This window comes from Streptomyces sp. NPDC014894 (assembly GCF_043080985.1).
Taxonomy (GTDB): Bacteria; Actinomycetota; Actinomycetes; order Streptomycetales; family Streptomycetaceae; genus Streptomyces.
The window spans coordinates 1-115,343 of the sequence record NZ_JBIBWD010000003.1; the positions used below are offsets into that span (position 1 = coordinate 1).

91 protein-coding genes, 1 tRNA gene, 1 rRNA gene, 1 other RNA gene and 1 riboswitch (1 of these 95 running past the window's edge) are annotated in these 115,343 nt (G+C 72.7%); of the genes, 65 read left to right on the plus strand and 29 right to left on the minus strand.

All coding sequences use genetic code 11. The features are described from left to right. Positions 1 to 92 (plus strand): 5S ribosomal RNA (rrf, locus tag ACF089_RS07985); the annotation flags it as partial. 149 nt (positions 93 to 241) lie between these two features. On the opposite strand, the gene ACF089_RS07990 is transcribed toward rrf, so the two are convergent. From ACF089_RS07990 to ACF089_RS08010, 5 genes are read right to left on the minus strand one after another with little or no spacing between them, the layout of a single operon-like run. Next, positions 242 to 1,552 carry a DUF58 domain-containing protein gene (locus tag ACF089_RS07990; RefSeq protein ID WP_392023434.1) on the minus strand — a complete coding sequence of 437 codons (1,311 nt, stop codon included), beginning with the start codon at positions 1,550 to 1,552 and terminating at the stop codon, positions 242 to 244. Positions 1,553 to 1,563: 11 nt separating this feature from the next. Further along, positions 1,564 to 2,547, minus strand: a complete 984-nt coding sequence (locus tag ACF089_RS07995; protein ID WP_392023436.1) for an AAA family ATPase — start codon at positions 2,545 to 2,547, stop codon at positions 1,564 to 1,566. Continuing rightward, positions 2,544 to 3,731 (minus strand): DUF4350 domain-containing protein, encoded by a 1,188-nt coding sequence (locus ACF089_RS08000; RefSeq protein ID WP_392023439.1) that lies wholly within the window; start codon positions 3,729 to 3,731, stop codon positions 2,544 to 2,546. The genes ACF089_RS07995 and ACF089_RS08000 overlap by 4 nt, the downstream gene beginning before the upstream one ends. Next, positions 3,728 to 4,417: a DUF4129 domain-containing protein gene (locus ACF089_RS08005; protein ID WP_392023442.1), complete on the minus strand. Its 690-nt coding sequence runs from the start codon at positions 4,415 to 4,417 to the stop codon at positions 3,728 to 3,730. The genes ACF089_RS08000 and ACF089_RS08005 overlap by 4 nt, the downstream gene beginning before the upstream one ends. Before the next feature lie 4 nt (positions 4,418 to 4,421). Then, positions 4,422 to 5,645 (minus strand): glycerophosphoryl diester phosphodiesterase membrane domain-containing protein, encoded by a 1,224-nt coding sequence (locus ACF089_RS08010; RefSeq protein ID WP_392023444.1) that lies wholly within the window; start codon positions 5,643 to 5,645, stop codon positions 4,422 to 4,424. 183 nt (positions 5,646 to 5,828) lie between these two features. Here ACF089_RS08010 and mtnA point away from each other — a divergent pair, with 183 nt between their 5' ends. From mtnA to ACF089_RS08045, 7 genes are all read left to right on the plus strand, one after another. Beyond that, the gene (mtnA, locus tag ACF089_RS08015) at positions 5,829 to 6,977 is read left to right on the plus strand and encodes an S-methyl-5-thioribose-1-phosphate isomerase (RefSeq protein WP_392023446.1); all 1,149 of its coding nucleotides are present in this window, start codon (positions 5,829 to 5,831) and stop codon (positions 6,975 to 6,977) included. Between the two features lie 4 nt (positions 6,978 to 6,981). Beyond that, positions 6,982 to 7,671, plus strand: a complete 690-nt coding sequence (gene mtrA, locus ACF089_RS08020) for a two-component system response regulator MtrA (protein WP_187438793.1) — start codon at positions 6,982 to 6,984, stop codon at positions 7,669 to 7,671. Position 7,672: 1 nt separating this feature from the next. After that, positions 7,673 to 9,676 carry an MtrAB system histidine kinase MtrB gene (mtrB, locus tag ACF089_RS08025; RefSeq protein WP_392023449.1) on the plus strand — a complete coding sequence of 668 codons (2,004 nt, stop codon included), beginning with the start codon at positions 7,673 to 7,675 and terminating at the stop codon, positions 9,674 to 9,676. Further along, entirely contained in the window at positions 9,666 to 11,510 is a 1,845-nt protein-coding gene (locus tag ACF089_RS08030; protein ID WP_392023451.1) for an LpqB family beta-propeller domain-containing protein, read from the plus strand. Before mtrB ends, ACF089_RS08030 begins: the two co-directional genes overlap by 11 nt. A gap of 99 nt (positions 11,511 to 11,609) precedes the next feature. After that, on the plus strand, positions 11,610 to 12,398 hold the full coding sequence (locus ACF089_RS08035; protein ID WP_392023453.1) for a ComF family protein: 789 nt from the start codon (positions 11,610 to 11,612) through the stop codon (positions 12,396 to 12,398). A 341-nt stretch (positions 12,399 to 12,739) separates the two neighbouring features. Next, the gene (gene hpf / locus ACF089_RS08040; protein WP_392023455.1) at positions 12,740 to 13,432 is read left to right on the plus strand and encodes a ribosome hibernation-promoting factor, HPF/YfiA family; all 693 of its coding nucleotides are present in this window, start codon (positions 12,740 to 12,742) and stop codon (positions 13,430 to 13,432) included. A 210-nt stretch (positions 13,433 to 13,642) separates the two neighbouring features. Then, a complete protein-coding gene (locus ACF089_RS08045) occupies positions 13,643 to 14,398 on the plus strand; it encodes a response regulator (protein ID WP_392023457.1) in 756 nt (251 codons plus the stop codon). Positions 14,399 to 14,535: 137 nt separating this feature from the next. On the opposite strand, the gene ACF089_RS08050 is transcribed toward ACF089_RS08045, so the two are convergent. Together ACF089_RS08050 and ACF089_RS08055 are read right to left on the minus strand one after the other, a co-directional pair. Beyond that, positions 14,536 to 15,699, minus strand: a complete 1,164-nt coding sequence (locus ACF089_RS08050) for a winged helix-turn-helix domain-containing protein (RefSeq protein ID WP_392023460.1) — start codon at positions 15,697 to 15,699, stop codon at positions 14,536 to 14,538. Positions 15,700 to 15,758: 59 nt separating this feature from the next. Next, positions 15,759 to 16,364: a GNAT family N-acetyltransferase gene (locus ACF089_RS08055; protein WP_392023463.1), complete on the minus strand. Its 606-nt coding sequence runs from the start codon at positions 16,362 to 16,364 to the stop codon at positions 15,759 to 15,761. Between the two features lie 237 nt (positions 16,365 to 16,601). Between ACF089_RS08055 and secA the strand changes: the two genes are divergently transcribed. Next, positions 16,602 to 19,412: a preprotein translocase subunit SecA gene (gene secA / locus ACF089_RS08060; RefSeq protein ID WP_392023466.1), complete on the plus strand. Its 2,811-nt coding sequence runs from the start codon at positions 16,602 to 16,604 to the stop codon at positions 19,410 to 19,412. Positions 19,413 to 19,897: 485 nt separating this feature from the next. Here the strand turns inward: secA and ACF089_RS08065 are convergent, their stop codons facing one another. After that, positions 19,898 to 20,317 carry an Rv3235 family protein gene (locus tag ACF089_RS08065; protein ID WP_392023468.1) on the minus strand — a complete coding sequence of 140 codons (420 nt, stop codon included), beginning with the start codon at positions 20,315 to 20,317 and terminating at the stop codon, positions 19,898 to 19,900. Positions 20,318 to 20,610: 293 nt separating this feature from the next. On the opposite strand from ACF089_RS08065, the gene ACF089_RS08070 reads away from it, so the two are divergent. Continuing rightward, positions 20,611 to 21,117 (plus strand): DUF6912 family protein, encoded by a 507-nt coding sequence (locus ACF089_RS08070; protein WP_392023471.1) that lies wholly within the window; start codon positions 20,611 to 20,613, stop codon positions 21,115 to 21,117. 138 nt (positions 21,118 to 21,255) lie between these two features. After that, complete coding sequence (locus tag ACF089_RS08075; RefSeq protein WP_392023473.1) at positions 21,256 to 21,951, plus strand: HAD family hydrolase; 696 nt, start codon at positions 21,256 to 21,258, stop codon at positions 21,949 to 21,951. A 172-nt stretch (positions 21,952 to 22,123) separates the two neighbouring features. Here the strand turns inward: ACF089_RS08075 and ACF089_RS08080 are convergent, their stop codons facing one another. Beyond that, the gene (locus ACF089_RS08080; protein WP_392023476.1) at positions 22,124 to 22,678 is read right to left on the minus strand and encodes a DJ-1/PfpI family protein; all 555 of its coding nucleotides are present in this window, start codon (positions 22,676 to 22,678) and stop codon (positions 22,124 to 22,126) included. A 541-nt stretch (positions 22,679 to 23,219) separates the two neighbouring features. Between ACF089_RS08080 and ACF089_RS08085 the strand changes: the two genes are divergently transcribed. Continuing rightward, positions 23,220 to 28,280, plus strand: coding sequence for an NAD-glutamate dehydrogenase (locus ACF089_RS08085; RefSeq protein ID WP_392023478.1), 5,061 nt, complete (start codon positions 23,220 to 23,222; stop codon positions 28,278 to 28,280). Positions 28,281 to 28,477: 197 nt separating this feature from the next. Here ACF089_RS08085 and ACF089_RS08090 read toward each other — a convergent pair whose 3' ends face one another. The 5 genes from ACF089_RS08090 to ACF089_RS08110 all read right to left on the minus strand — a co-directional run bounded on the left by ACF089_RS08090 (position 28,478) and on the right by ACF089_RS08110 (position 37,240). Then, complete coding sequence (locus ACF089_RS08090) at positions 28,478 to 29,689, minus strand: glycosyltransferase 87 family protein (RefSeq protein WP_392023481.1); 1,212 nt, start codon at positions 29,687 to 29,689, stop codon at positions 28,478 to 28,480. A gap of 196 nt (positions 29,690 to 29,885) precedes the next feature. Beyond that, positions 29,886 to 30,767 (minus strand): carbohydrate ABC transporter permease, encoded by an 882-nt coding sequence (locus ACF089_RS08095; protein ID WP_392023484.1) that lies wholly within the window; start codon positions 30,765 to 30,767, stop codon positions 29,886 to 29,888. Further along, on the minus strand, positions 30,764 to 32,122 hold the full coding sequence (locus tag ACF089_RS08100; RefSeq protein ID WP_392023487.1) for a carbohydrate ABC transporter permease: 1,359 nt from the start codon (positions 32,120 to 32,122) through the stop codon (positions 30,764 to 30,766). Before ACF089_RS08100 ends, ACF089_RS08095 begins: the two co-directional genes overlap by 4 nt. 3 nt (positions 32,123 to 32,125) lie before the next feature. Beyond that, positions 32,126 to 33,490: an ABC transporter substrate-binding protein gene (locus ACF089_RS08105; protein ID WP_392023490.1), complete on the minus strand. Its 1,365-nt coding sequence runs from the start codon at positions 33,488 to 33,490 to the stop codon at positions 32,126 to 32,128. A gap of 327 nt (positions 33,491 to 33,817) precedes the next feature. Then, on the minus strand, positions 33,818 to 37,240 hold the full coding sequence (locus ACF089_RS08110) for an FtsK/SpoIIIE domain-containing protein (protein WP_392023493.1): 3,423 nt from the start codon (positions 37,238 to 37,240) through the stop codon (positions 33,818 to 33,820). A gap of 496 nt (positions 37,241 to 37,736) precedes the next feature. Between ACF089_RS08110 and ACF089_RS08115 the strand changes: the two genes are divergently transcribed. The 4 genes from ACF089_RS08115 to ACF089_RS08130 all read left to right on the plus strand — a co-directional run bounded on the left by ACF089_RS08115 (position 37,737) and on the right by ACF089_RS08130 (position 43,578). Further along, positions 37,737 to 39,506: a protein kinase gene (locus tag ACF089_RS08115; protein ID WP_392023496.1), complete on the plus strand. Its 1,770-nt coding sequence runs from the start codon at positions 37,737 to 37,739 to the stop codon at positions 39,504 to 39,506. Between the two features lie 167 nt (positions 39,507 to 39,673). Next, positions 39,674 to 40,960, plus strand: a complete 1,287-nt coding sequence (locus ACF089_RS08120) for a serine/threonine-protein kinase (RefSeq protein WP_392023499.1) — start codon at positions 39,674 to 39,676, stop codon at positions 40,958 to 40,960. A gap of 251 nt (positions 40,961 to 41,211) precedes the next feature. Then, the gene (gene prfB, locus ACF089_RS08125; RefSeq protein WP_392023502.1) at positions 41,212 to 42,318 is read left to right on the plus strand and encodes a peptide chain release factor 2; all 1,107 of its coding nucleotides are present in this window, start codon (positions 41,212 to 41,214) and stop codon (positions 42,316 to 42,318) included. A 423-nt stretch (positions 42,319 to 42,741) separates the two neighbouring features. Then, positions 42,742 to 43,578: a hypothetical protein gene (locus ACF089_RS08130; protein WP_392023504.1), complete on the plus strand. Its 837-nt coding sequence runs from the start codon at positions 42,742 to 42,744 to the stop codon at positions 43,576 to 43,578. A gap of 201 nt (positions 43,579 to 43,779) precedes the next feature. On the opposite strand, the gene ACF089_RS08135 is transcribed toward ACF089_RS08130, so the two are convergent. Further along, entirely contained in the window at positions 43,780 to 43,980 is a 201-nt protein-coding gene (locus ACF089_RS08135) for a hypothetical protein (protein WP_392023505.1), read from the minus strand. Positions 43,981 to 44,229: 249 nt separating this feature from the next. Here ACF089_RS08135 and ftsE point away from each other — a divergent pair, with 249 nt between their 5' ends. The 5 genes from ftsE to ssrA all read left to right on the plus strand — a co-directional run bounded on the left by ftsE (position 44,230) and on the right by ssrA (position 48,187). Continuing rightward, on the plus strand, positions 44,230 to 44,919 hold the full coding sequence (ftsE, locus tag ACF089_RS08140) for a cell division ATP-binding protein FtsE (RefSeq protein WP_190125690.1): 690 nt from the start codon (positions 44,230 to 44,232) through the stop codon (positions 44,917 to 44,919). Positions 44,920 to 45,029: 110 nt separating this feature from the next. Then, entirely contained in the window at positions 45,030 to 45,950 is a 921-nt protein-coding gene (gene ftsX, locus ACF089_RS08145) for a permease-like cell division protein FtsX (protein WP_392023508.1), read from the plus strand. A 67-nt stretch (positions 45,951 to 46,017) separates the two neighbouring features. Then, positions 46,018 to 47,172, plus strand: a complete 1,155-nt coding sequence (locus ACF089_RS08150) for a S41 family peptidase (RefSeq protein WP_392023510.1) — start codon at positions 46,018 to 46,020, stop codon at positions 47,170 to 47,172. Positions 47,173 to 47,219: 47 nt separating this feature from the next. Further along, positions 47,220 to 47,705, plus strand: coding sequence for an SsrA-binding protein SmpB (smpB, locus tag ACF089_RS08155; RefSeq protein WP_392023512.1), 486 nt, complete (start codon positions 47,220 to 47,222; stop codon positions 47,703 to 47,705). A gap of 87 nt (positions 47,706 to 47,792) precedes the next feature. Beyond that, positions 47,793 to 48,187: a transfer-messenger RNA gene (gene ssrA, locus ACF089_RS08160) on the plus strand. Positions 48,188 to 48,282: 95 nt separating this feature from the next. Here ssrA and ACF089_RS08165 read toward each other — a convergent pair. Next, positions 48,283 to 49,644 carry an MFS transporter gene (locus ACF089_RS08165; protein WP_392023515.1) on the minus strand — a complete coding sequence of 454 codons (1,362 nt, stop codon included), beginning with the start codon at positions 49,642 to 49,644 and terminating at the stop codon, positions 48,283 to 48,285. Positions 49,645 to 49,745: 101 nt separating this feature from the next. Here ACF089_RS08165 and ACF089_RS08170 point away from each other — a divergent pair, with 101 nt between their 5' ends. The 8 genes from ACF089_RS08170 (at position 49,746) to ACF089_RS08205 (ending at position 60,383) form a co-directional block, all read left to right on the plus strand. After that, positions 49,746 to 50,705: a LysR family transcriptional regulator gene (locus ACF089_RS08170; RefSeq protein WP_392023518.1), complete on the plus strand. Its 960-nt coding sequence runs from the start codon at positions 49,746 to 49,748 to the stop codon at positions 50,703 to 50,705. Between the two features lie 418 nt (positions 50,706 to 51,123). Further along, a complete protein-coding gene (locus ACF089_RS08175) occupies positions 51,124 to 52,461 on the plus strand; it encodes a serine hydrolase domain-containing protein (protein WP_392023521.1) in 1,338 nt (445 codons plus the stop codon). A 159-nt stretch (positions 52,462 to 52,620) separates the two neighbouring features. Continuing rightward, complete coding sequence (locus tag ACF089_RS08180; protein ID WP_392023523.1) at positions 52,621 to 53,217, plus strand: CGNR zinc finger domain-containing protein; 597 nt, start codon at positions 52,621 to 52,623, stop codon at positions 53,215 to 53,217. 496 nt (positions 53,218 to 53,713) lie between these two features. Continuing rightward, complete coding sequence (locus ACF089_RS08185; RefSeq protein WP_392023524.1) at positions 53,714 to 54,301, plus strand: sigma-70 family RNA polymerase sigma factor; 588 nt, start codon at positions 53,714 to 53,716, stop codon at positions 54,299 to 54,301. Then, positions 54,298 to 55,128 (plus strand): zf-HC2 domain-containing protein, encoded by an 831-nt coding sequence (locus ACF089_RS08190; RefSeq protein WP_392023527.1) that lies wholly within the window; start codon positions 54,298 to 54,300, stop codon positions 55,126 to 55,128. Before ACF089_RS08185 ends, ACF089_RS08190 begins: the two co-directional genes overlap by 4 nt. Before the next feature lie 172 nt (positions 55,129 to 55,300). Further along, the gene (locus ACF089_RS08195; RefSeq protein ID WP_392024728.1) at positions 55,301 to 57,760 is read left to right on the plus strand and encodes a HelD family protein; all 2,460 of its coding nucleotides are present in this window, start codon (positions 55,301 to 55,303) and stop codon (positions 57,758 to 57,760) included. Between the two features lie 411 nt (positions 57,761 to 58,171). Beyond that, complete coding sequence (locus tag ACF089_RS08200; protein ID WP_392023530.1) at positions 58,172 to 59,596, plus strand: NAD-dependent malic enzyme; 1,425 nt, start codon at positions 58,172 to 58,174, stop codon at positions 59,594 to 59,596. 505 nt (positions 59,597 to 60,101) lie between these two features. Beyond that, positions 60,102 to 60,383, plus strand: a complete 282-nt coding sequence (locus tag ACF089_RS08205; RefSeq protein WP_003954777.1) for an HU family DNA-binding protein — start codon at positions 60,102 to 60,104, stop codon at positions 60,381 to 60,383. Positions 60,384 to 60,494: 111 nt separating this feature from the next. Here ACF089_RS08205 and murA read toward each other — a convergent pair whose 3' ends face one another. Next, a complete protein-coding gene (murA, locus tag ACF089_RS08210; RefSeq protein ID WP_392023532.1) occupies positions 60,495 to 61,838 on the minus strand; it encodes a UDP-N-acetylglucosamine 1-carboxyvinyltransferase in 1,344 nt (447 codons plus the stop codon). A gap of 276 nt (positions 61,839 to 62,114) precedes the next feature. Between murA and ACF089_RS08215 the strand changes: the two genes are divergently transcribed. The 9 genes from ACF089_RS08215 to ACF089_RS08255 all read left to right on the plus strand — a co-directional run bounded on the left by ACF089_RS08215 (position 62,115) and on the right by ACF089_RS08255 (position 73,648). Further along, positions 62,115 to 62,675 carry a YqgE/AlgH family protein gene (locus ACF089_RS08215; RefSeq protein WP_392023534.1) on the plus strand — a complete coding sequence of 187 codons (561 nt, stop codon included), beginning with the start codon at positions 62,115 to 62,117 and terminating at the stop codon, positions 62,673 to 62,675. 346 nt (positions 62,676 to 63,021) lie between these two features. Next, the gene (locus tag ACF089_RS08220) at positions 63,022 to 63,306 is read left to right on the plus strand and encodes a DUF3039 domain-containing protein (protein WP_347732098.1); all 285 of its coding nucleotides are present in this window, start codon (positions 63,022 to 63,024) and stop codon (positions 63,304 to 63,306) included. A gap of 262 nt (positions 63,307 to 63,568) precedes the next feature. Then, positions 63,569 to 64,873 carry an extracellular solute-binding protein gene (locus tag ACF089_RS08225; RefSeq protein WP_392023536.1) on the plus strand — a complete coding sequence of 435 codons (1,305 nt, stop codon included), beginning with the start codon at positions 63,569 to 63,571 and terminating at the stop codon, positions 64,871 to 64,873. Positions 64,874 to 64,878: 5 nt separating this feature from the next. After that, complete coding sequence (locus ACF089_RS08230) at positions 64,879 to 65,850, plus strand: carbohydrate ABC transporter permease (protein ID WP_392023538.1); 972 nt, start codon at positions 64,879 to 64,881, stop codon at positions 65,848 to 65,850. Then, positions 65,847 to 66,695 (plus strand): carbohydrate ABC transporter permease, encoded by an 849-nt coding sequence (locus tag ACF089_RS08235; RefSeq protein ID WP_392023539.1) that lies wholly within the window; start codon positions 65,847 to 65,849, stop codon positions 66,693 to 66,695. Before ACF089_RS08230 ends, ACF089_RS08235 begins: the two co-directional genes overlap by 4 nt. Positions 66,696 to 66,717: 22 nt before the next feature. Next, positions 66,718 to 68,370 (plus strand): beta-N-acetylhexosaminidase, encoded by a 1,653-nt coding sequence (locus ACF089_RS08240; protein ID WP_392023542.1) that lies wholly within the window; start codon positions 66,718 to 66,720, stop codon positions 68,368 to 68,370. 288 nt (positions 68,371 to 68,658) lie between these two features. Further along, complete coding sequence (locus tag ACF089_RS08245; RefSeq protein ID WP_392023544.1) at positions 68,659 to 69,555, plus strand: FAD binding domain-containing protein; 897 nt, start codon at positions 68,659 to 68,661, stop codon at positions 69,553 to 69,555. Beyond that, positions 69,552 to 71,366, plus strand: a complete 1,815-nt coding sequence (locus tag ACF089_RS08250) for a 2Fe-2S iron-sulfur cluster-binding protein (protein ID WP_392023547.1) — start codon at positions 69,552 to 69,554, stop codon at positions 71,364 to 71,366. The genes ACF089_RS08245 and ACF089_RS08250 overlap by 4 nt, the downstream gene beginning before the upstream one ends. After that, the gene (locus ACF089_RS08255; protein ID WP_392023549.1) at positions 71,363 to 73,648 is read left to right on the plus strand and encodes a xanthine dehydrogenase family protein molybdopterin-binding subunit; all 2,286 of its coding nucleotides are present in this window, start codon (positions 71,363 to 71,365) and stop codon (positions 73,646 to 73,648) included. The genes ACF089_RS08250 and ACF089_RS08255 overlap by 4 nt, the downstream gene beginning before the upstream one ends. Before the next feature lie 147 nt (positions 73,649 to 73,795). Here the strand turns inward: ACF089_RS08255 and ACF089_RS08260 are convergent, their stop codons facing one another. The 3 genes from ACF089_RS08260 to ACF089_RS08270 all read right to left on the minus strand — a co-directional run bounded on the left by ACF089_RS08260 (position 73,796) and on the right by ACF089_RS08270 (position 79,110). Continuing rightward, a complete protein-coding gene (locus tag ACF089_RS08260; RefSeq protein ID WP_392023551.1) occupies positions 73,796 to 75,832 on the minus strand; it encodes a serine/threonine-protein kinase in 2,037 nt (678 codons plus the stop codon). Between the two features lie 176 nt (positions 75,833 to 76,008). Beyond that, positions 76,009 to 78,237, minus strand: a complete 2,229-nt coding sequence (locus ACF089_RS08265) for a PQQ-binding-like beta-propeller repeat protein (RefSeq protein ID WP_392023553.1) — start codon at positions 78,235 to 78,237, stop codon at positions 76,009 to 76,011. A 3-nt stretch (positions 78,238 to 78,240) separates the two neighbouring features. After that, positions 78,241 to 79,110 (minus strand): serine/threonine protein kinase, encoded by an 870-nt coding sequence (locus tag ACF089_RS08270; RefSeq protein ID WP_392023556.1) that lies wholly within the window; start codon positions 79,108 to 79,110, stop codon positions 78,241 to 78,243. A 320-nt stretch (positions 79,111 to 79,430) separates the two neighbouring features. Here ACF089_RS08270 and ACF089_RS08275 point away from each other — a divergent pair, with 320 nt between their 5' ends. From ACF089_RS08275 to ACF089_RS08300, 6 genes are all read left to right on the plus strand, one after another. Beyond that, positions 79,431 to 79,973, plus strand: coding sequence for an AAA family ATPase (locus ACF089_RS08275; RefSeq protein WP_392023558.1), 543 nt, complete (start codon positions 79,431 to 79,433; stop codon positions 79,971 to 79,973). Positions 79,974 to 80,071: 98 nt separating this feature from the next. After that, a complete protein-coding gene (locus tag ACF089_RS08280; protein WP_392023561.1) occupies positions 80,072 to 80,281 on the plus strand; it encodes a hypothetical protein in 210 nt (69 codons plus the stop codon). Then, positions 80,253 to 80,780, plus strand: coding sequence for a DUF6879 family protein (locus ACF089_RS08285; RefSeq protein WP_392023563.1), 528 nt, complete (start codon positions 80,253 to 80,255; stop codon positions 80,778 to 80,780). The genes ACF089_RS08280 and ACF089_RS08285 overlap by 29 nt, the downstream gene beginning before the upstream one ends. Beyond that, complete coding sequence (locus ACF089_RS08290; protein ID WP_392023566.1) at positions 80,777 to 81,607, plus strand: helix-turn-helix domain-containing protein; 831 nt, start codon at positions 80,777 to 80,779, stop codon at positions 81,605 to 81,607. The genes ACF089_RS08285 and ACF089_RS08290 overlap by 4 nt, the downstream gene beginning before the upstream one ends. Positions 81,608 to 81,683: 76 nt before the next feature. After that, positions 81,684 to 81,917 (plus strand): DUF397 domain-containing protein, encoded by a 234-nt coding sequence (locus ACF089_RS08295; protein WP_392023569.1) that lies wholly within the window; start codon positions 81,684 to 81,686, stop codon positions 81,915 to 81,917. A gap of 58 nt (positions 81,918 to 81,975) precedes the next feature. After that, on the plus strand, positions 81,976 to 82,494 hold the full coding sequence (locus tag ACF089_RS08300) for a hypothetical protein (RefSeq protein ID WP_392023571.1): 519 nt from the start codon (positions 81,976 to 81,978) through the stop codon (positions 82,492 to 82,494). Here ACF089_RS08300 and ACF089_RS08305 read toward each other — a convergent pair. Then, a tRNA-Cys gene (locus tag ACF089_RS08305) sits at positions 82,495 to 82,569 on the minus strand. 171 nt (positions 82,570 to 82,740) lie between these two features. Between ACF089_RS08305 and ACF089_RS08310 the strand changes: the two genes are divergently transcribed. The 4 genes from ACF089_RS08310 (at position 82,741) to ACF089_RS08325 (ending at position 88,294) form a co-directional block, all read left to right on the plus strand. Continuing rightward, positions 82,741 to 84,216 (plus strand): MFS transporter, encoded by a 1,476-nt coding sequence (locus ACF089_RS08310; RefSeq protein ID WP_392023573.1) that lies wholly within the window; start codon positions 82,741 to 82,743, stop codon positions 84,214 to 84,216. A 274-nt stretch (positions 84,217 to 84,490) separates the two neighbouring features. Then, on the plus strand, positions 84,491 to 86,284 hold the full coding sequence (locus ACF089_RS08315) for a DEAD/DEAH box helicase (RefSeq protein WP_392023575.1): 1,794 nt from the start codon (positions 84,491 to 84,493) through the stop codon (positions 86,282 to 86,284). A gap of 400 nt (positions 86,285 to 86,684) precedes the next feature. Next, a complete protein-coding gene (locus tag ACF089_RS08320; protein WP_392023577.1) occupies positions 86,685 to 87,326 on the plus strand; it encodes an IclR family transcriptional regulator in 642 nt (213 codons plus the stop codon). Positions 87,327 to 87,505: 179 nt separating this feature from the next. Further along, entirely contained in the window at positions 87,506 to 88,294 is a 789-nt protein-coding gene (locus ACF089_RS08325; protein ID WP_392023579.1) for a hypothetical protein, read from the plus strand. Here the strand turns inward: ACF089_RS08325 and ACF089_RS08330 are convergent. The 3 genes from ACF089_RS08330 to ACF089_RS08340 all read right to left on the minus strand — a co-directional run bounded on the left by ACF089_RS08330 (position 88,224) and on the right by ACF089_RS08340 (position 90,923). Then, the gene (locus tag ACF089_RS08330; RefSeq protein ID WP_392023581.1) at positions 88,224 to 89,567 is read right to left on the minus strand and encodes an MFS transporter; all 1,344 of its coding nucleotides are present in this window, start codon (positions 89,565 to 89,567) and stop codon (positions 88,224 to 88,226) included. The two genes, ACF089_RS08325 and ACF089_RS08330, sit on opposite strands and share 71 nt — an antisense overlap. A gap of 16 nt (positions 89,568 to 89,583) precedes the next feature. Continuing rightward, positions 89,584 to 90,234 carry an ArsR/SmtB family transcription factor gene (locus ACF089_RS08335; RefSeq protein WP_392023582.1) on the minus strand — a complete coding sequence of 217 codons (651 nt, stop codon included), beginning with the start codon at positions 90,232 to 90,234 and terminating at the stop codon, positions 89,584 to 89,586. A gap of 191 nt (positions 90,235 to 90,425) precedes the next feature. Beyond that, positions 90,426 to 90,923 carry an Lrp/AsnC family transcriptional regulator gene (locus tag ACF089_RS08340; RefSeq protein WP_392023584.1) on the minus strand — a complete coding sequence of 166 codons (498 nt, stop codon included), beginning with the start codon at positions 90,921 to 90,923 and terminating at the stop codon, positions 90,426 to 90,428. Positions 90,924 to 91,044: 121 nt separating this feature from the next. Here ACF089_RS08340 and hppD point away from each other — a divergent pair, with 121 nt between their 5' ends. From hppD to ACF089_RS08365, 5 genes are all read left to right on the plus strand, one after another. Continuing rightward, positions 91,045 to 92,190, plus strand: coding sequence for a 4-hydroxyphenylpyruvate dioxygenase (gene hppD / locus ACF089_RS08345; RefSeq protein ID WP_392023586.1), 1,146 nt, complete (start codon positions 91,045 to 91,047; stop codon positions 92,188 to 92,190). A 133-nt stretch (positions 92,191 to 92,323) separates the two neighbouring features. Further along, a complete protein-coding gene (locus ACF089_RS08350; protein WP_392024731.1) occupies positions 92,324 to 93,106 on the plus strand; it encodes a response regulator transcription factor in 783 nt (260 codons plus the stop codon). A 64-nt stretch (positions 93,107 to 93,170) separates the two neighbouring features. After that, a complete protein-coding gene (locus ACF089_RS08355) occupies positions 93,171 to 95,228 on the plus strand; it encodes a sensor histidine kinase (protein ID WP_392023587.1) in 2,058 nt (685 codons plus the stop codon). A 641-nt stretch (positions 95,229 to 95,869) separates the two neighbouring features. Continuing rightward, positions 95,870 to 96,373, plus strand: a complete 504-nt coding sequence (locus ACF089_RS08360) for a hypothetical protein (RefSeq protein ID WP_392023589.1) — start codon at positions 95,870 to 95,872, stop codon at positions 96,371 to 96,373. An 86-nt stretch (positions 96,374 to 96,459) separates the two neighbouring features. Further along, positions 96,460 to 97,152: a class F sortase gene (locus ACF089_RS08365; protein ID WP_392023590.1), complete on the plus strand. Its 693-nt coding sequence runs from the start codon at positions 96,460 to 96,462 to the stop codon at positions 97,150 to 97,152. A 73-nt stretch (positions 97,153 to 97,225) separates the two neighbouring features. Here the strand turns inward: ACF089_RS08365 and ACF089_RS08370 are convergent, their stop codons facing one another. Further along, a complete protein-coding gene (locus ACF089_RS08370) occupies positions 97,226 to 98,758 on the minus strand; it encodes a tetratricopeptide repeat protein (RefSeq protein ID WP_392023593.1) in 1,533 nt (510 codons plus the stop codon). Between the two features lie 107 nt (positions 98,759 to 98,865). Between ACF089_RS08370 and ACF089_RS08375 the strand changes: the two genes are divergently transcribed. After that, positions 98,866 to 100,233: an FAD-binding oxidoreductase gene (locus ACF089_RS08375; protein ID WP_392023595.1), complete on the plus strand. Its 1,368-nt coding sequence runs from the start codon at positions 98,866 to 98,868 to the stop codon at positions 100,231 to 100,233. 139 nt (positions 100,234 to 100,372) lie between these two features. After that, the gene (locus tag ACF089_RS08380; RefSeq protein ID WP_392023597.1) at positions 100,373 to 100,753 is read left to right on the plus strand and encodes a VOC family protein; all 381 of its coding nucleotides are present in this window, start codon (positions 100,373 to 100,375) and stop codon (positions 100,751 to 100,753) included. On the opposite strand, the gene ACF089_RS08385 is transcribed toward ACF089_RS08380, so the two are convergent. Beyond that, a complete protein-coding gene (locus ACF089_RS08385) occupies positions 100,750 to 101,250 on the minus strand; it encodes an SsgA family sporulation/cell division regulator (RefSeq protein WP_392023599.1) in 501 nt (166 codons plus the stop codon). The two genes, ACF089_RS08380 and ACF089_RS08385, sit on opposite strands and share 4 nt — an antisense overlap. A gap of 250 nt (positions 101,251 to 101,500) precedes the next feature. Here ACF089_RS08385 and sigJ point away from each other — a divergent pair, with 250 nt between their 5' ends. The 3 genes from sigJ (at position 101,501) to ACF089_RS08400 (ending at position 105,119) form a co-directional block, all read left to right on the plus strand. After that, positions 101,501 to 102,400, plus strand: a complete 900-nt coding sequence (sigJ, locus tag ACF089_RS08390; RefSeq protein ID WP_392023601.1) for an RNA polymerase sigma factor SigJ — start codon at positions 101,501 to 101,503, stop codon at positions 102,398 to 102,400. Positions 102,401 to 102,607: 207 nt separating this feature from the next. Beyond that, positions 102,608 to 104,239, plus strand: coding sequence for an RDD family protein (locus ACF089_RS08395; RefSeq protein WP_392023603.1), 1,632 nt, complete (start codon positions 102,608 to 102,610; stop codon positions 104,237 to 104,239). Positions 104,240 to 104,330: 91 nt separating this feature from the next. Continuing rightward, positions 104,331 to 105,119, plus strand: a complete 789-nt coding sequence (locus ACF089_RS08400) for an RDD family protein (RefSeq protein ID WP_392023604.1) — start codon at positions 104,331 to 104,333, stop codon at positions 105,117 to 105,119. A gap of 18 nt (positions 105,120 to 105,137) precedes the next feature. On the opposite strand, the gene ACF089_RS08405 is transcribed toward ACF089_RS08400, so the two are convergent. Further along, positions 105,138 to 105,401: a hypothetical protein gene (locus tag ACF089_RS08405; protein WP_392023606.1), complete on the minus strand. Its 264-nt coding sequence runs from the start codon at positions 105,399 to 105,401 to the stop codon at positions 105,138 to 105,140. Positions 105,402 to 105,805: 404 nt separating this feature from the next. On the opposite strand from ACF089_RS08405, the gene ACF089_RS08410 reads away from it, so the two are divergent. Beyond that, complete coding sequence (locus tag ACF089_RS08410) at positions 105,806 to 108,229, plus strand: immune inhibitor A domain-containing protein (protein WP_392023608.1); 2,424 nt, start codon at positions 105,806 to 105,808, stop codon at positions 108,227 to 108,229. A gap of 123 nt (positions 108,230 to 108,352) precedes the next feature. Beyond that, entirely contained in the window at positions 108,353 to 108,682 is a 330-nt protein-coding gene (locus tag ACF089_RS08415) for a hypothetical protein (protein ID WP_392023611.1), read from the plus strand. Between the two features lie 488 nt (positions 108,683 to 109,170). Here the strand turns inward: ACF089_RS08415 and ACF089_RS08420 are convergent, their stop codons facing one another. Together ACF089_RS08420 and ACF089_RS08425 are read right to left on the minus strand one after the other, a co-directional pair. Further along, entirely contained in the window at positions 109,171 to 109,758 is a 588-nt protein-coding gene (locus ACF089_RS08420) for an isochorismatase family protein (RefSeq protein ID WP_392023614.1), read from the minus strand. A gap of 194 nt (positions 109,759 to 109,952) precedes the next feature. Then, positions 109,953 to 111,281 (minus strand): nicotinate phosphoribosyltransferase, encoded by a 1,329-nt coding sequence (locus ACF089_RS08425; RefSeq protein WP_392023616.1) that lies wholly within the window; start codon positions 111,279 to 111,281, stop codon positions 109,953 to 109,955. Positions 111,282 to 111,419: 138 nt separating this feature from the next. On the opposite strand from ACF089_RS08425, the gene clpS reads away from it, so the two are divergent. The 5 genes from clpS to ACF089_RS08450 form a co-directional block, all read left to right on the plus strand. Next, complete coding sequence (gene clpS, locus ACF089_RS08430) at positions 111,420 to 111,734, plus strand: ATP-dependent Clp protease adapter ClpS (RefSeq protein WP_392023619.1); 315 nt, start codon at positions 111,420 to 111,422, stop codon at positions 111,732 to 111,734. Beyond that, entirely contained in the window at positions 111,734 to 112,327 is a 594-nt protein-coding gene (locus tag ACF089_RS08435; RefSeq protein WP_392023621.1) for a DUF2017 domain-containing protein, read from the plus strand. Before clpS ends, ACF089_RS08435 begins: the two co-directional genes overlap by 1 nt. A gap of 587 nt (positions 112,328 to 112,914) precedes the next feature. After that, positions 112,915 to 114,381 carry an amino acid permease gene (locus tag ACF089_RS08440; protein ID WP_392023625.1) on the plus strand — a complete coding sequence of 489 codons (1,467 nt, stop codon included), beginning with the start codon at positions 112,915 to 112,917 and terminating at the stop codon, positions 114,379 to 114,381. 93 nt (positions 114,382 to 114,474) lie between these two features. Further along, positions 114,475 to 114,897 (plus strand): Mov34/MPN/PAD-1 family protein, encoded by a 423-nt coding sequence (locus tag ACF089_RS08445; protein WP_392023627.1) that lies wholly within the window; start codon positions 114,475 to 114,477, stop codon positions 114,895 to 114,897. Further along, positions 114,890 to 115,037, plus strand: a riboswitch (cobalamin riboswitch). Its footprint overlaps the gene before it by 8 nt. Positions 115,038 to 115,080: 43 nt before the next feature. Further along, positions 115,081 to 115,343 carry the 5' end (the start) of an ABC transporter substrate-binding protein gene (locus ACF089_RS08450; protein ID WP_392023630.1) on the plus strand. The gene runs 718 nt beyond the window's last position, so only the first 263 of its 981 coding nucleotides appear in the window; the start codon lies at positions 115,081 to 115,083; its stop codon lies off the right edge, out of view.

Sequence of the window (115,343 nt, forward strand, 5' to 3'; positions counted from 1 at the left end):
CGCCCGGTTACATTCCGAACCCGGAAGCTAAGCCTTTCAGCGCCGATGGTACTGCAGGGGGGACCCTGTGGGAGAGTAGGACGCCGCCGAACAATTTTTAGCCTCAGTCTTCCCGGACCTTGCGTCCGGGGAGGCTGAGGCATTTTTGCGTTCACCACCCTTTTCCAGACCCGTGCCTATTCCATGCTCAGCCGACAGTGGATCACGGGGGCTTTCCGAGGTCGACTCTTTCCGCGGCCTTCTACAGTCGGCCGGCCGCCTTCAACGCCAGATAGGCATCCGCGAGCGCCGGAGCGAGCGCGTCCGGAGCCGCGTCCACCACAGTGACTCCATGCCGGCGCAGCTGATCCGCCGTACGGCTTCGCTGAGCCTGCTCCTGCGCGGCGGCAGCGGCGGCGTACACCGACTCTGCATCGCCCCGAGCGGCGGACATCTCCTGTACATGGGGATCGGAGACGGAAGCCACGAGCACCGTGTGGCGCTGGGTGAGCTGAGGAAGCACCGGAAGCAGTCCCTCCTCGACGGGCGCCGCCTCCAGGCTGGTGAGAAGCACGATCAGCGAACGGCGAGGGGCGCTGCGGAGCGCGGTCGCGCTGAGGCCCCGGGCGTCGGTCTCGACGAGTTCGGGCTCCAGCGGCGCCAAGGCGTCCACCATGGCGGGCAGCCGCTCGGCCGCCGCGCGGCCCTGGACCCGGGCGCGGACCCGGCGGTCGTACGCCAGGAGGTCCACCCGGTCGCCGGCGCGTGAGGCCAGCGCGGTGAGCAGCAGGGCGGCGTCCATCGATGCGTCGAGCCGCGGGACGTCTCCGACCCGTCCGGCCGAGGTGCGGCCGGTGTCCAGCACCAGCAGGATGTGCCGGTCGCGTTCGGGTCGCCAGGTGCGTACCGCGACCGTGTTCCGCCGGGCGCTCGCGCGCCAGTCGATGGAACGGGTGTCGTCCCCCGCCACATAGTCGCGGAGGCTGTCGAACTCCGTGCCCTGGCCGCGCATCAGAGCGCTGGTGCGTCCGTCGAGTTCCCGCAGCCGAGCCAGCCGGGACGGCAGATGCTTGCGGCTGGCGAAGGGCGGCAGGACCCGCACGGTCCAGGGGACGTGGTGGCGGCCCTGGCGGGCCGCGAGCCCCAGCGGGCCGTAGGAGCGGATGGTCAGCTCCTCCGCGTGCCGGTCGCCCCTTCGGGTGGGGCGCAGCACCGTGCTGAGACGGCGGCGTTCACCGGCGGGGACGACGACCTTGTGCCGGGAGGCGGCCTGGTCGGTTCCGGCGGCCCAGCTGCTGGGCGGCCAGGCGTCGCGGAGCTGGGCCCGCAGCCGCCGGCCGGAGGGATTGCTGATGGTCAGCCCCACCTCGGCACGGTCACCGAGTCGAACTGATGTGTCACCACTTCGAGTGAATCGGAGCGTTCGCACTGGCGCTGCGAGGGCGTAGTCGCACAAGATTGCTAGTGAGAGCGGCGCGTTGACAGCGAGCATCCCCGTCCAGCTGGGCGCGAGGATGCCCACGGGGAGAGAGCCGAGAGCGGCGATGAGCGCGGTTCGTCCAGTGAGAGCCATGGTCGGCGGCTTCAGCGGGGCACGGGGACGTGGCCGAGGAGCGCGGTGATGACGGAGTCAGCGGTGACTCCCTCCATTTCCGCCTCCGGCCGCAGCTGGATCCGATGGCGGAGTGTGGGCAGGGCCAGTGCCTTCACATCGTCGGGGGTCACGTAGTCGCGGCCGGTGAGCCAGGCCCAGGCGCGTGCGGTGGAGAGCAGAGCGGTCGCTCCTCGGGGGGAGACGCCGAGACTGAGGGAGGGGGATTCTCGGGTGGCACGGCAGATATCGACGACATAGCCGGCGATCTCGGCGGAGACAGCGGTCTCGGCCACGGCTTTCCGGGCGGCTTCCAGATCGTCCCGATTCGCCACGGCGCGCAGGCCAGCGGCCTGGAGATCGCGGGGGTTGAAGCCCTGCGCGTGGCGGGTCACCACATCGATCTCGTCCTCGCGTGAGGGAAGCGGCACCGTCAGCTTGAGCAGGAATCGGTCCAGTTGGGCTTCGGGGAGGGGATAGGTGCCCTCGTACTCGACGGGGTTCTGGGTCGCCGCGACGAGGAAGGGCTCGGGGAGCGGCCGTGGCGTCCCGTCGACCGTCACCTGACGTTCCTCCATCGCCTCCAGGAGCGAGGACTGCGTCTTGGGCGGGGTGCGGTTGATCTCGTCGGCGAGGAGGAGGTTGGTGAAGACGGGACCGGGCTGGAAGGAGAACTCGGCGGTTCGGGCGTCGTAGACCAGTGAGCCGCTGACATCGCTGGGCATCAGATCGGGAGTGAACTGGACACGCTTGGTGTCGAGTTCCAAGGACGCGGCCAGCGCGCGGACCAAGAGCGTCTTCGCGACGCCGGGGACGCCCTCGAGAAGGACATGGCCCCGGCAGAGCAGTGCCACGACCAGTCCGGTGACAGCGGGATCCTGGCCCACCACGGCCTTGGCGATCTCGGTGCGCAGGGCCTCCAGGGAAGCGCGGGCGCGGTCCGAGCTCTCAGCTGTCTCGGGGGTCGGGGCGCTCATGAGGTGCGTACCTCTCTTTCGAGGGCGTCGAGTTGGTCTGCCAGGCGGATCAGAGCGTTGTCGTCCGCGGGGGCGGGGCCGAAGAGGAGTGCGGGGAGATCGCGGTCGCCGGCGCCGAGGCGGGTCGAGACCGCGGGAAGCAGGACGTCGGGGGAGTGGGCGCCGGTCGAGGCCACGCCGACGAGCGGGGCGAGACGGGTGCGGGCGGCCGACCGGAGGACCGCGGCCGCGCGGTCACGGGCGTTCGCCCGGTGGTAGAGACGGGCGCGGCCCTCGGTGGCCTCGGAGGCGCGAACGGCCACCGGCAGGCTTTCGGTCACCACGCGGCCCATACGGCGGCCGCGCCAGACGGCCGCGAGCACGGCGGCGAAGGTGAGCTGGAGCGCTCCCCAGAGCCAGCCGGAGGGGATCAGTTCGAAGAAGCTCTCGGAGTCGTCGTCATGGGCGGCGGAGCCGTCGCTCAGGGAAGGGAGGTACCAGACCAGATGGTCACGGGATCCGAGGAGTTGCAGAGCGAGAGAGGCGTTGCCGCGCTTGTCCAGGCGGTCGTTGTAGAGGATGTCGGGAGAGCCGAGGAGCACCGTGTCGCCGCCGCGGGGGGCGTCGAGACGGAGCAGCGTGGGCAGTCCGTCGCTCGGGTAGCAGGCGTCGGCGCCGGGCGTCTTCGTGGTGTAGCGCTCTCCGCCGAGGTCGGCGTCGCCCGCGGTGCGGGCGGCGTTCAGCGCGCACCCGGGGTCGAGGGCCTCGACCGGCGCGGAGGCGTCGGCGCTGACGCCCGGGGCCAGGGTCTCGACGGACGGGGGGCCCGGGGCGACGAGGACCGTGCGCCCGCCGGACGGGTCCACGGCGTCGCGCAGCGTCTTCTGCTGGCGTTCCGTCAGCAGATCGGGTGTGGCCACGAGGAGCGTGGTCCCCGGGCCCGCCGCGGCGGTCGCCTCATCGAGAGTGGTGACCACACGGGTGGACACACCGTGGTCCTTGAGGAGTTCGGCGACGGCCCGGCTGCCCGGTCGGTCGGCGGAGCGCGGGTCCAGCCGGCCGTGCTGCTCGCCGGAGCGGAGGGCGGCGATGGCGATCCCGGCGACGAGGAGAACGGCCAGGCCGAGCAGCAGGCCGCGGGTGCGGGTCCACAGCACGCGCGCGGTGGGCGACAGCGAGGTCTCGCCGGGGGAGCTCGTGGTCATTCCGCGCCTCCCCGAGCCGGCTCGGTCAGCAGGGGCCGGGCGTCTTCGAGCGCGAGGTCGAGGTCACGCAGACGCCGATACGCCTGGTCGTCGGCGGGGCGGCCGCCGTATGTGACGTCGTCGAAGGAGCGGGCGGCGGCGCGGAGTTCTCCGGCGTGGCCGGGGAGGGAGCGGCCGCCCTCGGCGGCGGCCTCGCCGGCGGTGCGGCCGGGGCGGGGTTCGAGGAGGGCGCGTTCCTCCAGTGAGCGGACGACGGCGCGCATCCGTTCCTGGACCGCCTCGTTCCAGCGGTGGGCCCCGGCATGCGTCTCGGCCGTGGTGCGGTGCTGGGACGCGCTGAGGGGGACGTCGCCGAAGAGGGAGTCCCCGGGCGTTGCGGGGGTGCGGCGGGGAGTGCCGAGCCGCCACCACAGGGCGGCGAGCAGACCGGCGGCGGCCAGCAGGATGACGACGATTCCGAGCAGGCCGCCGGGGGCCGCGGTGGACGCGGCGGAGAGAAGATCGCCGACCCAGTCCCAGAAGCTCTGGTGCGCCCGCTGGAGCAGGTTGGGGTCGTTCTCGTGGTACATCGGCCTGGAGAGTTCCCGCTCGGCCGCCTCGCGGGCGGGGGTGCGCGGCGTGTCCACCGGCGCGTCACCGCTCTCGCGGATCAGCGGCCGGGCCGTCGCACCCCCTGTGGTGAGCACCGTGTCAGTTTCCGGGCCCGCTGCCGGGAGTCTCGGCGCCGTAGCCCGGAAGGCCGGCGGCGCGGGCGAGTTCGATGTCGAGCGCCTCGCGCCGGATGCGCTGGTCGATGTAGAGGAGGACGGTGACTCCCGCGGAGATCGGATAGGTGATGGCGGACGCGATGACGCCGCCGATGCCCGTGATGATCAGGAACGCCCAGCCGAACTCGGGCGTCCGTCCGGCCAGAAGGTCGGCGATCCCGCTGCCGTCCGCCACAAATCCGATCACCGTGAACGGAATCGCGATGATCATCGTGACGAGGAGGGTCAGCACCAGCGTCAGCACAAGGATGCCGAAGATCCGCCACCAGGAGCCCTGGACGAGCTTGCCCGAGCGGCGCAGGGAGGCGATGACGCCCTGGCGCTCCAGCATCAGGGCGGGCGAGGCGAGAGCGAATCGGACCAGCAGCCAGGCGATGACCACCAGGGCCGCGATCGAGCCGAGGGCGGCGAGCGTCACTCCTGCCGCGCCGCCCAGCAGTATGCCGGGCAGGGCCCCCGCGAATCCCACGACCGTGGCGATGGCCGGCATCAGGAGCGTGAGCCCCAGCAGCTGGAGCAGCCGGGGGCGGGCCTCGCGCCACGCCTCCGCGAGGGTGACCGGGCGGCCCAGGACCGAGCGGCTGATGACGACGGTGAGCAGGGCCGTGGTGAAGAGCGTGGCGATCAGGGCGATGAGCATCGCCGGCACCAGGCCGATCACGCTGTTCTGCAGCGACTCGACGCTCTGCCGGAGCGCTTCCGCCGAACCCGGCTTGGCGTCGATCTTCACCGGCTCGGGCACCAGATAGCGCTCGGCCAGGATGCTGGCGGTCTGGGCGACCATCGAGACCGTGACGGTGATGCCGAGCACGGTGCGCCAGTGGGCGCGCAGTGTGGAGACCGCGCCGTCGAGGATCTCGCCGACGCCGAGCGGGCGCAGCGGGATGACGCCCGGTTTGGCGGCCGGCGGCCGTCCCCAGCCGCTGTGCGGCCGGTTGCCGCCCCAGCCCGGTCCGGGCGGCGGCGGGGGCGGGCCGTACTGGCCGGGGCCGGAGGGCGCGGACCACTGGCTCGGCGGTGGCTGGTTGCTGGACCACTTCGAGGCGGCGCCGGTGCCGTCGGAGGGCTCGGCGGGCCGGGGCACGCCCGCGTTCTGGCCGTCGGAGTGAGCGGATCCGGGCGAAGCCCAGCCCGGAGTGTCGTTCACAGTCGTCCACCTCATGGATCGGTTGTGGAGTCGGTTCGGCGAACCGACGGGTGCGCGGGGCCTGTCCGTGTGTCAGTTCGGCGGGCCGGCAGCCCATCGTGCCACGCGGCGTCCGCCGGTGGGCGGGCCCCCGTATCTCGTTCGTGCCTTCATTGTCGGTCGCTCACCAGGCAGACTGGGCGAATGGCTGATCAGTACGCGCACGACGAGGGCCGCTACGAGCCGCCCGCGATGCCGGTACTCCGCTGGGAGGAGCCTCCCGACGGGCCGGTGCTGGTGCTGCTCGACCAGACACGGCTGCCCGCCGAGGAGGCTGAGCTGGTCTGTACGGATGTGCCCGCCCTGGTGGAGGCGATCCGGACGCTGGCCGTGCGGGGCGCTCCCCTGCTGGGGATCGCCGGCGCCTACGGGGTCGCCCTCGCCGCGATACGCGGGTACGACGTGGAGGAGGCCGCGGCGCTGCTGGAGGGCTCACGGCCCACGGCGGTGAATCTGGGGTACGGGGTGCGGCTGGCGGCGGACGCCTATCGGGCGGCGGCGGGCCGGGGGGCCGAGCAGGCCGCCCTGGCGGCGCTGACGGCCGCGCGGGAGCTGCACCGGCGGGATGCCGTGGCCAGCTCCCGGATGGCCGGGCACGGGCTCGCCCTGCTCGACGAGCTGCTTCCCGGCGGCGGTCACCGAATCCTCACCCACTGCAACACCGGGGCTCTGGTGTCGGGAGGAGAGGGCACGGCGTTCGCGGTGGCGCTGAGCGCGCACCGCGCGGGCCGGCTGCGCAGGCTGTGGGTGGACGAGACGAGGCCCCTGCTCCAGGGGGCCCGGCTGACCGCCTACGAGGCGGCCCGCAACGGTCTGCCGCACACGCTGCTCACGGACAACGCGGCGGGCTCGCTCTTCGCGGCGGGCGAGGTGGACGCGGTGCTCATCGGCGCCGACCGGATAGCCGCCGACGGCTCGGTGGCCAACAAGGTGGGCAGCTATCCGCTGGCGGTGCTGGCCAAGTACCACCATGTGCCGTTCATCGTGGTCGCGCCCACGACGACGATCGATCCGGGCACCCCGGACGGCGCGTCCATCGAGGTGGAGCAGCGGCCCGGGCGCGAGGTGACCGAAGTGGCCGCGCCGCGGCCGAGGGCGATGTCGGCGGCGGGGCAGACGGCCGGAGGGATCCCCGTGGCGCCGCTGGGGACCCAGGCGTACAACCCCGCCTTCGACGTCACGCCGCCGGAGCTGGTGACGGCGATCGTGACCGAGGAAGGCGCGTTGTCCCCGGTCACGGGGGACGGAATCGCCGCTCTGTGTGCCAGGTCACGCCAGGTCACGATTAGCTAATGGGATGATGTCGATTATGAAGGGACGAGTCCTTGTCGTCGACGACGACACCGCACTGGCCGAGATGCTCGGGATTGTGCTGCGTGGTGAAGGTTTCGAGCCGTCGTTCGTAGCGGACGGTGACAAGGCGCTTGCTGCTTTCCGTGAGGCCAAGCCGGATCTTGTACTGCTCGATCTCATGCTGCCCGGACGGGACGGCATCGAGGTGTGCAGGCTGATCCGTGCCGAGTCCGGGGTGCCGATCGTGATGCTCACCGCCAAGAGCGACACCGTGGACGTGGTGGTCGGGCTGGAGTCCGGCGCCGACGACTACATTGTCAAGCCGTTCAAGCCGAAAGAACTGGTCGCCCGTATCCGGGCGCGATTGAGGAGGTCCGAGGAGCCGGCGCCGGAGCAGCTGGCGATCGGGGATCTGGTCATTGACGTGGCCGGTCATTCGGTCAAGCGCGAGGGGCAGTCCATCGCGCTGACCCCGCTCGAGTTCGATCTGCTGGTGGCCCTGGCGCGCAAGCCGTGGCAGGTGTTCACCCGGGAGGTGCTCCTGGAGCAGGTCTGGGGGTACCGCCATGCCGCCGACACCCGGCTGGTGAACGTCCATGTGCAGAGGCTGCGGTCCAAGGTGGAGAAGGACCCGGAGCGTCCGGAGATCGTGGTGACCGTCCGTGGCGTCGGTTACAAGGCCGGGCCGAGCTGACATGCCCCGAGGCAGCGTTGCTCCGGAGCCCCGGGACCCGGGAGTCCGTACGGAGCGGGCTGCCGGACCGGGCGAGGGCCCGTCGCGATTCGGCCGTCTGCTGCGAGGCGGACGGCCGGGCCGGGACGGCGAGCTCGGTCGGTTGATGCTCCGGCTCGGCGTGCGCTGGATACGCCGTCCGCTGCTGCCCGCCGTACGGCTGTGGCGGCGGAACATCCAGCTCAGAATCGTGGTGACCACGCTGCTCATGTCGCTCGGCGTGGTGGTGCTCCTCGGTTTCGTCGTCATCGGTCAGGTGCGCAACGGTCTGCTGGACGCCAAGGCGAAGGCGGCGCAGAGCCAGGCGGCCGGCGGGTTCGCGGTGGCGCGGGAGCGGGCCAGCGAGCCGGCCGATCCCGGCGGGCAGGACGGCCCGGGCGCCGACGACGGAGGGGCCGCGACCAGTTCCTGGCGCTCCGATCTGGTGGAGCAGCTCGCCAGCGGCGGCCAGGGCGCGTTCAACGTGGTGGCGCTGAGCGCCGAGTCCGAGGACGTCGGCTCGAACCGGGGTCCGCGGACCTCCGGGGGCGTCGACATCGCCTCGATCCCCGAATCGCTGCGGGCGGCTGTCGGCAAGGGCACGGTGCCGTACGAGACGTACATCGAGATCATGTACAAGAACGACGAGCACGAGCCGGAGCCCGGACTGGTCGTCGGCACCCGGCTCAACGACGTCGACGGCAAGCCGTACGAGCTGTACTACCTCTTCCCGCTGGCCCAGGAGGAGCAGTCGCTCAACCTGGTCAGGGGGACGCTCGCCACCGCCGGGCTGTTCGTCGTCGTCCTGCTGGGCGCGATCGCCTGGCTGGTGGTGCGGCAGGTCGTGACGCCGGTGCGGATGGCCGCCGGGGTCGCCGAGCGGCTCTCCGCCGTCCATCTTCAGGAACGGATGAAGGTCACCGGCGAGGACGACATCGCCCGGCTGGGCGAGGCCTTCAACAAGATGGCGCAGAACCTCCAGCTCAAGATCCAGCAGCTGGAGGAACTCTCCCGGATGCAGCGCCGCTTCGTCTCGGACGTCTCCCACGAGCTGCGCACCCCGCTGACGACGGTCCGGATGGCCGCCGACGTCATCTACGAGGCCCGTACCGACTTCGACCCGGTCACCGCGCGCTCGGCCGAACTGCTCGGCGATCAGCTCGACCGTTTCGAGTCCCTCCTCGCCGACCTGCTGGAGATCAGCCGCTTCGACGCGGGCGCCGCGGCGCTGGACGCGGAGGCGATAGATCTGCGGGAGGTCGTACGCCGGGTGATCGGCGGCGCCGAACCGCTGGCCGAGCGGAAGGGCACCCGGATACGGGTGATCGGCGACGAGCAGCCCGTGGTCGCGGAGGTCGACCCCCGCAGGGTCGAGCGCGTGCTGCGGAATCTGGTCGTCAACGCCGTCGAGCACGGCGAGGGCCGGGACGTGGTGGTGCGGATGGCGGTCGCCGGGGGCGCGGTCGCGATCGCGGTGCGGGATTACGGCGTCGGTCTGAAGCCGGGTGAGGCGCCCCGGGTGTTCAACCGTTTCTGGCGGGCGGATCCCGCCCGGGCCAGGACCACCGGAGGCACCGGTCTGGGCCTCTCCATCGCCGTCGAGGACGCCCGGCTGCACGGCGGCTGGCTCCAGGCGTGGGGCGAGCCCGGCGGCGGCTCGCAGTTCCGGCTGACGCTGCCGCGTACGGCGGACGAGGCGCTGCGGGGCTCCCCGATACCCCTGGAGCCTGAGGATTCGCGGCAGAACCGGGAGCGCGCCGGGCACGGCGCGCCGAAGTCCAGCGGGCACTTGCTGGCCTCCGTGCCCGTTCAGCCGGTGTCGGCCCGTTCGCCGCTGCCGGGGCCCCCGCCCTCGGCTCCCTCGGGGGTCGATCCGGCGGCGCTGCCCGGTAGCGGCGCCCGGGTGGTGGCGCGTCCGGCGGAGCGCCAGGAGGGCTCCGTGGCACAGATATCACCGGACCGGGAGGACAGGACTCGTGGGCGCTGATCCCCGCCGTAGGACCCGGAGCGGCGGGCTGCGCCTCGGCGCGCTGCTCGGCGCGGGCGGGCTGCTGCTGACCGGGTGCGCCTCGATGCCCAGCAGCGGTGAGATCCGGGCCGTGAAGGCGTCCCCGCGCGCGGACTCCCAGGTCCGGGTGGAGGCCGTGCCGCCGCGGAAGGGGGCGACGCCCGATGAGGTGATCGCCGGCTTCCTCGAGGCGATGACCAGCGACGACGTCAATTTCGCCACGGCTCGCACCTATCTGACGCCGGAGGCGTCGAAGCGGTGGCGGCCGGAGGCTGGGACGACGGTGCTGGAGGCCGCTCCCGATCCGGGTGCCCAGACGCCGGGCGGCCGGGACAACCCGGGGGTGGACTATCGGCTGCTCGGCCGGCAGATAGCCGCGGTCGACTCCCAGCACGCCTATCGGGCGATCACCCCGGTCAACTACCGCAAGACCGTCCATCTGTCGCAGCGCGGCGGCGCCGACGGGAAGGAGTGGCGCATCGACAGCCTGCCTCCCGGTCTGGTGCTCGGCGCGTCCGACTTCCAGCGCAACTACCGCCCGGTGAACAAGTACTACTTCGCCGACGGCCGGCCCACCGTCGTGGCCGACCCCATCTTCATCCGGCAGCGGACCGACCCCGTCACCCGGATGGACCCGGTGACCCAGTCGGTGAAGGCGCTGCTGGACGGGCCGACGAGCTGGCTGGAGCCGGTGGTCGAGTCGCCCTTCCCGGTCGGCACGGCGCTGAAGAAGGGCGTCACCTCGCTGACGTTCGACGACCGCAACACCCTGAAGGTGCCGCTCAACGAGAAGGCGTCCGCGATGGGCCGCACCGAGTGCAACAAGATGGCGGCCCAGATCCTCTTCACGCTCAAGGACCTGTCGTCCACCCGCGTCGACCAGGTGGAGCTGGAGCGTCCGAACGGCACCTCGCTCTGTGTGGTCCCCAGCGGCCAGGAGGAGGGGTACGCGCCGGACCACTCCTCGGCCAGGGCGGGCAATCAGTACTTCGTGGACGAGAAGGGCCGGCTGGCCGTGCTGCCCGACGACGCCGAGGACCCGCCGACGCCGGTGCTCGGCCCGTTCGGCGACGGCCGGCACCGGATCAGCCAGGTCGCGGTCGCCCGCGACGAGAGCAACGCGGCGGCGGTCTCGGAGGACCACCGGCAGCTGCACGTCTCCTCGATCAGCTCCGACGGCGCGGCGCCCGTCGTGGTGGCCCAGAGCGCCGGCAAGACGCCGCGGGAGCGGCTGTCGGCGCCCAGCTGGGACGGCCGCGGGGATCTGTGGGTCGCCGACCGCGATCCGGGGCGTACGGCGCTGCTGCGCTTCGAGGACGGCGCGGGGCCGGCCGAGGAGGTCCGGATCGCCGACGGCGTCAACGGCGCCCGGGTCGAGTCCCTGAGGGTGTCGGCCGACGGCACCAGGATGGCGCTGCTCCTGACCCAGGGCGGGAAGACCACGCTCAAGATCGGGCGGGTGGAGCGCGAGGGCCCCAAGGACGACCCGGTGGTGACCGTCGCGGAACTGCGCCCGGCCGCACCCCGGATGGAGACGGTGACCGCTGTCTCCTGGGCCGGTCCCAGCCGTCTGGTGGTGGTCGGCAAGGAGTCCGGCGGCGTGCAGCAGGTGCGCTACATCCAGACCGACGGATCCAGCTCGCCCGCCGCCGTGCTGCCGGGGCTCAACAGCGTCAAGGCCGTCGCCGCCTCCGACGACGAGAGCCTTCCGCTGGTCGCCCACTCCGGCGGCGACGGCATCGTGAGGCTGCCCGGCGGGGCCAACTGGCAGACGGTGGTCACCAAGGGATCCTCGCCCGTCTACCCGGGCTGAGCGGCGCCGCCGCCTCCGGTCCGTAAGGCGGCGCCGCGCGGATCCGGCGGTTTTCCACAGGGGTGGCGGGGCTCGCGGGCCCCTGCCACCGTGGTGGTCATGCGCGGGTGGTGGCGGGAGATCTCCGGTCTGGTGCTGCCGGCCGGCTGTGCGGGCTGCGGCGTTCCCCGGACGCCGCTGTGCGAGGCGTGCGCGCGGGAGCTGCACGGCCCGGCCGTGCGCCGGGCCAGACCCGATCCGGAGCCCCCGGACCTCCCCGAGGTGTACGCGGCGGCGTCCTACGCCGACGCGGTGCGGGCGGTGCTCCTCGCCCACAAGGAGCGGGGCGCGCTGGGGCTGGCCGGCCCGCTGGGGAGAGCGCTCGCCGGAGCGGTGCGGGCCGCCGCCGCGCCCTCGACCGGGCGGTACGGGCGGTACGGGCGGTACGGGCCGGTCGGTGCGCGCGGGGACGCCCCGGCCACCCGGACGGACCTGCCGCTGCTGCTGGTCCCCGTTCCGTCGGCCCGGCGGGCGGTCCGGGCGCGGGGGCACGACGCGGCGCGGCGGATCGCCCGCTCGGCCGCGGCCGAGCTGCGGCGCACGGGGACGCCCGCCCGGGCGCTGCCGGTGCTGCGCCAGCGCCGCGGGATCGCCGACCAGTCGGGCCTCACGGCCCGGGAGCGGGTGGAGAACCTCGCCGGGGCACTGGAGGCCGCCCCCGGCTCCGCCCGGCTCCTGGCGGGCGGCAGAACGGTCCTGGTGGACGATCTGATGACCACGGGAGCCTCTCTCGCGGAAGCCGCCAGGGCACTGGGTGCCGCCGCGGAAGGGCGATTTCCCGCGTTCGAACGGATGACCGCCGCGGTCGTCGCCGCACCGCCCCTGTTCGATGAAATAAATCGGAACTGACGGGGAAGGTTCAACGTTGCAGGTAGTAAGAGAAGAAAATGCTCTGAACGGAGGTACACGCTGGTAGCGGGTGCCGACACCCGCCCGATCGAGCTATGTTCGGTTGTGAGGATCCGCGAAATGGATGCCGTACCTCACCGAATGCACTGCTGTGCTTACGGCCAGGGATTCGGGGCAACGGAAAACCTCGAAAGTTGGTGGGGTGGGGATCTTGTCGACTGGGGAGGAGGAGGTGAAAGTCGCCTAGTCCGAGACCTCGGAACATTCACCGGGGTCTGGTGCAAGAGGGAGACGCTCCGCAGCCCGAGGGCGGGCGGAGCATTCCGGGAACGGAGTTCTGCGTGGACATCGTCGTCAAGGGCCGCAAGACCGAGGTGCCCGAGCGGTTCCGCAAGCACGTGGCCGAGAAGCTGAAGCTGGACAAGATCCAGAAGCTCGACGCCAAGGTGATCAGCCTGGACGTTGAAGTGTCCAAGGAGCCCAACCCGCGACAGGCCGACCGTTCCGACCGGGTGGAGATCACGCTCCACTCCAGGGGGCCCGTGATCAGGGCCGAGGCCGCCGCAGGCGACGCGTACGCAGCGCTTGACCTGGCCACCGGCAAGCTGGAGGCACGGCTGCGCAAGCAGCACGACAAGCGCTACAACCGCCGTGGCAACGGACGGCTTTCAGCGGCCGAGGTGCCCGATGTGGTCCCCGGCATCGCCGAGTTGGACTCCCAGGGGCGCCCCGCGTCCGAGGACCCGCCCGAGTCCATTCCCGCCACCACCAGGGTCGGCCCGCTCGAAGTGCAGGGCGAAGGACCGCTGGTGGTCCGCGAGAAGGTCCATACGGCCGCGCCCATGACCCTCGACCAGGCGCTCTACGAGATGGAGCTGGTCGGGCACGACTTCTATCTCTTCGTCGACTCCGAGACGAAGCAGCCCAGTGTCGTCTACCGGCGACACGCCTATGACTACGGCGTCATCCACCTGGAGACCGACCCGCTGGCCGGGTCCGAGGCAGGAGGCGCCGGAGGAGCGCTCGGCGGCTGACCCGGCCGCCCCCGCGTACAGCCGTGCGAACGGCTGGTGCCCCCGAAAGCGCCCCGTGCGCCCTCGGGGGCACCATCGTGCGACCCGAAGGATCACCGGCACGCCGTCCGGGCATGAAAGCATGGACGCTCAGGGCCAACCCGTGCCTCACACGCAGGCGTTGGCGAACCGACATGCCTTACAGGGTCACTGCCTTCAGGGGGAGGAACGATGGCGGACAGCTTCGGGCCGGTGCATCACGACACGGCCGGCGCCGCGCACCCGGTCGCGGGCGTCGGCACGACGGCCACAGGTGGCGTCCGTGCCGAGCCCATCCGGGTCCTGGTGGTGGATGACCACGCCCTCTTCCGGCGCGGGCTGGAGATCGTCCTCGCCCAGGAGGAGGACATCCAGGTCGTCGGCGAGGCGGGCGACGGCGCGGAGGCGGTCGACAAGGCCGCGGATCTGCTGCCGGACATCGTGCTGATGGATGTGCGGATGCCCCGGCGCGGCGGTATCGAGGCGTGCACCTCGATCAAGGAGGTGGCCCCCAGCGCGAAGATCATCATGTTGACGATCAGCGACGAGGAGGCCGATCTCTACGACGCGATCAAGGCCGGGGCCACCGGCTATCTCCTCAAGGAGATCTCCACCGACGAGGTGGCCACCGCGATCCGGGCGGTCGCCGACGGCCAGTCCCAGATCAGCCCCTCCATGGCCTCCAAGCTCCTCACCGAATTCAAATCGATGATCCAGCGCACCGACGAGCGCCGGCTCGTGCCCGCGCCCCGGCTCACCGACCGGGAGCTGGAGGTGCTCAAACTGGTGGCCACGGGAATGAACAACCGCGACATCGCCAAAGAGCTGTTCATCTCCGAGAACACGGTGAAGAACCACGTCCGCAACATCCTGGAGAAGCTTCAGCTCCACTCCAGGATGGAGGCCGTGGTCTACGCGATGCGGGAGAAGATCCTGGAGATCCGCTAGCCGCCGCTGTCGCTCTCGCCGCTGCCGCGTTCCGGGCGCCGCACCCGGGCGCCGGACCGGGACCGGGCGCGCCGGACCGGGACCGGGCGCTCCGGCTGCACCCCGGCGGACGACGCCCGCCGGGGGAGGCGCCGCGGTCAGCCGAGCGCCTCGACCAGGGCCCCCGCCAGCGCGGGCGGCTCCACGCGCTCCACGCGCACGGTCTCGCACCCCACCCAGCCGGCCGCCTCCCGCAGGGCCTCGGCCATGGGCCGCACCGCCTTCGCGGTGTCCAGCGAGACCTGCCGCGCCACCAGCGTCTTCCCCTCGCGCGCCGGGTCGACCCGGCCGAGCAGCCTGCCGCCCGACAGCAGCGGCATCGCGAAGTACCCGTGCACCCGCTTGGGCTTGGGGACGTACGCCTCCAGCCGGTGCGCGAAGCCGAAGATCCGCTCGGTGCGGGCCCGCTCCCAGATCAGCGAGTCGAACGGGGAGAGCAGCGTCGTACGGTGGCGGCCCCTCGGCGCCGTCGCCAGCGCCCGGGGATCGGCCCACGCGGGCTTGGCCCAGCCCTCGACCGCGACCGGCACCAGACCGGAGTCGGCGACCACCGCGTCGAACTGCTCGCCCTTGATCCGGTGGTAGTCGGCGATGTCCGAGCGCGTGCCCACGCCCAGCGACTGCCCGGCCAGCCGTACGAGCCGGCGCAGGCACTCCGCGTCGTCCAGCTCCTCCTCGCGCAGCGCGGCGGGGATGGCCCGCTCGGCGAGGTCGTAGACCCGCTTCCAGCCGCGCCGCTCGGTGCACACCACCTCGCCCACCATCAGCGCCCGCTCGACGGCGACCTTGGAGGCGGACCAGTCCCACCACTCGCCGCCGTTCTTCGCGCCGCCCAGCTCGCTCGCCGTGAGCGGGCCCTCGGCGCTCAGCTGCTTGATCACCTTGTCGTACGCGCCGTCCGGAAGATCGTGGTGCCACTGCGGGCGGGCCAGGTAGGCGCGGCGGCGGAACGCGAAGTGCGGCCACTCCTCGACGGGCAGCACGCACGCCGCGTGCGACCAGTACTCAAAGCTGTGGCCCTCGGTCCAGTACGCGTCCTCGACGGTCCCGCGGCCGACGGCGCCGAGCCGGGCGTACGGAATCAGCTCGTGCGAGCGGGCCAGCACCGAGATGGTGTCCAGCTGCACCGCTCCCAGGTGGCGCAGCACGCCCCGGACGCCGCCTCTCCGGTCGGGCGCGCCCAGGAACCCTTGGGCGCGCAGGGCGATCCGGCGGGCCTCGTCGGCGGAGAGTTCGGCGGCGGGGGGAGGCAGCGTCGTCATGGTCCGCACGATAGACGGCGGCGCCGACAGTGGACCAGGTGCCTTCCCGCCGTTGATCACTATCGGGGCGAGGAGCCCGGGCGGGGGCCGTCGGCGGGCGCCGGGAGATAGGCGTACGGGCTGGTCAGGCCCAGGTCCGAGGGGAGCAGCGAGCCCACCCAGGCGTCGCGGAGGGTGTCCTTGTTGAGCAGCCCGGCGCGGAGCACGCCCTCGACGGTGAAGCCCGTCCTCTCCGCGACCGCGCGCGAGGCGGTGTTGCCGACCTCGGCCCGCCATTCGAGCCGGGTCGCGCCGAGCCCGGTGAAGATCCAGTGCGCCACCGCGCCGGCGGCCTCGGCCATGAAGCCGTTGCCCCGGTGCTCCCTGCCCGTCCAGAAACCGATCTCCCAGGTGCCCGAGTAGGCGCGCAGCGTGACGGCGACCGACGCCAGCAGCGGGCCGCCCTCGCGCGGGATGACCGCGAAGGTGCACATCGTCCCGGCCTGCCAGCCGTCGGGGACCATGCGCTCGGTGTACTCGGCCGCGTGCCGCCGTTCGTACGGCGAGGGCACCGTCGTCCAGCGCTGGATGTCCGGGTCCTGACAGGCCTGGAGGACGGCTTCGGTGTCGTCGGCGGTGAAGGTGCGCAGCAGGAGGCGCTCGGTGGTGAGGACGATGGGTTCCATGAACGGATTCTGCTGGGGCCGGGGGGCCGGTGCGAGCACTTTTCCGGCGGCACCGGCACCTTCGGCGCGTCCCGAGCGTTCTCAGAGCGGGTGACAGATGGCCCGGCCGACCGCGCACCTCCCGACCCGGCGGGGTCCTCGCTTACGATGGCCGTTGCGGTGGGGCCCGCCTGCCGTGCCCGCGCCAGTGTCCACACACGACCCAGCCAGGCCCGATCGGCAAGGAGACCAGCCTCAGTGTCCGTCTTCAACAAGCTCATGCGTGCAGGCGAAGGCAAGATCCTGCGCAAACTGCACCGCATCGCGGACCAGGTCAACTCCATCGAAGAGGACTTCGTCAGCCTCTCCGACGCCGAGTTGCGGGCGCTCACGGAAGAGTACAAGGAGCGCTTCGCCCAGGGCGAAACCCTTGATGACCTGCTTCCCGAGGCGTTCGCCACCGTCCGCGAGGCCGCCAAGCGCGTCCTCGGCCAGCGCCCCTACGACGTCCAGATGATGGGCGGGGCCGCGCTGCACCTCGGCTATGTCGCCGAGATGAAGACCGGTGAGGGCAAGACCCTCGCCGGCGCGCTGCCCGCGTATCTCAACGCGCTCTCCGGCAAGGGCGTCCACCTCATCACGGTCAATGACTATCTGGCCGAGCGCGACTCCGAGGTGATGGGCCGGATCCACAAGTTCCTCGGCCTCAAGGTCGGCTGCATCCTGGCGAACATGACGCCCGCGCAGCGCCGTGAGCAGTACGCCTGCGACATCACCTACGGCACAAACAACGAGTTCGGCTTCGACTACCTCCGCGACAACATGGCGTGGTCCCAGGACGAGCTCGTCCAGCGCGGCCACAACTTCGCCGTGGTCGACGAGGTCGACTCGATCCTCGTGGACGAGGCCCGTACGCCGTTGATCATCTCCGGCCCCGCCGACCAGGCCACGAAGTGGTACGGCGACTTCGCCAAGCTGGTCAAGCGCCTGACCAAGGGCGAGGCCGGCAATCAGCTCAAGGGCATCGAGGAGACCGGCGACTACGAGGTCGACGAGAAGAAGCGGACCGTGGGCATCCATGAGTCCGGTGTCGCGAAGGTCGAGGACTGGCTCGGCATCGACAATCTCTACGAGTCGGTGAACACCCCGCTCGTCGGCTACCTCAACAACGCCATCAAGGCCAAGGAACTCTTCAAGAAGGACAAGGACTACGTCGTCATCGACGGCGAAGTCATGATCGTCGACGAGCACACCGGCCGTATCCTCGCCGGCCGCCGCTACAACGAGGGCATGCACCAGGCGATCGAGGCGAAGGAAGGGGTGGACATCAAGGACGAGAACCAGACCCTCGCCACGATCACCCTCCAGAACTTCTTCCTTCTCTACGACAAGCTGTCCGGAATGACCGGTACGGCGATGACCGAGGCCGCCGAGTTCCACCAGATCTACAAGCTCGGCGTCGTCCCCGTCCCGACCAACCGGCCGATGGTCCGCATGGACCAGTCGGACCTGATCTACCGGACCGAGGTCGCCAAGTTCGCGGCCGTCGTGGACGACATCGCCGAGAAGCACGAGAAGGGCCAGCCGATCCTGGTCGGCACCACCTCGGTCGAGAAGTCCGAGTACCTCTCGCAGCAGCTCAACAAGCGCGGCGTCCAGCACGAGGTGCTCAACGCCAAGCAGCACGACCGGGAGGCGACCATCGTCGCCCAGGCCGGCCGCAAGGGCGCGGTCACGGTCGCCACCAACATGGCCGGCCGAGGCACCGACATCAAGCTCGGCGGCAATCCGGACGACCTCGCCGAGGCGGAGCTGCGCCAGCGCGGCCTCGACCCGGTCGAGCACGTCGAGGAGTGGGCCGCCGCCCTGCCCGCCGCGCTGCAGAAGGCCGAGGAGGCCGTCAAGGCCGAGTTCGAAGAGGTCAAGGGCCTCGGCGGGCTCTATGTGCTGGGCACCGAGCGGCACGAGTCGCGCCGTATCGACAATCAGCTGCGCGGTCGTTCCGGCCGTCAGGGCGACCCGGGCGAGTCCCGGTTCTATCTCTCGCTCGGCGACGATCTGATGCGCCTGTTCAAGGCCCAGATGGTCGAGCGCGTGATGGCCATGGCGAATGTCCCCGACGACGTCCCGATCGAGAACAAGATGGTGACGCGCGCGATCGCGTCCGCCCAGTCCCAGGTCGAGCAGCAGAACTTCGAGACGCGTAAGAACGTCCTGAAGTACGACGACGTCCTCAACCGGCAGCGCAAGGTCATCTACGGCGAGCGCCGCCGGGTCCTGGAGGGCGAGGACCTGCAGGACCAGATCCGTCACTTCATGGACGACACCATCGACGCCTACATCCAGGCGGAGACGGTCGAGGGCTTCGCCGAGGAATGGGACATGGACCGCCTGTGGGGCGCGTTCAAGCAGCTCTACCCGGTGAAGGCGTCCATCGAGGACCTGGAGGACGCGACGGGCGACCGGGCCGGCATCACCGCCGAGTTCATCGCCGAGTCCATCAAGGACGACATCCACGAGCAGTACGCGGAGCGCGAGCGCCAGCTGGGCTCGGACATCATGCGTGAGCTGGAGCGGCGTGTGGTGCTCTCGGTCCTCGACCGCAAGTGGCGCGAGCACCTCTACGAGATGGACTACCTCCAGGAGGGCATCGGTCTGCGCGCCATGGCGCAGAAGGACCCGCTGGTGGAGTACCAGCGCGAGGGCTTCGACATGTTCACCGCCATGATGGACGGCATCAAGGAGGAGTCCGTCGGCTATCTGTTCAACCTGGAGGTCCAGGTCGAGCAGCAGGTCGAGGAGGTCCCGGTGGAGGACTCGGCCCGGCCCTCGCTGGACAAGAAGGACGCGGTCCCCGCGGCGCGCCCCGAGATCCGCGCCAAGGGCCTGGAGGCCCCCCAGCGTCCGGACCGGCTGCACTTCTCCGCTCCCACGGTGGACGGCGAGGGCGGTGTGATCGAGGGCGACTTCGACGCCGACGGGCAGCCCGCCCGCTCGGAGTCGGACGGCCTGACCCGCGCCGAGCGCCGCAAGGCGCAGAAGACCTCGGGCCGCCGCCGCAAGAAGTAGGTCGCTCCCGCCCCGGCGGGAGAGCCTCCGCTCGCAGTGAGCCCCGCAGCGGGCCGGACGCCTCCACGGGCGCCCCGGCCCGCTGTTGCGCTTCCGGGGCGCGGCGGAGGGCTTGTACCGGCCTTCCCGCCCTGGCCTTCGCGGGACCTGGGCTCCCCGGACTTGGCCTTCCCGGACCTGGGCTCTCTGGACCGGCCTTTCCGGATCTGGGCGCTTCCCGGACCTGGCAGCCCTGGCCGGGCCTTCGCGGACCCGGCCGCCCATGGACCGAGGCCCTTCCCGGGGCGAGGCGCGGGCCCGGACCGTCGTTCGCAGCCCGTCCGGCGTTTGAGGACGGACCTGCGCCCCGGGGGCCCGCGCGGCTCCCGGGGCCGGCGATCGAGGGCCCCGGGCCCGTACGGGCGGGCCCGGGGCCCTGGCGGGCCTCGGGACGGGCGGGTACGGGTCCGAGGGCTGCTGTAGCCCCCGAGGCCCGCGGCGCGGCCCTACCCCCCGGTGGGGACGCGCTCCCCGCCCAGCTCCACGGCGGAGCACCGCCAGCGCTGGTCCGGGCCCTGCTCCAGACGGAAGGCCATCGCGCTGACGCGGTCGCCCGAGCCGATCCGGGCGAAGGCCTCGATCACCCCCGGTCCGGGGTGGTACTCACCGCAGTGCCGGACGACCGGAGTCAGCCGGTCCGCGGGGAGCAGGGGCGCGGCGGGAGCGAGGCGCACCAGCTGCTCGTACGCGTCGCCGACGGTGTGACCGAGCATCCAGTGCACCGGCCGCCGCCCGCTGAGCACCGCGAGCAGACGGTCGGCGAACCAGTAGTGCGGCCGCTGCCGCCGGGCGCGGGCCACCGCCGACGCCGCGACCCCGGCGGGACGGCGCTGGTCGTGTCGCCCCGCCGGCCTTGTCCTGTTCATGCGTATCCCCCTGTAATCCGCACCCGGCCCGCCGGTGAGTACCGGTCGGTAACTTGTTGGGGGATCTTCTACGGGGTCCACCGCGCCGCCGCAACGGGCCCCGGCTCCTGGACGGGGGCTTCGAGAAATTCACCCGTCCGAGTGATGAACCCTGGTTCCCGTGCTGGTGAGCGCGGGGTGCGAGGGTGACCGGAGGCACTCCGGCCGACGGTTCGGGGGCCGGAAGGGGCAATCCGAAAGAGTTACCCCGCACGTATCCTGAGGGCGTCTTCCGACTACGAAAGCGGCCAGCCATGCGCGTGTACGTCCCCCTGACCCTCTCCGGTCTCGCAGAGGCGCACATGAAGGGCGAACTGGCCCCCGGCCCGCTGACCGCCTACGCCGTCACCCCGGGCCTGCGCGAGTGGTACGTCTCCGACGACATCGAGGAGCTGGAGTACGCGGCCCTCAGCCGGGCCGCCGCCGCCTCGCTCCGCATGATCGCCGGGGCCCCGGACGCGGTCAGGCGGCGGGTCGTCGTCGCCGTGGACGTGAAGGACCAGGACGCGAGCGCCGACCCCGGCCTCCCGCTCGACGCCGCCTCGGTCGGCGAGGTGCGGATCGCCGCCCCGGTCTCCCTGACCAGGGCGGCGGCGGTGCATGTCGACGCGGACGACGCGGTGGCGGACGTGACCGCCGCGGCGCGGGCGCTCGGGGCCGCCGACCAGGGCGACGACGACGCCCGGTTCACCGTGGACGGGGCCGAGGACCACGAGCTGCTCTGGTACGGGGTGCAGGAGATCCCCAACCTGGTGGGCTGAGGCCCGCGCCGCCGACCGGATCCGGCCCGCGCGACCTGCCGGGACACCGGTCCTGCGGCGGTCCTCCGGCGGTCCTCCGGCCCCGGTGCCCGCCCGAAAAGACGGGCCGTTGTCAGACCCGCCGGGTACGGTTTTGGCATGGGGAATCACACGGGGGCCTCGGGGAGCCCGGAGACACGCGGCACGCATCTGGTCTGGGACTGGAACGGCACGCTGCTCAACGATGTGACCGCGGTCATCTCATCGACCAACGCGGCGTTCGCGGAGATCGGCCTCGCGCCGATCACGCTGGAGCGCTACCGCGAGCTGTACTGCGTGCCGATACCGCAGTTCTACGAGCGGCTGCTGGGCCGGCTGCCCTCGGACGCCGAGTGGGAGGTCATGGACGAGGTCTTCCACCGCCACTACAGCGAGCAGCGGGTCGGCTGCGGGCTGACGGACGGGGCCGAGCGGCTGCTCGGGGACTGGCGGCTGGCCGGGCACAGCCAGTCACTGCTGAGCATGTACGGGCACGACGAGCTGGTCCCGGTCGTCCGGGGCTATGGCATCGAGAGCCACTTCCTCCGCGTCGACGGGCGCACCGGACCCTCCGGCGGCTCCAAGGCGCTGCACATGGAGCGCCATCTCGCCGCCCTGGCCGGGACGGCGTTCCCGGAGCGCACGGTGGTGATCGGGGACGCGGTGGACGACGCGGTGGCGGCGGCCCATGTGGGGGCCCGAGCGGTGCTGTACACGGGCGGTTCGCACAGCCGGGCCAGCCTGGAGGCCGTGGGAGTGCCCGTGGTGGACACCCTGGAGCAAGCAGTCGAAGAGGCGATACGCCTGGTGGCGTGAGGCTGCCGGGACCGGCGGGCCGCCCGTCCACCGGCCGGGCCGGCCGCCCGCCCCCTGGCTGGGCAGCCGGACGCCGGACGGCGACGAACGGGCCCGCGCCGCGCGCCCGCCCCGCGCCGCCCGAGCACCCGGACGGCCGCCCGCGCCCCCGGCGCCCTCACGCCGCCGCCGCTCAGCCCTTGGCGCGCAGCACCTTCAGGAATTCGCGCATCCACGCCGGGTGGTCAGGCCAGGCGCGCGAGGAGACCAGCGCGCCGTCCACCACGGCCTCCGTGTCCTGGAAGCCGGCGCCCGCGGCCTGCATGTCCGGCTCCAGCGCGGGATAGGCGGTGACCCTGCGGCCCTCCAGGCCGCCGATCGCCGCCGTCAGCAGCGGGCCGTGGCAGATCTGCGCCACCGGCTTGTCCGCGTCGAAGAAGGCCTTCACGATCTTGCGCAGCTCCGGATCGTTGCGCAGATACTCCGGGGCCCGGCCGCCCGGCACCACCAGTGCCGTGTACTGCCCCGGGTCGACCTCGGAGAAGGCCAGATCGGCCGGCCAGGTGTAGCCCGGCTTCTCGGTGTACGTGTCGAAGCCCGGCTCGAAGTCGTGCACCACGAAGCGCAGCGTCTTGCGGGTGGGCGCCGCGATATGCACCTCGTACCCCTCCTCCAGCAGCCGCTGGTACGGGTAGAGGACTTCGAGGGACTCGGCGGCGTCGCCGGTGACGATCAGAACCTTGGCCATGGACTGCTCCCGCTGTCGGAGTGGACGGCTTCACCGGGCCGTGCCGCCGCCGCGGCGCACCCGGAAGGGCCGGAACGGACGGAGAGGCATGTGAAACCGGACACATGGGACTGAAGAGAATGGAGGTGCGCGGCGGCGCGGAACCGCCGTCGGCGGGCCCGTGTCACCCCCGCCAACCTGCACCGCGAGGGACTGCTTGCCAAGAGGGCCTGTGTCGCTGCGCGGAGTGTCAAACTTCGCACCCCGCTTTTGTACACATAAGGCTCATGACGGTTCAGGGGGCCGGGGCGATAGCCTGGAGCCGTGATCAGCGCGATACGCCCTGGGGGCAGCGAAGCCCCCGGCCTGCGCCCGGAACGCCACAGCGCCCGGGCGATCGGTGATCCCTCTGTTCCGGCCCCATCGTTGAATTTTCTCGAATGCGGCTCGGACGACTCTCATCGCGGCATAACGTCGACCAAGACCGGACACCCCGTGTCGTGGCGTTGCGTCGCACCTTTCACCTACGTCACGCAACGGCGCGCGACAGGAGCCAGAGGACATGCAGACCAAGCTGGACGAAGCCAAGGCCGAGCTGCTCGCACGGGCTGCCCGGGTAGCTGAGAACAGTCCTGGTGGGAGGCACTTTCCCACCGGATCCGAGCAGGGGCGGCGTCCGGACCGGGACACCCTGCTCGGCTACCTCCAGCGCTATTACCTGCACACAGCCCCCGAAGACCTCACCGACCGTGACCCGGTCGATGTCTACGGCGCGGCGTTCTCCCACTACCGCCTGGCCGAGAACCGTCCCCAGGGCACGGCCAACGTCCGGGTGCACACCCCGACCGTCGAGGAGAACGGCTGGACGTGCAGCCACTCCGTGGTCGAGGTCGTCACCGACGACATGCCCTTCCTGGTGGACTCGGTCACCAACGAACTCTCCCGGCAGGGCCGCGGCATCCATGTCGTGATCCACCCGCAGGTCACCGTCCGGCGCGATGTGACCGGCAAGCTCATCGAGGTCCTCCACACCGACAAGCACAGTCGGCGCGCCAAGGGGGCCAAGGCCCTTCCGCACGACGCCCTGGTCGAGTCCTGGATCCATGTCGAGATCGACCGCGAGACCGACCGCGCCGACCTCAAGCAGATCACCACCGACATGCTGCGGGTCCTCTCCGACGTCCGCGAGGCCGTCGAGGACTGGGAGAAGATGCGCGACGCGGCGCTGCGCATCGCCGACGAGCTGCCGAAGGAACCGGTCGCCGAAGACCTGGTCGACCAGGACGTGGAGGAGGCCCGCGAGCTGCTGCGCTGGCTCGCCGCCGACCACTTCACCTTCCTCGGCTTCCGGGAGTACCAGCTCACCGAGAACGACTCGCTGGCCGCCGTCCCCGGCACCGGCCTCGGCATCCTCCGCTCCGACCCGCACCACAGCGAGGACGAGGACCACCCCGTCAGCCCCTCCTTCAGCCGGCTGCCCGCCGACGCCCGCGCCAAGGCCCGTGAGCACAAGCTGCTCGTCCTGACCAAGGCCAACAGCCGGGCCACCGTGCACCGGCCCAGCTATCTCGACTACGTCGGGGTCAAGAAGTTCGACGCCGAGGGCAATGTCGTCGGCGAGCGCCGCTTCCTGGGCCTCTTCTCGTCCGCCGCCTACACCGAGTCCGTCCGCCGGGTCCCGGTCGTGCGGCGCAAGGTCGCCGAGGTCCTCGACGGCGCGGGCTTCTCGCCCAACAGCCACGACGGCCGCGACCTCCTCCAGATCCTGGAGACCTACCCGCGCGACGAGCTGTTCCAGACCCCGGTCGACCAGCTGCGCACCATCGTCACCAGCGTCCTCTACCTCCAGGAGCGCCGGCGGCTCAGGCTCTATCTGCGCCAGGACGAGTACGGGCGGTACTACTCGGCCCTCGTCTATCTGCCCCGCGACCGCTACACCACCGGCGTCCGGCTGCGGCTGATCGACATCCTCAAGGAGGAGCTCGGCGGCACCAACGTCGACTTCACCGCGTGGAACACCGAATCGATTCTCTCCCGTATCCACTTCGTGGTCCGCGTCCCGCCGGGCACCGAGCTGCCGCACCTCACCGACGCCGACACCGAGCGCATCGAGGCCCGCCTGGTGGAGGCCGCCCGCTCCTGGGCCGACGGCTTCGCCGACGCCCTCACCGCCGAACTCGGCGAGGAGCACGCCGCCGAGCTGCTGCGGCTCTACGGCAGCGCCTTCCCCGAGGGGTACAAGGCCGACCACTCGCCGCGCTCCGCCGTCGCCGACCTGGTCCATCTCGAAGCGCTGACCAACTCCGGCCGCAACTTCGCGCTCTCCCTCTACGAGCCGGTCGGCGCGGGCCCCGGCGAGCGCCGCTTCAAGATCTACCGCACCGGTGAGCAGGTCTCGCTCTCCGCCGTGCTGCCGGTGCTCCAGCGGCTCGGCTGCGAGGTCGTGGACGAGCGCCCGTACGAGCTGCGCTGCTCGGACCGGTCCGTCGCCTGGATCTACGACTTCGGGCTGCGGATGCCGCCCGCCGCGGGCAACGGCGACTATCTCGGCGACGACGCCCGCGAGCGGTTCCAGGACGCCTTCGCCGCCGTCTGGACCGGCGAAGCGGAGAACGACGGATTCAACTCGCTGGTGCTGGGCGCCGGGCTCACCTGGCGGCAGGCCATGGTGCTGCGCGCGTACGCCAAGTATCTGCGCCAGGCCGGATCCACCTTCAGCCAGGACTACATGGAGGACACCCTCCGTACCAATGTCCACACCACCCGGCTGCTGATCTCCCTCTTCGAGGCCCGGATGTCCCCCGAGCGCCAGCGCGCGGGCACCGAGCTGATCGACGGGCTGCTCGAAGAGCTGGACGGCGCGCTCGACCAGGTCGCCAGCCTGGACGAGGACCGCATCCTGCGCTCCTTCCTCACCGTCATCAAGGCCACCCTGCGCACCAACTTCTTCCAGAGCGCGGGCGGTGGCGGGAAGGCCGGCGGCGACAAGCGGGGCCGGGGCGCGGGCGGCGACGCCAAGAGCCGCGGCGGCCAGGGCGAGAAGGACTTCCAGAGCCCCGCGCACCACAGCTATGTGTCGATGAAGTTCGACCCGCAGGCCATCCCCGATCTGCCCGCGCCCCGCCCGGCGTACGAGATCTGGGTCTACTCCCCGCGCGTCGAGGGCGTGCATCTGCGCTTCGGCAAGGTCGCGCGCGGCGGTCTGCGCTGGTCCGACCGGCGGGAGGACTTCCGTACGGAGATCCTCGGACTGGTCAAGGCCCAGATGGTCAAGAACACCGTGATCGTGCCGGTCGGCGCGAAGGGCGGGTTCGTCGCCAAGCAGCTGCCGGACCCGTCCGCCGACCGGGACGCCTGGCTCGCCGAGGGCATCGCCAGCTACAAGACCTTCATCTCGGCCCTGCTGGACATCACCGACAACATGGTCGCGGGCGAGGTCGTCCCGCCCGCCGACGTCGTACGCCACGACGGCGACGACACCTATCTCGTCGTCGCCGCGGACAAGGGCACCGCCTCCTTCTCCGACATCGCCAACGAGGTCGCGGTCGCCTACGACTTCTGGCTCGGCGACGCCTTCGCCTCCGGCGGCTCCGCCGGATACGACCACAAGGGCATGGGCATCACCGCCCGCGGAGCGTGGGAGTCCGTCAAGCGGCACTTCCGCGAGCTGGGCCACGACACCCAGACCGAGGACTTCACGGTCGTCGGCGTCGGCGACATGTCCGGCGACGTGTTCGGCAACGGCATGCTGCTCAGCGAGCACATCAGGCTGGTCGCGGCCTTCGACCACCGCCATATCTTCATCGACCCCAACCCGGACGCGGCCGTTTCCTACGCCGAGCGCCGCCGCCTCTTCGAGCTGCCGCGCTCCAGCTGGGCCGACTACGGCAAGGAGCTGCTGTCGACGGGCGGCGGCATCCACCCCCGTACCGCCAAGTCCATCCCCGTCAACGCGCACGTCCGCAAGGCGCTGGGCATCGAGGCGGGCATCTCCAAGATGACTCCCGCCGAGCTGATGAAGGCGATCCTCCAGGCCCGGGTGGACCTGCTGTGGAACGGCGGCATCGGCACCTATGTGAAGGCGACCGCCGAGTCCAACGCCGACGTCGGCGACAAGGCCAACGACCCGATCCGGGTCAACGGCGACGAGCTGCGGGTGAAGGTCGTCGGCGAGGGCGGCAACCTCGGACTGACCCAGCTGGGCCGGATCGAGTTCAGCCGCACCGGCGGCCCCGAGGGGACCGGCGGCCGGATCAACACGGACGCCATCGACAACAGCGCGGGCGTGGACACCTCCGACCACGAGGTGAACATCAAGATCCTGCTCAACGGTCTGGTCACCGACGGCGATCTCACCGTCAAGCAGCGCAACCAGCTGCTGGCCAGGATGACCGACGAGGTCGGAGCCCTCGTGCTGCGCAACAACTACGCGCAGAACGTCGCCCTCTCCAACGCCGTCGCCCAGTCGCCGTCCCTGCTCCACGCCCACCAGCGCTTCATGCGCCGGCTCGGCCGGGACGGGGCGCTGGACCGCTCGCTGGAGTTCCTGCCCAACGACCGGCAGATCCGTGACCTGCTGAACAACAACAGGGGGATGAGCCAGCCCGAGCTGGCCGTCCTGCTCGCCTACACCAAGATCACGGTGGCGGACGAGCTGATCGGCACCAGCCTGCCGGACGACCCGTATCTGCGCCGGCTGCTCCACGCGTACTTCCCCAAGCCGCTGCGGGACAAGTACACCGAGGCCGTCGACAATCACGCGCTGCGCCGCGAGATCATCACGACCGTGCTGGTCAACGACACGGTGAACACCGGCGGCTCCACCTTCCTGCACCGGCTGCGGGAGGAGACGGGCGCGTCGATCGAGGAGGTCGTGCGCGCGCAGACCGCCGCCCGCGAGATCTTCGGGCTCGGCTCGGTGTGGGACGCGGTCGAGGCCCTGGACAACAAGGTCGCGGCCGATGTCCAGACCCGGGTCCGGCTGCACTCGCGCCGGCTCGTCGAGCGCGGCACCCGCTGGCTGCTGGGCAACCGGCCGCAGCCGCTCCAGATCGCCGAGACCGTCGACTTCTTCGCCTCCCGCGTCGAGCAGGTCTGGGGCGAGCTGCCGAAGATGCTCCGCGGCGCGGATCTGGAGTGGTACCAGGGCATCGTGGAGGAGCTGACCGGCGCGGGCGTGCCGGAGGAGCTGGCGCTGCGGGTGGCCGGATTCTCCTCGGCCTTCCCGATCCTGGACATCGTCGCCATCGCCGACCGTACGAAGAAGGAGCCGATGGACGTCGCGGAGGTCTACTACGACCTCGCCGACCGGCTGCGGATCACCCAGCTGATGGACCGGATCATCGAGCTGCCGCGGGCCGACCGCTGGCAGTCGATGGCCCGTGCCTCCATCCGTGAGGATCTGTACGCGGCCCACGCGATGCTCACGGCGGACGTCCTCTCCGTCGGCAACGGGGACTCCACCCCCGAGCAGCGCTTCAAGACCTGGGAGGAGAAGAACGCCTCCATCCTGGGCCGGGCGCGGGCCACCCTGGAGGAGATCCAGGGCTCGGACACCTTCGACCTGGCGAATCTGTCGGTGGCCATGCGGACGATGAGGCAGCTGCTGCGCACGCACAGCTAGTCCCTCGCCGTACGGATACGGATTCTGTACGGACCGGGCGCCCGTTCCCTCGCGGGGGACGGGCGCTTCGGCGTACCCGGCCCAGGTCCGCCGAGTACGCCGGGTCCGCTGTGCCCACCTGGTCCACCTGGTCCACGCGGTCCGCCGAGTACGCGTCGCCGTCGTCGGTCAGGCGGTCGCCGTCGTCGTTCCTCGTTTCAGACGGTCGCCGTCCACAGCCGTCGGCAGGAAAGCACGGCGGCCGTGAGCAGCAGCCCGTTGCGGAGCACCATGAGCAGACATCCGACGGGGGTGCCGTCGACGACATCGTCGTACAGCAGCGGGAAGATCAGCGCGCTCAGCGCGGCCGCCGGGAGCATCAGCAGTGCCACCGGGCGCTGGGTGGTGTGCCGGGAGGTCAGACAGACCGCCGCCAGGCCGAGCAGCCAGATCAGATACTGCGGGCTGAGGACCCGGCTGGTGACGGTGAAGAGCAGGACGGCGGCGAACGCGGCGTCCAGGGCGGTGGCCGGATTCCAGCGCCGGGCCCGCAGCCGCCACAGCACCAGCCAGCACAGCGCGGCGAGGCTCAGCGCCAGCGAGATCCGGGCCACCGAGGAGACGTACGGGCCGGTGAACTCGAAGGCGCCGTACTGGAATCCGACCTCCCCGGACCAGCCCCACCGGCGGGCGAGGTGGAGCGCGGTCCCGCCCAGCGACTCGATCTGGATCCCCCGGGCCCCCTGCTGCCGCAGAAAGTCCAGCGGATGGCTGAATCCGGTCAGCACCACAGCCAGCAGTACGGCGGCGGAGGCGGCGGCGGAGCCCCAGACGGTGCGGGTCGCGCGCCCCGGGGGAGTGCCGATGACGGTCAGCAGCGGCCAGACCTTGATCAGCGCGCCGATCCCGGCGAGGGCGCCGCCCAGATGCGGCCGTCCGCGCAGCGCGAGCAGGGCCAGTACGGCGACGGCGGTGACGGGCACGTCGTAGCGGGCCAGCGGCAGATTGAGCAGCAGCGGCAGCCCGCACACCCAGAGCCAGGCCCCCTGGACCCCGGCGCGGGCCAGGGCGGCGGTGACGACCGCGTCGGCGAGGAGGATCACGGCGACGAACGCCTGGAAGTACGTCAGCCAGGGCAGCGCCGCGGGGGAGAGGAAGACGACGGCGGCGCCCGGCGGGTACTGCCAGGTGACGTCGCCGAGCGGGAAGGCCCCGTGGACGAGCTGTTCGTACCAGCCCCGGTAGAGCCGGTGGACCTCGCCGGCGACGCCCGAATCGCCGAGCCGGTCGATGAGCAGCAGGGCGAGCATGCCGAGCCGGGTGGCCGTCCAGACGGCGGCCAGCGCGGCGGCGTGCCGGGGCCCGGTCCGCGCCCCCTCGCCGAGGGCGAGGAGGGCGGGCTGCGGGGAGGCGAACCGAAGGGGCGTCATCGGCCGGTACTTTAGTTCGCTTTGTGGTGATTTCTTGCTATTCCTTGACCGGCTGTCCCAGCGCGGCGCGCGACGAGTCGGCCCGCCCGCGGCCCGCCACCCGTCACGCACCCCGCGCCGCCCCGCCCCGCCCCGCGCAGCCCCGCGCCGCCCCGCCCCGCGCAGCCCCGCCCTGAGCGGCTCCGCCCCGGGCGGCCTACTTCACCGCCCCCGCCATCACCCCCGACACGAACTGCTTCTGGAACGCGAAGAACACCGCCAGCGGAATGACCAGCGACAGAAACGCCCCCGGGGCCAGCACATCGATGTTGTTCCCGAACTGCCGCACCTGCCGTTGCAGCGCCACCGTGATCGGCGCGCTCTGCGAGTCGGCGAAGATCAGCGCCACCAGCATGTCGTTCCACACCCACAGGAACTGGAAGATCCCCAGCGACGCGATCGCGGGCGCGCCCAGCGGCAGCACCACCCGCGCGAACAGCCTCAGCTCGCCCGCGCCGTCCAGCCGCGCGGCCTCCAGCAGCTCCCGGGGGATCTCCGCGAAGAAGTTCCGCAGCAGGAAGATCGCGAACGGCAGACCGAACGCCACATGGAAGAGGATCACCCCGAGCGTCGTCTCGAAGAGCCCGACCTCGCCGAAGAGCTTCGACACCGGCACCAGCGCCACCTGCACCGGCACCACCAGCAGGCCGACCACCACCATGAACCACCAGTCGCGGCCCGGGAACTCCATCCAGGCGAAGGCGTACCCCGCCAGCGCCCCGATCGCCACCACCAGCACCGTCGACGGGACGGTGATCATGACGCTGGAGAACAGCGAGTCGGTGATCGCCTCGTTCTCCAGCAGCCGGGTGTAGTTCTCCGTCGTCAGCTGCGCGGGCGCGGTGAACACCTTCCACCAGCCGCTCTCCGCGATATCGGCCGGGCCGCGCAGCGAGGAGATCAGCAGACCGAAGGTCGGCATCAGCCAGAACAGCCCCACCAGCACCAGGAACACCCGGGCCGCCCCGCCGCCCGCCCGCGCCGCGAGCCGCGCCGGAAGGGACCGCTGTGCCCGTACCGCTCCGTCCTTCGCGGTCATCCCCGGTTCTCCCTTCGCATACGCCGGATGTTGAAGAACATCACCGGAATCACCAGCAACAGCAGCAGCACGGCGATCGCGCTGCCCACGCCCAGATGGGAGTCGGCGCCGAAGGAGGACCGGTAGAGCTGGAGCGCCAGCACATTGGCGTCGTCCTGGGCCGAGCCCGGCGCGATGATGTACACCAGATCGAAGATCTTCAGCACATTGATCATCAGCGTGACCAGCACCACCGCCAGGACCGGGGCCAGCAGCGGCACCGTCACCCGGCGGAAGACCTGCCACTCGTTCGCGCCGTCGATCCGCGCCGCCTCCAGCAGCTCACGGGGCACGCTCGCCAGCCCCGCCGCGATCAGCACCATGGCGAAGCCCGCCCACATCCAGACATAGCTGCCGATGACCGCCGGGGTCACCAGCGAGGGGCCGAGCCAGTTGACCCCGTTGTACGGCTCCCGGAAGTTCTCGGCGGGCAGGCGCAGCAGCGCGCCCTCGGCCGACGCCGGAAGGGAGAAGCTCCCGTCCGCCCCGGCCCGGGCGGTGGCGACGACCCGGCCGTCCTTCACCGCCTCCACCGTGATCCCCTTGAGCCCCAGCTCCTTCGCGTCGACCGTGTTGGGCCGGCCGCCGCCGCCCCGGGTGAAGTCCAGCCACGCCGTGCCGGTGATCCCGCCCTCGGCGGCCGGGCCCGGCTCCGGGGCCTTCGCGGGCCGCGCCCCGTCGGGCATCTTCGCGGGCGCGACCCCGACCAGCGGCAGCAGCGCCGGGCTCGCCGCGCTCACCGGCTTCTCGGTGACGAAGGAACCGCCGCCGCCCGGCTTCAGCGGATGCACCGGCAGCGGACGCGCCTTCGGGAAGCCCGAGGACTCGGCGAAGGTGTCGTGCACACCGACCCAGACCGCGTTGGCCACCCCCCGGTCCGGATCCTGCTCGTACACCAGACGGAAGATGATCCCCGCCGCGAGCATGGAGACCGCCATCGGCATGAAGACGATCAGTTTGAACGCGGTGCCCCAGCTGACCCGTTCGGTCAGCACGGCGAAGATCAGCCCCAGCACCGTTGAAACGGCCGGCGCGACCACCACCCACACCGCGTTGTTCTTCACCGCCGTGAGGATGCTGTCGTCGGTGAAGATCTCCACATAGTTGTCGAAGCCCGCGAAACCGCTGCCGGACTGGTCGAGGAAGGACCGGTAGACCGAGTACCCGATCGGGTAGACCACGAGCGCGCCCAGCAGCACCAGCGCGGGCAGCAGGAAGCCGGCCGCGATGACCTTACGGGTGCCGGTCGCGCTCTTGCGCTGAGGGGCGGGAGGACCCGGCTTCGCGGGCCCTCCCGCTGTCGTCGCGGTGGACACCCGTCAGCTCTTGTAGGCCTTGGCGGCGTCGGACTCCAGCTCCCGCTGGATCTTCGCCACATCCTTCGGATTCTTCAGAAAGTCCTGGAGCGTCTTCCAGAAGCCGTCGCCGGGCGTCCCGCCGAACGACTGCGGCATCTGGTCCGACATGTCGAAGCGGAAGTCGTCACCCGCGTCGATCAGCGCCTTGGCGATGGAACGCTGCACGTCATTGGGGTACGCGGCCAGGTCCAGCGCCTTGTTCGGCGAGACGAACCCGCCCTCCGCCGCCTGGATCCTCGCCGCGTCCGGGGAGGCGAGGAAGGTCAGCAGCGCCTGCGCGCCCTTGCTGTCCTTGAGCGCCACCGCCGCGTCGCCGCCCGTCACCACCGGCGGCTTCGCGCCGACCGCCGGGAACGGGAACACCTTCGCGTCCGTGCCGATCTTCGCCTCGGTCTGCGCGATGTTGACGCCCACGAAGTCGCCCTCGAAGACCATCGCCGCCTTGGGCTGCTCCCCGCCGGTGAAGGTCTGGGTGACCGACGCGGGGAACTCGGTCTGGAGCGCTCCGTCGGTGCCGCCCGCGATCAGGGCGGGCTTTCCGAACAGCTCGCCGAGGGTCCCCAGCGCCTCCTTCACCGAAGGATCGGTCCATGGGATCCGGTGCTGGGCGAGCTGGTCGTACTTCTCCGGACCGGCCTGGGAGAGATAGATGTTCTCGAACCAGTCCGTGAGCGTCCAGCCGTCCGCCCCGGCCACCGACACGGGGGTGACTCCCGAGGCGGATATCGTCTCGGCGGTGGCGAGGAAGCCCTTCCAGGTCTTCGGTTCCTGCGCGCCCGCGTTCTCGAAGGCGGCGGTGTTGTACCAGACCAGCGATTTGTTGGCGGCCTTGTAGTAGACGCCGTACTGCTCGCCGCCGACCTGCCCGATTTCCCGCCAGCCGGCGGAGTAGTTCTTCGCCAGCTCCGCCTTGGCGGCGGCCCCGACCGGTTTGGCCCACTTGCGGTCCACGGTCTGCTTCACCGCGCCGGGCTGCGGCAGTATCGCCACATCCGGCGGACTGCCGCCCGCGATCTTCGTACCGAGGAAGTTGACGATCGGATCCTGGGCGGGCACAAAGGTGACCTCGGCCCCGGTCCGCTTCTCGAACTCATCGAGAACCTTGACGAAGTTCTCCTGCTCAGGACCGCTCCAGACCGCGGTGACCTGTATCTTCTCGCCGTTCAGCCGGGGGAGTTCGACGCCCGGCGCCGTCGGTTCGCCGCTGCCGCCGCCGGCCGGATCCTTGTCGCCGTTCCCACCGCCGTCGCCGCACCCGGCGAGGGTGAGAGCCGCCACGGCGGCGAACGCCACCGCGGCCCTGCCCGTGCGAAGAGTTGTGCGCATCTCTGCCCCGTCTCTCGCGTGCGCTGTCCCGTTGCCCGACAGGTGTACGCCCGGTCCGGGGGGCCCGCAATACCGGTCAGGGGACCCGAGAGCCTTTCGTGATGCCTCCGTGAGGTGATCACGCCCCCGTGGCCTGTGAGCCTGGCCGGTTCTCGACTTGCCGCCGGGCGCCCACGGGTCCGTGGGCGTAGAGGGATACGCCCGCGTGCGTATAGGGGTACGGGTGTACGGGCGTACGCCACCGACGCCGGTCGGGACGGCTGCTGGCGGGCCGTCAGCAACCCCTGGGGCGGGCGGGGCGGAGGGGGCGTACAGGGGTACGGGCGGTCAGGGGTGTACGGGGGAGAGCGGGGGCACCGGAGCCGCGTCCACCAGGTGCGCCGCGCGCTCCAGGGCACTCGCCAGCAGCGCGAGGTCCGTGGGCCCGTTGCCCAGCTCCCGCAGCGGCCGGCGGGTCGGCGGATCGCCCATCCGCTCCCACTCCAGCGGCACCACGGTCGGCCGCAGGGTCGCGGTACGAGGGATGCGGCCCGTGACCCGGCCGCCCTGGAAGGGGACGACCCGGCCGTCCGGACGCCCCAGCCTGCCCCGCCCCGGAACCGGATCGTCCGGCCCGGCCGAGGCGGGCGGCGCGTCCAGCACCACCCGCAGCCGGGCATGGCGCGCGGGCTCGGTGTCGGCCGTCAGCTCCGGGCGGGCCGAGGTCGTCACCAAATGGACCCCGAGCCTGCCGCCGTCCCTGGCCACGGCCTCCAGCGCCCGGACCACCGAACCGGCCGCGGGCCGCCCGGTGGACCCGAGCGCCGGGGCGACCAGCGCGTCGAAGTCGTCCACCAGGACCACCAGCCGGGGCAGCGGGCGCTCGGAGGTCGCGGACGAGACCCGGCGCGCGCCGGGGCGCAGCCGGAGCGTGCCGCTCGGCGGGGAGTCCAGATCGCCCCGCGCCGCCGCGTCGCGCTGCTCGACGGGCGCGGGCGGGCGCCGGCCCGCCACCCGGTCCGTGACCTGGCGCCGGTTCTGGCTCTCGGCGAACTCGATCCCGCCCAGCAGCTCGGCGCGCCGTTTCAGCTCCGCGCCGAGCGCCTGGGCGAAGGCCCGCATCCGCACCGGGTCGCTCGCCACCAGATGCTCGGTGACATGCGGCAGCTCCGTACAGACGGAGAGTCCGTCGCCGCGTCCGCCGCCCGCGCCGTCGACCAGCAGCAGTCCGACCCGGTCCGGGCGTCCCGCGGCGGCGAGCGAGGCGGCGACCGAGCGCAGCAGCTCGGTGCGGCCGCTGCCGGGCGGGCCCTCGATCAGCAGATGGGGGGAGTCCTCGGTGAGATCGACGACGACCGGGCCGCTCGGGCCCGCGCCCAGGACCAGGGCTCCGTCGGAGGTGCCGGAGGCCCAGCGCGCCATCAGCGAGGCGGGGGTGGCCCGGGCGAGTCCCAGCTCGTCCAGGAGCCGGGCGGTACGGGGGAGCGAGGTGGCGGGCCCCGCGCCCGGGCCGGAGCCCTCGGTGCGCAGCGGGGCGAGCGCCCGGCCGAACCGCTCCGCCCAGGCCGCCGACACCGCGTCCACGGCGGCCGGGACGCCCTGGCCCGCGGGCAGCCCGCCGGCCGTGCGCAGCAGCCGCAGCGCGGTGGCCACATCGCCGCTGAGTATGGCGACCGCGCCGCACTCGCGGAAGGGCAGGGACGCCTCGCAGGCCGTCTCGTAGGTGGCGGCCATGGGGGAGAGCGGCGAGGCGGCGGGCGTCTCCGCCAGCACGATCAGATGGATCCCGGCCGCGGGGCCCACGCCCGCCAGCCGGGCCGTCGTCTCGCGCAGGGCGGCCGAGCCGGGGTCCCCGTCGACGACGACGACCGTACGGGGGCCTCGGTGCTCCGCCGCCGCCCGCTCCACCGCGGCCCGGTCGGCGCTGGGCCAGCCGGGGCCGAGCGGTCCGTCGTCCAGCCGCCGGGTCAGCTCCGCCGCCCGCGCGGCGGCCTGGTCGTTGTCGTACGCCAGCAGCAGCCGGCAGTCCTGGCCGTGGGCGGGGCGCAGATGCGGCAGCCAGCCGATCCAGGCCCACTCGGCCCGGCGCTCCTCCAGGCTCCGTCTGCGGTCCGCGCTGATCAGCACGATCTCCAGATCGGCCGGCGCGTGCAGGGCGGCGAGCTGGGCGACGGCGGCGCGGGCCGTGCCGGCGAGCCGCTCGCGGGGGCCCGCGAGCCCGAGCGATCCGGCCTCGCGCAGGCCCACGGTGACCGGTACCGAGCACAGCCCGTCCCGGTCGGCGGTGCCGAGCCGCAGCACCAGCGCCTCGGGGTGCGCGGGGCCGCGCTCCCAGAGCCGGGGCCCCGGGCCGAGCGCGGTGAGCAGGACGGCGGCGGGGTCGGGCCAGAGATCGCTGACGGGGGCGGCGGCGACCGGCGGCCCCGGCTCCGCCGCGGTCTCCTCGGCCGGCTCCTCCCGGCCCCCGGCGAACCGCCGGGCCCAGGCGCCTATGCCCCGTTTACGAGGGGGCCGGCCGGCCGGGACGACCAGCGCGGCGTGGGTGCCGTCGGCGTCGGGGGCGGAGCCGGCGGTGTCCGGTACAGGACGGTCCGGCTCGTCCCCGGCCCGGCCGGGGGCGTACTGCGCGGGGACGCGCGGCGTCTCCGCGGGGGGTTCCTGGGCCGGGCCGGGGGGCGGGGGCGATATGGATCCGCCGGGCGGCCGGCCCGCGGCCCGCCGCGCGCCCTCCGCCCGCGCGTCCGGCGCGCCGTGCCCATCGTGCGAGATGTGAGAGACGCGCGAGACGCGCGGATCACGGTGGCCGGCTCGGTCGGGGTGGCCGTGCCGGCCGTGCTGCTCGCGGTCGTCGTGCCGGTCGGGCCGGCCCCGCTCGCCCGGTTCCCCGCGCTCGCCGGGCCCGCCGGACCCGTCGCGCTCACCGGGCCCGGCGTGCCCCTGCGCGTCCGGCCCGGCGTGCTCACCGTGCTGCTCGTGCCCACCGTGTTCACCGTGCCCGGCGTGTTCACCGTGCTCGTCGTGCGGCCCGAAGGCGGCCGCCGGAACGCGCAGATGCCCCTCGCCGTCGGGGACCGTCGCCAGCGGGGGCGTACGGTCGCCGGGCGTCAGCCGCAGCGTCGACTCGCCCAGCCGCAGCAGCGCGCCCAGGGGCAGCCGGACCGGACGCGGGCCCACGGGTCTCCCGTCCAGGGCGGTGCCGTTGGTCGAGCCCAGATCGGCGACGGTGACCCGGCCGTCGTCGCCTATGGTCACCTCGCAGTGCAGCCGTGAGACGTCGGGGTCGTCCAGCGGCACATCGGCGGAGGCCGAGCGGCCCACGGTGATCCGGCCGCCGTGCAGCAGATGCACCCCGCCCGCGTCCGGGCCCGCGACGACATGGAGCTGCGCCGAGCCGTCCGAGCCGGTCGGCCCGGCCTCGCCGGGGAGCTGGAGCGAGAGCACCGCCCCGTCCACCAGCGGCGGCTCGCCCAGCACCCGGCGCTGGGCGTCCAGCCGCTCCTCGCCCGCGTAGACCACGACGGCGCCATGGGTGTCGGGGCCGGCGACGGCGGTCGCCAGGGCCGACGCCACGGCGGCCAGCGCCGTCCCGGCGGGGGCGGTGACCAGCACGTCGCACGCGCGCGCGCCGGAGCGCCCGCGCGAGCCGGAACCGGCGGGCGCACCGGAACCGGCACGGCCCCCGGAGGCCGCGCCGGACCCGGCGCCGGACACGGGTCCCGCCGCGGCGGACTGCCCGCCGCGCGGCGCGAGAACGGTCAGCCGGATCTGCATCGCCGTCAGCAATCCCTTCTGCACAGGGCGCCCGGCGGGGGAGCCGCCTCGGATCGCCCCCGCCCGGCAGGTCGGCACGGACCGCGGGGCTCCCGCCCCCACGGCTCCGCGCTGAGGGCATCCTCGCACCTGCCGCTGACAACACGCCCGGGGACCGACGATAAGTGATCTTGATTGGTCCGCTCCGGACGGAAAAGTGCCTGGTTGGGTTCTGAACCGGAAGCGGTGTGATGTGTACGGCACCCGGGAACCGGCAACCTTCGCCCCGCCGCCGGCGTCTTCCTCCCGAAGCACACCGGTCGAACCGGGCCGAGCGAGCCGTGCCCGGGCGTACGGGGCCGGGGCCGGAGGACGATCGCCGGGCCCTCCCGGGCCGCCCGCCTGTGGACAACCACCGGTGTCACACTCGGCGGCACTAAAGTGGTTCGGAAACCCGGGCGGAATTCACCGCGCGCCCGGACCACGCAAGGACCACGATCAGCAGGGAGCGCATGACGTGCGGCCTGTAGGCAGCAAGTACCTCCTGGAGCAGCCGCTCGGACGCGGCGCCACGGGCACCGTCTGGCGTGCCCGGCAGCGCGAGACGGCGGGCGCCGAGGCGGCCGTGCCGGGCCAGCCGGGCGAGACCGTCGCGATCAAGGTCCTCAAGGAGGAGCTGGCGAACGACGCGGACGTCGTGATGCGCTTTCTGCGCGAGCGCTCCGTCCTGCTCCGGCTCACCCACCCCAATATCGTCCGGACCCGTGACCTGGTCGTCGAGGGAGATCTCCTCGCCCTGGTCATGGATCTGATCGACGGCCCCGACCTCCATCGCCACCTCAGGGAGAACGGGCCGTTCACCCCGGTCGCCGCCGCCCTGCTCACCGCCCAGGTCGCCGACGCGCTCGCCTCCAGCCACGCCGACGGGGTGGTCCACCGCGACCTCAAGCCCGCGAACGTCCTGCTGAAGACCGAGCCCGACGGCCAGATGCACCCGATGCTGACCGACTTCGGCATCGCCCGCCTCGCGGACTCCCCGGGCCTCACCCGCGCCCATGAGTTCGTCGGCACCCCCGCCTATATCGCGCCCGAGTCCGCCGAGGGCCGCCCGCAGACCTCCGCCGTCGACGTCTACGGCGCGGGCATCCTGCTGTACGAGCTGGTCACCGGCCAGCCCCCGTTCACCGGCGGCACCGCCCTGGAGATGCTCCAGCGCCATCTGAGCGAGGAGCCCCGCCGTCCCACCACCGTCCCCGAGCCGCTGTGGACGGTCATAGAGCGCTGCCTGCGCAAGGAGCCGGGCGAGCGGCCGAGCGCCGAGAATCTGGCCGCCGCCCTGCGCACGGTCGCGGCGGGCATCGGCGTGCACTCCACGCCCGCCCAGGTCGACGCGGCCATCGGGGTCGGCGCGCTGCTCGCGCCCGACCCGTCTCCCGCGCCCGTCCCCCCGACGCCCGGCGCCGCCGACCCCACCCAGGTGCTGCCGGGCAACGCGGGCTCCTTCGACCCGAACGCGGCGACCAGCGTGATGCGGCAGACCGGCGGCCCGGCCGGCGCCGCCGACCCCACCAGCGTCCTGCCGCACACCGGCGCGCCCGACCCGACCGCCGTGATGCCCCCGGTGCCGCCGCGCCCCGACGGCTCCCCGCAGCCCGGGCCCAACGATCCCCACCCCTGGCAGTCCCAGCTCCAGGCCGCGCGGGACCGCAACGAGCAGACCCAGGTCCAGTACCTGGACCCGAATCAGGACCCGCTGCGCCGCCGCCCCCAGCGCCAGCCGCAGCAGCCCCAGCACCCGCAGCACCCGCCCCAGCAGCAGTACGCGCCCCAGCAGCACCAGCAGCCCCCTCACCAGCAGCACCAGCAGCCGCAGCACCCACCGCAGCAGCAGCCCCAGCAGCGGCCCCAGCCCCGTCGGCAGCGCCCGCAGCCCCAGCAGCCGCAACAGCAGCAGTACGCCCCCCAGCCGTACGCGCCCCCGCAGCAGCCCCAACAGCCGCAGCAGCCGCAGCCGCCCGCACGCCGGGAGCCGCGCCGGCGCAGCGCCAATCCGACCCGTATCCCGGGTCTGGGCTGCCTCAAGGGCTGTTTCGTCTCACTCCTCATGATCTTCGTCGCGGGCTGGCTGATCTGGGAGCTGACCCCGCTCCAGAGCTGGGTCGCCGAGGGCAAGAGCTACTGGGACGCGATCGGCGACGGCATCTCGCAGGTGTCGGACTGGATCTCCGAGATCGGCGCGGCCACCGACGGCGGCGGCAATGGAGGCACGGGCGGAGGCGGCCAGTAGCCCCCGGCCGTGCCCGTCGAGCGCGCCGGGCACGGCCATGGAAGAGACATGTCGACTTCTGCGGGGTTGATTTCGCCCGGAGAAGTGAAGGTTGGTGCCATCCGGGGCGCACACGCCCCGGATCCCCGCGTACGTTAGGGGCGACGCCAGCCGCTGAGGGAGCAGTCTTGGCACGGAATATCGGCAGCCGGTACACAGCCCATCAGATCCTCGGGCGCGGCAGCGCGGGCACGGTCTGGGCGGGCGAGGGCCCCGAGGGGCCCGTCGCCGTCAAACTCCTGCGCGAGGATCTCGCCTCCGACCAGGAGCTGGTCGGACGCTTCGTCCAGGAGCGCACGGCCCTGCTCGGGCTCGACCACCCCCGTATCGTCGGCGTCCGCGACCTCGTGGTCGACGGCAACGACCTCGCCCTCGTCATGGACCTCGTCCGGGGCACAGATCTGCGCACCCGCCTCGACCGCGAGCGCCGGCTCGCCCCCGAGGCCGCGGTCGCGATCGTCGCGGACGTCGCCGACGGACTGGCCGCCGCCCACAAGGCCGGGGTCGTCCACCGCGACGTCAAGCCGGAGAACATCCTCCTCGACATGGAGGGCCCGCTCGGCCCCGCGGGCTCGCACCCCGCGCTGCTGACGGACTTCGGCGTCGCCAAGCTCATCGACACCCCGCGCCGCACCAAGTCCAGCCGCATCATCGGCACCCCGGACTATCTGGCCCCCGAGATAGTGGAGGGCCTGCCCCCGCGCGCGGCCGTCGACATCTACGCCCTCGCGACCGTGCTGTACGAACTCCTCGCGGGCTTCACCCCCTTCGGCGGCGGCCACCCGGGCGCGGTGCTGCGCCGCCATGTCACCGAGACCGTGGTCCCGCTCCCCGGCATCCCCGACGAGCTGTGGCAGCTGATCGTCCAGTGCCTGGCCAAGGCCCCCGCCTCCCGCCTCCGCGCCTCCGAGCTGGGCGCCCGCCTCCGCGATCTGCTGCCGATGCTGGCGGGCATGCCCCCGCTGGACGTGGACGAGCCGGGCTCCGAGCCGCCGGAGGAGCCGTACGAGGAGCCCGCCCCCGAGCCCCAGGGCGAGGTGCGCCGCCGGGGCGCGGTCCCGCTGGTGCCCGGCGCGGCCCCCGCCGACTCCAATCGCGACACCCACACCTCGATGCGGGTCCCCGCCCCCGACGAGCTGGCGGGCGGCGCCCACGGCACCGCCCGGGCGCCCCGCGCCCCCGGCCGGCCACGCCCCGGCTCCGCCAGGAACCGGACCGGCGGCCGAGCGGGCGCCGGCGCCGCGGCCGGACCCGGCGGAGTCTCCCGGACGGTGCGCAAACGCCGTATCACGCTGGGCGTCGTCGGCCTCGTGGTCGCCGCGGCGATCGGCGTCGGCGGCTGGCTGGCCGTGAGCGACGGCGACGCCGAGCCCCCGGCGCGCGACACCCCGCACTCCGCGCCCACGGAGCCGTAGCCCCTCCGCACGCCCCGCCCCGAAGCGCCCCGGACCTCGCCGTTCCGGGGCCCGGGGCCCCCGGCGGACGCCCGCCCCCCCGACCCCGGTCCGTCGCTCGGGCCCCCGGCCCGCGACCCGCCCCCGGCCCCGGAAACCCGTCCCCCGAAGCGCCCCCGCGGCGCCCCGGCGCACCCCGGGGAGCGCCCCCGCGCGGACCCGTATGACAGGGACCCGCCGGGAACGTTCCCCGGAGCCGTTACGCTGGACCCGTGGCAGTCGTCGATGTATCCGAAGAGCTGAAGTCCCTCTCCTCGACCATGGGGTCGATCGAGGCCGTCCTGGACCTCGACAGGATGAGGGCAGACATCGCCGTGCTCGAGGAGCAGGCCGCGGCCCCGTCCCTCTGGGACGACCCCGACGCGGCGCAGAAGATCACCAGCAAGCTCTCCCACCTCCAGGCGGAGCTGCGCAAGACCGAGGCGCTGCGCGGACGCATCGACGATCTGGCCGTGCTCTTCGAGCTGGCCGAGGCCGAGGACGACGCCGACACCCAGGCCGAGGCCGAGTCCGAGCTGGCCGCCGTCCGCAAGGCGCTGGACGAGATGGAGGTCCGCACCCTCCTCTCCGGCGAGTACGACGAGCGCGAGGCGCTGGTCAACATCCGCGCCGAGGCCGGCGGCGTCGACGCCTCCGACTTCGCCGAGCGCCTCCAGCGCATGTACATGCGCTGGGCCGAGCGCCACGGCCACACCACCGAGGTCTACGAGACCTCCTACGCGGAGGAGGCCGGCATCAAGTCGACCACCTTCGTGGTGAAGGCTCCGTACGCCTACGGCACCCTCTCGGTCGAGCAGGGCACCCACCGGCTGGTGCGCATCTCGCCCTTCGACAACCAGGGCCGCCGCCAGACCTCCTTCGCGGGCGTCGAGGTGCTCCCCGTGGTGGAGCAGAGCGACCATGTCGAGATCGACGAGACCGAGCTGCGCGTGGACGTCTACCGCGCCTCGGGCCCCGGCGGCCAGGGCGTCAACACCACCGACTCCGCGGTCCGGATCACCCACATCCCCACCGGCATCGTCGTCTCCTGCCAGAACGAGCGCTCCCAGATCCAGAACAAGGCGAGCGCCATGAACGTCCTCCAGGCGAAGCTGCTGGAGCGCCGCCGCCAGGAGGAGCAGGCCAAGATGGACGCCCTCAAGGGCGACGGCGGCAACTCCTGGGGCAACCAGATGCGTTCGTACGTGCTCCACCCGTACCAGATGGTGAAGGACCTGCGCACCGAGTTCGAGGTGGGCAACCCCCAGGCGGTGCTGGACGGCGAGATCGACGGATTCCTGGAGGCGGGGATCCGCTGGCGCAAGCGCCAGGAGAAGTAACACCCGATCCGTTCATACGAAAGGTGCCGGACTCTTCACGAGTCCGGCACCTTTTGTTTGCAAAGGCCACACTCCATGGCCAGGGAATGGAAGTCCCGCGGCAGTCGTCGTCCTCCGGGCCCGTGAATTCACCCGGACGGATGGAATGCGGAATTCAGCTCTCTTTGTCGACAAGGCAACTCGACTCCGCCCCGACCCGCGCTCTCTTATGTCACAGTTGCATCCCCGCACGTCGGGCAAGCATTGCTATTTAGGACATTCACCCGCACAACTGCCTTGACGCGTTCGCGAAAACTGGGAAGGGTGGCGCGCGGCATGCGTGTTTCCGGGGCCGATGCGAACCGAGGGAATTCAGTCTCCCGTGCGGTCATCGCCCTGGACCCTGCTCAATTTGAACGATCAGCTACTGGGGGTAGCAGCCAGATGACCAAGAAGATGCGGGTCCGCGTGGCGCGAATCGCCGCAGGCGCGGTGATCGCCGCTGGAGCGTCCCTGACCGCCGCGGGCGCCGCCTCGGCCGTCAGCTCCGACTTCAGCGTGGGCGCCGAGGCCGGTCTCGGCATCGGAAACGACGGTCCGACGCAGATCCCGACGAAGACCCCGAGCGTCCCGCCGACCGAGGTTCCGACGGGCGGCCCGACGAAGACCAGCACCCCGATCCCCACGAAGACCACCACCCCGATCCCGACCAAGACCACCACTCCCGTCCCGACGAAGACCACCGGGCCGGTCCCCACGAAGACCGCCACCCCGGTCCCGACGAAGACCACCGACCCCGGCCCCACCCAGCCCACGGCCCCGGGCACCACGGACCCGGGCGAGGGCGACGACGGCGGCAGCGAGACCGGCGGCGGCGGACCCGTCTCGGGCGAGAACGGCGGCAGCTCCGGCAACGGGAACACCGGCAGCACCGGCAATGGGAACACCGGTAACGGCAACACCGGAAACGGCGGCTTCTCCAGCGGCGGCAGCGGCGCCGGCGGCTCCGACGCCTCCACCGCGGGCGGCAGCGGCGCCGGCGGCAACGACGCCGCCACCGACTGCACCGTGAACGCCGACGGCGTCGAGTGCGCCGACAACACCGACACCAACAACGCCGGCTCGCAGCCGGTCGAGCAGGGTGCGGCCAAGGAAGAGCTGGCCGAGACCGGCGCGGTGGAGACCACCTACCTGGTCCTGGGCGCCGCGACCATGATCGCCGGCGGTATCGGCTTCCGTATGCTGCCGCGTCTCGTCGGCGGCAACCGGGCCGCGATCTGACCGACCGGGTCCGCCCGACCGCGTCCGCCCGGCGGTGACACCGGCGGAAAAGCGGAGCGGGCGTGAAGAGGGAGAGAGACGTAAAAGAAGGGCCCGGGGTGTGGCACAACACCCCGGGCCCTTCCCTGTGTCTTCGTGGTCCTGCGGTCCTGCGGTCCTGCGGTCCTGCGGTCCCGTGGCCGCGCCGTCGCGGCCCGCGCGCTAGGCGGTACGCGTCGCCAGCACCGCCACCGCGCCGATCAGCACGGCCAGCAGCAGCATCAGCAGCGCCGGGTTCAGCCCGCCGAAGGGGCCGCCCTCCTGCTGCTGCTGGAGCCGCTCGCGGCTCGCCCGGCAGACCGGGCAGCGGCCCTCGGTGACCGGGGCCGCGCAGTTGGCGCATACCAGTCTGTCGTAGGTCATGCGCTCTCCTCCTCCCGCGCGCCGGAGCCGCAGACGCGGACCGTAAGCACAGTTCTCCCCCCACAACGTTCAGGGGAACGGGACTGTTCCCCTACCACTCTGCCAGCTCCCGCGCTTTTCGGCGCGCCCCGCCCGGCCGCACCCCTGGCCCGGGGGGACAAAGCGCACAAGCCCGGCCGCGGACTGCGCCCGCGAGCCCCCTTCGCGTAGTGTCACGCACACCTACCCCCGGCCGACCGTGGTGCACTCGTGATCCGATTCGACAACGTGTCCAAGAGTTATCCGAAGCAGAACCGACCAGCCCTGCGCGATGTCTCCCTCGATATCGAAAAGGGAGAGTTCGTCTTTCTCGTCGGCTCGTCCGGTTCCGGCAAGTCGACCTTCCTGCGGCTGATCCTCCGCGAGGAGCGCGCCAGCACGGGTCTGGTCCATGTCCTCGGCAAGGATCTCGCCAGGCTCTCCAACTGGAAGGTGCCGCACATGCGCCGCCAGTTGGGCACCGTCTTCCAGGACTTCCGGCTGCTGCCGAACAAGACGGTCGCCGAGAACGTCGCGTTCGCGCAGGAGGTCATCGGCAAGCCCCGCGGCGAGATCCGCAAGGCCGTTCCGCAGGTTCTCGACCTCGTCGGACTCGGCGGCAAGGAGGACCGGATGCCGGGCGAGCTGTCCGGCGGCGAGCAGCAGCGCGTGGCCATCGCGCGCGCGTTCGTCAACCGGCCGATGCTGCTGATCGCGGACGAGCCGACCGGCAATCTGGACCCGCAGACCTCGGTCGGCATCATGAAGCTGCTGGACCGGATCAACCGGACCGGCACGACCGTGGTGATGGCGACCCACGACCAGAACATCGTCGACCAGATGCGCAAGCGTGTGATCGAGCTGGAGAAGGGCCGACTCGTCCGCGACCAGGCCCGCGGCGTCTACGGCTACCAGCACTGAGCCGGCCGGCCTCCCGGACCCCGTCCCCCGCCGGGGCCGGGGCCGCGGTCCGTCCGCGGCCCGGAACGGGCACCGAACAGAAAAGCGCAAGGAAAGGCTGAACGCACGCGATGCGCGCCCAGTTCGTACTGTCGGAGATCGGCGTCGGTCTCCGGCGCAATCTCACCATGACCTTCGCCGTCATCGTCTCCGTGGCCCTCTCGCTCGCGCTCTTCGGCGGTGCGCTGCTGATGAGCCAGCAGGTCAATACGATGAAGGATTTCTGGTACGACAAGGTCAACGTCTCGATCTACCTCTGCAACAAGAACGACGCGACGACCAATCGCTCCTCCTGCGGCAAGGGCGCGGTCACCGACCAGCAGAAGCAGGAGATCAAGGACGATCTCGAGAAGATGGACATCGTCGAGACCGTCCATTACGAGACCGCCGAGCAGGCGTACAAGCTCTACAAGGAGCAGTACGGCGACACGGCGATCGCCGCGACCATCACCCCGGACCAGATGCCCGAGTCGTACCGGGTCAAGCTCAAGGACCCGGAGAAGTACCAGGTCGTCGCGAGCGCCTTCGCCGACCGGGAGGGCGTGCACCAGGTGCGCGACCAGCGCGACATCCTGGAGAACCTCTTCTCCCTGATGAACGGCATGAGAGTCGCGGCGCTCTGCGTCATGGCCCTGATGCTGGTGATCGCCATGATGCTGATCGTCAACACCGTGCGCGTCTCGGCGTTCAGCCGCAGGCGTGAGACGGGGATCATGCGGCTGGTCGGGGCCTCCAGCTTCTACATCCAGATGCCGTTCATCATGGAGGCCGCCTTCGCGGGACTCCTCGGCGGCGCGGTCGCCTGCGGTTTCCTCCTGCTGGGCCGGTACTTCCTGATCGACCACGGTCTGGCGCTGGCCGACAAGGTGCAACTGGTCGAGTTCATCGGCTGGGACGCGGTCTTCACCAAGCTGCCGCTGGTGATCGCCATCGGTCTGCTGATGCCCGCCCTTGCCGCTTCGATCGCTCTGCGCAAGTACCTCAAGGTGTGACAAGGACCCCCGGGCGCCGTGCGGCAACAGCCGTACGGCGCCTTCCGCTTCGCCTAGACTCGGCGCCATGCCGGGGCCGGATGACCGTCGACGGCCCCGCCGCATCCGCCGCGGGGCGGTCCTGACGTTGGTCTTCGTCACGGTGCTCGCCTCCGCCGCCGCCACCGGATCCCTGCCGGGCGACGAGAGGGCCGAGCCCCGCGGGCAGGCCGGGGAACCGGCCGCCACCGTCGACGGGGACGCTCTCGCCCGGGTCGCCGCCGACGCCGTCGCCGACGGGAAGTCCGGCACGGAGGCCGCCGAGGAGGTCGTCAGCCGCAGCGGCGACCGCTGGGGCGCGGTGTACGACAGGAGCGAGTACGAGAGTTTCCGCCAGGGCCTGGACGGCGAGTACACCGGCGTCGGTCTGTCGGCCCGCCGCTCCGGGGAGGGGCGGGTCGAGATCGCCCGGGTGCGCCCCGGCGGCCCGGCGGGACGTGCGGGCATCCGGGCCGGCGACCGGCTGCGCACGATCGACGGCGAGACGGTCGACAGCCGTCCGGTCACCGAGGTCGTCGGGCTGCTGCGCGGCCGGGACCGCACCCATGTCGCCCTCGGCCTGGAGCGCGCGGGCCGGTCCTGGACCCAGTCGCTGACCCGTACGACGCTGAGCACCGAGTCCGTCACCGTGCAGCGGCTCGACGGCGGGGCCGTGCTGATCAGGATCGCGGCCTTCACCCGGGGCACCGGCGTCCGGGTGAAGGAGGCCGTCCGGCGGGCCCCCGAGGGCGCCGGGGTCCTGCTGGACCTGCGGGGCAACAGCGGCGGACTGGTCCATGAGGCCGTCGACGCGGCCTCGGCCTTCCTGGACGGCGGACTGATCGCCACCTACGACGTGCGGGGCGAGCAGCAGGCGCTGTACGCGGAGCCCGGCGGGGACACCGACAGACCCGTGGTCGCGCTCGTCGACGGCGGCACGATGAGCGCGGCCGAGCTGGTCACCGGGGCGTTGAAGGACCGGGGCCGGGCGGTGACGGTCGGCGCCCGGACCTTCGGCAAGGGCTCGGTGCAGATGCCCAGCGAGCTGCCCGACGGATCGGTGGCCGAGCTGACCGTCGGGCACTACCGGACCCCGGCGGGCCATGACGTCGACGGCAAGGGCATCGCCCCCGACCTCCCGGCGGGCGAGGGCGCGGAGCGCGCGGCGGAGGACGTGCTCGACGGCCTCGGCACACCCTCCTGAATCCTGGGCTTAAATCTGTTGCGGCGTAGTGCGAAAATGAACGCACTATGGCTAAGGAAAAGGACCCAGGGCGCAAGCTGATCGCGCAGAACAAGAAGGCGCGGCACGACTACCACATCATCGACACCTACGAGTGCGGTCTCGTGCTGACCGGTACCGAGGTGAAGTCGCTGCGGCAGGGGCGGGCCTCCCTCGCGGACGGCTTCGTCCAGATCGACGGCCACGAGGCCTGGCTGCACAACGTCCATGTGCCCGAGTACACCCAGGGCACCTGGACCAACCACGCCGCCCGGCGCAAGCGGAAGCTGCTGATGCACCGGGCCGAGATCGACAAGCTGGAGTCGAAGTCGCAGGAGACGGGTCACACGATCGTGCCCCTGGCGCTGTACTTCAGGGACGGCCGGGCCAAGGTCGAGATCGCCCTGGCGAGGGGAAAGAAGGAGTACGACAAGCGCCAGACCATGCGGGAGCGCCAGGACCGGCGCGAGGCGGACCGGGCCATGTCGGCGGTGCGCCGCCGCCAGCGGGCGTAGTCGGGAGTAATAGGCTGGCACGCGGCCGTGTCGGTCACGTACGATGGCACTGCCCGCCACCACCGGGGCGCTTTGAAAAATCAACATGGGGATGATCGGTTTCGACAGCGGATGTCGAAGCAGGGGAAGCGAGTCGAGGAAGCGGCAATGATCTCGTTAACCATATGTCGCAAACAATAATCGCCAATTCTAAGCGCGATAACTCCGAAGCCTTCGCTCTCGCTGCCTAATAAGCAGTAGAACGAACCTTCACTCATGGAGCGTCAGCCCGGGGAGTGTTCCCGACCCGGATCCTGGCGTCAGCTAGGGGACTAAACCTCTAGACCCGGTCACGGGGTCTGGAGGGAAATCAAACAGTGACTGAGCCCGTCGGAGACTTGTCCGTGTGATCTCCGGGGCTGAGAAAATCGCAGCGGACTGCACTCGGAGAAGCCCTGATTCCGCACCGTTGGACGCGGGTTCGATTCCCGCCATCTCCACTTCATCCCATGTGGGCGAGGGCCCGGCTGTCACGACAGCCGGGCCTTTGTCATGCCCGGCCGCCCCGATCAGCCCGGTCGGTCCAGGTCGGACCCGGTCAGTCTCGGTCGTCTCCGGTCAGACCTGGTCGCCCCCGTTCGCCTGCGGTCGGGCCCGGGTCCCGGCGGGCCGGGAGCGCCCTGTGATCGAGGGCGCGCTCGTGTCGCCGTACCGGGCCGGTGAGGGCGCAGGCGAGGGCCGCCGCCGCGACCGGAAGGGTGTAGCCGTGGACCGTGCCCAGGTGCTCCGCCGTCCAGCCCGCCGCCGCCGAGCCGGCCGCGATCCCGCCGAGGATCGCGGTCACCGCCAGCGTCATGCCCTCGTTCAGCCGCTCCGCCGGGGTCAGCCGCTGCACCAGCGTCATCGCCGTCACCATCGCCGGCGCGGTCGCCGCCCCCGCCGCCGTCAGGGCGACGGCGAGCAGCACGGCCGAGCCGGTACGGGCGGTGAGCGCCGGCAGCGTCAGCAGCGCCGTCATCGCGGCCAGCCACAGGGTGAGCCGCGCCGCCGGGCTCCGGGCCGGGCGGAGCGTCCCGTACAGCAGTCCGGCCGCTCCCGAGCCCAGTGCCTGCAGGCCCAGCACCGCCCCGGCCCACGGGCCCTCCAGATGGGCCAGCGCGGAGATCTCCAGCGCGCCGAAGACCGTGCCGGCGGCGAGGAAGACCAGCAGCAGCGGGACCGTGCCCGGGGCGCGCAGGAGCGAGCGCGCGCCCGTCCGGCGCGGGGTCACGGGCGGCTCGGTGGCGCGCTGCGCGGTGAAGACCAGCACCCCGCACAGCAGCAGCGCCGCGCCGATCAGGGTGCCGGCCTCCGGGAAGAGCGCCGAGCAGAGCAGCGCGGCGGCGACCGGGCCGAGCATGAAGCCCAGCTCGTCGGCGGTCTGCTCGAAGGAGTTCGCGGTGTGCAGGGCGGCCGGGTCGCCCCGGTGCAGATGGGCCCAGCGGGCCCGGGACATGCCACCCGTGTTCGGAGTGGTGGCGGTGGCCGCGTAGGCGGCGAACAGGGTCCAGTCGGGCGCGTCGAGGCGTACGCACAGCACGAGCGCCAGCGAGCCGAGCACCGCGAGCACGGCGGCGGGCACCGCGACCCTGGCCTGTCCGTGACGGTCCACCAGCCGCGCGGTCCGGGGCGCGACCAGCGCGGTGACGGCCAGCCCGGTCGCGGTCACGGCCCCGGCCAGCGCGTACGAGCCCCGCGAACCGGCGATCATGATCACCGCGCTGACGCTGAACATGCCCATCGGCAGCCGGGTCAGCAGCGCGCCCGCCGCGAACGCGCGGACGCCGGGGGCGGAGAGCAGCCGGGCGTACGGCCCCGGCGGCCGGTCGGCGGGTTCGGTGAAACGCGGGGCGGGGACGGGGGACCCGGAGGCGAGACCGGGCAGGGCCAGAGAGAGCGCCGGTGGCTGGCGATTCGGCATACGACCACCATCGCCGCAGGTCAGCGCTGTGGTCCAACACCAGATCGGGCCGCATTGACACGGCTGTGCGGTGAATTCCGGCGGGCGGTAGATTCCGGCGGATGGCCCGTGATGTCGAACCCCGACTGCTGCGCGGTTTCGCCGCGGTCGCCGCCGAGCTGCACTTCACCCGGGCCGCCGCCCGGCTCCATGTCGCCCAGCAGGCCCTCAGCCGGGACGTCCGGCGGCTGGAGCGGGAGCTGGGCGTGGAGCTGTTCCTGCGCTCCACCCGCCGGGTGGCCCTGACCGCCGACGGCGAGCGGCTGCTGCCGTACGCCCGGCGGGTGCTCGCCGCCCACGAGGAGCTGGCCGCCGCCTTCGCCGACGCGGGCCGGCCGCTGCTGGTCGATCTCAACACCGAGGGCATGATCTCCGGCCGGGTGCTGGCCGGGGCCCGGGCGGCGGCCCCCGGGTGCGAGCTGATGGCCCGCTTCGAGAGCGGGCTGACCGGGGCCGTCGCCGAGATCGCCGCCGGGCGGCTCGACGTCTCCTTCGGCTACGTCGCCGGGCTCGCCCCGTCGGCCCGGGCCCTGCTGGACCACCAGCTCGTCCGGTACGAGCCGCTGGCCGTGATCCTGCCGGGGGACCATCCGCTCGCCGGGCGGACGAGCGTGCCGCTGGACGCGCTCGCGGGGGAGTCGGTCTACGCGGGGGCCGGGAATCCCCGGACGCCGGAGTGGACGGAGCTGGCCCGGCGGCTCTTCGAGGGGCGCGGCATCGCCGTTCTGCCGCCCACCCCGATGGCGGTGGGCGCGGAGGAGTTCCGCCGGGTGATGGAACGGCACGGCCGTCCGGTGTTGGCCGTGGCGGACTTCCCCGCGATGCCCGGGAGCGTGCTGCGGCCGCTCACCGACCCCGTACCGCTCGCGCCGCTCTCCATGGTGTGGCGCAAGGGGCTGCGCCATCCCGGTCTGGACGCGCTGCGGGCGTCGGCCGCGCGAACGGGAGGCGGCCCGCGCAGCCCGGAGCGCGATCCGGCGTACTGGCTCCCGGACCCGCCGCCGGACCCGGCCCGGGTCTGACCGTGCCTCCGGGGCCTGGCCGTCCGGTCCCGGCCCGGGTCTGACCGAGCTTCCGGGACCTGACCGCCCCCTCCGTGCCGGACTCGACCGCCCCGCGCCCGCGCACAGGCCGGGTCCGAAGGGCACGCCGCCGGTACGGGCCCGGTACGCGGAGAGCCGCGTCCGGATGGTCTCCTCGGCCGGGTCCAGCGCCCGGGCCGGCTGTTCGCGCCCGGCGGGTGATCGTCCGCCCGGCGCGGGGGCGGGCCCGGCGGCGCCGCCCCCGGCGCTCCCCGCCGGCCGCCCGCCGGGGCGGCCCCCCGCCGGCCGGGGGAGTCGGGGCCCGGTGCCGCAACCCGGGCCGGGGCGGGGCGTTCATCGGGGTAGCCGAGCGCGCGTCCGCCGCCCGGCTCACCCCGCAGAACGGGAGAAACACCCCATGCTCTCAGGCACGGTGGGCAGAGGAACGGCGCTCGGCGCGGTCCTGCTGTCCCTTCTGGCGGTCCCGGCGCACGCGGAACCTCCCGCGGAGGCCCCGCCCACGACCCCGCGGGAAGCCGCACCGAACACCGCCCCGCGAGAGGCCGCCGCACCGAACACCACCCTGCGGAAAGCCGCACCGAACACCGCACCGAACACCGCCCCGCGCAACGCCGCCGCCGCGCCCGACCTCGCCGCCCTGCGCGCCGCGCTGCGTTCGGCGCTCGCCAACGGAGCGCCGGGCGCGATCGCCCGCGTCGACGACGGCGGCGCCGTCCACCGCCTCGCCGAGGGCGTCGCCGACCGCGCCACCGGACGGGCCATCACCGCCGACGACCGCTTCCGGGTCGGCAGCGTCACCAAGACCTTCACCGCCGTGGTCCTGCTCCAGCTCGTGGACGAGGGCCTGCTCGGACTGGACGACCCGGTCGTCGACCACCTCCCCGGAGCGCTGCCCGACCGCCGGATCACCGTCCGCCATCTGCTCAGCCACCGCAGCGGGCTGTACGACTACACCAATGTGCTGTTCGCCCGCACGGTCTCCGGATTCGAGGCCGTGCGGAACAAGGTCTTCACCCACCGGCAGCTGCTGGACATCTCCCTGGACGGGCCGGTCACCGGAGCGCCGGGCGCGGCCTACTCGTACTCCAACACCAACTTCGTCGTCGCGGGCATGCTCATCGAGAAGCTCACCGGCGGCTCCACGGGGGCGGCCTACCGGAAGCGGATCATCACCCCGCTGAAGCTGACGAACACCTTCTACGTCCACCCCGACACCGCCCTCCCGGGCCGTCACGCCAAGGGGTATCTCACCGACGACTCCGGGGGCGGCCTGGTGGACGCCACCCGCCAGACCGCGTCCTGGGCGCAGAGCGCGGGCGCGATCATCTCCAGCACCCGCGATCTGAACGCCTTCTACTCCGCGCTGCTGCGCGGGGAGCTGACCTCGGCCGCGCAGTCGGCGCAGATGCGGCGCTGGACCACGGTGAACAGCACCCAGCGGTACGGTCTGGGGCTGCGCCGCCGCGATCTGTCCTGCGGGGTCTCCGTCTACGGCCACACCGGCGCCGTCCAGGGCTACTACACCTACGCCTTCACCTCGGGCGACGGAAAGCGCTCGCTGACCTCGTTCGCCAACGCCTCCAACAGCTCCGCCGTGCTCAACACCCTGCCGAAGACGCTGGAAGCCGCCTTCTGCCCCTCGGCGGCGGCCGCGCGCGCCACCGCCCCCGGGGGCCGGCCGGAGCCCGCGCCCGGCGAGCGCGAGGACATCGCCCCGTATCCCGCGCGCGGCTGACGAACCGTCGGGCCCGGCCGGATCCCCGCGAGAAGGAGGGGTTCCGGCCGGGTGCCGGGACGGGCACTCTGGAGGGGAGGGCCGAGGCGGGGCGTGCGCCCCGCTCCGGCCGGCCCGGCAGTGTCCCCGAGTCAGTGACCTTGAGGCGGTGACAGGCGCATGACGACAGGTGCGACCGGCACGGATCACCACGACTGGCGGTTCGACTCCGGCCGGCTGTGTCTGGATCTGATGGCGACGGGCGAGCCGTCGGACCGGGAGCCGCTCGCGGGGCCCGGGCGGCTGGCCCACTGGCTGCTGGGCGCGGGGCTGCTGCCCGCCGGTACGCCGGTGGGCGCGGTGGCCGGTCCCTGGGTGGAGCGCTTCGTGGAACTGCGCGTCAGGGTGGACCAGCTGGTCCGCGCGGAGCTGGACGGGCGCTCCGCCGAGCCCGCCCTGGAGCGGGTCAACGCCGTGGCCGCGGGCGCGCCCCCGGCGATCCGGGCGGTACGGGACACGGGCGGCGCGCTGGTGCGCGCGCTGGGCACCCCGCCGGAGTGCGGAGCGCTGCTGGCGGCGGTCGCCCGGGACGCGGTGGAGCTGCTGACCGATCCCTCGGCCCGGGCGGGGCTGCGGCAGTGCGCGGGGGAGGGCTGCCGGCGGGTCTATCTGGACACCTCGCGCGGCGGCCGGCGGCGCTGGTGCTCCAGCGAGGTGTGCGGCAACCGGGAGCGGGTCGCCCGGCACCGCCGCCGGACCGCGGTGACCCGAGCCTGACCCGGGGGCCCCGCGCCCCGTGCCCCGCGCCCCCCGAGCCCGTCGCCGTACGCGAGAGACGCCGTACCGCGTACCGCCGTGCCCCGAAGGTGTCGTACCGCTGGGCCGCCGTACGGCGAAGACGCCGTGCCGCCGTCCCCCTCGGAGACGCCGTACCGCGCCGCCGCGAGACCGCGGAACTCCGGCGCCGCGAGGCGCGAGGCCGCGACGCCCCGGCGCCGTGAGGCCGCCGTCCCGCCCCCGCTCACCGGGGCGCGGCGCGGTTCGCCCGGTGTTTCGCGCCCGGTGCGGCGTCGTCGCTATTGCCCCGGTTGGAAAGGCCACAGGGCGCATTCGCCCCCCGGTCCTTTTCCACCCCGTTCGTTCTCAACTCCCTTGTGCGGTACGGAAGTTTTTCGGACAGCTTTTGAATGATGCCCCGCCCCCCTCCGTAGAGAAGAGGGACAAGAAGTCAGCCGAGAACGCCGATGACAAGGTCTCGACCGGGAGGTTGCAGGTGCGCAAAGATGCCGCCGTGGCCGATGACCGTCCGCACAGGGCTCGCCATCGCAGCGAGAAGCCGCGCCGCGACTCCTCGGTTCCCGACGAGGAACTCATGCGCGCGCTGTATCGCGAACATGCGGGGCCTCTGCTCGCCTATGTACTGCGTCTCGTCGCGGGCGACCGCCAGCGCGCCGAGGACGTGGTGCAGGAGACGCTCATCCGTGCCTGGAAGAACGCCGGTCAGCTCAACCGGGCCACCGGCTCTGTCCGCCCCTGGCTGGTGACGGTCGCTCGCCGCATCGTCATCGACGGTCACCGCAGCCGGCAGGCCCGGCCGCAGGAGGTCGATCCGTCGCCGCTGGAGGTCATGCCCGCGGAGGACGAGATCGACAAGGCGTTGTGGCTGATGACGCTCTCTGATGCCCTCGACGATTTGACGCCCGCGCATCGGGAAGTTCTTCTCGAGACGTATTTTAAGGGGCGCACCGTCAATGAGGCGGCCGAGATGCTCGGCATACCCAGTGGGACAGTGCGCTCCCGTGTTTTCTACGCACTCCGTTCCATGAAGCTCGCACTGGAGGAGAGGGGGGTCACGGCATGACCATGCCTGAGCAGGAATCCGTCCACGACGCGGTCGGCGCGTATGTGCTCGGCGTTCTCGACGACGCGGACGCGTCGGCGTTCGAGACGCATCTGGCGGGGTGCGACGCCTGTGCGGCCAACCTCGACGAGTTCTCCGGGATGGAACCGATGCTCGCGGTTCTGGCGGAGGCGCCCGCGCCGGCGGCGCCCCCGAACGTGGTGAGTCTGCCCGGCGCGAGGTCCAACGGCAGAGCGGTGGCCCCGGCCCCGCGACCCGTGCCCCTGGTGCCTTCGCCGCCGAGCGCCAGGGTGCTGACCGGACTGCTGGCCGAGGTGGCCGCCGGGCGCGCCGCCCGACGCAGGCGCGGCGGATATCTGATCGCGGCGGCGGCGGCCCTGATCATCGGCGGCCCCGCCGTCGCCGTCGTGGTCACCGCGGACGACCGGGGCCCGGACCGGGCGGGGGGCCAGGTCCACCCCTCCCCGGCCGAGGACGCCTTCTTCCACGACATGGAACAGAAATTCGCGGCCACCGACGCGTCGACCGAGGTCAGCGCGGTCGTCGGGGTCGAGCGCAAGAGCTGGGGCACCCACACCGTGCTCCAGCTGAAGAACGTCCGGGGCCCGCTCGAATGCCGTCTGGTCGCCGTCTCCAAGACCGGCGAGGAGGAGGTCGTCACCTCCTGGGCGGTCCCCGCCTGGGGCTACGGGATCCCCGACGGGCTCAGCGAGCAGTCCCGTAAACCGCTGTACGTCCACGGCGGCGCGGCCATGAACCGCGCCGACATCGACCGCTTCGAGGTCCGTACGTTCGACGGCCGCAAGCTCGTGGAGGTCGACGCCTGACAGATTCGCCCCCTTCGCGTACGGTTGGCGGCTGCCCAGTGCACGTCAGAAGGGGGCCTCGGTGGCCGCGCAGGAAGCCGCTGTCGACGCTGTCGATCAGTCCGCAGGGGACGCCGTCCGGGAGGACTCCGCCCGCGGATCCGCCTCGGAGGACTCCGTCCGGGACCGCGAGATCGCCGTTGAGCAGGAACATCTCGACCGGGTCTACCACCGGCTGGAGGAGAAGATCGACGAGGCGGAGTTCCTGATGAAGGACGCCGCCAAACTCGGCCAGGTCGGCACCCCGGGAGCGCTCGCCGAGCGGGACGCGCAGGTCTTCCGCGCCGGAGTGCACCTCAGCCGGCTCAACAACGAGTTCGAGGACTTCCTCTTCGGCCGGATCGACCTGCTCCTCGGCAAGGACGGCAAACGGGGTCCGGACGGCGCGTACACCTCCGTCGAGCCCGCGGACGACGCGGTCCGCCCCGACCGTACGGCCGATATCGCCGAGACCCTCCACATCGGCCGGATCGGCGTCCTCGACGCCGAGTACGCGCCCCTGGTCATCGACTGGCGGGCCCCGGCCGCCGCCCCCTTCTACCGGTCCACCCCCGTGGAGCCCGGCCGGGTGGTGCGCCGCCGGGTCATCCGCTCCAAGGGCCGCCGGGTCCTCGGCGTCGAGGACGACCTGATGCGCCCGGAGCTGACCGCGCGCCTGGCCGGCTCCGTCCTCCCCGTCATCGGCGACGGCGCGCTGATGGCCGCCCTCGGACAGGCCCGCAGCCACACCATGCGGGACATCGTCGCCTCCATCCAGGCCGAACAGGACCTGGTCATCCGGGCCCCCGCCGCCTCCGTCACCTATGTGGAGGGCGGCCCGGGCACCGGGAAGACGGCGGTCGCGCTGCACCGGGCGGCGTATCTGCTCTACCAGGACCGCCGGCGGTACGCGGGCGGCATCCTGATCGTCTCGCCGACGCCGCTGCTCGTCGCCTACACCGAGGGCGTGCTGCCCTCGCTGGGCGAGGAGGGGCAGGTCGCCATCCGCGCGGTGGGCCATCTGGTCGACGGCGCGGAGGCCGCCGCGTACGACGAACCGGCCGTGGCCCGCATCAAGGGCTCCGCGCGGATGCTGAAGGTGCTCCGCCAGGCGGCCCGGGGGGCGCTGGAGCGCCCGGGGCCCACGGTGACGGTGCTGGACGGGCAGCTCGCCCTCGGCGACGAGGAGAGCCCGGGCACGCCCGACCGGCTGCGGGTGGTCGCCTTCGGCCGCCGGCTGGAGCTGGAGGCCGACGAGCTGCGGCGGATCCGCAACAACGTCCTCGGCGGCACCGCCCCGGTCAATCTGCTGCGCCCGCGCGCCCGCCGGCTGCTGCTGGACGCGCTCTGGTCGCGTTCGGGGTCCGCGGGCCGGCACACCGACCCGGAGCTGGCGGCCGAGCTGCGGTCCTCCTTCGACGAGGACGTGTCGGGCGAGGACAGCTTCCTGACCTTCCTGGACGAGTGGTGGCCCGAGCTGACCCCGCGCGGGGTGCTCGCCGCGATGGCCGACGAGCGCCGGCTGGGCCGCTGGGCGCGCCGGATCCTCAACCCCGGCGAGGTGCGGCGGCTGGCCCGCTCGCTGAGACGGGCGGGCGAGGACGGCAAGGGCCCCCTGTCGGTGCACGACGTGGCGCTCCTGGACGAGTTGCAGACGCTGCTGGGCGCTCCGGCCCGGCCGCGGAAGAAGCGCGAGATGGACCCGCTGGACCAGCTCACCGGCCTGGAGGAGCTGATGCCCCGGCGCGAGGAGACCCAGCGGGAGCGGGCGGAGCGGCTGGCGGCCGAGCGCACCGAGTACGCCCATGTCATCGTCGACGAGGCGCAGGACCTCACCCCGATGCAGTGGCGGATGGTCGGCCGCCGGGGGCGGCACGCCACCTGGACGATCGTCGGCGACCCGGCGCAGTCCTCCTGGCCGGACCCGCAGGAGGCGGCCGAGATCCGCGACGAGGCGCTGGGCACGCGGCCGCGCCGTCGCTTCCGGCTCACCGTGAACTACCGCAACCCGGCCGAGATCGCCGAGCTGGCGGCCCGGGTGCTGGCGCTGGCGATGCCCGGCATGGAGTCCCCGGCGGCGGTCCGCTCGACGGGGATCGTGCCCCGGTTCGCCGCCGTGCGCGACGGCGATCTGGGCGCGGCGGTCCGCGAGGAGGCGGGCCGGCTGCTGGAGCGGGTGGACGGCACGGTGGGCGTCGTGGTGGCCATGCACCGCCGGGAGGAGGCCGCGCGCTGGCTGGCGGGGCTCGGCGACCGGGTGGTGGCGCTGGGCTCGCTGGAGGCGAAGGGGCTGGAGTACGACGCGACCGTCGTGGTCAGCCCGGCGGAGATCGCCGACAATTCGGCGGTCGGGCTCCGTGTGCTGTATGTCGCACTGACCCGGGCGACCCAGGAGCTGACGGTGGTCTCGGGCCGCCGGGACGAGCCGGACGCCGACGGGGTGCCCCAGCTGCTGCGCGAGGACGGCCCGGAGCCGCCGCGCGAGCAGGAGGGCGCGGCCGCGCAGGCCCGTCCGCCGCGCGGCAGGCGCTCCGGCGGACGCCGGCGGGAGCGCTCGGGCGAGCGGGGCCGGGAGGGCCGTTCGCAGACCCGTCCGGAGCAGTCACGGGACTGACGAGGAGTCAACCCGCGAAGGGGGAATCACTTCCCGGGGTGGTTTGTTAGCCTGGGGGTGGCACCGGCCCGATCCAAGCCCCCGGGCCCAACCTTCGTCGCTTCGAGCGACCACTTGCCGCGAGGCGAGCATGGCGGGTCGGTGCCACTTACAGCGTTTTTCGGCAGTCTCTTCAGGTCCATGTCACATGATCAGTGACATGGACCTGTTGTCGTTCGGTCTCCCCCGGCCGTCCGGGGCTTCCGCCGAAACGGCTCCATCTCGTATGGTGGAATTTCGTTTCCAAAAACAAAACGACCACTATTACCGGCTACTGGCTGGTAGGTGCGACCATCGGGGGAGCGTCCGCCCGGGGCCCGCCCCGCCGCGGGCGCGTAGCAATGAAGCTAGGGAAAGCAGAGGAACCCGGTCATGGCAACGGCGCCAAGCGTCTCGTATTCGATGACGGTCCGGCTGGAGGTGCCCGCGAGCGGAACCGCGGTCTCCCAGCTCACCACGGCCGTGGAGTCCTCCGGCGGCTCCGTGACCGGTCTGGACGTGACCGCTTCCGGCCACGAGAAGCTGCGGATCGACGTGACCATCGCGGCCACCTCGACCGCCCACGCCGAGGAGATCGTCGAGGAGCTTCGCGGCATCGAGGGCGTCGTCCTCGGCAAGGTCTCCGACCGTACCTTCCTGATGCACCTCGGCGGCAAGATCGAGATGGCGTCCAAGCACCCCATCCGCAACCGTGACGACCTCTCGATGATCTACACCCCGGGTGTGGCGCGGGTCTGCATGGCCATCGCCGAGAACCCCGAGGACGCCCGCCGCCTCACCATCAAGCGCAACTCGGTCGCCGTGGTCACCGACGGCTCCGCCGTGCTGGGCCTCGGCAACATCGGCCCGATGGCCTCCCTGCCGGTCATGGAGGGCAAGGCGGCCCTCTTCAAGCGGTTCGCCGGCATCGACGCCTGGCCGATCTGCCTGGACACCCAGGACACCGACGAGATCGTCGCGATCGTCAAGGCCATCGCCCCCGGCTTCGCCGGGATCAATCTGGAGGACATCTCCGCCCCCCGCTGCTTCGAGATCGAGGCACGGCTGCGCGAGGCCCTGGACATCCCGGTCTTCCACGACGACCAGCACGGCACCGCCATCGTCGTCCTCGCCGCGCTCACCAACGCGCTGCGGGTCGTCAACAAGGCGGTCGGCGACGTGCGCGTCGTCATGTCCGGCGCCGGAGCCGCCGGCACCGCCATCCTCAAGCTGCTGCTCGCCGCCGGGGTGAAGCACGCGGTGGTCGCCGACATCCACGGCGTCGTGCACGCGGGCCGCGAGGACCTCGTCGACGCGGCCCCCCAGTCCCCGCTGCGCTGGATCGCGGACAACACCAACCCCGAGGGCGTCACCGGCACCCTCAAGGAGGCCGTGGCGGGCGCCGACGTCTTCATCGGCGTCTCCGCGCCGAATCTGCTGGGCGCCGAGGACGTCGCCGCCATGGCGGAGGGCGCGATCGTGTTCGCGCTCGCGAACCCCGACCCCGAGGTGGACCCGGCGATCGCCCGCCAGACCGCCGCCGTCGTCGCCACCGGCCGCTCCGACTTCCCCAACCAGATCAACAATGTACTGGTCTTCCCGGGTGTCTTCCGCGGTCTGCTGGACGCTCAGTCCCGCACCGTCAACACGGAGATGATGCTCGCCGCGGCGAGCGCGCTGGCCGACGTCGTCACCGAGGACGAGCTGAATCCGAACTACATCATCCCCTCGGTCTTCAACGACAAGGTCGCGGGCGCGGTCGCCGGAGCCGTGCGCACCGCGGCCAAGGCGGCCACCGCCCCGGATCCCGCGGGCTGAGCCCCCGGGACCGTCCCGGGGACGCCCCCGGGACGCCGTACAGGCCCCGTCCGGCCGCCCGTGGGGCTCCGCCCCCGGGCGGCCTCTGTACGCACCGTGAGCGCCGCCCCAGGACGATCAAGGGGGATCCCCCCGGTCGCCGAGTGCTCCGCGGCCACCTACAGTTCTCCCGACGGCCCCTCCAGGGCGGTGCGCCCATGGCCTGACCTCCGGCGCGTCGTGGGATGCCGGGCCCCGGCAGCCGATCTAGGGTGGCGGACCATGGCCCCGGCGGCTCCACGGAGTCCCCGCCTGGTGAACGGAGCGTCACCGCGATGTGGTAGTGGCGCTTTTCGTGTGACTCAGGAGGGTGCCGGATTGGCGTTCCCGCCGTTGGTGGGGGCAGGATGCGTAACCGGGCGAGAGGGTCTGATGCAGACCCTGGTCCGGGGACTGTCAGAGGGCCCTGGCAGCATCGGCTTCGATCTCACGCCTCACAGGCAAGTAGAAACACGGGAGTAAGAACATGAACCGCAGTGAGCTGGTGGCCGCGCTGGCCGACCGCGCCGAGGTGACTCGCAAGGACGCCGACGCCGTGCTGGCCGCCCTCGCCGAGACCGTCGGTGAGATTGTCGCCAAGGGCGACGAGAAGGTCACCATCCCCGGCTTCCTGACCTTCGAGCGCACCCACCGTGCCGCTCGCACCGCGCGTAACCCGCAGACCGGCGACCCGATCCAGATTCCGGCCGGTTACAGCGTGAAGGTTTCGGCGGGCTCGAAGCTGAAGGAAGCCGCCAAGGGCAAGTGAGCCCTCTGGGCCTGCCTGCTTGACCGCTGAACATCACAAGGGCGGCCACCGTGCCACGGTGGCCGCCCTTGCTGTGTCCCCAGGGGCCCCGAGAGGGCCCCTGGGGGAGGTTCACCGGCTCAGCGGGCCGCCCGGCAGCTCCACCTTCGCCCCGAGCTCCACGAGCTTCTCCATGAAGTTCTCGTAGCCCCGGTTGATCAGGTCGATGCCGTGCACCCGGGAGGTTCCCTGGGCCGCCAGCGCCGCGATCAGATACGAGAAGCCGCCCCGCAGGTCCGGGATGACCAGATCCGCGCCCTGGAGCTTCGTCGGACCCGACACCACCGCCGAGTGGAGGAAGTTCCGCTGGCCGAAGCGGCAGTCGGAGCCGCCCAGGCACTCGCGGTAGAGCTGGATGTGCGCACCCATCTGGTTGAGCGCCGAGGTGAATCCGAGCCGGGACTCGTAGACCGTCTCGTGGACGATGGACAGGCCCGCCGCCTGGGTGAGCGCCACCACCAGGGGCTGCTGCCAGTCGGTCTGGAAACCGGGGTGCACGTCCGTCTCCAGGGCGATCGCGTTCAGCGAGCCGCCCGGGTGCCAGAAGCGGATGCCCTCGTCGTCGATCTCGAACGCGCCGCCGACCCTGCGATAGGTGTTCAGGAACGTCATCATCGAGCGCTGCTGGGCGCCCCGCACATAGATGTCGCCCTCCGTCGCCAGCGCCGCCGAGGCCCAGGAAGCCGCCTCCAGACGGTCCGGCAGCGCCCGGTGGGTGTAGCCGCCGAGCCGGTCCACGCCGGTGATCCGGATCGTCCGGTCGGTATCCAGCGAGATGATGGCGCCCATCTTCTGGAGTACGGAGATCAGATCCTCGATCTCCGGCTCCACCGCCGCGTTCGACAGCTCGGTGACGCCCTCGGCCAGCACCGCCGTCAGCAGCACCTGCTCGGTGGAGCCGACCGAGGGGTACGGCAGCCGGATCTTGCAGCCGCGCAGCCGCTGCGGGGCCTCCAGATACTGGCCGTCGTCCCGCTTCTCGATCCGCGCGCCGAACTGGCGCAGCACGTCGAAGTGGAAGTCGATGGGCCGGCCGCCGATGTCGCAGCCCCCGAGCCCGGGGATGAAGGCGTGGCCGAGCCGGTGCAGCAGCGGGCCGCAGAACAGGATCGGAATGCGCGAGGAGCCCGCGTGCGCGTCGATGTCGGCGACGTTGGCGCTCTCGACATGCGTCGGGTCGAGCACCAGTTCGCCCGGCTCGTCGCCCGGACGGACCGTCACCCCGTGCAGCTGGAGCAGCCCGCGCACCACCCGAACGTCGCGGATGTCGGGCACATTGCGCAGTCTGCTCGGCTCGCTGCCGAGCAGAGCGGCGACCATCGCCTTCGGCACCAGGTTCTTGGCGCCGCGGACGCGGATCTCGCCCTCGAGCGGGGTCCCGCCGTGGACAAGCAGTACATCGTCTGTGCCGGTCATGAATCTCGCGTTCCGGAGGGTCCCCCCGTGAAACGAGGGGGGAGGTCGGGCAGAGGGTCAGTGAAAAGGGTAAGGGGCCGGGGTCGCGCTCCTGTAAGGGCCGGGAGCCTCCGCGACGTCATGAGTTCGCTACAGCACGCTCGGTTCACCCACCCTTGCGGACTGTCACCCTCCGGATAGTCGCGGGCCACTGTCCGGCCCCCCTTCCGAGCAGCGAAGGGACCCGCCCGCCCGGTCCGGCCCCGCGGCGGACGAAGATGCGGGATCATGTCTCGCATGACCGAGGTGTCCTCGCTCACAGGGCGGCTGCTCGTCGCCACACCCGCCCTCGCGGACCCGAACTTCGACCGCGCGGTCGTCCTGTTGCTCGACCACGACGACGAGGGCTCCCTCGGCGTGGTCCTCAACCGGCCCACCCCCGTGGGCGTCGGCGACATCCTGGAACCGTGGGCCCCGCTCGCCGGCGAGCCCGGAGTCGTCTTCCAGGGCGGCCCCGTCTCCCTCGACTCCGCCCTCGGCGTCGCCGTCATCCCCGGCGACGAGGGCCCGGTCGGCTGGCGGCGGGTGTACGGGGCCATCGGCCTCGTCGATCTGGAGGCCCCGCCCGAACTGCTCGGCGCCGCCCTCGGATCGCTGCGCATCTTCGCCGGATACGCCGGCTGGGGCCCCGGCCAGCTGGAGAACGAACTCGACGACGGAGCCTGGTACGTCGTCGAGTCCGAACCGGGCGACGTCTCCTCGCCCCGCCCCGAGACCCTCTGGCGGGCCGTGCTCCGCCGCCAGCGCAGCGAACTGGCCATGTTCGCCACCTACCCCGACGACCCGTCGATGAACTGACCCCGTGCCTGGCGCCCGCCGCGGCTCGCCGGCTCCCGGCTGATGCGGAGCTTCCCGGACGAGCGGGTGGACTTCGGTCCTCGGGGGGGGCGTCGGCGGTGACGCCGGTGTGGACGGCGGCCGCGTTCGCGGCCGGTCCGGCGGCGCTGCTGCGGCGCGGCGCGTGAGGGCGCGGGACCCGGGCGGAGCCGCGCGGGGCCCGCTCCGGCAGGGGGCCGGGGCCGGTCCGGCACAGGGTCCGGTACGGGGTCCGGCACAGGGTCGGATACGGGGTCGGGTACGGGGTCCGGGCGGGTGGGACCCGGGTGCGGCTCAGGAGCCCGCAGCCCGGGTACCCTTGGAGTTCATGAGCACTCTTGAGCCCGATCGCGGGACTGGGACTGGGACCCTCGTAGAGCCGACTCCTCAGGTGTCGCACGGCGACGGCGATCACGAGCGCTTCGCCCACTACGTCCAGAAGGACAAGATCATGGCGAGCGCCCTCGACGGCACTCCCGTGGTGGCTTTGTGCGGAAAGGTCTGGGTGCCGGGGCGCGACCCCAAGAAGTACCCGGTCTGTCCGATGTGCAAGGAGATCTACGAGTCCATGGGCCCGGGCGGCGACAAGGACAAGGGCGGCAAGGACAAGTAACCGCCTCGGCGGAGACCGACGGCGTACGGCCCCGGGGGCGCGCGAGCACGCGTGCCCCCGGGGCCGTTTGCGTGTCCGTTCGCTCACCGGTTGTTCCCCTTTCCCCTCCCCGGACCCACAGCCGTTGCACAGGATGCGTCTGCCGGTCACAGAGTGGTTGAGAACTCTTGTCCCCAGGTTTGTCCCGCTCTAGCCTCCTCGTGTTGTGCAGCACGAAACGTACGTTGCAGATGCTGCAACGCATAACCGTAGGGGACCGCTCATGAAGCTCAGCTCCCGCATCGCCGCCCCCACCGCGGCCCTGGTGCTCGCGGGTCTCACCGCAACCGCCTGCGCCCCTCAGACCTCCGACAACAGCTCGTCGAAGGACGAGAAGTCCGGGACCCTGCGCGTCTGGCTCTTCCAGGAGGTCAACAACGACCCCAAGAAGAAGGTCGTGGACGAGGCCGTGGCCGCCTTCACGAAGCAGCACAAGGACGCCAAGGTCGAGGTCGAGTACATCCCCGTCGAGACCCGCGCCCAGCGCATCAAGGCCGCCTTCAACGACCCGAAGAGCGCCCCCGATGTGATCGAGTACGGCAACACCGACACCGCCGGCTACGTCAAGGACGGCGGACTCGCCGACATCAGCGCGGAGTTCAAGGCCTGGGACGAGGCCAAGGCCAGCGACCCCACCGCCACCCAGTCGGTCACCGTCAACGACAAGATCTACGGGGCCCCCCTCTTCGTGGGCGTCCGCGCGCTGTACTACCGCACCGACGTCTTCAAGGACCTGGGCATCGAGCCGCCCAAGACCCAGGACGAGCTGATCTCCACCGCCAAGAAGATCCGCAAGGAGAAGCCGGACCTCTACGGCATGGCGGTCGGCGGCGCGTACACCTACGGCGCGATGCCCTTCATCTGGGCCAACGGCGGCGAACTCGCCGAGGGCAGCGGCTCCTCCTACAAGTCGGCCATCGACAGCGACGCCTCCCAGAAGGGCATCGAGGCGTACACCTCCCTCTTCGGCGACGACAACTGTCCCGCCGCCAAGTGCGCCTCCCTGACCGGCAACGCGGTCGTCACCGCCTTCGCCTCCGGCAAGGCCGCCATGGCCATCGGCGGCGACTTCAGCCACCAGGCCGTCGAGGCCGGCACCGTCAAGGGCAAGTACGCGGTCGTGCCGCTGCCCGGCGCGAAGGAGGGCGAGATCGCCCCGGCCTTCGCGGGCGGCAACAACATCGGCGTCCTCAAGAGCACCTCGCACCGCACCCTCGCCGTCGATCTGATGAAGCAGCTCGCCGGCAAGGAGTCGCAGCGCAAGTTCTTCGACGCCATGGGCTTCCTGCCCACCTACACCGACGTGCGCGAGGACGTGGCGAAGAAGGAGCCGTTCGTCGAGCCCTTCGTCAAGACGCTCGACGCGGGCGCCAAGTTCGTCCCCGCCTCCCCGGCATGGGGCCAGATCGACGCCTCGCTCGTCCTGCCGACCATGTTCCAGGAGGTCATCAGCGGCAAGAAGGACGTCAAGACGGCCGCCGGTGACGCGGCCGAGAAGATGAACACCGCGTTCAACGACGCGGGCTGACCGGGATGACGCACCAAGCGACAGCCGCCGGACCGGCCGCGGTCTCCCCGAAGACCGCGGCGGCCCCGGCCGCGAAGCCCCCCAGGAAGCGCTCCGGCCGCAAGGGCGGGCGCTGGACCCCCTGGCTCTATCTGCTGCCCGCGCTCGTCGTCCTCGCCGCGCTGCTGGTCTACCCGATCTACCAGCTCGGCCTGATCTCCTTCCTCGAATACACCCAGGCCCAGGTCAGCGGTGGCGAGCCCACCACCTTCAAGGGGCTCGGCAACTACCAGGAGCTGTTCGCCGACAGCCAGTTCTGGCAGGTCCTGCTGGCCACGGTCCTCTTCGCGGCGGCCTGTGTGGTCACCACCCTCGCCGTCGGCTGCGCGCTCGCCGTGCTGCTGACCCGCATCAGGGCCGTGCCCCGGCTCGCCCTGATGATGGCCGCGCTCGGCGCCTGGGCCACCCCGGCCATCACCGGCTCCACCGTCTGGGTCTTCCTCTTCGACCCCGACTACGGACCGGTCAACCGGGTGCTCGGGCTGGGCGACTTCTCCTGGACGTACGAGCGCTACAGCGCCTTCGCGCTCGTCCTCTTCGAGGTCGTCTGGTGCTCGTTCCCGTTCGTCATGGTGACCGTGTACGCGGGCATCAAGGCCATCCCCACCGAAGTGCTGGAGGCGGCCTCGCTCGACGGCGCCTCCCAGTGGCGCATCTGGCGCACGATCACCGCCCCGATGCTCCGGCCCATTCTCGTCGTCGTCACCATTCAGTCGATCATCTGGGACTTCAAGGTCTTCACCCAGATCTATGTGATGACCAACGGCGGCGGCATCGCGGGCCAGAATCTCGTCCTCAACGTGTACGCGTACCAGAAAGCCTTCGCGTCCTCGCAGTACAGCCTGGGCTCGGCGATCGGCGTCGTCATGCTGCTGATTCTGCTGGCCGTCACCCTTGTCTATCTGCGCCTTCTGCGACGCCAGGGAGAAGAACTGTGAGCCGTACGAGCAAGCTCCGCATCCGCCGTCCCTGGCGGCTGGCCGCCGAGCTGTCCGCGCTCGTCGTCGCGGTGGTCGTCGCCTTCCCGCTGTACTGGATGGTGCTCTCCGCCTTCAAACCGGCGGGCGAGATCCAGTCCACCGACGCCAAACCCTGGACGCTCAACCCCTCGCTGGACTCGTTCCGCAAGGTCTTCGAGCAGCAGGAATTCGGCCGCTATTTCCTCAACAGCCTCTTCGTCGCCAGCGTGGTCGTGGTGGCGTCCGCGCTGATCGCCTTCCTCGCGGCCACCGCGGTCACCCGATTCCGGTTCAAGTTCCGCACCACCTTGCTCATCATGTTCCTGGTGGCGCAGATGGTGCCGATCGAAGCCCTCACCATCCCGCTCTTCTTCCTCATGCGGGACGCCGGTCAGCTCAATACCCTCTGGTCGCTGATCCTGCCCCACATAGCCTTCTCCCTCCCGTTCGCGATCTGGATGCTGCGCGGGTTCGTGAAGGCGGTGCCCGAAGCGCTGGAGGAAGCGGCCTACATCGACGGCGCGAGCCGCACCCGCTTCCTCTGGCAGATCCTCTTCCCGCTGGTCTTCCCCGGCCTCGTGGCCACCAGCGTCTTCTCCTTCATCTCCACCTGGAACGACTTCCTCTTCGCCAAGTCCTTCATCATCAGCGACACCTCCCAGTCGACCCTGCCGATGGCGCTGCTGGTGTTCTTCAAACCGGATGAGAACGACTGGGGCGGCATCATGGCGGGATCCACCGTCATGACCGTGCCCGTGCTCATCTTCTTCGTGTTCGTACAGCGACGGCTGGTCTCCGGACTGGGCGGCGCCGTAAAGGACTGAGCAACCCTCAAGGACGGATGTCATGACCGCTGAAGCGAATCCCCCCGATCTGATTCCGGCCCCGCGCTCCACCGAGCGCGGCGCCGGAACGGACTTCACCGCCGACGCCCGCACCACCCTCTACGCGGGGCCCGGCACGGGCACCACCGAGCGCTGGCTGCGCTCGGTGGTCGGGCCCGCCCTCGGCCTCCCGCTGCCGCCCGGCGAGACCGAGAACGCCGAGAACTCGCTCACCCTCCTCGTCGACGAGACCCTGGAGCCCGAGGCGTACCGGCTGGAGGTCGTGGGGGGCCGGGGCGTCGAGATCCGCGGCGGCAGCGGCGCGGGCGTCTTCTGGGGCGCCCAGACCCTGCGCCAGCTGCTGGGCCCCGAGGCCTTCCGCCGGGCCCCGGCCGGGCCCGGCGCGGCCCGGGCGCTGGCCGCCCGGGTCATCGAGGACCGGCCCCGCTTCGGCTGGCGCGGAATGATGCTCGACGTCGCACGTCACTTCACCCACAAGACCGACGTCCTGCGCTGTCTCGATCTGCTCGCCGCCCACAAACTCAACGTCTTCCACTTCCATCTCACCGACGACCAGGGCTGGCGCGTCGAGATCAAACGCCACCCCAAACTCACCGAGGTCGGCGCCTGGCGGCACCGCACCAAATGGGGCCACCGCTTCTCGGAACTCTGGGACGAGAAGCCCTACGGCGGCTACTACACCCAGGACGACATCCGGGAAATCGTCGCCTACGCCGCCGAACGGCATATCACCGTCGTGCCCGAGATCGATGTGCCCGGACACTCGCAGGCCGCGATCTCCGCGTATCCGGAACTCGGCAACACCGACGTCGTCGACACCTCCGCGCTCACCCCCTGGGACACCTGGGGCATCAATCCCAACGTACTCGCCCCCACCGAAAGCACCCTGCGCTTCTACGAAGGCGTCCTGGAGGAGATCCTCGACCTCTTCCCCGCCGAGACCTCGCCCTTCGTCCACATCGGCGGGGACGAGTGCCCCAAGGACCAGTGGAAGCGGTCCGCGACCGCCCAGGCCCGGATCGCCGAACTCGGCGTCGGCGACGAGGACGGCCTCCAGTCCTGGTTCATCCGCCACTTCGACACCTGGCTCACCGCCCGGGGCCGCCGGCTCATCGGCTGGGACGAGATCCTCGAGGGCGGCCTCGCGCCCGGCGCGGCGGTCTCCTCCTGGCGCGGCTACGCGGGCGGCGTCGAGGCGGCCGAATCCGGCCACGATGTCGTCATGTGCCCCGAACAGCAGGTCTACCTCGACTTCCGCCAGGCCGACGGGCCCGACGAGCCGATGCCCATCGGATATGTGCGCACCCTGGAGGACGTCTACCGGTTCGACCCCGTGCCCCCCGGCCTCAGCCCCGAGGCCGAGGCCCACATCCTCGGAGCCCAGGCCAACGTCTGGACCGAGGTCATCCAGGAGCGCTCCCGCTTCGACTACCAGGTCTTCCCCCGCCTCGCCGCCTTCGCCGAGACCGTCTGGTCCGCGCTGCCCGCCCCCGGGGAGCGCGACTACGCCGAGTTCGAGGGGCGAATGGCCACGCACTACCGCCGCCTTGACGCCCTCGGCGTCGACTACCGGCCGCCCGGCGGCCCGTTGCCCTGGCAGAAGCGCCCCGGGGTGACCGGCTTCCCGCGCGAGGGAGCGCCCCCGAACGTGTGAGTCGACGCCCAAGCCCGATGTCCGCCGCCCCGGACTCTGGGACCGTAAGACCGCCATGAGGAACAAGCCGTACAACCCCGCCGAAGACCGGCAATCCGTAAGCGGAGCCGAAGGCCCCGCGAAAACGGACGCCGTGGCGACAAGGACGCATCCAGCGCGGATGCGTCCTTCGCGGACCCTCCCGCCGGTCGGCCCGGAAGATGTGCCAGAGTTGCCATCTCCAGCCTGTGAGCACGTACGGTACGGCAACACAGGCGGGATGGCCGGACACCGGGAAGGGGCAGCTGGGTGACCACACACGCACCGCAGACGACGCGGTCGGTGACGCTGCCGACCTCGCTCGACGAAGCCGTGGCGGCACTGGCCGCCATGCCCGCCGCCGTGCCGGTCGCGGGCGGCACGGACCTCATGGCGGCGGTCAACAAGGGGCAGCTGCGCCCGGCCGGGCTCGTCGGGCTCGGCCGGATCAGCGAGATCCGCGGCTGGCGCTACCAGGACGGCCACGCCCTCCTCGGCGCCGGTCTCACCCACGCCCGGATGGGCCGCCCCGACTTCGCCGCCCTCATGCCCGCGCTCGCCGCCTCCGCGCGCGCCGCGGGCCCGCCGCAGATCCGCAACGCAGGCACCCTCGGCGGCAATATCGCCACCGCCGCGCCGACCGGCGACAGCCTGCCCGTCCTCGCCGCCCTGGAGGCCGAGCTGGTCATCGCGGGCCCCGGCGGCGCCCGGCGCGAGCTGCCCGTCTCCCATCTGCTCGCCGGACGCGAGATGCTCGGCCCGGCCGAACTCATCGGCTATGTCCGAGTCCCGCTGCTCCACGCGCCCCAGGTCTTCCTGAAGGCCACCGGACGCACCGGCCCCGGCCGGGCCACCGCGTCCGTGGCCGTCGTGCTCGACCCCGTGCGGCGCGGAGTGCGCTGCGCGGTCGGGGCGATCGCGCCCATGCCGCTGCGGCCCATGGAGGCCGAGCGCTGGATCGCCTCGCTCATCGACTGGGACGGCGAACGCGGCCTCTCCGCCGAGGCGCTGGCCGCCTTCGGCGAGTACGTCGCCGCCGCCTGCATCCCGGATCCGGCGCCGGCCGCGGAAGGCGCGGAAGCGGCCGTCCACCCGCCGGCCGTACTGCATCTGCGGCGGACCGTCGCCGCACTGGCCCGACGGGCACTGGGGAGGGCGCTGTCATGAGCGACGAGGAGAACCAGCGGGAGCGCCGGTCGGCCCCGCCGCACGGAGATCGGCAGGGACACCCCGCCGAGCACGGCGGCTGGCAGCCGACCCCGCAGGGCGACTACGACTACGAGGCCACGGCCTTCGTGCACATCCCGCCGGAGGACATGCCCGGAGCCTCCCCGCTGGAGGCCCCGGGACACGGCTATGTGCCCCCGATGATCCTGCCGCTCACCCCGGCCGCCGATCCCCAGGTGCCCGACGCCTGGCAGAACCCGCCGGAGCGGCGGGCGGAGCACGCCTGGCCCGAGCCGCCCGCCGCGGAGCACCGGCCCGAGGACCCGCACGCCACCGGCGAGTGGAACTACGAGCCGCCCGCCAACGACGTGACGGGCCAGTGGACCATCCCGGTCGCCCGGGGCGATCTCCCCGAGGAGACGGGCGAGTTCACCACGTCCATGCTCCAGTCCCAGTGGAACGCCGCCCCCACGACCCTCCCGGGCGGCGCGACCGCGCCCTGGGCCGAGCAGGCCCCGGCGACCCTCCCCGGCGGCGCGGCGGCCCCCTGGGCCGAACAGCCCGCGCCCGCCCCGGACGGCCGCGCCCCGGAGCACCACGCGCCCGCCCCGGACGCCCCGGCCGGATACGCCCCCGAGCCCCAGGTCCAGGAGCCCCGGGCCCCCGAGGCCCACGCCCCCGAGGCCCACGTCCCCGAGGTCCACGAGGCCACGGCCCACGCCCCCGAGGCGCCCGCGCCGCACGCCCCGGGCCCGTACGAGCGGACCGAACCGGCCGCCGGAGCGCCCGAGGCCCCGGCGGCCCCGGAGCCCGCCGCCCAGCACCCCGGGACCCACGCGCCCGCGCCCCACACCCCCGGGGCCGACGCCTTCGAGACCCGGCAGCCCCTGGACCGGGCCCCCGAGACCCCGGTGCGGTCCACCCACGCGCCCGCGCCCGCCCCCGAACCGGCCCCGCGGGCCGCCGCGGAGCCGGAGCAGGCCCCGCAGCCGCAGCCGGTCCCCGACCCCGTCGCGCCCGAGGCCGCCGCGCCCGACCCCGCCGTCCCCGAGCCGCCCGCCGACCCGGAAGCGGAAGCCGAAGCGGAATCGGCGGCGCGGACGGAAGCGCCCGCCGCCCCGGAGACGGCCGCCGCGGCCGCCCCCGGACCCGAGCCCGAACCGGACCCCGGGCCGCCGCCCGCCCCCACCCCCGAGGCCGCCGCCCAGGAACACCCGCCCACCTCCTACGTCCTGCGGGTCAACGGCACCGACCGCCCCGTCACCGACGCCTGGATCGGCGAGTCCCTGCTCTACGTCCTGCGCGAGCGCCTCGGCCTCGCCGGGGCCAAGGACGGCTGCTCCCAGGGCGAGTGCGGCGCGTGCAACGTCCAGGTCGACGGCCGGCTCGTCGCCTCCTGCCTGGTCCCCGCCGCCACCACCGCCGGCTCCGAGGTCCGCACCGTCGAGGGCCTCGCCGTCGACGGCGAACCCTCCGACGTCCAGCGGGCCCTGGCCGCCTGCGGAGCCGTCCAGTGCGGCTTCTGCATCCCCGGCATGGCCATGACCGTCCACGATCTGCTGGAGGGCAACCACCGCCCCAGCGAGCTGGAGACCCGGCAGGCCCTCTGCGGCAACCTCTGCCGCTGCTCCGGCTACCGGGGCGTGCTCGACGCCGTACGGGACGTGGTCGCCGGACGCGAGGCGAGCGCGGCCGCCGCGGCGGAGGCGGCCGACGCCGCGGGCCCGCCGACGGATGCCCGCATTCCGCACCAGGCGCCCCCCGGCGCGGGTAGTGTGCAGCCCCACCCGCACGACGGAGGCATGGCGTGACCAACGACGCGGCCCCCTTCCCCCGGCCGGAGCAGCCCGCCCACGGCCTCGGGACCTCCCTCCCCCCGGCCGACGCCCGGGCCAAGACCGAGGGCACCTTCCCGTACGCCTCCGACCTCTGGGCCGAGGGCCTGCTCTGGGCGGCGATCCTGCGCGCCCCGCACCCCCACGCCCGGATCACCTCGATCGACACCTCGGCCGCGCTGGAGATGCCCGGCGTCCGCGCCGTCGTCACCCACCAGGACATCCCCGGCGACGTCTCGTACGGCAGGCGCATCGCCGACCGTCCGGTCTTCGCCTCCGAACTCGTCCGCCACCACGGCGAGGCCATCGCCGCCGTCGCCGCCGACCACCCGGACACCGCCCGGCTGGCCGCCGCCGCCATCGCCGTCGAGTACGAGGTGCTGGAACCGGTCACCGACCCGGAACAGGCCTTCGCCGCCGAACCGCTGCACCCCGACGGCAATCTGATCCGCCACATCCCGCTCCGCTACGGCGACCCCGACATCACCGGCGAGATCGTCGTCGAGGGCCTCTACCGCATCGGACGCCAGGACCCCGCGCCCATCGGGGCCGAGGCCGGCCTCGCCGTGCCCCGCCCCGACGGCGGCGTCGAGCTGTACGTCGCCTCCACCGACCCGCACACCGACCGCGACCTCGCCGCCGACTGCTTCGGCCTGGAACCCGACCGGGTCAAGGTCGTGGTCACCGGCGTCCCCGGGGCCACCGGCGACCGGGAGGACCCCGGCTTCCAGCTCCCCCTCGGACTGCTGGCCCTCAAGACGGGCTGCCCGGTCAAACTGACCGCCACCCGCGAGGAGTCCTTCCTCGGCCACGCCCACCGCCACCCCACCCTGCTGCGCTACCGGCACCACGCCGACGCCGACGGCCGGCTGGTCAAGGTCGAGGCGCAGCTCCTCCTCGACGCGGGCGCGTACGCCGACTCCTCCTCCGAGTCGCTCGCCGCCGCCGTCGCCTTCGCCTGCGGCCCCTACGTCGTCCCGCACGCCTTCATCGAGGGCTGGGCCGTGCGCACCAACAACCCCCCGTCGGGCCATGTGCGCGGCGAGGGCGCGATGCAGGTGTGCGCCGCCTACGAGGCCCAGATGGACAAGCTCTCCGTCAAGCTCGGCCTCGACCCCACCGAGCTGCGGCTGCGCAATGTGCTCGCGACCGGCGACATCCTCCCCACCGGCCAGACCGTCACCTGCCCGGCCCCGGTGGCCGAACTGCTCCAGGCCGTACGGGACTTCCCGCTGCCCCCGCTGCCCAAGGACTCGCCCGAGGACGACTGGCTGCTGCCCGGCGGCCCCGAGGGCGCGGGCGAGCCGGGCGCGGTGCGCCGGGGCGTCGGCTACGCGCTGGGTATGGTCCACATGCTCGGCGCGGAGGGCGCGGACGAGGTCTCCACCGCCACCGTCAAGGTCCACGACGGCATCGCCACCGTCATCTGCGCCGCCGTCGAGACCGGCCAGGGCTTCACCACCCTCGCCCGCCAGATCGTCCAGGAGACCCTGGGCGTCGACGAGGTCCATGTCGCCGCCGTCGACACCGACCAGCCCCCGGCGGGCCCGGCGGCCCACGGCCGGCACACCTGGGTCTCCGGCGGCGCGGTCGAGCGGGCGGCCAAGATGGTCCGCACCCAGCTCCTCCAGCCGCTGGCGCACCAGTTCGGGATGTCGACCGAGCTGCTCCAGATCGCCGACGGCAAGATCACCTCGTACGACGGGGTGCTCTCCACCACGGTGGCGGAGGCGATGGAGGGCAAGGAGCTGTGGGCCACCGCCCAGTGCCGCCCCCACCCCACCGAACCGCTGGACGAGGCCGGTCAGGGCGACGCCTTCGTCGGCATGGCGTTCTGCGCGGTACGGGCCGTGGTGGACGTCGACATCGAACTCGGCGCGATCCGGGTGGTCGAGATGGCCGTCGCCCAGGACGTCGGCCGGGTGCTCAATCCGGCGCAGCTCGCCAGCCGGATCGAGGCGGGCGTCACCTTCGGCGTCGGCACCGCCCTGACGGAGAACCTGCGCACCGCGCGCGGCGTCATCCGCCACCCCGATCTGACCGGGTACGCGCTGCCGACCGCCCTGGACGCGCCCGACATCCGCATCGTGAAGCTGGTCGAGGAGCGCGACGTGGTCGCCCCCTTCGGCGCGAAGGCGGCCAGCGCCGCCCCGGTGGTCACCTCCCCGGCGGCGGTCGCGGCAGCGGTCCGGGCGGCCACCGGCCGCCCCGTCAACCGCCTGCCCATCCGCCCCCAGGCGGCGGTGGCGAACTCGTAGGGCCCGCCCTTCGGGGCGGCCGGACCGGGCCCGGCGCGGACCACGGGCCACGGACCCCGCGCGCCCGGGCCCCCCGGGTCCGGCTCCGGTCCGCCTCCGGGAGCCCTGCGCGGCCCGGGCCCCTCGGCGGGGCCCGGGAGTCTCGCGTCAGGACCCGCCCGACAGGGCCGTGGTGCTCTCCGCCTGGAGCAGATAGAGCCGTTCGCCGTCGGAGGTCAGCTTCAGGGACTTGGGGCTGCGCTGCCCGTGCCGCCAGGCCGGACGCCCGGTGAGCTTGTCGAGGGCGAGCGCGTCGAACGAGTTCACGCCCTCCTTCGCCGTCACCTCGCAGACATGACCGCCGACGATCTGCGGCGCGTAGTAGGTGATGGCGAGCGTCCCGATGTCGTGCCGCCAGACCTCCTTGCCGTCGCTCAGCCGGTGGCAGCGCAGCACCGTGCTGTCCACGGCGTACACCAGCTCCCCGTCGATCACCGCCGAACCCCACTGGGGCAGCACCGGGTCGCCGGAGGACGGCACCGACCACACCTTCTCGCCGTCCGCCAGCCGCACCCGGGACAGGGACTTGCCGCCGATGACGGCCGTCTCCGCGTCGAGGGCCGGGACCGAGACGGAATCGCCGGGGAGCTTGATGTGCCACGCGCGCGCCCCCGTCTCGGTGTCGAGGGCGAACGCGGTGCCCTTGGGGGAGCGCAGGACCAGCCGTTCGTCGGAGGCGTTGCCGTAGCCCTTGTCGAACCCCTGGGCCGGGACGGTCCACAGCACCTTCCGGGTACGGGTGTCGATCGCCCGGATCCGGTCGTCCCGGGTCTGGACGTACACCGCCGAATCGTTCGCCGCGATGACCAGATCGGCGTCCGCCGCCACCGCCCACCGCTCCTCGCCGCTCGCCGCGTCGATCGCGTACAGCCGTCCCGCCGCGTCCGCCGCCGCCACCGAATCGCCGTCCAGCGCCCGGAACTCGGAGGACGGGGTGATCCGCTCCCGCTTCCACCGCTGGGCCCCGTCGGCCGTGGCATGGCCGACGAGCCCGCCCTCCTTCGAACCGAAGACCAGGGTGTCGCCGACGACGACGGCGGGCGGGCTCCACGGGTCGGCGGCCGACAGCGGCCCCCACACCCGCTCCCCGGGCTTCCCCGCCGGATGCTTCCTCGCCGTCTTCCCGTCCTCCTTCCCGTCCCCCCTGCGGGTCAGCACGACCGCGGTCCCGCCGCCCGCGGCCCCGACCAGGGCCGTCGCCACGGCCAGCCGGGTCAGGAAGCGCCGGCGGCCGGGGCCGTCGGCGACCACCGTGCCGGGCAGCGTCGCCCACTGCCGGGCCTGGGTCTCGCGCCGTTCGATGTCGGCGGAGAGCGGGCCCTGCCGCCAGATCCGGTCGCCGCGCCGGGGCGGGGCGAAGGCCCCGGCGATCTGCTCCGGTGTGGGCCGCAGCGCGGGATCCTTCGCCAGACACGGCAGGATCAGCGGCCGGAACTCCGGCGGCACCCGGCTCAGATCGGGCTCCCCGTGCACCACCTCGTACTGCACGGCGGCCACATGGTCGCCCCGGTAGGCGGGCCGCCCGCCCGCCGCGTACACCAGGACCGCGCCGAGCGAGAAGACGTCGGCGGCCGGGCCCACCCGCTGCCCCATGGCCTGTTCGGGCGCGCCGAAGCCGGGCGTCACGGGGGCCTGGCCGGTGGTGGTGAGGGTGAGCCCGTGCTCGGGCCGGGCGATGCCGAAGTCGATGACGCTCGGGCCCGAGGAGGTCAGCACGATGTTCGCCGGTTTGAGGTCGCGGTGGATCAGTCCGGTGGCGTGGATCGACCGCAGCGCGTCGGCGAGGGACGCGGCGAGCGCGCGCAGGGCGTCGGGGGCGAGCGGCCCGTAGGAGGAGACGGCGTCCTCCAGGGTCGGCCCGCTCAGGAACTCCGTGGCGATCCACGGCCGTCCGCCCTCGGTCTGCGCGGCGAGCACCCGGGCCACGCCCTTGCCGGTGACGCTCCGGGCGGTCTCCGCCTCGCGCAGAAACCGCCGTACCAGGTGCTGGTCATGGGTGAGATGGGGCAGCAGCACCTTCACGGCGGCCGGGCGGCCCTGCCCGTCGTGGCCGAGATACACCTTCCCCATCCCGCCCGCGCCGAGCACTCCGGCGAGCCGGTAGGGGCCGAGACGGAGCGGATCGCCGGTGCCGAGAGGATCCATGCGGGTGTGCCTTCCGAAGAGCTGGGAGCCGGGCGGGAACGCCGGGCGGGGGAGAGGGACAGGAGGGAATGGACAGGTCCGCCCGCACGCCCGCCCGATCGCGGGGCGGGGCGGGGCGGGGCGGGAACGGGAACGGGACGTCGGGCCCGGAGTCAGGAGCCCGGAACGGGACGCCGTCAGGAGCGTTTTCTGAGGTCGACGCCGAGCACCTGCTCGCCGTCGACCAGCACCAGCCGGTCCCAGGACTCCTGGAGGCACATGCCCGTCGCCGGCGGCCGGAAGGACCAGTCCTCCCGGCGGGACCCGGCGTCGATCGCCCGCAGCCCGCCGTGGCACATCACCAGCACGTGCTTCCCGGAGACCGCGGGCGGCACCCGCACATCGGGCGCGTCGCCCGTCCGCGCCGTCCACCGGGGCGTGCCCTTCGCCGCGTCCAGCACCACCGCCCCGCGGTCCTTCTCGGCCGCGTACACCGCCCCGCCGCGCACCGCCGGCTGGCTGTACGAACCGGCGGTCCGGTCCGCGCCGAAGCTCCAGGCCGTCCCGCCGTCGCCGATCCGCAGCGCCCGGACCACGGCCCCGCCGACGTACACATGGCGTCCGTCCACGGCGAGCGCGCCCGGTGTGCGGGGCGCGGGAGCGGACCGGTCGGCCGGTACGGAGGACTCCCAGGCGATCTCCCCGGTGCGCGGATCCCGGGCGCTCAGCTCCAGCGCGGACCCGTCCGCCGCCCGGCGGGCGAGGATCAGCCGCCCGGCGGCGACGGTCGCGAGGACGCTGTCGTCCGCGCTCTTCGGGTCGTACGCCTCCAGCGGCCGCGCCCACAGCTGCCGGCCGGTCCTGGGAACCGCGCCGCCGGGGCTCTCGCCCAGTCCCACGGCGAGCAGCCGCCATCCGCCGGAGTCCCCGCGGGCGGCCAGGACGACGGTGTCGCCGAAGACGCCGAGCAGCGAGGCGTCCCGTACCGGACGGTCGAACTCGCCGAACATCGCGGTCACCGCGATCGTGCCGCCGACCGCGTCGACCGTGTACACCGACACCCGGTGCCCGTACGGGTCGGCCGCCGGTCCCAGCGCGTACAGCGCCTTGCCGTCGGAGTGGACGTGCCGGGGATCGCGCACCTTGGGCACGATCCACCGCTCCTCGCCCTTCACGGTGCCGATGCCGGCCAGTCCGTCGTCGGTCATCACGGCCATCAGGTCGTCGCCGACGGCGACCGGGGTCAGCAGCGGGCTGGTCCGGATCGTCCGCCGCCAGCTCTGCCGTTTGTCGGCGGGCGTGGACGGGCCGGCCGCGCCGGGCGCCGCCGTCGCGACCGGGCCCGGCGAGGGGGCCGCCCCGGGCGCGCTCGCGGGCGGTTCGCGGAGCAGGGCCCACACACCGCCGCCGACGGCCGTCGCGGCGAGCGCCGAACCGCCCGCCGTCAGCAGCCGGCGGCGGCTCGCCGTGCGGGGGCGCCGGCCGGAGTCCGGGGCGGTGTCCGGCTGCGGGGCGTTCGCCGCGGGGCCGGCCGGCCGGTACGGACGGTGGTGCCACACCTCCGTCGCCCGGCGGGCGATCTCGGTCAGCACCCCCTCCGGGAGATGGTCGGCGAACTCGCCCCGGCCGTCGTGGAGCCACGCGGCGAACTCCTGCGCGGTGGGCCGCCGGGCGGGGTCCTTGTCGAGCGCCCGCGCCAGCGTCGGGACCAGCGCCCCGGGCACTCCGGAGAGATCGGGCTCCGTGTACCGCACCCGGTAGAGCAGATCGGCCGGCGCGCCGGTCCCGAACGGGCCGTGGCCCGAGGCCGCGTGGACGAGCACGCCCGCGAGCGCGAAGACGTCGCCCGCCGGGGTGTGCTCCTGGCCGCTCGCCTGCTCGGGCGACATGTAGGCGGGGGTGCCCGCGGCGGCCCCGACCCGGGTCAGCCGGTCGTCGCCCGCCGCGCGGGCGATGCCGAAGTCGATGATCTTGGGGCCGTCGGCGCCGATCAGCACATTGGACGGTTTGAGGTCGCGGTGGACCACCTCGGAGGCGTGCAACTGCCCCAGCGCCGCCGCCAGCGCGGCCCCCACGGCGCGTACCGAGGTCTCGGGCAGGGGGCCGTACGCCGAGACCGCGGCGTCCAGCGGCGGGCCGAGGACGTACTCCGTGGCGAGCCAGGGCGGATCGCCGAGCGGGTCGGCGGCGAAGACGGTCGCGCCGTGGTGGCCGCCGATGATCCGGGCCGCGTCCGTCTCCAGCCGGAACCGGGACCGCAGCACCGGATCGGACGCGAGATGCGCGTGCAGGGTCTTCAGCGCGACCGTGCGGCCGCCGGGGGAGCGGGCCAGATACACCGTGCCCATACCGCCGCCGCCGAGCCGGGCCATCAGCAGATGGCCGCCGACGGCGACCGGGTCGTCGTGGGTCAGGGGAGAGAGCACCGGTCACACCCCCGGCGCCGGGACGGTGACCGCGACCTCGGCGGCGAGCAACGCCGCCGACTGCCGCGCGAGCGCGGCCACCACCCGCCCGGGCAGCGCCGGGGGCCCCGGCGGGCCCAAAGCGCCGAGCGCCTCGGCCGCCGTCGGACGGGCCGCCGGATCGCGGCTCAGACAGCGGGACACGAGCGGTCGCAGCGCCTCGGGCAGCTCGGACCGGTCGGGCGCGGTGTGCCCGGTGGCGGCGTACGCGAGGATCGCGCCGAACCCGTGCAGATCCCCCGCCGGGCCGGGCGGGCCGCCCGCCGCCTCCTCGGGGGCCGTCACGGCCGGGTCCAGGCCCGGCAGACCCGCTCGGGCGACCCCGTCCGGGGCCGCCGCGCGCAGCGCGCCGGAGCAGCTCAGCAGGGGTCCGTCCGCGGTCAGCAGCACCACCGAGGGGGAGACCAGCCCGCCGTGGACCGTCCCCCGGCCGTGCAGCTCCGCCAGCGTCTCGGCGAGGGCCGCGCCCAGCGCCCGTACGGCCGTTTCGGGCAGCGGTCCGCCGTACGCGGCGAGGGCCGACGGCAGCGGGAGCAGCGGGAGATACGGGGCGGAGTGCCACGGCCCGTCCTCGTTCGGCCACAGCTCGCCGACGGGCAGCAGCCGCCGCCCGGTGAGATAGCGCGCCGCGTGCGCCTCGTCGGCGAAGAGCCGGCGGTCCGCCCCGTCGAGCGGGACGGTGAGCACCACCGTGAACATCCCCTCCCCGCTCCTGGCGAGAAACCGCTGCCCGGGCACGGGCGGCTGTCCGGGCCCGACCGGGTCGAGCGTCGCGACGATCTCGTACGGCCCGATCCGCCGCGGCCGGTCCGGCCGTTCTGCTGGCACTGCCATTCCCTTGAGCCCCCGTGTCGTTCCTGAAGTGCCCCGAGCCTACTGGGGCCCTTTCCGGCGGGCCGGGGGCCTTGGGGCTGTCCGGCTGTCCGGCTGCCCGCCGGGGGAGCGGGGGCTGTCCGGACGCCTGCCGGGCCTCCGGGGTCGGCCGGACGCCTGCCGGGCCTCCGGGGTCGGCCGGACGCCTGCCGGGCCTCCGGGGTCGGCCGGACGCCCGCTCGGCGGCCCGGGGTCGAGCGGCCGCAACCCCGGGGCCGCCCGCCGGGCCGCCCCGGGGTTAACCGGATGCCCGCCGGGCGCGCCCTGGATAGCGTCGGGCCATGACCGAACAACTCGCCCCGTCCGTCGTCCTGATCACCGGGATCATGGCCTCCGGCAAGTCCACCGTGGCGCAGGCCCTCGCCGAACGGCTGCCGAGGTCCGCGCACATCCGGGGAGACGCCTTCCGGCGGATGACGGTTTCCGGCCGCGTCGAGATGGGCTCGCCCGACGAACGCGAGGCCCTCGCGCAGCTGAGCCTCCGCCACCGGCTCGCCGCCCGCACCGCGGACGACTACGCGGACGCCGGCTTCACGGCCGTGGTCCAGGACATCGTCATCGGCGACCACCTCCGCGCCTTCCCCGCCCTCGTCCGCACCCGCCCCCTCCACCTCGTCGTCCTCGCCCCCACCCCCGCCGCCGTCACCGCCCGCGAGGCCGCCCGCCCCAAAACCGGCTACGGCCCCGACTGGACCGTCACCGACCTCGACCACGTCCTCCGCGAGGAGACCCCGCGCATCGGCCTCTGGCTGGACACCAGCGACCAGACGCCGGCGGAGACGGTGGACGCCATCCTGTCGAGACTGCCGGAGGCGCGGGTCTGAGATGGCGGGGGTTTCCAGTAACGGAAACCAGAACCTCTTGTTACGGAGTGTCAGGAGGCGGGAAGATGAGGCCCGGCATCCGAGGACGAGGGGGCGCAGTGGCCAGAAGGCTGACTCGTTTGGCGGGCGAATGCGATGACGGTGAGTGCCCTGCCATCTATGCGACCGACAGGGGAACGCTCGCGGTCCAGGGCGAGCGCATGGCGGACCACGGACTGGAGATCCCGTCCCACGAGACCCTGGTCGAAATCCCGATCGAGCTCATGCGAAAGGCTGTCCGTGGCGACCTCTTCCAGGACTTTGAGTGAATGGCTCAAGGATTTCGAGCGAGAAGCGTTCCGGCTGGAGACGCTGGACGACTACAGCAGATCGGGTGGAGTCGATGCGTATCAGGCGTTCCTCGCGGGAAAGCCGCAGCCGGAGGAGTACCGGACCGCCGGCTGGCTGAAGACGGTGGGGGACGCCGTGCGGACGGGCCGGCGGATCTATCGGGTCCATGTGCTGGCGCGCCCGCTGACGGACTATCTCCGGTTCGAGCTGTCCTGGGGATATCGGCGCAATATGACCGCCGGGGAGGAGTTCTTCATCCTCGACGTCACGAACCGAGAGAATCCTATTCCGGACGCCCCGGACTTCTGGCTCTTCGACGACCGGGCGGCCGGCATCATGAATTACGACGGCGCCGGAAAGTACATGGGAGTCGACTTCCGGGGTGAGGACGGGCTGTCGGAGATCCGGCGGTACAAGGAAGCGGCGACGGCCCACGCCGTGCCCTTCCCCGAATGGTGGGCCCAGTACGGCGATTGAGCAGATCTGATCTCGGTCCGGCGCTGCGGGCACTGCGAGAGGCCTCCGGAAGGGAAGCCAAAGCGGTCGCCCGCGGCGCCGCCATGTCCCGCTCCAAGCTCTCCAAGATCGAGAACGGGAATGTCGCCCCCAGCGTCACCGACGTCGACTGCGTCCTCACGGCCCTGGGGGTCTCCGGCGAGGTCAAGGCCGAGTACATGGCCGCCGCCAGGGAAGCGGCCACCGAGGTCACGTCCTGGCGTCTGATCCGCAGGCTCGGCCACCACCGCAAGCAGCGGCAGGTGCAGGCGCTGGAGTCGCGCACCACCCTGCTGAGGTTGTTTCAGCCCTCGCTCGTTCCCGGGCTGCTGCAGACGCCCGACTACGTTCGGGCGGTGTTCGCCCGCAAGGCCCTGACCGAGGTGCAGCGAGATCGTGCCGTCGGCGCGAGGCTGGCCCGGCAGAGCGTCCTCCACGCACCGGAAAAGACCTTTCGCTTCGTCGTCACGGAACCCGTGCTCCGGTGGCGTATCGTTCCGCCCTTGGTGATGGCGGGGCAACTCGACAGGCTGATCTCTGTTTCTCGTCTGCCCAACGTCGACCTCCGGATCGTGTCCCTTTCCGCCGCGCAGACGGAGTTCCCCGGCCACTCCTTCTCCATCAAGGATGAGCGCATGGTGGCCATCGAGACAATCCACGCCGAGACCGTCGTGACCGACCCTCGGGATGTCAGGCTCTATGTGGCCAGATTTTCCGCGTTCGAGCGGACCGCGCTTTCCGGTGACCGGATGAGATCCTTGATCTCGGATGTCCGGGACGGGTTTTTGCGCGAACAGGAAACCGAGTAGTTCTCTCCGCGCCGAGGGGAAAAGATGGGGTGGCGGTCTTTTCGGGGCCGTCAGGGACTCACAAGGAGGACACCCCATGCCCGAGGGAACAGATGTGTACGCACTCGATGTGCGAGAAGCCTCTTTCGCCAGGGCGTGCGGCGGCAATACGCATCCGGACGGCGAATCCTGTGTGACGCTCGCGAGGATCGGCCCCGACGCATGGGCCCTGGGGGACAGCAAGCGGCCCGGGGCGACGCCGCTCCGGTTCACCACGGCGGAGCTGCGGGCGGCCGGCATCGAACCGGCGCGCTTCGGCCTCTCCGTCTGACCGCTTCGGCCCTTCCGCCCGACCGCGGCGGCCGGCCCGCCTTCCCTCCCGTCCCTCCATGAGCGGAGCAGAGTTGCGGCACATCCACGGATACCTGTGGAGCGGATCCAAGCAGCGATTCGATCAGGACGCCCTGCGGCGACCGCCGCACCCCGAACCGCCCCCGGCGGCGCGCTCGGACGACGTGGCCGGACAGCGGCTCGTCGAGCGGTATCGGGAAGCGGCCGCCGAGTTCCCCGTCGCGGATCTTCCCCCCATCTCGACGGCCCACTGGCTGCTGAAGCGTTCCGGCCTGATTCGCGACACCTGGTCCGAGCCCGAGGGCGCGGCGGGCTGGCTCGGGGAGCGGCTCGCCGAGTACGCGCCCCGGTTCGCGGCGGTCGACGAGCGGGCCGCACCCCGTCTCGCGCGGCTGGTCGACTCGGCGGCCGACCGGCTCGGCCGGGGCGGTGACGTGTCCCTGGGGTTCTACCTGGAGCGGCCGGCGTTTCTCTCCGTCGCCCTGGTGATCTGCCTCCGGGCGGGGGACCGCCCGGAGGACCGGTGCCCGGACCGGACCTCGCCGGGGAGGGGCTGATGGAGGCCGTGGCGGGAATCGAACCCACGTAACTCGCTTTGCAGGCGAGTCCCTGAACCACTCGGGCACACGGCCGTGTGCTGGAACTGATCCGACCGTAGGCCGCCCCGCGGGCCCCGCTCAAGCGATCCGGGCACAGTGCAATACGACTGCCACACGCCGTTCACAGACGTAGGACCAAGGGACCACCCCGGTACCGACCCGGCGACAGGGTTCACATTGAGCCATGCCCCTTACGCTTGGGCCATGACCGCCCTGGAACCACGTGACGCCGAGGTCACGCCGCCCATATCCGGAACCGACCCGGACATCGCCGATCAGGACCCGCGGGGCGGGATTCTCGGGCGGAGCCACCGTGCGCTGAGCATCGGGATCATCGCCGTCGTGCTGCTGATCGCCTTCGAGGCGACGGCCGTGGGCACGGCGATGCCGGTCGCCGCGCGGGAACTCGACGGGATCGGGCTGTACGCGTTCGCCTTCTCCTCCTACTTCACCACCAGCCTCTTCGCGATGGTGCTCTCCGGGCAGTGGGCCGACCGGGACGGGCCGCTGCGGCCCCTCGCCACCGGCATCTCCGCCTTCGCGGTCGGACTGCTGCTCTCCGGCACCGCGGGCACCATGTGGCTGTTCATCCTCGGACGGGCCGTCCAGGGCCTCGGCGGCGGACTCGTGATCGTCGCGCTCTACGTGGTCATCGGCCGGGCCTACCCCGAGAAGCTGCGGCCCGCCATCCTCGCCGCCTTCGCCGCGAGCTGGGTCATCCCCTCCGTCGTCGGCCCGCTCGCGGCCGGCACCGTCACCGAGCAGCTCGGCTGGCGCTGGGTCTTCGTCGGCATCCCGGCGCTCGTCGTCTTCCCGCTCGCCCTCGCCCTCCCCGCCATCCGCCGCATGGCCACCGGGCCCGCCGACCCCGACGCGCCCCCGCCGCCCTTCGACGCCCGGCGGATCCGGCTGGCGCTCGGCATCTCGCTCGGCGTCGCGCTGATCCAGTACGCCGCCCAGGACCTGACCTGGCTCTCCCTCCTCCCCGGCGCGATCGGCGCCGCCCTGCTGGTGCCCGCGGTCCTCGGGCTGCTGCCCAAGGGCACCTACCGCGCCGCCCGAGGTCTGCCCTCCGTCGTCCTGCTGCGCGGCGTCGCCGCCGGATCCTTCATCGCGGCCGAGTCCTTCGTACCGCTGATGCTGGTCACCCAGCGCGGGCTGTCGCCCACCATGGCCGGACTCTCGCTCGCCGTCGGCGGCGCGACCTGGGCGCTCGGCTCGTTCCTCCAGTCCCGGCCCCGGATGGAGCCGTACCGCCAGCGGCTCACGGCCGGCGGCATGGTCCTCGTCGCCGCGTCCATAGCCGCCGCGCCCAGCGTGCTGATCCCCTCGGTGCCGGTGTGGATCGTGGGCGTCGCCTGGGGCATCGGCTGCTTCGGCATGGGCATGGTGATCGCCTCGACGAGTGTGCTGCTCCTGAAGCTCTCCGCCCCCGAGGAGGCGGGCGCGAACTCCGCCTCCCTCCAGATCTCCGACGGCCTCTCCAACGTCCTCCTCCTCGCGGCCGGCGGCGCCGCCTTCGCCGCCCTCGGCGGCGGCTCCGTGGCCGGTCACACCGCCACCGCCGCCGGCGAGTCCAACCCCGCCGCCTTCGCCGTCGTCTTCCTCCCCATGGCCCTCGTCGCCCTCGCCGGCGCCTGGATAGCCACCCGCCTCCGCACCCGCCCTGCCCCGGCCTAGCCCCGAGGACCCGACCCCGTCGGGGCCCTCGCGCCGAATCCCCAGCCTCGGCGGGTGGGGCGAGTCACAGAGAACCAGCCGCGCCGGCGATTGAGGCGCGAGGGTTCGGGGGCGGGCCCCCGGCACGAGGGCCGAGGGCCGGGGGAAGGGGTGCGGGCTCGCTGTGAAGCGGGTCTCACCGCCCGCTTCACGCGCCTCGCCCGCCCCGGTCCCCCCGGTAGGGTGGCCCGGTTGTCATACCCGTCGTGACTGGACCAGCGCCGAACCGGAGACCGTGACTACTACCGCCTCCCACTCCCACCACCTCTCCCCCGCCTTCCCCGGCCGCGCCCCCTGGGGCACCGCCGGAAAGCTGCGAGCCTGGCAGCAGGGGGCCATGGAGAGATACCTCCAGGAGCAGCCCCGCGACTTCCTCGCCGTCGCCACCCCCGGCGCGGGAAAGACCACCTTCGCGCTCACCCTCGCCTCCTGGCTGCTCCACCACCATGTCGTCCAGCAGGTGACCGTCGTCGCCCCCACCGAGCATCTGAAGAAGCAGTGGGCCGCCGCCGCCGCGCGCGTCGGGATCAAGCTCGACCCCGACTACAGCGCCGGGCCGCTCAGCAAGGAGTACCACGGCGTCGCCATCACCTACGCCGGTGTCGGCGTCCGCCCCATGCTCCACCGCAACCGCTGCGAGCAGCGCAAGACCCTGGTGATCCTCGACGAGATCCACCACGCCGGCGACTCCAAGTCCTGGGGCGAGGCATGCCTGGAGGCCTTCGACCCGGCCACCCGCCGGCTCACCCTCACCGGCACGCCCTTCCGCTCCGACACCAACCCGATCCCCTTCGTCACCTACGAGGAGGGCAACGACGGAATCCGCCGTTCCGCCGCGGACTACACCTACGGATACGGAAACGCCCTCGGCGACGGCGTCGTCCGCCCGGTGATATTCCTCAGCTACAGCGGCAACATGCGCTGGCGCACCAAGGCCGGCGACGAGATCGCCGCCCGGCTCGGCGAGCCGATGACCAAGGACGCCGTCTCCCAGGCCTGGCGCACCGCGCTCGACCCGCGCGGCGAGTGGATGCCCAATGTGCTGCGCGCCGCCGACCAGCGGCTGACCGAGGTCCGCAAGTCGATCCCCGACGCGGGCGGCCTCGTCATCGCCTCCGACCAGGACTCGGCCCGCTCGTACGCCAAACTCATCCGCGAGATCACCGGCACCCGCGCCACCGTCGTCCTCTCCGACGACACCGGCGCGTCCAAACGCATCGACGAGTTCAGCGAGGGCGACGACCGCTGGATGGTCGCGGTCCGCATGGTGTCCGAGGGCGTCGACGTCCCCCGGCTCGCCGTCGGCGTGTACGCCACCACCATCTCCACCCCCCTCTTCTTCGCCCAGGCCGTCGGCCGCTTCGTGCGCTCCCGACGGCGCGGCGAGACCGCGTCCGTCTTCCTGCCGACCATCCCCTCGCTCCTCGGCTTCGCCAACGAGATGGAGGTCGAGCGCGACCATGTGCTCGACCGGCCGAAGAAGGACGGCGAGGACGAGGACCCGTACGCCGAGTCCGAGAAGGAGATGGACGAGGCCAACAAGGAGCAGGACGAGGACACCGGGGAGCAGGACTCCCTGCCCTTCGAGGCGCTGGAGTCCGACGCCGTCTTCGACCGGGTCATGTACAACGGCGCCGAGTTCGGGATGCAGGCCCACCCCGGGAGCGAGGAGGAGCAGGACTACCTCGGCATCCCCGGGCTCCTCGAACCCGACCAGGTGCAGATGCTGCTCCAGAAGCGGCAGGCCCGGCAGATCGCCCACAGCCGCAAGAAGCCCGACGACGAGGCCGATCTGCTGGAGCTGCCCGCCGAGCGGCGGCCCGTGGTCTCCCACAAGGAACTCCTCGAACTGCGCAAGCAGTTGAACACCATGGTGGGCGCGTACGTCCACCAGAGCGGCAAGCCGCACGGCGTCATCCACACCGAGCTGCGCCGGGTGTGCGGCGGCCCGCCGAGCGCGGAGGCGACGGCCGGGCAGATCCGGGAACGGATCAAGAAGGTGCAGGAGTGGGCGACGCGGATGCGCTGACGCGCGCCCGCCCCGGTCTCCGCCTCCGCGCGGAAGCCCCGCCCCGCCCCCGAACCGCCGCGCGGACGCCCCCGCGCGGCGGTCCGCGCCGACCGGTCCGCGCGGGGGCGGCGGATCCCCCCGTAACGCCCGGCACTTGAGGGCCCGGGGGCCGAAAGCAGCCGCAATCCGGCCCGGATCGCGTACGCGCGCCCGGATTCTGGACGAGGTCTTCCGCTGAGCGGACCGGCTCGATACTGTCCCGGGCAATACAAGCGCCCCGTGGCAGCGCCGCCGCGGAGCCCAGTCGGTGTGCCTTGGCCTGCCGGCGGGCCTGAGGAGGGCGCGGCGCCGGCCGGACCGGCGCCGTGCCCGTATCGCCACGGGATCCGCCGTCACACACTCCGAAGGAGAGGGCGTCGTGACCGCGGAGACTTCCCAGACGCTCGACCGAGGACTGCGCGTCCTCAAACTGCTCGCCGACACCGATCACGGGCTGACCGTCACCGAGCTGTCCACTCGGCTCGGCGTCAACCGGACCGTCGTCTACCGGCTTCTCGCCACCCTGGAACAGCACGCCCTGGTCCGCCGGGACCTCGGCGGACGGGCCCGCGTGGGCCTCGGGGTGCTGCGGCTGAGCCGTCAGGTGCACCCGCTGGTGCGGGAGGCCGCCATGCCCGCGCTGCGGGCCCTCGCCGAGGACATAGGGGCCACCGCGCACCTGACCCTCGTGGACGGGGCGGAGGCGCTGGCCGTCGCCGTGGTCGAGCCGACCTGGACCGATTACCACGTGGCGTACCGGGCCGGCTTCCGGCACCCGCTCGACCGGGGGGCCGCCGGGCGGGCCATCCTCGCCGCCCGCCAGAAGAACCCGGACGAGCCCGGGTACACGCTCACCCACGGCGAACTGGAGGCCGGGGCCTGCGGTGCGGCGGCCGCGCTGGTCGGCGTCACCGGGATAGAGGGCAGCGTGGGCGTGGTGATGCTCGCGGAGTCGGTGCCGGAGCGGGTCGGCCCCCGGGTCGTGGACGCCGCCCGCGAGGTGGCCGACGCCCTCCGCTGACCACCCCCCGACGCCCTCCGCTGACCCCGCCCCTGCGGCGGGCGCCCGGGGCCGCCGCCCGCCCCGGGCCCAGGACTGCGGATCCGGGCCCAGGACTGCGGACCCGGGCCCCGCCCCGGCGGGCCCCCGGACCCGGTTCCCGCGCGTCCCCGCCCCGGCCGTCCCGATACATTGGCAGCGTGCTCTCCAGTCTCACGCGCACCCGCGCCCTCGTGCTCAGCGCCGTCCCCGTCGCCGCCCTCCTCGCGACCGCCGCGTTCGCGCCCCTGCCGTACGTGATCGCGGAGCCCGGGGCCACCGTGAACGTCCTGGGCGAGCACCAGGGCAGCCCGGTCATCTCCATCACCGGCGCGCCCGTCCGCGAGACCGAGGGCGCGCTGCGGATGACCACCATCGTCGCCACCGGACCCGACGCCGACGTCGATCTCGGCGATGTGACCGACGGCTGGTTCCGCACCGACCGCGCGGTCATGCCCCGGGACAGCGTCTACCCGGCGGGCGAGTCCACCGAGGAGGTCACCGAGCGGAACCAGGAGGACATGTCGGAGTCCCAGCACGACGCGACCCGGGCCGCGCTCTCGTACCTCGGGGAGGACCCGGAGAAGGTCAAGGTCACCCTCCGCCTCGCCGACGTCGGCGGACCCAGCGCCGGACTGCTCTTCTCCCTGGGGATCGTGGACAAGCTCGACGGCGACGGCTCCGGCGGCGATCTCACCGGCGGCCGGCGCATCGCCGGTACGGGGACGATCACCGCCGACGGCGGCGTCGGCCCGGTCGCCGGGGTGGCGCTGAAGACGCAGGCCGCCAAGCGCGACGGGGCCGAGGTCTTCCTCGTGCCGAAGGGGGAGTGCGACGCGGCCGAGGCCGGGCGGGCCGAGGGGCTGCGGCTGGTCCCCGTCACGACCCTGAAGGGGGCGGTGGAATCGCTCCGGGCGCTGGAGAAGGGCGGGGACGTCCCTTCCTGCTGACGTCCTCGCCGACCTCGTCCGCCGCCGTGCGGCCAGGGGCGTTCATCCCGCGCCAGCACGGGAACAGCAGCGGCGACAGCGTCGCCGTCAGATAGAGCGCGCCGAGCGTCAGCAGCGCCGTCGTGAGCCCCGCCCGCTCGATCAGATACCCGGCCGCGAGACCGCCCAGCGGGGTCGCCATCAGCGCCCCCGCCGTGGTCACCCCCGCGACCCTGCTGCGCAGCCCGTCCGGGACCAGCTCATAGGTGAGCGTGGTGAGGATGGGATTGATCATCCCCGCGGCCACCCCGCTGACCGCCATCGTCAGCGCCAGCGCGACCGTGCTGTCCTCCAGCGCCGCCACCGCGAACCTCGGCGCTCCGGTGATCAGGAACGCCCCGGCGAACACCGCCCGGCGCGGGAAGCGCTCGCCGACCGCCCCGTACAGCAGCGCTCCCAGCAGCGCGCATCCGGCGAAGAGCGCGACCAGCAGGCCCAGTTCGCCGGGGCCGCCGAGATTCTCCCGGGCGTGGACAGGCAGCAGTACGGCGTTCCACGCCTGGTCGAGGCCGTTGGTGAGCATCACCATGAGCACCACCGCCAGCAGCAGCCGGTGCCGCAGCAGAAAGGCGTACCCCTCGCGCAGTTCGCTCCGGTACGCGGCGAACGAGACCGGCGCGGCCGTCCCGCGGGGCTCGGTGGAGCCGACGCCCCGTATGCCCAGGAAGACCAGCAGCGCCGAGACGCCGAAGGTCACCGCGTCCAGCAGCAGGACGGTCTCCGCGCCGGCCAGGGCGATCAGTACGCCCGCGAGCGCCGCCCCGGCCATCCGGGCGCCGCGCGACACCGCGTCGAAGAGGCTCGCCGCGCGGGTCAGCGGGGTCCCGGCGCGGGCGGCGAGGTCGGGGAGCATGACATAGCGCGCGGTCTCGCCGGGCGCGTGGAAGAGGCCGGTGACGGCCATCAGCGCGCACAGCATCCAGAACTCCAGCAGCCCCGCCCGGTGCAGCAGCGGGATCGCGCCGATGGCGAACGCGCAGACGACGTCGGAGGCGACGCTGACCCGGCGGCGGCCGATCCGGTCGATCGCCGGGCCGCCCGCGATCGCGGAGACGACCACGGGGAGGGTGGCGCAGAAGGCGACCAGCCCGGCCTTGGCGGGGCTGCCGGTGGTCTGGAGGGCGAACCAGGGGACGCCGACGAGTGTGAGCGAATTGCCGGTGATGGAGACGGCGTTGGCGGCCAGCACGGTGGCCAGCGGGCCCCGTACCGGTATTCCCTGCGGATCCGTCACGATCGGCCTTCCTCGGTCAGCCGCCCGGGGGCGGGTCGGCGCTCGGGGAGTTCCCGGCGGTGCGGGGCGGGCTCCCGGCGGCGCTCGGGGAGCCCTCGGGCGTGCGCGGGAAGGCGTGCAGATGCAGCCGGACCTGGGCGGTGCCCTCGGCCCCCGGTGCGGGCTCCGGCTCCCGGTAGCTCTCGATGAGCGCGTGCATCTCGTCCTTGAGCCGTCTGGCCCGCGCGGGGGTGAGCCGGAGGGTGAAGTCGCTCAGGTCCGCGCCGTGCCGCCACTCCTCGGACCAGCCGTGCGAGGAGGCGAGCCAGCCGGCGACCTCCCGGGCGTGCTGGGACGCCACCTCCTGGAGGAAGAGGTCCGCCGCCCCGCGCACGGCCGGGTCGGGATCGCCGAGGAGCGTGTCGTCGATGCTGGTGCCCTCGGCCGACGCCTGCCACCAGCGCTCCCGCCCGGTGCCCCGCTCCGGGTCGTCCACGACGAATCCATGGGCGGCGAGCCGGCGCAGATGGTAGCTGGTCGCCCCGGTCGACTCGCCGAGCCGCGCGGCCAGCCGCGACGCCGTGGCGGGCCCGTCCTGGCGCAGGGCCGTCAGCAGCCGCATCCGCAGGGGGTGGGCGAGGCCCTGGAGGGATCGCGGATCGAGCGGTTGGTAACGGCCGTCGGGCATAGTGCAAAGATACCTTTGCAAAGGAAGTTTTGCAGAGCGCGCCGGACCCCGGCGGTACGAGTACGGAGGCCCGGGCGGGATCGGGCCGGGTACGGGCCCCCGGTACGGCGGGATCGGGCCGGGTACGGATACGGGCCCCGGTACGGCGTGGTCAGGCCGGGTAGGGCGTGGTCAGGCCGGGTACGGCGGGGTCAGGCCGGGTACGGGGGAGGGGCGGCCGGATCGTCCGAGGCCGCCTGCTCCACCAGCGGGATGATCCGCAGCCGCACCGGGTTCTCCATCACGATCGCCGTCGACGCCCGCACGATCCCCTCGAACCCCACCACCCGGTCGATCACCCGCTGGAGATCGGCGTTGGACCGGGCCACCAGCCGGCAGAGCATGTCCCCGTGCCCGGTCGTCGTATGCAGCTCCAGCACCTCGGGGACGGTCGTCAGATGGGCCCGGACGTCCGCCCCCTGACCCTGCTTGATCTCCAGCGTCGCGAACGCCGTCACCGGATAGCCCAGCGCCGCCGGATCGACGTCGGGGCCGAACCCCCTGATCACCCCCTGGGACCGCAGCCGGTCCAGCCGCGCCTGCACCGTGCCCCGGGCGACCCCGAGCCTGCGGGAGGCCTCCAGCACCCCGATCCTCGGCTCACGCGCCAGCAGCACGATCAGCCGGCCGTCCAGATGATCGATCGCCATGGAGCCCTCCGAGTGGTCATCCTGTACAGAAAGCATCACCAGCCTGGGGCAGAGCTATGCGAATTGCCCAGCCAAAACAGAAACTGTTGCGCACCTTGTGGATCGGGAGGAGCCTGCGACTATGACTGAGACCATTGATCATCACCCGACCACCGCGCGTGAGGCCGACCCCTTCCCGGTGAAGGGAATGGACGCGGTCGTCTTCGCCGTGGGCAATGCCAAGCAGGCCGCCCACTACTACTCCACGGCCTTCGGAATGAAGCTCGTCGCCTACTCCGGACCGGAGAACGGCAGCCGGGAGACCGCGAGTTACGTCCTGGAGAACGGAGCCGCCCGCTTCGTCCTCACCTCCGTCATCAAACAGTCCACCGAGTGGGGCGACTTCCTCGCCGGCCATGTCGCCGAGCACGGCGACGGCGTGATCGACCTGGCCATCGAGGTCCCGGACGCCCGCGCCGCCTACGCCTACGCCACCGAGCACGGCGCGCGCGGCCTCACCGAGCCGTACGAGATCAAGGACGAGCACGGCACCGTGGTGCTGGCCGCCATCGCGACCTACGGGAAGACCCGGCACACCCTCGTCGACCGCTCCGGCTACGACGGCCCCTACCTCCCCGGCTTCACCGCCGCCGAGCCCATGGTCGAGCCCTCGGCCAAGCGGACGTTCCAGGCCATCGACCACTGCGTCGGCAATGTCGAACTCGGCCGGATGAACGAATGGGTCGCCTTCTACAACCGGGTCATGGGCTTCACCAACATGAAGGAGTTCGTCGGCGACGACATCGCCACCGAGTACTCCGCCCTGATGTCGAAGGTCGTCGCCGACGGCACCCTCAAGGTCAAGTTCCCCATCAACGAGCCCGCCATCGCGAAGAAGAAGTCCCAGATCGACGAGTATCTGGAGTTCTACGGCGGCGCGGGCGTCCAGCACATCGCCCTGGCCACCAACGACATCGTGTCGACGGTGCGGGCCATGCGCGCCGCCGGGGTGCGGTTCCTCGACACCCCCGACTCGTACTACGACACCCTCGGCGAGTGGGCCGGCGAGACCCGGGTGCCGGTCGAGACCCTGCGCGAGCTGAAGATCCTCGTCGACCGGGACGAGGACGGCTATCTGCTCCAGATCTTCACCAAGCCGGTGCAGGACCGGCCGACGGTCTTCTTCGAGATGATCGAACGCCATGGCTCGATGGGCTTCGGCAAGGGCAATTTCAAGGCCCTCTTCGAGGCGATCGAACGCGAGCAGGACAAGCGCGGCAACCTCTGAGCCCCGGCGCGCCGCCGGGCCGGGCGGGCGTGTCCCGCCCCGCCCGGCGACGCCTGACCGGGCGTGTCCCGCCCCGCCCGGCGACGCGCGCCCTCCCGCTCTGCCTACGATCAGGTCCGTGTGCGCACAAGTGATGATCGCCGAGGACGACGAGAAGCAGGCCGAACTGGTCCGCCGCTATCTCGAACGGGAGGGCCACAGCGTCACCCTCGTACGGGACGGCCGCGCCGCCGTCGAGGCGGTCCGCCACCGGCCGCCCGACCTGCTCGTCCTCGATGTGATGATGCCGAAGGTCGACGGCCTGGACGTGCTGCGCATCCTCCGCTCCGAGGAGTACGAACTCCCGGTGCTGATGCTCACAGCCCGCTCCACCGAGGACGATCTGCTGCTCGGACTCGACCTCGGGGCCGACGACTACATGACCAAGCCCTACAGCCCCCGTGAGCTGATGGCCCGGGTCCGCACCCTGCTGCGCCGCACCCGCAGACCCGCCGCCGAAGGCGGCCCGCCCGCCGAACCCGTGTTCACGGTCGGCCCGCTCGTCGTGGACCCGCAGCGGCACGAGATATCCGTCGGCGGCGTACGGGTCGACTGCACCCCCGGCGAGTTCCGCATCCTCGCCACGATGGCCGCCGAACCGGGCCGGGTCTTCACCCGCCAGCAGCTCCTGGAGGAGCTGCACGGCTTCGCCCGCTACATCGGCGACCGGACCGTCGACGTCCACATCATGAATCTGCGCAAGAAGATCGAGCCCGCGCCCCGCAGACCGGCGCTGCTGCTCACCGTCTTCGGCGTGGGCTACAAGCTGGCCGCGCCGCCGAAGGGGAAGCCCGAGCGGCCTCCCGGGACCGGGGCCGCGCGGCTGTCCGAGCCCGGCGCCGGGGCCGGGCGGAGGCGCGACCGTGCGCGGCCGTGAGCCTCGCGGGTCGGACGCGCCCAGCGAATCCGCCGGGCCGGACGGGTCGGGCAGGTCTCGCCCGGTGCGGGAGAAGCGGGAGAAGCGGGAGGAACGAGGGGAGCGGGAGGCCCGGCAGCGGCGACTGCCGCTCCGCAAGAGCCTGCTGGGACGGCTGCTCGCCGTCTCCGCCCTGGTGGCCGCCTGCTCGGTGGCCGCCACCGCCTGGCTCGCCGTGCAGACCACCTCCGGAGCCATCAAACGCGAACAGGGCCAGAACCTCACCGACAGCGCCCGCGTGTACGACGCCCTGCGCGGCCACGCGGCCACCAACCCCCAGTGGGACGGCGTCCAGAGCACCGTACGGAAGCTCGCCCGCACCCATGACCGCCGGATCGCGCTGACCACCCGGGACCGGCGGCTGATCGCCGACTCCGCCGCCGGCGACAGCGGCGGGGGCGCGCCGCCCGCCCTGCCCGCCCAGGCGTCCGCCGTGGTCGACCCGCTCCACGAGGACAGCGCGCTGTTCACCGGCGCCCAGCGGGAGAGCGGCGGGCCGGCGGACCGGATCGACCCGCGCGCCGTCGGCCCGTTCCGGCTGCCGGCGTCCGAACGCGACCGGCTCCGGAAGATCGCCGACCGGACGGCCGGCTGTCTGCGCGAGTTCGGGCTCGCCCCGGACATCGTCGGCACTCCGAGCGGTCGGCCCCGGATCCGTATCGTCGGGCACAACGGCGACCGGGTCCTCGGCGACACCCGCTGCGGACAGGACGAACTCGCCAGCCCCACCCCCACCGAGGCCAAGGCGCTCACCGCGCTCAACGAACTCTCCGACGCCTGCCTCAAGCGCAAGGGGCGCGACGGCGTACAGCTGCGGCTGGACCTCTCCTGGAAGGGAGATCCGGCGGCGCCCGAACCGGCCCCGAGCATCGTCCGCGAGGGTCTGGCGACCGCCCGGCCCGTCCCCCGCGCCGTCCTCCCCCTCGACCCCGGCGCGGCGGGGACCGTCCCGGCTCCCGCCCCCGTCGAACCGTCCCAGGCGCCCGGGTCCGTCGGCAGCGCCGCCGACCGCGACATAGCCGACTGTGTGGAGACCGCCCGCACCGAACAGCTCGCCTCCCATGTCTCCCCGGCCGCCCTGCTGTTCATCGGCGACTCCGACGGGGCGACCGTCCCCGGCTTCGACCTCTCCCCGAAGAACACCGCCCGGATCGTCGGCGTGGCCGCCCTCGTCCTCGCCCTGACCGTCGGCGCGACCCTGCTCGCCGCCACCCGGCTGGTGCGGCCGCTGCGCGCGCTCACCGGGGCCGCCCAGCGGATGAAGGACGGCGAGAGCATCGAGCCGGTGCCGGTCGCCGGGGACAACGAGGTCGGCCGGCTGGCCGCCGCGTTCAACGACATGACCGCCCACCGGGCCGCGCTGGAGGCCCAGCGGCGGGCCATGGTCAGCGATGTCGCCCATGAGCTGCGCACCCCGCTGAGCAACATCCGGGGCTGGCTGGAGGGCGCGCAGGACGGGATCGCCGAACCCGACGAGGCGTTCGTCTCCTCGCTGCTGGAGGAGGCCGTACAGCTCCAGCACATCATCGACGACCTCCAGGACCTGGCGGAGGCCGACGCCGGGGCCCTGCGGCTCCACCCCGAACCGATCCCCGTCGCCGAACTCCTCGCCCAGGTCGCCGCCGCCCACCAGGGCCGCGCCGAGTCCGCCGGCGTCACCCTCGCCGCCGCCCCCGACACCCCCGCCCTCGTCCTGACCGCCGACCCGGTACGGCTGCGCCAGGCCGTCGGCAACCTCGTCTCCAACGCGGTCCGCCACACCCCGCCCGGCGGCACGGTCACCCTCCGCGCCTACCCGTCCGGCGACCACTGGCTCGCCCTGGAAGTCGCCGACACCGGCCACGGCATCGCCCCCGACGACCTCCCCCACGTCTTCGACCGCTTCTGGCGCGCCGACAAGTCCCGCAACCGCCGCACCGGAGGCAGCGGCCTCGGCCTCGCCATCGTCCGCAAGCTGATGGAAGCCCACGGCGGCTCCGTCCACGTCACCAGCCCCCCAACCCAAGGCACCACCTTCACCCTCCACCTCCCCACCTCCCCCCACCCCACGACCGGGGTGATCCCCAGCCCGTCCGACGTTTGAGGACCACCTCGGCCCCGGTGGTCCCGGCAGGGCGGCCAATTCCCGCCCGACCGGGGTGATGCTCAGCCGGTCCGGCGTTTGGGGACCGAGGTCTGGTCACGTTCCGGTGGGGCGGTGGGCCGGTCATTCCCAGTCGGTCCGGTGTTTGAGGACCGCCTCGGCCCCGGTGGTCCCGGCAGGGCGGCCAACCCCAGCCCGACCGGGGTGATGTTCAGCCGGTCCGGCGTTTGGGGACCGAGGTCTGGTCACGTTCCGGTGGTGCGGTGGGCCGGTCAATCCCAGCCCGTCCGGCGATTGAGGACCACCCCGGACCGGTGATCCCGGCAAGGCCGCCAACCCCAGCCCGTCCGGCGTGCCGGCCCGGACAACCGGGCAAATCCCAGCCCGTCCGGCGATTGAGGACCGGGGCCCGGGGCAGCGCCCCGGCAAGCCCCCGCGCCGGACCGAGGCCCCCACGCACCCCACCCCCACACCCCCGCGAAGCCCGGGCCCCCGATACCCGGCCCGCAGGGCTGATCCCCCCACCACACCCCCCTGACAGCTTCCTCACATCTTCAGGCCAGCCTGACCCTCACGCCGGAACGCGATCGCGACGCACCCCGGCGCCCGAGACCGAGCTGGAATCTGAAATGGAGCCACATGTGAGGACCCACCGTCTCGCCCTGCGCGCCCTCATCGTCGCCGCCGCCGCGGCCGGCGCGGCGATCGTCCCGGCGGGGGCCGCGTTCGCGGACTCGTCGCCCTCGCCGAGCAAGCCCGCCGTGGAGCGGACCGCCCAGCCCGAGCAGCCGCAGGAGGCCGGCGCGGAGAAGCCGACCCGGGTGCCGCTCGCCCCCGGTGAGGGCCCCCGGGTGCTGCCGCGCGGCGGAGTCGCCGCGGGCGACCAGCCGGTGGTCAGCCCCGAGCCGTCCGCCGCGGGCGAAACCCGGGTGGTGTTGGGCGACAAGCCCGCGGCCGCCCCCGAGCCGGCCGCTCCCCGCGAGGGCGGCGGCCCGGTGGTGTTGCCGCGCGGCGGCGTCGCCGCCGGTGAGCGCCCCGCCGAGCGCACCGCGCCGTCCGCCGCGATCGCGGGCTCCGCCGTCGCGTTCGCCCTCGTCGCGGGCGCGGGGACCTTCGTGGTCCGCCGCCGCGCCTCCATCAACTGACCGCCCGAGGCTGATCCGGTCGCCCCTCGGCGGCCCGGCGCACGAGCCGCCGGGCCGCCGGGGGGCACGCCGGTCCTGGAGACCTGATGACGACCCCGACGAAGACCACCGGGACGCGGCCCGCCCGCGTACTCCCCGCCCTCGCTCTCGCGCTCTCCCTCGCCGCCCTCACCGGCTGCGCCGACTCCTCCGAAGGCGCCGCGGACCACGGCGCGTCGAAGCCCGCCGCCGCCGGGGCGGACCCGGCCGGGACCGCCGCCGAGCCGGATGCCGCCGAGACCGCCGCCGAGGCCGCCGCCGAGACCGACGGCCCCACCGCCGCTTCCACCGCCAGAACCGTCGCCCCCGTCGAGGTCGCCATCCCCTCCATCGGCGTGCGGAGCCGGCTGATGGGCCTGGGCCTCAACAAGGACGGCACGGTCGAGGTCCCGCCGCCCGAGAAGGGCATGACGGCGGGCTGGTACACCGGCGCGCCCGCCCCCGGCGAACGCGGCGCGTCCGTGATCATCGGCCACAACGACACCAAGTACGGCAAGGCCGTCTTCCACGATCTGAAGAAGATCGCCAAGGGCGCGGAGATCACCGTGCGCAACGCGGCCGGCGCCACCGCCCGTTTCGCGGTCACCGGCACCGAGACGGTCAGCAAGAAGGCCTTCCCGACCCAGCGTGTGTACGGCGAGACCAACGGCCGCGACCTCCGCCTGATCACCTGCGACGGAGGCTTCGACGCCGAGGGCCACCCCGTGGACAACCTCATCGTCTACGCGACCCGCGCCTGACCAGCGGCGGCGCGGCCGGACCGGCTTCCCGGCCCGCCGCCCGGCGGGAGACGGGTCGGGAAGCCCGCCCGGCCTATCTCCCGGCCCCGGCCCCGCTCCCGGACGAGCCCGCGCCCGACTGCCCCGAGCCCCCGGCCCCGGACGAGGCCCCGGACGAGGACGCCGACGAGGACGCCGACGAGGCCCCGGACGAGGACCCGGTCCCGAACCCCCGCACCGCCCCCTCCCGCCCCGTGAGTTTCCGCGGCCCGCCCGCCGGCGGCTCGCCCAGCGCCGTCAGAGCCGCCCGCGCCGCGGGAGCCAGCAGGGGCGAGAAGTACGGGTTGATCCGCAGCGCCTGCCCGATGTCGCGGCGCGCCGGCCCGTACAGCCCCAGCGCCCGCTCGATCTCCCCCCGGTGGTACGAGAACAGCGGGCTCCGCAGCCCCTCCTTCGTCGCCCTCTTGGCGTACGGCAGCGCCTCCTTCGCCCGACCCGCCCGGAACAGCGCCCACCCCAGCGCGTCCGCCGTCTCCATCCCGCGCCGCCCCCGCTCCCACTCGGCGGACAGCCGCCGGACCGCCTCCTCCGGGTCCCCGTGGTCGGCCTCGTACCGTCCGAGCGGCAGCTCCTGGTTCACCCCGGCCGCCGTCGCCCGCCGCGCCGCAGCCAGCGCCGCCGCGTACTGGGCCCCGGCCTCCTCGCCCAGCCCCAGCGACTCGTACAGCTCGCCCGCCTCCAGCGCGTACTCCGCCGACGGACCGCGCTCCAGGACCGTCCGGTAGTCGCGCAGGGCCTCGTCCGTACGGCCCAGGGCCGCCAGCGCCCGGGCCCGCGACGCCAGCGCGGGCCGGTGGCCGGGGTCGAGCCGCAGCGCCAGGTCGTAGCTCTCGATCGCCTCCGCGGGCTCCCCGCGCTCCCAGTCGAGATCGCCGAACCGGTGCAGCGCCGCCGCCCGCTCGGCGATCCCCTCGGCGGCGGCGACCGCGTCGTACGCGGTGGCCGCCGCGTCCTCGCGCCAGCCCTTGTCGCGGTAGACCCGGGCCGCGACGCCCCGCGCCTGCGGCCCCGCGTACAGGCTCGTCAGCTTCTCCAGCGACGCGGCGACCGCCTTGTAGTCCCCGAGCCCGCTGTACGCGTCGATCAGCGCCCGGTGCACCGTCCACCGCCGGGGCCGCTGCTTCAGCGCCTGCCGGGCATGGTCGCGGGCGGCCCGGAAGTCCTGGCGCGCGCCCGCGAGCGCCGCCAGCCCGAGCAGCGCCTCCGTATTGCCGTCGGCGGCCGGGACCAGCTCCAGCGAGCGCCGGAGCGCGCGCTCGGCGCGGGGGAGCGCGTCCCAGTCCGCGAACCGGGCCCCGCGCTCCGCGTACGCCGTCCCCAGCACCGCCCAGGACTCCTCGTCGCCGGGGCGGCCCCGCAGCCACCGCTCCCGCTCCGCGATCAGCGCGTTCAGCTCCGGCAGGGCGGCCGGAGCGCCCACGGCGGCGGCCGCCCGGGCGCGCGCGGCCGGACCCGGCGCCGGGCGCGGCCCCTCCGGCCCGCGCGGGACCATCGCGATCACGCCGGCGGCCAGCGTCGCGGTGACCAGGGTCGCGACGGCGGCGTTCTTCCTACGTTCACTGCCCATGCCCTCACTGTGCGTCAGCGAGCAGTCCATACGATGAACGCGCCCCGTCCGGGTCGGTGGAAGGCCGACGGGTTCACACCGATGGCCCCGGGTGCGACGCTGGGATCATGGACGATCTCCTCGCGCGGCTCCGCGCCGACCTGCCCGCCGAAGCCCTGATCACCGACCCCGACGTGATGGTCTCCTACGCCCGGGACATGGCGAGCTTCTGCGCGGCCGGCCTCCCCGCCGCGGTCGTCCTGCCGCGCACGGTCGAGCAGGTCCAGAGCGTGATGCGGACCGCCACCGCCCTGCGCGTCCCCGTCGTCCCCCAGGGCGCGCGCACCGGACTCTCCGGCGCGGCCAACGCCTCCGACGGCTGCGTCGTGCTCTCGCTCACGAAGATGGACCGGATCCTGGAGATCAGCCCCGTCGACCGGATCGCCGTGGTCGAGCCGGGCGTGATCAACGCGGCGCTGTCCCGCGCGGCCGGCGAACACGGCCTCACCTACCCGCCCGACCCCTCCAGCTGGGAGACCTGCACCATCGGCGGGAACATCGGCACCGCGTCCGGCGGACTGTGCTGTGTGAAGTACGGAGTGACCGCCGAGTACGTCCTCGGCCTCGACGTCGTCCTCGCCGACGGCCGACTGCTCACCACCGGCCGCCGCACCGCCAAGGGCGTCGCGGGCTACGACCTGACCCGGCTCTTCGTCGGCTCCGAGGGCAGCCTCGGCATCGTCGTCAAGGCGGTCCTCGCCCTGCGCCCCAAGCCGCCCGCGCAGCTGGTGCTCGGCGCGGAGTTCGGCTCCGCCGCCGCGGCCTGCGACGCGATCTGCGCGATCATGGAGCGCGGGCACACCCCGTCCCTGCTGGAGCTGATGGACCGCACCACGGTCCGCGCGGTCAACGCGATGACCGGCATGGGGCTGCCCGACACCACCGAGGCGCTGCTGCTCGCCGCCTTCGACACCGCCGACCCGGCGGCCGATCTGGCGGCCGTCGGCGAGCTGTGCCGGGCCGCGGGCGCGACCGAGGTGGTCCCGGCGGACACCGTGGCCGAATCCGAACTGCTGATGCAGGCCCGCCGGAGCGCGCTGCCCGCGCTGGAGCGGATCAGGAGCGCCACGATGATCGACGATGTGTGCGTACCGCGCTCACAGCTGGGCGCGATGATCGAGGGCACCGCGGCGATCGCCGCGAAACACGATCTGACGATCGGCGTCTGCGCCCACGCGGGCGACGGCAACACCCACCCCGTCGTCTGCTTCGACCAGCACGATCCGGACGAGTCGCGCCGGGCCCGGGAGTCCTTCGACGAGATCATGGCACTGGGGCTCGAACTGGGCGGCACGATCACCGGAGAGCACGGCGTCGGCGTGCTGAAGAAGGAGTGGCTGGCCAGGGAGCTGGGTCCGGTCGGCGTGGAACTCCAGCGGGGCATCAAGCGGACCTTCGACCCGCTGGGCATCCTCAACCCCGGCAAGCTCTTCTGAGACCTGGCTGATTCTCGCTGGTCCCAGAGCCCGGCCCCCTGTGGGCCGGGCGGACTAAGCCCCATTCCCGATGCCCCGCCCCGGCCCCTCCTCCTACCGTGGAAGCACCGCAGCATGCGGGATCCACGAAGGAGGAGCCATGCCGGCCCGACTCGACCACACCATCGTCCACAGCCGTGACAGGTTCGCCGGAGCCCGCTTCCTGGCCGAGCTGACCGGGGAGCCGGAGCCCAAGGCGTTCGGCCCGTTCGCGAGTCTGCCGCTGGCGAACGGGGTGACGCTCGACTATCTGGACCACGAGGGCGAGATCGTCTCGCAGCACCTGGCCTTTCTGGTCTCGGAGGAGGAGTTCGACACGATCTTCGGCAGGATCGCCGAGCGCGGACTGCCCTACTGGGCGGACCCGGGCCACCGGGAGCCCCAGCGGATCAACCACCACTTCGGGGGCCGCGGGGTGTACATAGACGACCCGGACGGCCACTCGCTGGAGTTCATCACGCATACCTACGTCGTGGACTAGGAGTCGCCGTCGGGCGACTCCTCGGAGGGCCGGGGGGCCTCCTGCCCGGACGCTGGATGCCCCCCGGCCCACAGCCGGTTCGCCCGCCGGGGCTCCAGCAGCTCCGCCAGCCGGTCGTCGAGATCCAGCCGGCCCGCCTCCGCCCCCGGAGGGACGATCCGCAGCGTCCGCTCCAGCCACGCCGACACCGCCACCGCGGACACCTCCAGCAGCGCGTCCCCGTCCGGCGAACTGAGCGCCATCAGCACCACGCTCCGCCCCTCCACCTTCGTCGGCCAGATCCGCACATCCCCGTGCCCGCACGGCCGGAACACCCCCTCCACCAGCAACTCCCGGGCGAAGGTCCAGGTGACAGGGTGCTCGGACCCGATGTGGAAGGTGATGTGCACGGCGTACGGATCGGCCGTGCGATACGTCAGCCGGGCGGGGACGGGGATGCTGCGCTCGGGCGACAGCACCAGATTCAGCTCCAGCTCGCGTTCGACCACGGTGTGCATAAGAGGCTCCCTCTCCTGGTGGGGTGCGGGCCCGGAACGGGCCCTCGCACGGAGAGAGCGGGGTCGCGCGCGACGATGACGCGACTTTCGGTAAAAACTTTCTGTGATCGTTCGGTTACCCACAGGTCCGCTTCCCGGCCCCGGTCCGCTCCGGCGTACGGGCGGGGCCCGGGAAGCGGTCCTCCCGTGCGCGCGGGCCGCGTTTCGTGCTTCTGTTCCCCTGATCGCGGAGACGAGGGAAGGCGGCGGGGTGGACGAGCGCATCTGGCGGACCGAGGACTTCGAGGAACACCGGCCCCGGCTGCGGGCGGTGGCCTACCGGATGCTCGGCTCGCTGAGCGAGGCCGACGACGCCGTCCAGGACGCCTGGCTCCGCTTCGGCCGCGCCGACACCTCCGGCGTGACGAACCTCGCCGGCTGGCTCACCACCGTCGTCGGGCGGGTCTGCCTCGACCAGCTGCGCTCCCGCGAGCGGCGCCGCGAGGACCCGCTGGAGGCGCGCGTCCCCGATCCGGTCGTCAGCCACGAGTCCGGCGCCGACCCCGAACAGCGGGTCCTGCTCGCCGACTCCGTCGGGCTGGCCCTGCTGGTGGTGCTCGACACGCTCGCCCCGGCCGAGCGCCTCGCCCTCGTCCTCCACGACACGTTCGCCGTCCCGTTCGAGGAGATCGCCGAGCTGATCGAGCGCTCCCCGGCCGCCGCCCGGCAGCTCGCGAGCCGCGCCCGCCGGCGCGTCCAGGGCCGAACGCCCGTCCCGGACCCCGATCTCGCCCGTCAGCGCGCCGTCGTCGACGCCTTCTTCGCCGCCTCCCGCGAGGGCGACTTCGACGGGCTCGTCGCGGTGCTCGCCCCCGACATCGTGCTCCGCTCCGACGCGGGCGGCCGGGCCCGCCACTCCGTCGTCCTCACCGGCGCGCGCACGGTGGCCGGACGGGCGCTCACCTTCGCCCGGCTCTCCCCCTTCGTCCGCCCGGCGCTGATCAACGGCGCCGCCGGGGTCGTCGTCATCGCCGAGGGCCGCCCGCTCTCGGTCATGGCCTTCACCGTCGCGGGCGGAAAGGTCGTCGCCATCGACGCCCTCGCCGACCCCGAGCGGCTGAAGGGGCTCGACCTGACCCGCGTCGGCCGTCCTGCCCCGCCCCGCCCCTGAACACCCGGGCCCGCCGGGGGTGTCCGGGCGGCGGCCGGCAGGGCATCCTGCTCCACGACGGGCAGGGCATCCTGCTCCACGACGGACACGGCAGCGGAACCTCCCCGGACAGTGGTCGTTACAGCTGGGCAGGCCCAGGCGTCCGCGAGCGTCTGATAGATGTGGAGCCTTGAATTGAGGCTCTCGAGGAGATACGGGACCACGGTGATGAGCGCCCCAACCCCGGCCGGCGGCGACGACAGTCCTCAGCCCGGCTACTACCCGGACCCTTCCATTCCCGGATACGTCCGGTACTGGAACGGCGCGGCCTGGGTGCCCGGTACGAGCCGGCCCGCGCCCAAGGCGGGCGAGGCGATGCCCGCCGTACCGGGCGGGACGGCCCGGCAGAATCCGCCGGGGACGGCCGAGTCCGCCGCCCCCGCCGCGCTGGAGGAGACCGGCCCGGTCTTCATCGACGAGGAGCCGGACGAGCGGATCGCCCCCTCGGAACCGGCCACCGCCTGGCAGGCGGACACCTCCCGGCAGAGCGGGTTCGGCGGCGAACGCGACCACCGGGTCTCCTGGGGCGGCGGCCGCGAGCCCTCCGCCCAGGGGCCGTCCGGCCCGGTCCCGGCGCCGCAGATTCCGGACTCCCGGGCCGAGCACGGGACATCGGCCCCGCCGGAGCGGGCGCCCGCTCCCCAGGGGCCGGTCCAGGTCCCCGAGAGCCGGAGCCCCGCCCGGGCCGCCGACCCGCGGCTGCCCGCGCAGGGCGGTGACCCCACCGGCGGGGCGCTGCCCGGAGCGCGGTCGGTCCGGCCCTCGCCGGCCGGGCCGCCGGCCGACCGGACCGTCACCATCCGGCCCACGCGCTCCCGTCCGGGCGACGAGGACCGCTCCGGTGAGCGGCCGCCCGGGGAACGGCGGCCCCCGGCCGACGGCACCCTGACCATCCGGGCCCAGCCGGGTCAGGGCGGCGAGGCTCCCGGCGTCCGGTCCATGCCCCCGGGCGCCGCCGCCCCGCCCCAGCCGCAGCCCTCCGTACCGCCGCGCCAACAGCCGCAGCCCCAGCCGCACATGAGCCCGCAGGCCCCCGTACCGCCGCACGCGCACGTACAGCCTCAGGCACAGCACGTACAGCCGCAGCCGCACGCGCAGCCGAACGCCCAGCCGCAGCCCCTGCCCCACGCGCATCCCCAGCCCCAGCCTCACGCGCAGCCGCAGGGCGGGCCGCAGCAGGCCGCCGACGGGGCCGCCTCCTGGGCCCAGCAGGTGCACCGGCTGGCCCGGCCCGACGAGGCGGAACAGCAGCCCGTCGTGCCCTGGAAGCCCCCGGTCGACGACCCGTTCCTCCAGATCGCCCAGGCGCAGGCCGCCGCCCGGCCCGCCGCGCTCGGCCGGCGGTTCGCCGCCCGGCTGATCGACACCGTCGTCCTCGGCGCGCTCGTCGCGGCCGTCGCCGTGCCCGTGGCCGGCCGCACGCTCGCCCATGTGGACGACAAGATCGAGGCCGCCCGCCACTCGGGCCGCACCGTCACCGTCTGGCTGCTGGACGGCACCACCGCCGTCCACCTCGGCATCGTCCTCGGCGCGCTGCTGCTCCTCGGCGCGCTGTACGAGGCGCTGCCGACCGCCCGCTGGGGCCGCACCCTCGGCAAGAGGCTGTGCGGGCTCCGGGTGGTCGACATCGAGTCCCACGAGCCCCCGCCGCTCGGCGCGGCCCTGCGCCGCTGGCTGGTGTACGGGGTGCTCGGCCTCGCCGTCGTCGGTGTGCTCAATGTGCTCTGGGGCCTGTTCGACCGGCCCTGGCGGCAGTGCTGGCACGACAAGGCGGCGCACACCTTCGTCACCGCCGGCTGACCGCCCGGTGCGCTGATCCGCTCTCCGTACGGTTCCCCCGAACGGCACACGAGCTTTTGCGGGGGCGGCCCGCTCGGGATGCACTGCCCTCATGAGCAATGATCAGCCACCGCCTCCCGGCCCGGGCGGCCCCGAGGACGATCCTTTCCTCAAGAGGCCGCAGGATCCCGCCCCGCCCGGCGGCCAGGGCCCCCCGCCCGGCTCCGGCTCCCCCTACGGAGGGAACCAGGGCGGCCAGGGCGGACCCGGCGGCCAGGGCGGCCCCGGTGGACCCGGCGGTCAGGGATGGCAGGGCGGCGGCGGCCAGGGCGGCCCGTACGGCAGCGCGGGCGGCGGGATGCCCCCGTACGATCCGGGCGCCTACGGCGGCGGGCCCTACGGCGGCGCGCCCGACCCGCTCGCCGGGATGCCGCCGCTCGCCGACTTCGGCAGACGGCTCGCCGCCCGGATCATCGACGCTTTGATCATCTTCATTCCGCTCTTCCTGCTCTCCCTCGTCTTCGGAGGGTGGAGCGGCGGAGGCGACAGCGGGAACGGCTGGGACGACATCGCCGACGATGTGAACACCGGCAGACAGTGGGTCTGGTCGCTGATCTCCCTGGTGGCGTATGTCGCCTACGACACCCTGATGGTGAAGAAGAACGGGCAGACCGTGGGCAAGCGGCTGCTCAAGCTCCGGGTGGCGATGCTCAACGACGGCAGCGTCCCGGACGCCCGCTCGGCGCTGGTGCGCGCGGCGGTCCTCTGGGCCCCCGCCCTGATCTGCTGCTTCTGCGTCTGGTGGCTGGTCATCATCATCACGATCATCGCCGACAAGCCCTATCGGCAGGGTCTGCACGACAAGGCGGGCCGGACCGTGGTGGTGACGGTTCCCGAGTGACCGGGCGGGGCTCGCGGATCAGCCGCGCCCCGCGCCCTCCCCGACCCCGGCGGGCTCCCGCCCGGCGCGCGCCCCCGGCGCCCCGGATCCGCGGGCCCGGCTCCGGCGGGCGGCGCGGGCCGGCAGCACGGCCGCCACCATCAGCCCGAGCGCCATCGCGGCGACGCCGATGACCACGACGCCGAGCGCCTCCGTGGTCCGGGTGAACAGCAGCAGGGCCAGCGCGGAGAGGACGACGGTGGCCGAACCATAGGCGAGCTGTGCGGCAGTCGGACGCGGCATGGCGTTATCCGTCCTGGGGGCGATGTCGGGAGATGGCCGGGGATGTCTCTCGACGCGATCGCACGGCCGGTGACCGTACGGTGCTGCATGCCCGTGTGTCGTCCGGGGTAAGCGTTGCCTCACGCAGGGTCCCGGTGCATAGGGGGCGCACGGAGTCATACGGTCATACCGCTGGCTGGATTCACCCGCTCGGTGTCCGGTTCTCCCCGCTCGGCACGTCCGCCGGCGACTGTCCGGATATCGGAACTCCGTGTCTGCATAGTGCAGTTGGAATGTCCTAGTCAAGGGTTGTCTTTTCTTCTCCGACTACGGTCGAATGCCGTTCACTTGTGACGCGCGCGTTCCTTGTCCGGGCAGCCCCACTCCGGTCTGCGGCGAGGGCGCGGGGGAGGACACCAGAACACGTGACCACCAACAGACGGACGACCAGAGCGTCCGCCGTGATCGTCGCGCTCGCCGCGACCACCGTGGCGGCATCGGCGTTCAGCACCGCCCAGGCGGGGGACCGGGACTCGACGGCCCCGGCCGCCGCCGCCGTCGAGCGCCAGGACCCGGCGCCGCGGGAGGGCCACGTCGACCACGATCTCGACGGACCCTTCAGCAAGCAGCAGGCCGCCCAGCGCGAGTCGGCGCTGGAGAAGGTCATATCCGGGGACGCGACCGTGCAGCGGCGCGGCGGATCCAATGTGGTCAAGCTCGACAAGGGGAAGTACGTCGAGCTGGGCCGGGAGAAGACCGACAAGATCTTCACGATCCTGCTGGAGTTCGGCGACAAGGTCGACGACACCACGATGTACGACCCGGACGGACCGGAGGGCCCCGAGCCGCCGGTGAAGAAGTACGGCGGCACCCCGGGCCCCGCCCACAACAAGATCGCCCAGCCGAACCGCGCGGTCAACAACTCCACGGCCTGGCAGGCGGACTACGACCGCGAGCACTTCCAGGACCTGTACTTCGGCAGCGGCAAGGACGCGAACGGCGCGCAGAAGCAGTCCGTGAAGACCTACTTCGAGAAGGCGTCCTCGGGGCGCTACTCGGTCGAGGGCACGGTCTCCGACTGGGTGAAGGTCGACTACAACGAGGCCCGTTACGGCTCGAACTTCTGCGGCGAGAGCAACTGCGACAACACCTGGGACGCGGTCCGCGACGGCGTCAACGCCTGGGTGCGGGACCAGAAGGCGCAGGGCCGTACGGACGCGCAGATCAAGGCGGACCTGGCCCAGTACGACCTCTGGGACCGTTACGACTTCGACAACGACGGCAACTTCAACGAGTCCGACGGCTATATCGACCACTTCCAGTTCGTCCACGCGGGCGAGGACGAGTCGGCGGGCGGCGGCGCGCAGGGCACGGACGCCATCTGGGCGCACCGCTGGTACGCGTACGGCACCGACGCGGGCCGCACCGGCCCGGGGGAGAACAAGGCCGGCGGCACCCAGATCGGCGACACGGGCATCTGGGTCGGCGACTACACCGTGCAGCCCGAGAACGGCGGACTCGGCGTCTTCGCCCATGAGTACGGCCACGACCTGGGCCTGCCCGATCTGTACGACTACTCCGGCCGGGGCGAGAACTCCACCGGCTTCTGGAGCCTGATGTCGTCGGGTTCGTGGCTCGGCCGCGGCAAGGACGCCATCGGCGATCTGCCGGGCGACATGACCTCCTGGGACAAGCTCCAGCTGGGCTGGCTGAACTACACCAAGGCGCGGGCCGGGACGGAGTCGACCCACACCCTCGGCGTCTCGGCGTACAACACCAAGCGCCCCCAGGCGCTCGTCGTCGAGCTGCCGAAGAAGCCCGGCACCACCCCGGTCGTGAAGCCCGCCGAGGGCGCCCGGCAGTGGTGGAGCGACATGGGCGACGACCTCCGCAACACCCTGACCCGCACGGTCGACCTCACGGGCCGGACCACCGCCTCCCTGGAGCTGTCCGGCTGGTGGCAGACCGAGCGGGGTTACGACTACGTCTACACCGAGGTGTCGACGGACGGCGGGGCCAACTGGACCCCGATCGACGGCACCGCCGACGGCCGGCCGATCAGCCGCGACGCGAGCGACAAGCCCGCGCTGACCGGCCGTTCGGGCGCGTACAAGCAGCTCGTCTACGGGCTGGACGCGTACGCGGGCAAGAAGATCGACCTCCGGTTCCAGTACCGCACGGACGGCGCGACGACCGAGAAGGGCTTCGCGGCGGACGCCGTCACCGTCAAGGCGGACGGCGCGGCGCTGTTCACCGACAACGCCGAGGGCGACGACGCGGGCTGGACCGTGAAGGGCTTCTCGCGCATCGGCGAGTCCTTCACCAAGGACTACGACCAGTACTACATCGCCGAGAACCGCCAGTACGTGTCCTACGACAAGACCCTGAAGACCGGCGCGTACAACTTCGGCTTCGCCGCGCCCAAGCACCAGTGGGTCGAGCACTACGCGAACCAGAACGGTCTGCTGATCTGGCTCTGGGACACCTTCCAGCGGGACAACAACACCAGCTCCCACCCGGGTGAGGGCCAGATCCTCCCGATCGACGCCAACCCCGCGCCGCTGAAGTGGTCGGACGGCACCGTGATGCGCAACCGCATCCAGTCCTTCGACGCGACCTTCAGCACCCGGCCGTACGACGCGGTCACCCTGCACCGGGCGGGCGTGCCGACGAAGATCAAGGCGCGGCCGGGCAACAGCGTCTTCGACGACCGCAAGGGCGTCTACTGGACCGCCGAGAATCCGACGGGCAGTGTGCGTGTAACTGACACCAACACCAAGATCGCGATCGTGAAGGAGCCGCGGAGCGGCGAAACGATCACCGTGAAGGTGGGTCCCTCGACCAAGTAATTGGCATAACAGCAGGTCACAGCATGATCGGCCGTCGCCCCCTAGCGGGCGGCGGCCGATCGTGTTTAGGTGCGTGGTGCCAGACCGTTATTGACACGCCATCTCACGGGGGAGTCGATCAGTATGCCCGGCGGAGGATTCAGCAAGCTGCCGAACGGCAGCGTCGTGGTCGCGCTCAGCCTGCCCAGCCCGCTGGGGGACGGGCGTCCCGCCCGCTTCCTGGTGCATGCCGGGAATCGTGCGCGAGCCCTGACCAGGCTGCGCAATCTGGGGCTGCGGGCGGTCTATCTCCGGGGGAACGCGGAGCCTCCGACGCCGGACGAGATCACCGCCGTCCTCCACCATCCCGACGGGCTGCTCTGGCGGACCCTCCCCCAGTCCGCCTCCGAACTCTGGCACCCCTTCCGCACCCTCCTCCGCGACCACACCCCCTTACGCGACCCCACCCCCTGACCCCCCGACCGGGCCACCCCCAGCCCGTCCGGCGTTTGTGGACGGCCGCGCCCCGGGTGCCTGGGCTGAGCCGTATCCAGCCTGTCCGGCGTTTGAGGACGGACCTGTGCTGCGGGTGCCTGGGCTTGTTCCGGGGCTCCGCCCCGGTCCCGGCTCCTCAATCGCCGGAGGGGCTGGAGTGCTCTCGGTGCCGGGCCGTGCTCGGCCTGTCCGGCGTTTGTGGACGCCCGCGCCCCGGGTGCCTGGGCTGAGCCGTATCCAGCCTGTCCGGCGTTTGAGGACGGACCTGTGCCCCTACGGCCTGGGTTTGTTCCGGGGCTCCGCCCCGGTCCCGGCTCCTCAATCGCCGGAGGGGCTGGAGTGCTCTCCGTGCCGGGCCACACTCAGCCTGTCCGGCGTTTGAGGACGGACCCGTGCCACGGGGCGGGCGCGCAGGGCGGTGGCGGGGCTTCAGGGGGCTGGGGGAGGCTTCGCGGGGCGGGGTGGGGTCAGGTGACGGGCTTGCCCGTGACCTCTACGCCGGCCTCGCGCAGCTCGACCACCACCCGCTCGACCCGCTCGCGGGAAACCCCCGCCGTCAGATCCAGCAGCACCTGCGTCGTGAACCCCTCCCGCGCCGCGTCCAGCGCCGTCGCCCGGACGCAGTGATCCGTCGCGATGCCCACCACGTCCACCTCGGTCACCCCGTGCTCCCGCAGCCACGCGGCGAGCGTCATCCCGTTCTCGTCGAAGCCCTCGAACCCGCTGTAGGCGGCCTCGTACGCCCCCTTGTCGAAGACCGCGTCGATCGCCCCCGAGGCGACCGCCGGCGCGAAGTTCGGATGGAAGCCCACCCCCTCCGTCCCCGCCACACAGTGGCGCGGCCAGCTGTTCTCGTAGTCGGGGGTGTCGGAGAAGTGGTCGCCCGGGTCGATGTGGTGGTCGCGGGTGGCGATCACATGGCGGTAGCCGGCGGGCACGGCCTGGCCGATCAGTTCGGTGACGGCGGCGGCGACCTCCGCACCCCCCGCCACCGCGAGGCTCCCGCCTTCGCAGAAGTCGTTCTGAACGTCGACGACGATCAAGGCGCGGTGCATGGCGGCTGTCCTTCGGAGTTTCGGGGATGAGCGGACGGTCGGCGGCGGCGTACGGCGCGGGCCCGGCACGCTCCGGAGCGGTGCGGGCCGACGCCTTCGAGCCTAGGGACTCCCGCCGCCGCGCGGGAGACCCTTCATGAGCATGGCAGGCAGTGAAAGGATCACACGGGAGAGCCTTGCCGCGCGCGCCCGCTTCACACGTACTCCGTCGGCAGCACCGGCTCCCCCCGGGAGAGCTGAATGGCGGACATCGGCAGCGCGGCCCGCGCCTCGATGTGCCGCCGCCGCGCCGCGTCCAGCGGCTCGCGCCCCACGATCTCGCCGCCCCGGACCAGCTCCACCAGCAGCTGCCGGTCGGCCAGCTCCGCCGGTACGGGGCCGAGGCCGACGACCTCCGCCTCGGCGACCGACTCCGCGTCCCGCCGCCGCGCGGCCCACTTGCGGCCGCCGATCGAGGACTTCGCGCCGAGGGACTTCTTCGCCACCGCCTCCAGCGGGGCCCCGGGCTCCCCCGAACGGGCGCGGGCGACCAGTTTGTAGACCATCGAACAGGTGGGGTGCCCGCTGCCGGTCACCAGCTGGGTGCCGACCCCGTACCCGTCCACCGGCGCCGCGGCCAGCGAGGCGATGGCGTACTCGTCCAGGTCGGAGGTGACGGTGATCTTCGTGTCCCGGGCGCCCAGCTCGTCCAGCTGCTGGCGCACCCGGTGGGCGACCAGCAGCAGATCGCCGGAGTCGATCCGTACCGCGCCCAGCCCCGGGCCCGCGATCTCCACGGCGGTACGGACGGCCTCGGCCACGTCGTAGGTGTCCACCAGCAGGGTGGTGCCGCGCCCGAGCGAGTCGACCTGGGCCCGGAAGGCGTCCCGCTCGCTGTCGTGCAGCAGGGTGAAGGCGTGCGCGCTGGTCCCCACGGTCGGGATCCCGTAGCGGAAGCCGGCCGCGAGATCGGAGGTGGAGTCGAAGCCGCCGACGTACGCCGCCCGGGCGGAGGCCACCGCGGACAGCTCGTGCGTACGCCGCGCGCCCATCTCGATCAGCCGCCGCCCGCCCGCGGCCGACGACATCCGCGAGGCGGCGGCGGCGATCGCCGAGTCGTGGTTGAGGATCGACAGGATCACGGTCTCCAGCAGCACGCACTCCGCGAAGGAGCCCTCGACCCGCAGCAGCGGGGAGCCCGGGAAGTAGACCTCGCCCTCCGGATAGCCCCAGATGTCGCCGCCGAAGCGGTAGGAGGCGAGCCAGTCGAGGGTGGGCTCGTCCACGATCTTCCGCTCGCGCAGGAAGCCGAGCACCCGTGCGTCGAAGCGGAAGTTCTCCACGGCGTCCAGCACCCGCCCGGTGCCCGCGACGACCCCGTAGCGGCGCCCCTCGGGGAGCCTGCGGGTGAACACCTCGAAGACGGAACGACGGGCGGCGGTGCCGGCCCGCAGCGCCGCCTGCACCATCGTGAACTCGTACTGGTCGGTGAAGAGGGCGGTCGAGGGGACGTCCACCGGCAGCCCCAGATCAGCGGTGTTCACGGCAGTCAGCCTCACGCTTTCGTCTCGGCCGCCCGGGGAGCCCGGGCGATCCAGCCATGGCCAGGATGCTACCCCACATTTCGTCAGAGTGACGAGATGTGGTGGCCGTTTATGCGCCGAGCCCCCCTCAGTGGCAGCATGGACCAGGTGAGTGTTGCTCCCACAGAGATCGAACGTCCTGAGTCGGCGGAGGAGACCTTCGCCGTTCCCGAGCCCGATGTGCCGTGGGTGACGCTCGTCCACAACGATCCCGTGAACCTGATGAGCTATGTGACCTACGTCTTCCAGGCGTACTTCGGTTACTCCAAGGACAAGGCGCGCAAACTGATGCTCGACGTCCATCACAAGGGCCGCGCCGTGGTCTCCAGCGGCAGCCGCGAGGAGATGGAGCGCGACGTGCAGGCGATGCACGGATACGGACTGTGGGCGACCCTCTCCCAGGACCGCGACTGATGCCGGGACACTTCGAGCCGGTCCCCGGCGGGGGCGCGGCCATCGCGCTGGACGAGGTCGAGATCTCCATCCTGCGCTCGCTCGCCGTACAGCTCCTCGAACTGATCGGACCGGGCGACGAGCCCGTCGAGGGCGAGGACCCGCTCGCCGCGCTCTTCGCGGAGGGCCCGAGCGAGCCGCCCGCCGACCCGGCGCTCGCCCGGCTCTTCCCGGACGCCTACATCGACCCGGCGGCCGAGAAGCCCGACGAGGAGCTGGAGGCCGCCTCCTCCGAGTTCCGGCGCTTCACCGAGAACGATCTGCGGACCCACAAGCGCGACGACGCGGTCGCGGTGGTCCGCGGCCTCGACACGCTCACCGTGGACGCCGAGGGCGGCGCGGTGCTGAAGCTGACCGCCGAGGACTGCGTGCGCTGGCTCCGCTCGCTCAACGACCTCCGGCTGACGATCGGCACCCGTCTGGAGGTCAGCGACGAGGACGAGGGGGCCGGGCTGTACCGGCTGCCGGACTCGGATCCGCGCAAGCCGATGGTGATGGCGTACCTCTGGCTCGGCGTCCTCCAGGAGACCCTCGTCGAATCCCTGATGCCCTGACCGTCCGGGCCCCCAGGGCCCCCGCCCGGCCCCCGCCATGCCCGCCCGGCCCCCGCCCGGCCCGCCCAGCCTTCGCCGGGCGGCGCCCGGCGGCCCCGGGACGCCGCGCCCACCGCCCGGCCCGCGCGCCCGGGCGTCCCGGCGTCTCCCTGCCCGCGCGCCCGGGCCCGCCCCGCGCCCGGACGCCCCTGGAGCCCCCGCCCCGGCCCGCCTCCGAAGCCCGGCGCGAGCCCCCCGGGCGGCCCCGGACCACCCCCTGCCGCGACCACCGGCCACCCCTCGGTGAACGCTCAGCGGACGCTCAAATCCGGATAACGATCCCGTCACCACACCCGAACGCTTTGTCGTGTCGAGGGACATTTGTCCGCTTCTAGTGGTGGTCTGCGCCACACTCTTCCTCAGTGATCTCCGCGGCGACCGTGATAGATCTTCACGACCGCCAGGGGCGCCACCCATGCCCCTGGGGGCGCTTGAGCCGGCGGATCGCCGGTGGCACTCCATCCGTATCCGGGGGGATCAGGACCTGATCCGTGACCGCGCGCCAGTCGCAGCGGAAGCGGATCCGCATGGAGAAAGGGCGCACCACCATGACCTCAGTGCAGGTCGGCAAAGATGACGGGCACGACGGCAAGGGTGTCGCGGGGCTCACCGACACCACCGCGGGAGCCGACGGCGGACCCGGCGCGGACCAGGGCTACCACCGAGGACTGGGCGCCCGCCAGATACAGATGATCGCGATCGGCGGAGCGATCGGCACCGGTCTCTTCCTCGGCGCGGGCAAGGGCATCTCCAAGGCCGGCCCCAGTCTCATCCTGGCCTACGCCATCGCGGGCGTGGTCATCTTCTTCATCATGCGGGCCCTCGGCGAACTGCTGATGTACCGCCCGGTCGCGGGCTCGTTCTCCGACTACGCGCGGGAGTTCATCAGCCCCTTCGCGGGCTTCGTCACCGGCTGGACGTACTGGCTCTTCTGGGTCGTCACCGGAATGACCGAGGTCACCGCGGCCGCCTCGTACATGACCTACTGGTGGGACATCCCTCAGTGGATCTCCGCGCTCTGCTTCACGATCATCCTCTATCTGGCCAATCTGATCTCCGTGAAGGTCTTCGGCGAGATCGAGTTCTGGTTCTCGATGATCAAGGTCACCGCGATCATCGGCATGATCCTCATCTGCGCCGGAATCCTCACCATCGGCTTCTCCGACGCCGGGGACACCGCGTCCGTCAGCCTCCTCTGGGACGACGGCGGCTTCTTCCCCAAGGGCATCGGCGGCACCCTGATGACCCTCCAGATCGTGATGTTCGCCTTCCTCGCGGTCGAACTCGTCGGCGTCACCGCCGGTGAGTCCAAGGACCCCGAGAAGAACCTGCCCAAGGCGATCAACACCGTGCCGATCCGCATCGCGGTCTTCTACATCGGCGCGCTGATCATGATCCTCTCGGTGGTCTCCTGGACCAAGTTCCAGCCCGGGGTCTCCCCCTTCGTCGCCGCCTTCGACGAGATGGGCCTCCAGGTCGGCGCCGCCATCGTCAACTTCGTCGTGCTGACCGCCGCGCTCTCCTCCTGCAACTCCGGCATGTACTCCACCGGCCGGATGCTGCGCGACCTCGCGCTCAACTCGCAGGGCCCGAAGATCTTCACCCGGCTCACCCGGAGCGGCACCCCGCTGCTCGGCACCACCTTCTCCGCCGGACTGATGCTGATCGGCGTCTGGATCAACTACCAGTGGCCCGGCGAGGCCTTCCACAAGATCGTCTCCTTCGCCACCATCTCCGGCATGTGGGCCTGGATCATGATCCTCGTCAGCCAGATCCGCTACCGGGCCAAGGCCGACCGCGGCGAACTCCCGCAGTCCACCTTCCGCGCCCCCGGCGCCCCGTACACCAGCTACTTCGCCCTCGCCTTCATCGGCCTGGTGATCGTGCTGATGGGCGTCGACAAGGACGCCCGGATCTCCCTCTACGTCGCCCCCGTGTGGGGCCTGCTGCTCGGCGTCGCCTATCTGCTGCTGAAGCGCCGCAACCCGCAGGGAGACGCCTTCCGCAAGCGCTGACCGCCCCCCGGGGCCCAGCGCGGCGAAGGGGCGGGCCCGTACCGGACACCGGTACGGGCCCGCCCCTTCGCCGGTCTGTTTATCCTGATCGTCATGCTGACCCTCACACAGGCTCTCTTCGACCGGATCGTGGCGCACGCCCGCGCCGACCACCCCGACGAGGCGTGCGGCGTGGTCGCCGGCCCCGAGGGCAGCGGCCGTCCCGAGCGCTTCATCCCCATGCTGAACGCCGCCCGTTCGCCCACGTTCTACGAGTTCGACTCCGCGGATCTCCTCAAGCTCTACCGTGAGATGGACGACAACGACGAAGAACCGGTGATCATCTACCATTCGCACACCGCGACCGAGGCATATCCCTCGCGTACGGACATCTCGTACGCGAACGAGCCCGGCGCGCACTATGTGCTGGTCTCCACCGCGGACACCGACGCCGCCGGACCCTTCCAGTTCCGCTCCTTCCGCATCGTGGACGGAGAGATCTCGGAAGAGGAGATCAAAGTCGTTGACGCATACTGAGCCCTGACCGAGTTCCGACTCGGCTGTCTGAAAAGGGGCGGTGGGACTCAGGAAGCCGGTGCGACTCCGGCGCGGTCCCGCCACTGTGACCAGGCCCCGTGCCTGGCAGCCAGGAACTGACCTGCCGCCCTTCTCCCATCACCCAGGGGACGTGGAAATCCCCGGAGGAGGCCGTACCCCGTCATGTCCGGACGCCGTTCCGCCCACGCACTCATAGCCGCCGCCCTGCTGCTCCCGCTCGCCGCCTGCGGCTCCGACGGCGACGCCGGCGCCAAGACCGGCAAGCCCGCCGAGGCCGGCGGCTCCTTCCCGTACACCGTCGACAACTGCGGTGTGAGGACGACGTACCAGAAGGCCCCCGAACGGGCCGTCACCATGAACCAGCACGTCACCGAGATCATGCTGGAACTGGGCCTGGAGAAGTCCCTCGTCGGCACCGCCTTCCT

Bases quoted from the DNA above. Each gene is read 5' to 3' on its own strand.
- ACF089_RS08420 (WP_392023614.1), bottom strand. From the start codon at position 109,758: ATGCACCGCGCCTTGATCGTCGTCGACGTTCAGAACGACTTCTGCGAA.
- ACF089_RS08335 (WP_392023582.1), bottom strand. From the start codon at position 90,234: ATGCCCGACGGCCGTTACCAACCGCTCGATCCGCGATCCCTCCAGGGC.
- ACF089_RS08070 (WP_392023471.1), top strand. From the start codon at position 20,611: ATGCGCGTGTACGTCCCCCTGACCCTCTCCGGTCTCGCAGAGGCGCAC.
- ACF089_RS08045 (WP_392023457.1), top strand. From the start codon at position 13,643: ATGGCGGACAGCTTCGGGCCGGTGCATCACGACACGGCCGGCGCCGCG.
- ACF089_RS08080 (WP_392023476.1), bottom strand. From the start codon at position 22,678: ATGGCCAAGGTTCTGATCGTCACCGGCGACGCCGCCGAGTCCCTCGAA.
- ACF089_RS08340 (WP_392023584.1), bottom strand. From the start codon at position 90,923: ATGGCGATCGATCATCTGGACGGCCGGCTGATCGTGCTGCTGGCGCGT.
- ACF089_RS08190 (WP_392023527.1), top strand. From the start codon at position 54,298: ATGACCATGCCTGAGCAGGAATCCGTCCACGACGCGGTCGGCGCGTAT.
- ACF089_RS08405 (WP_392023606.1), bottom strand. From the start codon at position 105,401: ATGCCGCGTCCGACTGCCGCACAGCTCGCCTATGGTTCGGCCACCGTC.
- ACF089_RS08270 (WP_392023556.1), bottom strand. From the start codon at position 79,110: ATGGCAGTGCCAGCAGAACGGCCGGACCGGCCGCGGCGGATCGGGCCG.
- ACF089_RS08175 (WP_392023521.1), top strand. From the start codon at position 51,124: ATGCTCTCAGGCACGGTGGGCAGAGGAACGGCGCTCGGCGCGGTCCTG.
- ACF089_RS08170 (WP_392023518.1), top strand. From the start codon at position 49,746: ATGGCCCGTGATGTCGAACCCCGACTGCTGCGCGGTTTCGCCGCGGTC.
- ACF089_RS08440 (WP_392023625.1), top strand. From the start codon at position 112,915: ATGACCTCAGTGCAGGTCGGCAAAGATGACGGGCACGACGGCAAGGGT.
- ACF089_RS08180 (WP_392023523.1), top strand. From the start codon at position 52,621: ATGACGACAGGTGCGACCGGCACGGATCACCACGACTGGCGGTTCGAC.
- ACF089_RS08400 (WP_392023604.1), top strand. From the start codon at position 104,331: ATGAGCAATGATCAGCCACCGCCTCCCGGCCCGGGCGGCCCCGAGGAC.
- smpB (WP_392023512.1), top strand. From the start codon at position 47,220: ATGGCTAAGGAAAAGGACCCAGGGCGCAAGCTGATCGCGCAGAACAAG.
- mtrB (WP_392023449.1), top strand. From the start codon at position 7,673: ATGCCCCGAGGCAGCGTTGCTCCGGAGCCCCGGGACCCGGGAGTCCGT.
- ACF089_RS08095 (WP_392023484.1), bottom strand. From the start codon at position 30,767: ATGACCGCGAAGGACGGAGCGGTACGGGCACAGCGGTCCCTTCCGGCG.
- ACF089_RS08435 (WP_392023621.1), top strand. From the start codon at position 111,734: ATGCCGGGACACTTCGAGCCGGTCCCCGGCGGGGGCGCGGCCATCGCG.
- ACF089_RS08395 (WP_392023603.1), top strand. From the start codon at position 102,608: ATGAGCGCCCCAACCCCGGCCGGCGGCGACGACAGTCCTCAGCCCGGC.
- murA (WP_392023532.1), bottom strand. From the start codon at position 61,838: ATGACCGGCACAGACGATGTACTGCTTGTCCACGGCGGGACCCCGCTC.
- ACF089_RS08110 (WP_392023493.1), bottom strand. From the start codon at position 37,240: ATGCAGATCCGGCTGACCGTTCTCGCGCCGCGCGGCGGGCAGTCCGCC.
- ACF089_RS08000 (WP_392023439.1), bottom strand. From the start codon at position 3,731: ATGACCACGAGCTCCCCCGGCGAGACCTCGCTGTCGCCCACCGCGCGC.
- ACF089_RS07995 (WP_392023436.1), bottom strand. From the start codon at position 2,547: ATGAGCGCCCCGACCCCCGAGACAGCTGAGAGCTCGGACCGCGCCCGC.
- ACF089_RS08165 (WP_392023515.1), bottom strand. From the start codon at position 49,644: ATGCCGAATCGCCAGCCACCGGCGCTCTCTCTGGCCCTGCCCGGTCTC.
- ACF089_RS08230 (WP_392023538.1), top strand. From the start codon at position 64,879: ATGACGCACCAAGCGACAGCCGCCGGACCGGCCGCGGTCTCCCCGAAG.
- ACF089_RS08310 (WP_392023573.1), top strand. From the start codon at position 82,741: ATGACCGCCCTGGAACCACGTGACGCCGAGGTCACGCCGCCCATATCC.
- ACF089_RS08135 (WP_392023505.1), bottom strand. From the start codon at position 43,980: ATGACCTACGACAGACTGGTATGCGCCAACTGCGCGGCCCCGGTCACC.
- ACF089_RS08375 (WP_392023595.1), top strand. From the start codon at position 98,866: ATGGACGATCTCCTCGCGCGGCTCCGCGCCGACCTGCCCGCCGAAGCC.
- ACF089_RS08380 (WP_392023597.1), top strand. From the start codon at position 100,373: ATGCCGGCCCGACTCGACCACACCATCGTCCACAGCCGTGACAGGTTC.
- ACF089_RS08035 (WP_392023453.1), top strand. From the start codon at position 11,610: ATGCGCGGGTGGTGGCGGGAGATCTCCGGTCTGGTGCTGCCGGCCGGC.
- ACF089_RS08350 (WP_392024731.1), top strand. From the start codon at position 92,324: ATGATCGCCGAGGACGACGAGAAGCAGGCCGAACTGGTCCGCCGCTAT.
- ACF089_RS08445 (WP_392023627.1), top strand. From the start codon at position 114,475: ATGCTGACCCTCACACAGGCTCTCTTCGACCGGATCGTGGCGCACGCC.
- ACF089_RS08220 (WP_347732098.1), top strand. From the start codon at position 63,022: ATGAGCACTCTTGAGCCCGATCGCGGGACTGGGACTGGGACCCTCGTA.
- ACF089_RS08385 (WP_392023599.1), bottom strand. From the start codon at position 101,250: ATGCACACCGTGGTCGAACGCGAGCTGGAGCTGAATCTGGTGCTGTCG.
- ACF089_RS07990 (WP_392023434.1), bottom strand. From the start codon at position 1,552: ATGGCTCTCACTGGACGAACCGCGCTCATCGCCGCTCTCGGCTCTCTC.
- hppD (WP_392023586.1), top strand. From the start codon at position 91,045: ATGACTGAGACCATTGATCATCACCCGACCACCGCGCGTGAGGCCGAC.
- ACF089_RS08295 (WP_392023569.1), top strand. From the start codon at position 81,684: ATGCCCGAGGGAACAGATGTGTACGCACTCGATGTGCGAGAAGCCTCT.
- ACF089_RS08300 (WP_392023571.1), top strand. From the start codon at position 81,976: ATGAGCGGAGCAGAGTTGCGGCACATCCACGGATACCTGTGGAGCGGA.
- ACF089_RS08225 (WP_392023536.1), top strand. From the start codon at position 63,569: ATGAAGCTCAGCTCCCGCATCGCCGCCCCCACCGCGGCCCTGGTGCTC.
- ftsX (WP_392023508.1), top strand. From the start codon at position 45,030: ATGCGCGCCCAGTTCGTACTGTCGGAGATCGGCGTCGGTCTCCGGCGC.
- ACF089_RS08090 (WP_392023481.1), bottom strand. From the start codon at position 29,689: ATGACGCCCCTTCGGTTCGCCTCCCCGCAGCCCGCCCTCCTCGCCCTC.
- ACF089_RS08050 (WP_392023460.1), bottom strand. From the start codon at position 15,699: ATGACGACGCTGCCTCCCCCCGCCGCCGAACTCTCCGCCGACGAGGCC.
- ACF089_RS08250 (WP_392023547.1), top strand. From the start codon at position 69,552: ATGAGCGACGAGGAGAACCAGCGGGAGCGCCGGTCGGCCCCGCCGCAC.
- ACF089_RS08275 (WP_392023558.1), top strand. From the start codon at position 79,431: ATGACCGAACAACTCGCCCCGTCCGTCGTCCTGATCACCGGGATCATG.
- ACF089_RS08205 (WP_003954777.1), top strand. From the start codon at position 60,102: ATGAACCGCAGTGAGCTGGTGGCCGCGCTGGCCGACCGCGCCGAGGTG.
- ACF089_RS08150 (WP_392023510.1), top strand. From the start codon at position 46,018: ATGCCGGGGCCGGATGACCGTCGACGGCCCCGCCGCATCCGCCGCGGG.
- ACF089_RS08200 (WP_392023530.1), top strand. From the start codon at position 58,172: ATGGCAACGGCGCCAAGCGTCTCGTATTCGATGACGGTCCGGCTGGAG.
- clpS (WP_392023619.1), top strand. From the start codon at position 111,420: ATGGACCAGGTGAGTGTTGCTCCCACAGAGATCGAACGTCCTGAGTCG.
- ACF089_RS08055 (WP_392023463.1), bottom strand. From the start codon at position 16,364: ATGGAACCCATCGTCCTCACCACCGAGCGCCTCCTGCTGCGCACCTTC.
- ACF089_RS08260 (WP_392023551.1), bottom strand. From the start codon at position 75,832: ATGGATCCTCTCGGCACCGGCGATCCGCTCCGTCTCGGCCCCTACCGG.
- ACF089_RS08105 (WP_392023490.1), bottom strand. From the start codon at position 33,490: ATGCGCACAACTCTTCGCACGGGCAGGGCCGCGGTGGCGTTCGCCGCC.
- ACF089_RS08415 (WP_392023611.1), top strand. From the start codon at position 108,353: ATGCCCGGCGGAGGATTCAGCAAGCTGCCGAACGGCAGCGTCGTGGTC.
- ACF089_RS08130 (WP_392023504.1), top strand. From the start codon at position 42,742: ATGACCAAGAAGATGCGGGTCCGCGTGGCGCGAATCGCCGCAGGCGCG.
- mtnA (WP_392023446.1), top strand. From the start codon at position 5,829: ATGGCTGATCAGTACGCGCACGACGAGGGCCGCTACGAGCCGCCCGCG.
- ACF089_RS08085 (WP_392023478.1), top strand. From the start codon at position 23,220: ATGCAGACCAAGCTGGACGAAGCCAAGGCCGAGCTGCTCGCACGGGCT.
- ACF089_RS08370 (WP_392023593.1), bottom strand. From the start codon at position 98,758: ATGGGCAGTGAACGTAGGAAGAACGCCGCCGTCGCGACCCTGGTCACC.
- ACF089_RS08240 (WP_392023542.1), top strand. From the start codon at position 66,718: ATGACCGCTGAAGCGAATCCCCCCGATCTGATTCCGGCCCCGCGCTCC.
- ACF089_RS08075 (WP_392023473.1), top strand. From the start codon at position 21,256: ATGGGGAATCACACGGGGGCCTCGGGGAGCCCGGAGACACGCGGCACG.
- ACF089_RS08065 (WP_392023468.1), bottom strand. From the start codon at position 20,317: ATGAACAGGACAAGGCCGGCGGGGCGACACGACCAGCGCCGTCCCGCC.
- mtrA (WP_187438793.1), top strand. From the start codon at position 6,982: ATGATGTCGATTATGAAGGGACGAGTCCTTGTCGTCGACGACGACACC.
- ACF089_RS08365 (WP_392023590.1), top strand. From the start codon at position 96,460: ATGACGACCCCGACGAAGACCACCGGGACGCGGCCCGCCCGCGTACTC.
- ACF089_RS08215 (WP_392023534.1), top strand. From the start codon at position 62,115: ATGACCGAGGTGTCCTCGCTCACAGGGCGGCTGCTCGTCGCCACACCC.